81 protein-coding genes, 1 tRNA gene and 1 pseudogene (2 of these 83 running past the window's edge) are annotated in these 115,343 nt (G+C 42.7%); 40 read left to right on the top strand and 43 right to left on the bottom strand.

What is annotated here, in order from left to right:
- On the top strand, window positions 1-546 hold the 3' portion of the coding sequence (locus tag AWH61_RS08580) for a choice-of-anchor H family protein (protein ID WP_075176829.1). The gene continues 270 nt to the left of window position 1, outside the view; the window shows 546 of its 816 coding nt (coding positions 271-816); its start codon lies beyond the left edge, outside the window; its stop codon occupies window positions 544-546.
- A 167-nt stretch (window positions 547-713) separates the two neighbouring features.
- Window positions 714-2,189, top strand: a complete 1,476-nt coding sequence (locus AWH61_RS08575; protein ID WP_075176828.1) for a sensor domain-containing diguanylate cyclase — start codon at window positions 714-716, stop codon at window positions 2,187-2,189.
- Between the two features lie 119 nt (window positions 2,190-2,308).
- Here the strand turns inward: AWH61_RS08575 and AWH61_RS08570 are convergent, their stop codons facing one another.
- Entirely contained in the window at window positions 2,309-2,518 is a 210-nt protein-coding gene (locus AWH61_RS08570) for a type II toxin-antitoxin system antitoxin (RefSeq protein WP_014950597.1), read from the bottom strand.
- A 71-nt stretch (window positions 2,519-2,589) separates the two neighbouring features.
- Window positions 2,590-3,438 (bottom strand): SPFH domain-containing protein, encoded by an 849-nt coding sequence (locus tag AWH61_RS08565; RefSeq protein WP_014950598.1) that lies wholly within the window; start codon window positions 3,436-3,438, stop codon window positions 2,590-2,592.
- A 187-nt stretch (window positions 3,439-3,625) separates the two neighbouring features.
- On the opposite strand from AWH61_RS08565, the gene AWH61_RS08560 reads away from it, so the two are divergent.
- Window positions 3,626-4,909, top strand: coding sequence for an ABC transporter substrate-binding protein (locus AWH61_RS08560; RefSeq protein WP_075176827.1), 1,284 nt, complete (start codon window positions 3,626-3,628; stop codon window positions 4,907-4,909).
- Between the two features lie 55 nt (window positions 4,910-4,964).
- Window positions 4,965-7,637, top strand: a complete 2,673-nt coding sequence (locus AWH61_RS08555) for a hybrid sensor histidine kinase/response regulator (protein ID WP_075176826.1) — start codon at window positions 4,965-4,967, stop codon at window positions 7,635-7,637.
- Between the two features lie 213 nt (window positions 7,638-7,850).
- On the opposite strand, the gene AWH61_RS08550 is transcribed toward AWH61_RS08555, so the two are convergent.
- Genes AWH61_RS08550 through pepA form a run of 3 tightly spaced genes read right to left on the bottom strand, consistent with a single transcriptional unit; the run spans window position 7,851 to window position 12,595 of the window.
- Window positions 7,851-10,625 carry a valine--tRNA ligase gene (locus AWH61_RS08550; protein ID WP_075176825.1) on the bottom strand — a complete coding sequence of 925 codons (2,775 nt, stop codon included), beginning with the start codon at window positions 10,623-10,625 and terminating at the stop codon, window positions 7,851-7,853.
- A gap of 35 nt (window positions 10,626-10,660) precedes the next feature.
- Window positions 10,661-11,083 (bottom strand): DNA polymerase III subunit chi, encoded by a 423-nt coding sequence (locus tag AWH61_RS08545; protein WP_075176824.1) that lies wholly within the window; start codon window positions 11,081-11,083, stop codon window positions 10,661-10,663.
- A 6-nt stretch (window positions 11,084-11,089) separates the two neighbouring features.
- The gene (gene pepA / locus AWH61_RS08540) at window positions 11,090-12,595 is read right to left on the bottom strand and encodes a leucyl aminopeptidase (RefSeq protein ID WP_014999437.1); all 1,506 of its coding nucleotides are present in this window, start codon (window positions 12,593-12,595) and stop codon (window positions 11,090-11,092) included.
- 263 nt (window positions 12,596-12,858) lie between these two features.
- Here pepA and lptF point away from each other — a divergent pair, with 263 nt between their 5' ends.
- Together lptF and lptG are read left to right on the top strand one after the other, a co-directional pair.
- On the top strand, window positions 12,859-13,959 hold the full coding sequence (gene lptF, locus AWH61_RS08535) for an LPS export ABC transporter permease LptF (protein WP_014950603.1): 1,101 nt from the start codon (window positions 12,859-12,861) through the stop codon (window positions 13,957-13,959).
- Window positions 13,960-15,021: an LPS export ABC transporter permease LptG gene (gene lptG, locus AWH61_RS08530; protein ID WP_014977294.1), complete on the top strand. Its 1,062-nt coding sequence runs from the start codon at window positions 13,960-13,962 to the stop codon at window positions 15,019-15,021. It abuts the gene before it with no gap.
- Between the two features lie 100 nt (window positions 15,022-15,121).
- Here the strand turns inward: lptG and AWH61_RS08525 are convergent, their stop codons facing one another.
- Window positions 15,122-15,706, bottom strand: a complete 585-nt coding sequence (locus AWH61_RS08525; RefSeq protein ID WP_075176823.1) for an RDD family protein — start codon at window positions 15,704-15,706, stop codon at window positions 15,122-15,124.
- A 175-nt stretch (window positions 15,707-15,881) separates the two neighbouring features.
- Here AWH61_RS08525 and AWH61_RS08520 point away from each other — a divergent pair, with 175 nt between their 5' ends.
- The 8 genes from AWH61_RS08520 to AWH61_RS08485 all read left to right on the top strand — a co-directional run bounded on the left by AWH61_RS08520 (window position 15,882) and on the right by AWH61_RS08485 (window position 24,384).
- On the top strand, window positions 15,882-17,957 hold the full coding sequence (locus tag AWH61_RS08520; RefSeq protein WP_075176822.1) for a TonB-dependent receptor: 2,076 nt from the start codon (window positions 15,882-15,884) through the stop codon (window positions 17,955-17,957).
- A 152-nt stretch (window positions 17,958-18,109) separates the two neighbouring features.
- Window positions 18,110-18,643: a sigma-70 family RNA polymerase sigma factor gene (locus AWH61_RS08515; protein ID WP_075176821.1), complete on the top strand. Its 534-nt coding sequence runs from the start codon at window positions 18,110-18,112 to the stop codon at window positions 18,641-18,643.
- Window positions 18,640-19,377, top strand: a complete 738-nt coding sequence (locus AWH61_RS08510; RefSeq protein WP_075176820.1) for an anti-sigma factor — start codon at window positions 18,640-18,642, stop codon at window positions 19,375-19,377. The genes AWH61_RS08515 and AWH61_RS08510 overlap by 4 nt, the downstream gene beginning before the upstream one ends.
- Before the next feature lie 153 nt (window positions 19,378-19,530).
- Complete coding sequence (locus AWH61_RS08505; RefSeq protein ID WP_014980197.1) at window positions 19,531-21,123, top strand: DUF4331 domain-containing protein; 1,593 nt, start codon at window positions 19,531-19,533, stop codon at window positions 21,121-21,123.
- An 11-nt stretch (window positions 21,124-21,134) separates the two neighbouring features.
- Window positions 21,135-21,713: an Ig-like domain-containing protein gene (locus tag AWH61_RS08500; RefSeq protein WP_075176819.1), complete on the top strand. Its 579-nt coding sequence runs from the start codon at window positions 21,135-21,137 to the stop codon at window positions 21,711-21,713.
- Between the two features lie 62 nt (window positions 21,714-21,775).
- On the top strand, window positions 21,776-22,846 hold the full coding sequence (locus tag AWH61_RS08495; RefSeq protein ID WP_075176818.1) for a hypothetical protein: 1,071 nt from the start codon (window positions 21,776-21,778) through the stop codon (window positions 22,844-22,846).
- The gene (locus tag AWH61_RS08490) at window positions 22,839-23,972 is read left to right on the top strand and encodes a HupE/UreJ family protein (protein WP_075176817.1); all 1,134 of its coding nucleotides are present in this window, start codon (window positions 22,839-22,841) and stop codon (window positions 23,970-23,972) included. The genes AWH61_RS08495 and AWH61_RS08490 overlap by 8 nt, the downstream gene beginning before the upstream one ends.
- A 325-nt stretch (window positions 23,973-24,297) precedes the next feature.
- Window positions 24,298-24,384: transfer RNA gene (locus tag AWH61_RS08485), tRNA-Leu, on the top strand.
- A 90-nt stretch (window positions 24,385-24,474) separates the two neighbouring features.
- Here AWH61_RS08485 and AWH61_RS08480 read toward each other — a convergent pair.
- Genes AWH61_RS08480 through AWH61_RS20140 form a run of 3 tightly spaced genes read right to left on the bottom strand, consistent with a single transcriptional unit; the run spans window position 24,475 to window position 27,639 of the window.
- Window positions 24,475-26,790: a DEAD/DEAH box helicase gene (locus AWH61_RS08480; RefSeq protein ID WP_075176816.1), complete on the bottom strand. Its 2,316-nt coding sequence runs from the start codon at window positions 26,788-26,790 to the stop codon at window positions 24,475-24,477.
- Window positions 26,783-27,487, bottom strand: coding sequence for a hypothetical protein (locus tag AWH61_RS08475; protein ID WP_075176815.1), 705 nt, complete (start codon window positions 27,485-27,487; stop codon window positions 26,783-26,785). Before AWH61_RS08475 ends, AWH61_RS08480 begins: the two co-directional genes overlap by 8 nt.
- Window positions 27,478-27,639 carry a hypothetical protein gene (locus AWH61_RS20140; RefSeq protein WP_170870500.1) on the bottom strand — a complete coding sequence of 54 codons (162 nt, stop codon included), beginning with the start codon at window positions 27,637-27,639 and terminating at the stop codon, window positions 27,478-27,480. Before AWH61_RS20140 ends, AWH61_RS08475 begins: the two co-directional genes overlap by 10 nt.
- A gap of 255 nt (window positions 27,640-27,894) precedes the next feature.
- Between AWH61_RS20140 and AWH61_RS08470 the strand changes: the two genes are divergently transcribed.
- The gene (locus AWH61_RS08470) at window positions 27,895-28,767 is read left to right on the top strand and encodes a hypothetical protein (protein WP_075176814.1); all 873 of its coding nucleotides are present in this window, start codon (window positions 27,895-27,897) and stop codon (window positions 28,765-28,767) included.
- Between the two features lie 170 nt (window positions 28,768-28,937).
- Here the strand turns inward: AWH61_RS08470 and AWH61_RS08465 are convergent, their stop codons facing one another.
- From AWH61_RS08465 to AWH61_RS08440, 6 genes are all read right to left on the bottom strand, one after another.
- The gene (locus AWH61_RS08465; protein WP_075176813.1) at window positions 28,938-29,168 is read right to left on the bottom strand and encodes an RNase H1/viroplasmin domain-containing protein; all 231 of its coding nucleotides are present in this window, start codon (window positions 29,166-29,168) and stop codon (window positions 28,938-28,940) included.
- A gap of 70 nt (window positions 29,169-29,238) precedes the next feature.
- Window positions 29,239-29,646 (bottom strand): DUF2787 family protein, encoded by a 408-nt coding sequence (locus AWH61_RS08460; protein ID WP_075176812.1) that lies wholly within the window; start codon window positions 29,644-29,646, stop codon window positions 29,239-29,241.
- A 203-nt stretch (window positions 29,647-29,849) separates the two neighbouring features.
- Window positions 29,850-30,293, bottom strand: a complete 444-nt coding sequence (locus AWH61_RS08455) for a DUF6641 family protein (RefSeq protein ID WP_075176811.1) — start codon at window positions 30,291-30,293, stop codon at window positions 29,850-29,852.
- Window positions 30,294-30,310: 17 nt separating this feature from the next.
- On the bottom strand, window positions 30,311-32,344 hold the full coding sequence (locus tag AWH61_RS08450) for an AAA family ATPase (protein WP_075176810.1): 2,034 nt from the start codon (window positions 32,342-32,344) through the stop codon (window positions 30,311-30,313).
- Window positions 32,345-32,351: 7 nt separating this feature from the next.
- Entirely contained in the window at window positions 32,352-33,248 is an 897-nt protein-coding gene (locus AWH61_RS08445) for a tyrosine-type recombinase/integrase (protein WP_075176809.1), read from the bottom strand.
- Between the two features lie 159 nt (window positions 33,249-33,407).
- Window positions 33,408-33,986, bottom strand: coding sequence for a hypothetical protein (locus AWH61_RS08440; RefSeq protein ID WP_075176808.1), 579 nt, complete (start codon window positions 33,984-33,986; stop codon window positions 33,408-33,410).
- A 162-nt stretch (window positions 33,987-34,148) separates the two neighbouring features.
- Here AWH61_RS08440 and AWH61_RS08435 point away from each other — a divergent pair, with 162 nt between their 5' ends.
- The 3 genes from AWH61_RS08435 to AWH61_RS08425 all read left to right on the top strand — a co-directional run bounded on the left by AWH61_RS08435 (window position 34,149) and on the right by AWH61_RS08425 (window position 39,403).
- Entirely contained in the window at window positions 34,149-34,751 is a 603-nt protein-coding gene (locus AWH61_RS08435; protein WP_075176807.1) for a hypothetical protein, read from the top strand.
- 105 nt (window positions 34,752-34,856) lie between these two features.
- A complete protein-coding gene (locus tag AWH61_RS08430) occupies window positions 34,857-37,544 on the top strand; it encodes a UvrD-helicase domain-containing protein (protein WP_075176806.1) in 2,688 nt (895 codons plus the stop codon).
- A gap of 254 nt (window positions 37,545-37,798) precedes the next feature.
- Entirely contained in the window at window positions 37,799-39,403 is a 1,605-nt protein-coding gene (locus AWH61_RS08425) for a tetratricopeptide repeat protein (protein ID WP_075176805.1), read from the top strand.
- Window positions 39,404-39,916: 513 nt separating this feature from the next.
- Here the strand turns inward: AWH61_RS08425 and AWH61_RS08420 are convergent.
- Window positions 39,917-40,663: an HNH endonuclease family protein gene (locus AWH61_RS08420; protein WP_075176804.1), complete on the bottom strand. Its 747-nt coding sequence runs from the start codon at window positions 40,661-40,663 to the stop codon at window positions 39,917-39,919.
- Between the two features lie 730 nt (window positions 40,664-41,393).
- Here AWH61_RS08420 and AWH61_RS08410 point away from each other — a divergent pair.
- On the top strand, window positions 41,394-42,782 hold the full coding sequence (locus AWH61_RS08410) for a hypothetical protein (protein ID WP_075176802.1): 1,389 nt from the start codon (window positions 41,394-41,396) through the stop codon (window positions 42,780-42,782).
- A gap of 374 nt (window positions 42,783-43,156) precedes the next feature.
- Here the strand turns inward: AWH61_RS08410 and AWH61_RS08405 are convergent, their stop codons facing one another.
- Both AWH61_RS08405 and AWH61_RS20360 read right to left on the bottom strand, forming a co-directional pair.
- The gene (locus AWH61_RS08405) at window positions 43,157-43,885 is read right to left on the bottom strand and encodes a hypothetical protein (protein WP_075176801.1); all 729 of its coding nucleotides are present in this window, start codon (window positions 43,883-43,885) and stop codon (window positions 43,157-43,159) included.
- 166 nt (window positions 43,886-44,051) lie between these two features.
- A pseudogene (locus AWH61_RS20360) lies at window positions 44,052-44,288 on the bottom strand (IS3 family transposase); the annotation flags it as partial.
- A 295-nt stretch (window positions 44,289-44,583) separates the two neighbouring features.
- Here AWH61_RS20360 and AWH61_RS08400 point away from each other — a divergent pair.
- Window positions 44,584-45,834, top strand: coding sequence for a protein NO VEIN domain-containing protein (locus tag AWH61_RS08400; protein ID WP_075176800.1), 1,251 nt, complete (start codon window positions 44,584-44,586; stop codon window positions 45,832-45,834).
- Window positions 45,835-46,406: 572 nt separating this feature from the next.
- On the opposite strand, the gene AWH61_RS08390 is transcribed toward AWH61_RS08400, so the two are convergent.
- The 12 genes from AWH61_RS08390 to AWH61_RS08330 all read right to left on the bottom strand — a co-directional run bounded on the left by AWH61_RS08390 (window position 46,407) and on the right by AWH61_RS08330 (window position 67,768).
- Window positions 46,407-47,033, bottom strand: coding sequence for a hypothetical protein (locus tag AWH61_RS08390; RefSeq protein WP_075176798.1), 627 nt, complete (start codon window positions 47,031-47,033; stop codon window positions 46,407-46,409).
- Entirely contained in the window at window positions 47,024-48,310 is a 1,287-nt protein-coding gene (locus AWH61_RS08385) for a tyrosine-type recombinase/integrase (RefSeq protein ID WP_075176797.1), read from the bottom strand. The genes AWH61_RS08390 and AWH61_RS08385 overlap by 10 nt, the downstream gene beginning before the upstream one ends.
- A 481-nt stretch (window positions 48,311-48,791) precedes the next feature.
- Window positions 48,792-49,661 (bottom strand): hypothetical protein, encoded by an 870-nt coding sequence (locus tag AWH61_RS08380; RefSeq protein ID WP_075176796.1) that lies wholly within the window; start codon window positions 49,659-49,661, stop codon window positions 48,792-48,794.
- Window positions 49,661-51,046: a hypothetical protein gene (locus AWH61_RS08375; protein WP_075176795.1), complete on the bottom strand. Its 1,386-nt coding sequence runs from the start codon at window positions 51,044-51,046 to the stop codon at window positions 49,661-49,663. The genes AWH61_RS08380 and AWH61_RS08375 overlap by 1 nt, the downstream gene beginning before the upstream one ends.
- A gap of 11 nt (window positions 51,047-51,057) precedes the next feature.
- Window positions 51,058-51,855: a hypothetical protein gene (locus tag AWH61_RS08370; RefSeq protein WP_075176794.1), complete on the bottom strand. Its 798-nt coding sequence runs from the start codon at window positions 51,853-51,855 to the stop codon at window positions 51,058-51,060.
- Between the two features lies 1 nt (window position 51,856).
- Window positions 51,857-53,218 (bottom strand): hypothetical protein, encoded by a 1,362-nt coding sequence (locus AWH61_RS08365; RefSeq protein WP_139308979.1) that lies wholly within the window; start codon window positions 53,216-53,218, stop codon window positions 51,857-51,859.
- A gap of 1,079 nt (window positions 53,219-54,297) precedes the next feature.
- A complete protein-coding gene (locus tag AWH61_RS08360) occupies window positions 54,298-56,376 on the bottom strand; it encodes a hypothetical protein (protein ID WP_139308978.1) in 2,079 nt (692 codons plus the stop codon).
- 62 nt (window positions 56,377-56,438) lie between these two features.
- On the bottom strand, window positions 56,439-57,458 hold the full coding sequence (lepB, locus tag AWH61_RS08355) for a signal peptidase I (protein WP_075176791.1): 1,020 nt from the start codon (window positions 57,456-57,458) through the stop codon (window positions 56,439-56,441).
- Window positions 57,459-58,840: 1,382 nt separating this feature from the next.
- Window positions 58,841-62,293 (bottom strand): AAA family ATPase, encoded by a 3,453-nt coding sequence (locus tag AWH61_RS08345; protein ID WP_075176789.1) that lies wholly within the window; start codon window positions 62,291-62,293, stop codon window positions 58,841-58,843.
- A 477-nt stretch (window positions 62,294-62,770) separates the two neighbouring features.
- Entirely contained in the window at window positions 62,771-63,475 is a 705-nt protein-coding gene (locus tag AWH61_RS08340; RefSeq protein ID WP_075176788.1) for a PEP-CTERM sorting domain-containing protein, read from the bottom strand.
- A 521-nt stretch (window positions 63,476-63,996) separates the two neighbouring features.
- Window positions 63,997-65,277: an McrC family protein gene (locus AWH61_RS08335; protein WP_075176787.1), complete on the bottom strand. Its 1,281-nt coding sequence runs from the start codon at window positions 65,275-65,277 to the stop codon at window positions 63,997-63,999.
- Window positions 65,264-67,768, bottom strand: a complete 2,505-nt coding sequence (locus AWH61_RS08330; protein ID WP_075176786.1) for a DUF8426 domain-containing protein — start codon at window positions 67,766-67,768, stop codon at window positions 65,264-65,266. Before AWH61_RS08330 ends, AWH61_RS08335 begins: the two co-directional genes overlap by 14 nt.
- Window positions 67,769-68,216: 448 nt before the next feature.
- Between AWH61_RS08330 and AWH61_RS08325 the strand changes: the two genes are divergently transcribed.
- The 8 genes from AWH61_RS08325 (at window position 68,217) to AWH61_RS08285 (ending at window position 78,054) form a co-directional block, all read left to right on the top strand.
- A complete protein-coding gene (locus tag AWH61_RS08325; protein ID WP_075176785.1) occupies window positions 68,217-68,813 on the top strand; it encodes an NAD(P)H-dependent oxidoreductase in 597 nt (198 codons plus the stop codon).
- 9 nt (window positions 68,814-68,822) lie between these two features.
- Complete coding sequence (locus AWH61_RS08320) at window positions 68,823-69,365, top strand: redoxin domain-containing protein (RefSeq protein ID WP_075176784.1); 543 nt, start codon at window positions 68,823-68,825, stop codon at window positions 69,363-69,365.
- A 190-nt stretch (window positions 69,366-69,555) separates the two neighbouring features.
- A complete protein-coding gene (locus tag AWH61_RS08315) occupies window positions 69,556-69,912 on the top strand; it encodes a hypothetical protein (RefSeq protein WP_014950617.1) in 357 nt (118 codons plus the stop codon).
- A 3-nt stretch (window positions 69,913-69,915) separates the two neighbouring features.
- Complete coding sequence (locus AWH61_RS08310) at window positions 69,916-71,748, top strand: lipoprotein N-acyltransferase Lnb domain-containing protein (RefSeq protein WP_249922620.1); 1,833 nt, start codon at window positions 69,916-69,918, stop codon at window positions 71,746-71,748.
- A 636-nt stretch (window positions 71,749-72,384) separates the two neighbouring features.
- Window positions 72,385-73,566 carry a PD-(D/E)XK nuclease family protein gene (locus AWH61_RS08300; protein ID WP_075176782.1) on the top strand — a complete coding sequence of 394 codons (1,182 nt, stop codon included), beginning with the start codon at window positions 72,385-72,387 and terminating at the stop codon, window positions 73,564-73,566.
- A 208-nt stretch (window positions 73,567-73,774) separates the two neighbouring features.
- The gene (locus AWH61_RS08295; protein ID WP_075176781.1) at window positions 73,775-75,880 is read left to right on the top strand and encodes an ATP-dependent helicase; all 2,106 of its coding nucleotides are present in this window, start codon (window positions 73,775-73,777) and stop codon (window positions 75,878-75,880) included.
- Window positions 75,881-76,102: 222 nt separating this feature from the next.
- Entirely contained in the window at window positions 76,103-76,891 is a 789-nt protein-coding gene (locus tag AWH61_RS08290; protein WP_014950619.1) for a lipase family protein, read from the top strand.
- 89 nt (window positions 76,892-76,980) lie between these two features.
- The gene (locus AWH61_RS08285) at window positions 76,981-78,054 is read left to right on the top strand and encodes an ADP-ribosylglycohydrolase family protein (RefSeq protein WP_075176780.1); all 1,074 of its coding nucleotides are present in this window, start codon (window positions 76,981-76,983) and stop codon (window positions 78,052-78,054) included.
- Window positions 78,055-78,138: 84 nt separating this feature from the next.
- Here AWH61_RS08285 and AWH61_RS08280 read toward each other — a convergent pair whose 3' ends face one another.
- Complete coding sequence (locus AWH61_RS08280) at window positions 78,139-79,227, bottom strand: Gfo/Idh/MocA family protein (protein WP_075176779.1); 1,089 nt, start codon at window positions 79,225-79,227, stop codon at window positions 78,139-78,141.
- 236 nt (window positions 79,228-79,463) lie between these two features.
- Window positions 79,464-82,295 carry a PAS domain S-box protein gene (locus AWH61_RS08275; RefSeq protein WP_083605897.1) on the bottom strand — a complete coding sequence of 944 codons (2,832 nt, stop codon included), beginning with the start codon at window positions 82,293-82,295 and terminating at the stop codon, window positions 79,464-79,466.
- 191 nt (window positions 82,296-82,486) lie between these two features.
- Here AWH61_RS08275 and AWH61_RS08270 point away from each other — a divergent pair, with 191 nt between their 5' ends.
- The 4 genes from AWH61_RS08270 to AWH61_RS08255 all read left to right on the top strand — a co-directional run bounded on the left by AWH61_RS08270 (window position 82,487) and on the right by AWH61_RS08255 (window position 88,019).
- A complete protein-coding gene (locus AWH61_RS08270) occupies window positions 82,487-83,647 on the top strand; it encodes an AI-2E family transporter (protein ID WP_075176777.1) in 1,161 nt (386 codons plus the stop codon).
- A gap of 193 nt (window positions 83,648-83,840) precedes the next feature.
- A complete protein-coding gene (locus AWH61_RS08265) occupies window positions 83,841-86,012 on the top strand; it encodes a TonB-dependent receptor (protein ID WP_075176776.1) in 2,172 nt (723 codons plus the stop codon).
- 11 nt (window positions 86,013-86,023) lie between these two features.
- A complete protein-coding gene (locus AWH61_RS08260; RefSeq protein ID WP_075176775.1) occupies window positions 86,024-86,581 on the top strand; it encodes a hypothetical protein in 558 nt (185 codons plus the stop codon).
- Between the two features lies 1 nt (window position 86,582).
- On the top strand, window positions 86,583-88,019 hold the full coding sequence (locus AWH61_RS08255) for a PepSY-associated TM helix domain-containing protein (RefSeq protein WP_075176774.1): 1,437 nt from the start codon (window positions 86,583-86,585) through the stop codon (window positions 88,017-88,019).
- A gap of 137 nt (window positions 88,020-88,156) precedes the next feature.
- Here AWH61_RS08255 and AWH61_RS08250 read toward each other — a convergent pair whose 3' ends face one another.
- The 6 genes from AWH61_RS08250 to AWH61_RS08225 form a co-directional block, all read right to left on the bottom strand.
- Window positions 88,157-89,227 (bottom strand): cytochrome-c peroxidase, encoded by a 1,071-nt coding sequence (locus AWH61_RS08250; RefSeq protein ID WP_075176773.1) that lies wholly within the window; start codon window positions 89,225-89,227, stop codon window positions 88,157-88,159.
- Window positions 89,218-91,938 carry a TonB-dependent receptor plug domain-containing protein gene (locus AWH61_RS08245; protein ID WP_075176772.1) on the bottom strand — a complete coding sequence of 907 codons (2,721 nt, stop codon included), beginning with the start codon at window positions 91,936-91,938 and terminating at the stop codon, window positions 89,218-89,220. Before AWH61_RS08245 ends, AWH61_RS08250 begins: the two co-directional genes overlap by 10 nt.
- 17 nt (window positions 91,939-91,955) lie before the next feature.
- Entirely contained in the window at window positions 91,956-94,886 is a 2,931-nt protein-coding gene (locus AWH61_RS08240) for a cadherin-like domain-containing protein (RefSeq protein ID WP_075176771.1), read from the bottom strand.
- A gap of 95 nt (window positions 94,887-94,981) precedes the next feature.
- Complete coding sequence (locus AWH61_RS08235) at window positions 94,982-95,674, bottom strand: hypothetical protein (protein ID WP_232379162.1); 693 nt, start codon at window positions 95,672-95,674, stop codon at window positions 94,982-94,984.
- A gap of 134 nt (window positions 95,675-95,808) precedes the next feature.
- Window positions 95,809-96,141 carry a DUF1904 family protein gene (locus tag AWH61_RS08230; RefSeq protein ID WP_075176769.1) on the bottom strand — a complete coding sequence of 111 codons (333 nt, stop codon included), beginning with the start codon at window positions 96,139-96,141 and terminating at the stop codon, window positions 95,809-95,811.
- A gap of 159 nt (window positions 96,142-96,300) precedes the next feature.
- On the bottom strand, window positions 96,301-96,717 hold the full coding sequence (locus tag AWH61_RS08225) for a Dabb family protein (protein WP_075176768.1): 417 nt from the start codon (window positions 96,715-96,717) through the stop codon (window positions 96,301-96,303).
- Window positions 96,718-96,997: 280 nt separating this feature from the next.
- On the opposite strand from AWH61_RS08225, the gene AWH61_RS08220 reads away from it, so the two are divergent.
- The 3 genes from AWH61_RS08220 (at window position 96,998) to AWH61_RS08205 (ending at window position 99,317) form a co-directional block, all read left to right on the top strand.
- Window positions 96,998-97,189 carry a hypothetical protein gene (locus tag AWH61_RS08220; protein ID WP_075176767.1) on the top strand — a complete coding sequence of 64 codons (192 nt, stop codon included), beginning with the start codon at window positions 96,998-97,000 and terminating at the stop codon, window positions 97,187-97,189.
- A gap of 323 nt (window positions 97,190-97,512) precedes the next feature.
- Window positions 97,513-98,382, top strand: a complete 870-nt coding sequence (locus tag AWH61_RS08210; RefSeq protein WP_075176766.1) for an MIP/aquaporin family protein — start codon at window positions 97,513-97,515, stop codon at window positions 98,380-98,382.
- Window positions 98,383-98,453: 71 nt separating this feature from the next.
- Window positions 98,454-99,317, top strand: coding sequence for a DMT family transporter (locus AWH61_RS08205; protein WP_075176765.1), 864 nt, complete (start codon window positions 98,454-98,456; stop codon window positions 99,315-99,317).
- A gap of 18 nt (window positions 99,318-99,335) precedes the next feature.
- Here AWH61_RS08205 and AWH61_RS08200 read toward each other — a convergent pair whose 3' ends face one another.
- A complete protein-coding gene (locus AWH61_RS08200) occupies window positions 99,336-99,779 on the bottom strand; it encodes a DUF6314 family protein (protein WP_075176764.1) in 444 nt (147 codons plus the stop codon).
- A 10-nt stretch (window positions 99,780-99,789) separates the two neighbouring features.
- Window positions 99,790-101,676, bottom strand: coding sequence for a TonB-dependent receptor plug domain-containing protein (locus AWH61_RS08195; RefSeq protein WP_075176763.1), 1,887 nt, complete (start codon window positions 101,674-101,676; stop codon window positions 99,790-99,792).
- Window positions 101,677-101,979: 303 nt separating this feature from the next.
- On the opposite strand from AWH61_RS08195, the gene AWH61_RS08190 reads away from it, so the two are divergent.
- Complete coding sequence (locus tag AWH61_RS08190) at window positions 101,980-104,103, top strand: TonB-dependent siderophore receptor (protein ID WP_075176762.1); 2,124 nt, start codon at window positions 101,980-101,982, stop codon at window positions 104,101-104,103.
- 56 nt (window positions 104,104-104,159) lie between these two features.
- Here the strand turns inward: AWH61_RS08190 and AWH61_RS08185 are convergent, their stop codons facing one another.
- From AWH61_RS08185 to AWH61_RS08175, 3 genes are all read right to left on the bottom strand, one after another.
- On the bottom strand, window positions 104,160-104,687 hold the full coding sequence (locus AWH61_RS08185) for an ester cyclase (protein WP_014980218.1): 528 nt from the start codon (window positions 104,685-104,687) through the stop codon (window positions 104,160-104,162).
- A gap of 183 nt (window positions 104,688-104,870) precedes the next feature.
- A complete protein-coding gene (locus AWH61_RS08180) occupies window positions 104,871-107,279 on the bottom strand; it encodes a TonB-dependent receptor (protein WP_014950639.1) in 2,409 nt (802 codons plus the stop codon).
- 546 nt (window positions 107,280-107,825) lie between these two features.
- Complete coding sequence (locus AWH61_RS08175; protein ID WP_075176761.1) at window positions 107,826-108,824, bottom strand: ester cyclase; 999 nt, start codon at window positions 108,822-108,824, stop codon at window positions 107,826-107,828.
- Window positions 108,825-108,956: 132 nt separating this feature from the next.
- Between AWH61_RS08175 and AWH61_RS08170 the strand changes: the two genes are divergently transcribed.
- The 4 genes from AWH61_RS08170 to AWH61_RS08155 all read left to right on the top strand — a co-directional run.
- Window positions 108,957-110,570: a sodium:solute symporter family protein gene (locus AWH61_RS08170; protein ID WP_014950641.1), complete on the top strand. Its 1,614-nt coding sequence runs from the start codon at window positions 108,957-108,959 to the stop codon at window positions 110,568-110,570.
- Between the two features lie 32 nt (window positions 110,571-110,602).
- The gene (locus AWH61_RS08165) at window positions 110,603-111,691 is read left to right on the top strand and encodes a nuclear transport factor 2 family protein (RefSeq protein WP_039226041.1); all 1,089 of its coding nucleotides are present in this window, start codon (window positions 110,603-110,605) and stop codon (window positions 111,689-111,691) included.
- 2 nt (window positions 111,692-111,693) lie between these two features.
- Window positions 111,694-112,572: a nuclear transport factor 2 family protein gene (locus AWH61_RS08160; RefSeq protein ID WP_075176760.1), complete on the top strand. Its 879-nt coding sequence runs from the start codon at window positions 111,694-111,696 to the stop codon at window positions 112,570-112,572.
- Between the two features lie 997 nt (window positions 112,573-113,569).
- On the top strand, window positions 113,570-115,343 hold the 5' portion of the coding sequence (locus AWH61_RS08155; RefSeq protein WP_075176759.1) for a molybdopterin cofactor-binding domain-containing protein. 548 nt of this gene lie beyond the right edge of the window; 1,774 of the gene's 2,322 nt are visible here — the first part of the coding sequence; the start codon lies at window positions 113,570-113,572; the stop codon falls past the right edge of the window.

Genomic DNA, 115,343 nt, shown 5'->3' with positions numbered 1-115,343 from the left:
CAGCATTTAGCCGTGAGTAAGTCCTCTAGCGATATCGTAGTCAGCAGTATTAATGAGTTTTGGATTTATGAAAGCTGGGTAACGCTTGAGCAAGACATTGATTACGATGGTTATCACTCTACGTTTTCGATTGAGTTTGACGCCGACACCATTTTCACTCGCGCGCCAGTATACGCGGTCTTGTATTTGGGCAAAAACGACGTGTACGAGTCTATTCACGTGTCGTCTGAGTTTTACATTTACTCAGAAGACTCAACAGATACCTTTACCATTGAAAGCACATTAGTTTCTGGCTATCCGCCGGGTGAATACGACATTCTATTAGAGCTTTATGATGCAGATACCGAAATGCTTGTGGCGTATACCGATGCCTATGATGACAGTGCACTCGCCTATCTTCCCCTTGAAAGTGAAAATAATGAATATGTGGTTGAAGATACGGTAGTCATAGTAGAAGAGCATGGCGGAGCATGGTCTTTACTCCCACTGTGTCTATTAAGTGGCATTGTACTTGTTAGACGAACTGTTAGACGCCGACACTGCTAACTATCTTGGAAAGTTAATCAGCTAAAAGCTGCATGCATCTGCAGCTTTTGGCTATTTTTTATACTAAAGTCTATTATATAATATAAACCTTCTTTTCCAATTAACGTTGATTCGCCAATGTACCAAGGAAAACAGTACATACTGACGCTTTCAATTGGTGTAGCGCAATGAGCATCGACAATGTTAACTTGTTCAATCTATTAGAAAATACGCAAATTGGCGTAGTCATTCACAATGCTACTGGCGTTGTAGAGTATGCCAATCCCGCTGCGTTAACGCTGCTTCGATTGAGTATAGATAAACTTAAAGAGAAAAGCTTAGACGTGGACTCCTGGGAGTTCATTGACATGCAAAACAGAAAAGTACCTTACCACGAACTTCCCATTGCCCAGGTGCTTGCTACTAGCACCGCTATAAATAACCGAATATTGGGAACGATAAATAAAGATACCGATAAAATAACGTGGTTTAATGTCAACGCATATCCCGAAAAGTACAAGGTCAATGGCAGTTCACCGTCTTTTGTAGTGGTTTATTTCACTGATATCACGGCAAAGATTAGTGATTTCTCTTACAAAGATATTGTTCAACATTCACAAGATATGATTTTGGTAACGGAAGCTCAGAATATCGATGCCCCGCTTTCTCCTAAAATCATCTATGCAAATGAAGCATTGTGTAAACATACTGAATATAGTCTTGAGGAGTTATTGGGTGAGACACCTCGCATTTTTCAAGGTGCCCTAACCGACAAAGCCTCTACGCTGCGTATTCGGCAGTCACTTATTGATCAACGCCCATGTACCGAAACACTTTTAAATTATACGAAGTCTGGCACACCTTTCTGGGTTCAAATGAACATATTCCCGCTTACCAATGAATTCGGTGAAGTAACCCATTTTGCAGCTGTTCAGCGTAACGTTAGCGAAATGAAGTTCCAATCTGAACAGCTAGATAAGCGCAATGCAGAACTTAAGAAAATAAAGCAGAACTTAGAAAGCCTGGTTAACCGTCGAACCAGCGAGCTTCTTTCAGCCAATCATAAATTAGAGAAACTGGCATATTATGACGCGCTCACGAACATTCCAAATAGACGGGCATTTCTAGACGCATTTGCAAAGTCTTTAAACTTCGCAAAACGCAATGGACATGCAATGTTGATTGGCATCGCCGATGTTGATCACTTTAAGGCTATTAATGATAGTTACGGCCACGGATTTGGCGATGACGTATTAACCATCGTTGCTCAGACAATGCAGCAATTTTTTCGTCAAGAAGATGCCATTGGCCGCATAGGTGGCGAAGAGTTTGCGTTCTGTATGGTACTAACAAGTCCAGTCTCCCCTCGCCAACTATTAGACAGATTTCGCGAGAAAGTCAGCATTCTCCATGAAACCCATCCTCCGTTGAAAGGAAGACAAGTTACCCTTAGTTTGGGGGCGGTATATGTGAGCGACTTAAAAGAGGCAAGTATAAAGCAACTACTTTGCGATGCAGATGAAGCCCTTTATAGAGCCAAAAATAAAGGTCGCAATACCATAGAGTGCGAATGTTATGACGATATCGATAACGAAGGGTTAGATCCCTGTGAAGATGGTAGAGCTGGCACAGAGTCTCATTCTAAACCTCATCATGTTACGTAAAAGCTAATATTGATTCGTGGTAACGCTACATGAGCATATTGCTCACTACGGCTCACCTTTAATAACCTAAATCGTTAGCTTATCAGCTCAGCATCGATTTGGCTGTCCAGCCACGTTGCTCAGTTTTCTCCCCCGTCAGGCGGCTCAATACCTTCAACCTCTACTACCACTTTTTCTACCAGCTTCACTCTTCCCTGCTTCACTAGCGCTTGTCTTAATACATACTCTATTTGCGCATTTACACTGCGCAAGTCATCGGCAGCCCATCGCTCCATGGCGGCAAGTACATTTTCATTTATCCTAAGTGGATACGCTTTTTTCTTTGCCAAAATCACAAACCTTATGTGCCGCAGTGCATCGCTGCGGCACTACAATTTCAAACTTAAATTAAAAAAACGAGCTAGTAGATTGTACCTGTATTAATAACCGGTTGCGTCGACTTATCACCACACAGCACAACTAATAAATTACTGATCATCGTCGCCTTACGCTCTTCATCAAGCTCTACTACACCCTTTTCATTTAATCGCTGAAGTGCCATTTCTACGGTTCCCACAGCACCATCTACAATTTGCTTCCGGGCAGCCACAATAGCTGATGCTTGTTGACGCTGAAGCATGGCACTTGCGATTTCTTGCGCGTAGGCAAGGTGGCTGATACGAGACTCCAAAATTGTGATCCCAGCTTTCGCAAGGCGAGCTTGGATCTCTTCTTGTAACCGCGCTGATATCTCTATTGGGTGGCTACGAAGTGCGACTTCCGCTTGCTCGTCGTCACGAGGATCGTAAGGAAAGCTACTTGCCATATTGCGGATCGCGGACTCACTTTGAATTCGCACAAAACTTTCGTAATCGTCTACGTCAAACATTGCTTCAGCAGTATCGCTCACTTTCCACACGACAATAGAGGCTATTTCAATGGGGTTTCCTTGATTGTCGTTAACTTTAATTCTGGCACTTTCAAAGTTTCTTATGCGCAAAGAAATATTAGCTCTACGGAACAAAGGAATTGTCCAGCGTAATCCAACATCAGAGACAGTACCTACATAGCTGCCGAAAAACGTCATGACCTTAGCTTGGTTGGGTTGCACCATGAAATAGCCCAACCACAAACTTCCCACTAAAACGCTTAGAATTACACCAGCTTCGGGGTTACCCGACACTGCATAGAAAAACGTAGCAACCTGTGCGACTAGCAAAACACAGATCATCAAATAACCGTTTACCGAAAACCCTTTCTTTTCTTTCATATCACTCACCTTTGATATCATTTTGATATCTTTATAATACAAAATTTAACTACTCGCTAATTTTGATGTGTTACCAAATATGTCAAAGCAACATTTTATTTTTAACTATGGGGTAACATTTTTTGGTAACTCTATGAAATAGATGCCAGAATAATGGAGGGTCATCGTTTACTATGGACGTACGTTAATGCCTTCAAACTCAGATAAAAACGTCGCTTCTTCTTTCCAGCGCCGTACCTTGTTAAAGGGCGGTCTCGCCTTTGGTCTTACTGCGGGCATTACCCCTTTTTCAATCGGAAAAGAAAAACCGACGCTGCGCGTATTAGGCACCCATGTCACGCTTCAAGAAGCCATTCGTCAGCGCGCCATGGAAGACTTAGGCATTAATATTGAGTTCGAGCCGGGTGGCAGTGCAACCGTTCTTCAAAAGGCGTCGATGAACCCCTCGTCATTCGACCTTTATGAGCAGTGGTCTAATAGCATTAATGTATTGTGGCGCGCTCATGCTATTCAGCCCATAGAGAAGAAACGCCTTCTGTATTGGGAAGAAATAAACGATTTAAGCAAGACCGGAAAACTTACCGAGAACGCGCGAATGGGCGCTGGCGACGCACCGCATAAAATTATTAATGTACAGGACGACGGCACTCTGGGCGCCAACCATACTGACACAATTAGTTTTTTACCTTATGTGCACAATGTTGACTCTTTTGGCTATGACACATCAAAGTTACCCAACGAACTGCAAGGGCAAGAAGAAAGCTGGGGCTGGCTTTTAGACAGTCGCTATTCAGGAAAAGTGGGCATAGTTAACGACCCCACTATCGGACTTTTCGATTTAGCACTTGCCGCACAAGCTAAAGGGTTCATGCAATTCCAAGATATCGGTGCCATGACCGAGTATGAACTTGATGATTTGTTTAGCTTACTCATAGAGTTGACTCAGTTAAACCATTTCAATGGATTCTGGACCTCGGTCCCTGAGTCTGTTGAGTTCATGAAAAGTGGACGGGTTGCAATCGAAAGCATGTTCTCGCCTGCGGTCTCTGCGCTGAACGGTCAAGATATTCCGGTTACGTTTGCAGCACCGAAAGAAGGCTACCGCGGATGGCACGGTGTAATGTGCATGTCCTCTGCCACACAAGGTAGAATAAAGGACGTGGCTTATGAGTATATGAATTGGTGGCTGTCGGGGTGGCCTGGCGCATTTATTGCCAGACAAGGCTACTATATTTCCAACCCTAAACGTTCAGCTCAATATCTTTCAGACGCCGAATGGAATTACTGGTACAAAGGGCAAGTAGCATCAGAGCCGCTAAAAGGGCCCGACGGAAATATTAGTGTTAGACAAGGCGCCCAGCGCACTGGTGGGAGTTATGAAGAGCGTTTTAGTAATGTTGCCGTATGGAATACCGTTATGCCAACCTACGAATACAGTTTGCAGAAGTGGTACGAATTCATCACTGCATAATGTTGCGTTAAGTAAAAAACCATAACGTTAATGGAATAAGGCTTTTTTAGTTCACATGTTATCGTCAATTCGAATTCAGCTTATCACCGTGCTACTTGCTCTTATAGCGCTTATATTGGCACAGGGGTTTATTGCTAGAGAAAACCAAGAAGTCCTAAACAAAGGCGTGGCATCAGCGTCAAAGGCAGTAGTTGATGTTGCACTTGTTAAGGAACTTGAACGGGATGTAGTGGACTTACAGCGCAACGTGCTCATATTCAAAGAGAATGCGAGTAAATCAGCCATTACTCGCTTCAGTCGACTCATGGTGACTATTAACACCAAACTCGACAAGTTAGCCCTGGTAGACGAAGACAAGGAAATACAGGAAGACAACCATATCCTTTCAAGAATGAAGGAGCACCTTAACGCCTATCAGGAGAATTTTACTCAAGTTGTCGATGCGCGCTCTGAAAGGGATAACCTTATAGCAAGAGGCACCCTATCTGATATTACGTTACTGGAAAAGATACTGAGTGACGCTAGAACAAACGGAGATATCTCTGCTGCCTCTGAAGAACAGGCAAAGACGCTTCTTATTCGGGCAGAAAATGCGATGCTGAAATATCTGATGAAACCCGACATGGGTTTTATTCGAGCATTCAACGAAGCCGCAGATTCACTACGAAAATTAACGCTAACGAAAAATACATCCCTTCAGGAAAGAGTGGAGCAATTGTCGGAAAAAATTAAAGCCGATTTCGTTAAGCTAACCCAGATAACCCAAGGTAATTTATTCTTGGTTAACGTAGTCATGGCGGGGTCTGCCAATGAATTTCTCTATTTAAGCGGTGAGCTGGCCAAAAAAGTAACCACAGACTCTGAAATTGCGACTCAACGCACCTACACACTGGCTGAAAGCACACAGCGTAACGGAGAATTATTTTCTCTTTTTGCCATTCTACTCGCCCTCTCAGCCGCGCTGTTTGCCATGTTTCGAATATTGGGCCCTATTCGTTCTATCACTCAAGTTTTCAATAAACTTGCCCAAGGCGTACAAATTTCCAATATTCCTGGCAGCAGTCGAAAAGATGAGATTGGCAAGCTAGCAAAAGCGGCGCTTGTTTTTAGTGATAAAAACCGAGAGACAGAAAAACTGCTAGATGAAGCAAGAACCATGAACTCTCAGCTTGAAAGCTTAAATAAAGCGATTACTGAGGCGAAAATAAAAGCGGAGCAAGCAACCGCGTCAAAGAGTATGTTTTTAGCCAATATGAGTCATGAAATCCGCACGCCGATGAATGGTATTATCGGACTTATAGAACTGGCGCAACAGCAAGAGCTGTCCACTACTGTTAAAGGGTATCTCGACAAGGCAGCGTATTCTGGGCAAATATTACTGAGCGTAATTAACGATATACTCGACTTCTCAAAAATTGAAGCGGGTAAATTGAAGATTGAGGAAGTGAGCTTTTCTTTGCATTCACTGTTCGACAACCTCATTGCAGTTATTGCACTACGCGCAAAAGAAAAGAACTTATCGGTGCACTTTACGGTAAATCCAAAGATACCTCCGCAAGTAATTGGCGACCCACTGCGTATTGCCCAAATAATTATGAATATAGGCAACAATGCTGTGAAGTTCACCGAGCAAGGGCGTATAGATATTGAGTTTGACGGCAACTTGAACGAAAAAGGGAACGTGTTAAACCTTACCATGCGAATCACCGATTCAGGCATAGGTATGAGTGCAGCCCAGCTAGATAGAATATTTAAGCCTTTCACTCAAGCAGACGGTTCAACCAATAGAAAATACGGCGGTACCGGCCTTGGCCTTGCGATTGTAAGCCAGCTTACTGAACTTATGAACGGCCGCCTTGATGCCACTTCTACTATGGGAAAAGGCAGTACGTTTGAAGTTGAACTGCCGCTGAAAGCATTTAAAAACCAACCTGGCGTGCTTGAACAAACACCCCAGCTACCTGTTGATAGCCTTTATGTTACTGAAGCAGCATTGCTGCCTGCGGCTTATTGCAACCAGATACAGCTGCCAACTAAATCAACGCTATCAATAGAAGATGCCAAAAATATCGCCGCTTTACCTGAACATATCATTGTAGATATCCATGAGTTCAGTGAATTCAGACAGAATATTGCTTGGTTAAACGCCTTATTAGAAAAAGGGAAGTCGGTAGGCCTAGTGATGGAAAGTGCAGGCAGCGCGCTACAAGCTAAATATGACACGCTATGGAAAGGCCCACTTATCATGCATCCATTCACACCTGCGCAATTTGAGCGTTTTGTTCATCAGGTGATATCTAAAGATGCAAGTTATGACGGACATCATTTCAGTGAAGAAGCGGAAGCGACGTCGCTAGAAGGCCACGTTCTATTAGTGGAAGACAATAATATAAATCAACTCGTCACCGGAGAAATGCTTACCAACCTTGGGCTTACTTTCGATATTGCAGAAGATGGCAAGCAAGCCGTGCAAAAAGTAGAAAATGCCCCGCAGTACGACCTAATATTGATGGATGTACAAATGCCGGTGATGGACGGTTATGAGGCAACCACACAACTCCGCGAAAAAGGCTTTACTGGCGTACCTATTATCGGCCTTTCGGCCAATGCAATGAAGGAAGATAAACAAAGCGCGATAGACGCGGGTATGAACGACTACCTCACTAAGCCAATAAAGCAAAAATCGTTGATAGGCATGTTAAAACAGTACTTAGGCAAACAGCTCTAAACGCGAACGTAAAGATAAGTTCTTATACCAATTCGCATAAATAATTGCCCGCTCAGTAGGCGCTGGCAAGCTTCATAGCGAAGTGTGAGAATGCAGGAACGGCTTTCGAACAAACGCGCTATGTTTAGGGCCTGTTAAATCGCTAATAAAAAAGGGCTACCTTTCGGTAACCCTTCTAATTTGTATCGATAACCCCCATTCTAGGGGCTGCACTTAAAGCGCTTTAATGGTCTCGAACTGCTCTTTAAGTTTGGCTAGGGCTTTTTCACCCTCTTCCAACTTAGCGCGTTCCTTTTCAATTACTGCTTCTGGCGCATTACTTACGAACTTCTCATTACCCAACTTGCCACGAGTACGAGATACGTCTTTCTCGATTTTCTCCATGGCTTTAGTAATACGGGCAAGCTCTGCGTCTTTGTCGATAAGCCCTGCCATCGGGATAAGAATTTCCATCTCACCCACAAGCGCTGTGGCGCTGGCTGGCGCTTCTTCACCGTCTTTCAATATAGTCACGGTTTCAAGCTTGGAAAGCTTATCGAGGAATGCCTTAGCCGCATCAAGACGACGCGCGTCTTCGTCGCTTACGTTTTTAAGTAGCGCATTAAGCGGTTTGTTTGGCGAGATATCCATTTCACCACGGATATTACGAATACCCACGATAAACTTCTTCACCCACTCGATATCAGCAAGTACTTTGTCATCTTGTTTCGCTGCATCAACTTCAGGGAATGCCTGAACCATAATGCTTGCGCCCTCTTCCACTTTAAGTGCACTTAGTGGCACAACGCGCTGCCAAATAGTGTCGGTGATAAATGGCATAAGCGGGTGCAACAAGCGAAGCAAGCTTTCAAGCACGTTAATAAGCGTATGACGGGTACCACGCTTTTCAGCTTCGGTGCTGGCGTCATTGTTAAGCACAGGTTTGGTAAGTTCTAGATACCAGTCACAGAACTGGTTCCAAGTGAACTCGTAAACGGTTTGCGCAGCAATGTCGAAACGGTAGTCTTCAAGCGCTTTTTCGAACTCGACCAGCGTTTGTTGGAACTTCGCCCAAATCCAGCGGTCGGCCATGCTAAGGACCATTTCACCACCGTCGCGACCTGTATCGTGCTCTTCTGTGTTCATCAATACGAAACGCGATGCATTCCAAATTTTGTTACAGAAGTTGCGGTAGCCTTCAACACGGGCCATATCAAAGTTGATATCGCGGCTGGTTGACGCCATAGCCGCAAAGGTAAAGCGCAATGCGTCTGTACCGTAGGCCTGAATACCATCAGGGAACTGTTTACGGGTACGCTTGGCAATCTTTTCAGCAAGCTGAGGCTGCATCATGCCCGCGGTGCGTTTAGTGACTAGCGACTCAATATCAATACCGTCAATCAAGTCGATTGGGTCGAGCACGTTGCCCTTCGACTTTGACATTTTATCGCCATTCTCATCGCGGATAAGACCAGTAATGTAGATGTCTTTAAACGGAATCTTGCCCGTGAACTTCTTGGTCATCATGATCATTCTGGCAACCCAGAAGAAGATGATGTCAAAGCCTGTAACTAGCACTGAAGACGGCACGAAGGTTTCTAGATCTGGCGTTTCTTCTGGCCAGCCCATGGTCGCAAACGGCCATAGTGCACTTGAGAACCAGGTATCTAGTACATCATCGTCTTGTGAAAGGGTTACGTCACTGCCAAGGCCGTGTTTTTCACGTACTTCTTCCTCGGTACGGCCAACAAAAACGTTGCCGTTTTCATCGTACCACGCAGGAATGCGGTGTCCCCACCACAGCTGACGTGAAATACACCAGTCTTGAATGTTGTGCATCCACTGGTAGTAAGTCTTGTTCCAGTTCTCTGGCACAAAACGGATTTCGCCGCTTTCAACCGCTTCAATTGCAGGCTTAGCAAGAGACTCAACGGCTACATACCACTGGTCGGTTAGGTATGGTTCAATTACCGCACCCGTTCTGTCGCCGCGCGGCACTTTAAGCTTGTGCGGCTCAATCTTAACCAATGCGCCTTGTGCGTCTAAATCAGCAACAATTTGCTTACGGGCGTCGAAGCGATCTAAACCGCGATACGCTTCTGGCGCATCATCATTAATTTTCGCATCGTCGGTAAGAATGTTGATCATAGGCAAGTTATGACGCTTACCCATATCGTAGTCGTTGAAGTCGTGAGCAGGCGTAATTTTAACGCAGCCTGTACCGAATTCTTGATCGACATAGTCATCGGCGATAACCGGAATTAAACGGCCAGTAATCGGTAGCTTAATCTCTTTGCCGATAAAGCCTTGGTAACGCTCGTCATCTGGGTGTACCGCAACCGCGGTATCACCTAGCATGGTTTCAGGACGCGTTGTCGCAACCACTAGCTCACCGCTACCATCTGCAAGTGGGTAGCGCATGTGCCACATATGGCCGTCTTCTTCTTCATTTAGTACTTCAAGATCAGATACTGCTGTGTGAAGCACTGGATCCCAGTTAACCAAACGCTTACCGCGGTAAATAAGGCCTTCTTCGTGTAATTTCACGAATACTTCAGTTACGGCTTTAGACAAGTCTTCGTCCATGGTGAACACTTCACGAGACCAGTCAGGAGACGTACCTAGACGGCGCATTTGACCGGTGATCGTTCCGCCGCTGTGCTCTTTCCATTCCCACACTTTCTTGATGAAGTCTTCGCGACCTAAATCGTGGCGCGTCTTGCCTTCAGCGTTAAGTTGGCGTTCTACCACCATCTGGGTAGCAATACCGGCGTGGTCAGTACCCACTTGCCATAGCGTATTGTCGCCCTTCATGCGGTGATAACGGGTTAAGGCGTCCATAATGGTTTGCTGGAAACCATGGCCCATGTGAAGGCTACCGGTAACGTTTGGTGGCGGAAGCAAAATACAATAAGGGTCGCCGCTACCTGAAGCTTTAAATAAACCCGCCTCTTCCCATGACTTGTAGCATTGCTGCTCGATGGACTGCGGTTCGAAGGTTTTATCCATTACACACTCTCAAATTGAAGCTAAACGCGAATGACTTATGCAGACTTGAACTGCATGTTGCATCCAGCTTGCTGATAGTTTTTGTATCTTACCCGCGCGGCCTGTTTGGCGCTCTCGTCCACGGGTACAAAATCGATGATTTGACGATGCTGGTTGGGTGAAGGCACCATACCGGACCCCACATTAACCACCATTTGTCGTCTGGCTACCTGCTCTGGCCGCCAACAAATTTCCACCGGCGTTCCCGATTGTGGCCCTTCACCATAAAGGTTATGAGGCACAAAGCGGTCGGCCGGCAGCTGCCATAACAATTCATCAACTTCTTCAGCTTGCGACTGTGTGTCACACAGAACGCTAATTTTCTGCTTATTAGCAAACGCTGAGGCAATGACTTCACTGGCGCGACCTGCCACGCCATTGTCACTGCTGGTAAGTTGATAAAATATCACTTGTGGCATGAATGATTAGTCCTCTAACTTGATATCAGCGCGGTTCATTAGGAACTGAGACAGCATAGGCACTGGACGGCCTGTTGCGCCTTTGTTCTTACCACTGCGCCATGCCGTACCGGCGATATCAAGGTGAGCCCAGTTGTACTTCTTAGTGAAGCGCGACAAGAAACAACCTGCGGTGATTGAGCCCGCTGGGCGACCACCTAGGTTCGTCATATCGGCAAACGGGCTTTCAAGCTGCTCTTGGTAATCGTCCCATAGCGGTAAACGCCATGCGCGATCTGAGCTTTGCTCTGACGCATTAAGTAGTTCGTGAGCAAGCGGATTATGCGTGCTCATTACCGCTGTTGCATGGTGACCAAGCGCGATAATCGCTGCGCCAGTTAGCGTGGCTACGTCAATGACTAGCTCTGGCTCAAAACGCTCTACGTAAGTAAGCGCGTCACACAACACCAAACGGCCTTCCGCATCAGTGTTTAGTACTTCAACGGTTTGACCCGACATGGTCGTTAGAATGTCACCCGGACGGTACGCTTTGCCATCAGGCATGTTTTCACAGCCCGCCAATACACCAATAACGTTAATGGGCAGATTCAGCGCCGCGATAGTGTGCATAGTACCCAGTACGCCGGCAGCACCACCCATGTCGTACTTCATTTCATCCATGGCTTCGCCTGGCTTAATTGAAATACCGCCTGAATCGAAGGTAAGGCCTTTACCTACAAGCACAATTGGCGCTTGATCAGCTGGACCACCGCGGTGATGCATAATACTCATCATGCTTTCGTTGTCTGAACCACGGCCAACAGCCAAATACGCTTGCATACCAAGCTCAGCCATTTGGGTTTCATCAACGACTTCAGCGGTTACGCTGTCGTACTGGCTGGCAAGCTCTTGCGCCTGCTGCCACAGGTACGCTGGGTTACAGATGTTTGGCGGCATGTTAGCCACGTCTTTGGTCACTTTCGCACCGCGAGCAACCGCTAAACCGTGCTCAACCGCACGTTCACCCACAGTAAGTTCACGGCGTGTAGGTACGTTAAATACAATTTTACGCAGTGGGCGACGTGGTTCGCCTTTCTTGGTTTTAAGCTGCATAAAGGTGTAAAGCGTGTCTTCAGTAGCTTCTACTGCCTGACGTACTTTCCAGTAGGTATCGCGACCTTTAACGTGAAGTTCGGTAAGGAAACATACCGCTTCCATTGAGCCTGTTTCATTCAATGTTTGAATGGTTTTGGCAATAATGTTTTTGTACTGACGCTCATCAAGCTCACGCTCTTTACCACAACCGACTAGAAGCACGCGCTCGCTTAGTACATTTGGCACGTTGTGTAGCAACAACATTTGGCCGGCTTTACCTTCAAGGTCGCCACGGCGTAACAAGTTGCTGATATAACCTTCACTGATTTCGTCTAGTTGTTCAGCCACTGCCGTTAGGCGGCGCGGCTCGAAGACACCCACAACAATACATGCGCTGCGTTGCTTTTCAGGACTGCCACTTTTTACACTAAACTCCACGATATCACCTCGCTTTTCGTCGTTTATGGTTTGCACGATGACTAAAATCACGTAACGTTTCGCGCTGCTTTATGTTTTAATACGCAGCATAACTTTTTAGTTCGCTGCAATTCACGCTTAAAGACCTATTGAATATAGGTTAAATTTGCGTCAAAACACCATGCAAACGGTTTATGATTGCAGGCAAAACTTGTAAAAACGGTAAGTTTAAACAAAATTGTGCTTTCTTTCACTAAAATTCCTAATTTTCCGGAAGGGCTGAGATGCTGATATTCCGCTATTTACTTAAGGAAACGCTGAAATCTCAGTTAGCGATTTTCTTTATCCTAATGGCAATTTTTGTCACCTTGCGATTTGTGCGCGTTTTGGGCGACGCCTCGGACGGTGATATTCCCGCTGGGCTAGTGCTTGGCTTCCTAGGTTTATATGCCCCTATCCTCTCTTCATTAGTGCTGCCTATCAGCGCCTACTTGGGCATTATGCTGGCACATGGCAGGCTGTATGTAGACAGTGAAATGACCGTAATGCGAGCCTGTGGTATCAGTGAATGGTATGTAACGCGGGTAATGCTGTTCTTGTCTGTACTTATCATGATAGTCACAGGCGCAATTACCCTTTATTTCGCGCCATTGGCTGCAGAGAACGAGTATCAGCTAAGAGAAAAAGCCAGAAATGAGGCGGGAATATCGGCGCTAATGCCAGGTAGGTTCCAGCAAACCGGTAACGAAAAAGCGGTTATTTTTGTGCACGATGTAGACAACAACGATAAGCTACAACGTGTGTTTTTATCGCAAAATCAAACAGACGATAGCGAAGGCGACGTGCGCGTTGTGTATGCGCAAACTGGTGAAGTGGCAAATAACCCTGACGGCACGCGAAACCTTGTACTGAAAGAAGGGGTACAGTACGAAGGAAAGCAATCTGAAAAGGCTTTCCGCAAAGTAGAATTTGACGAATACCAAATTCAGATTGCCGACAAACCCGCCGACGAAACCCGTCGCAAGGTAAGCGTGCTGCCTACTAACGAGCTGTGGGAAGACGACAGTATTGAAGCCAGAGCCGAGCTTCAGTGGCGTATTGCCATACCGCTTTCCATTCCATTTTTAGTACTGATTGCTGTGCCGCTAAGCGCAGTCGACCCGCGTCAGGGCCGCTTTGGTAAAATGTTCCCTGCCATCCTGCTTTACTTGGGATACTTCTTGTTGCTACTGGCAAGTAGACGAGTGCTTGAAGACGGCAAAATGCCACCTCAGCTTGGCTTATGGTGGGTGCACACCATCATGCTGATCATTGGTGTCATGTTAATTGTGCGAGACAGAAAAACCGGCACAGAGCTGCGCGCTTGGATATTGGGGAAAAAGTAGATGTTTAAGATCCTCGATTTATATATCGCCCGCACGCTGTTAGGCACTATTACCGTTACGCTTAGTGTACTTATTGGTTTAAGCGCGCTTATTAAATTTGTAGAACAGCTGCGAAAAATTGGCGAAGGCGACTATGACATGCTGGTCGCTTTTATCTACGTATTGCTAAGCTTGCCTCGCGACTTAGAGCAGTTCTTCCCTATGGCAACCTTGCTAGGTGGCCTTATAGGTATGGGCGTACTGGCTAGCAATAGCGAATTGGTAGTGATGCAGGCCGCAGGTATGAGCCGCTGGAACATCATAAACTCAGCCATGAAGTCGACCCTTGTAATGATCTTATTAGTGATGGCCGTTGGCGAGTGGGTCACCCCGTACAGTGAAACCAAGGCAAAACAGATAAGAACTGAAGCCATTTCAGGCGGTAGTTTATTTTCTTCCGATAAGCTGGTGTGGGCAAAGGATGGCGACCGATTTGTAAGCATAGGTCAGGTGTTAAGCCAAGACTCTCTCAAAGATGTGAGCATATTTAGCTTTAACCCTGACTTGTCGCTAGAGAGTATTACTCACGCTAAAAATGGGGCCTTCGACGGCGACGGTTGGTGGCTAAGCGACGTTGAAGTAACCAAGTTTACTGAAACGAATGTTACGGTAGATGAAAATAACCGCATGCGTTGGAATTCAACACTGACACCAGACAAACTAGGCATTGTTGCGGTTAAGCCAGAGGCTTTATCTATTACTGGGCTGCTGGATTACGTGAACTACCTAGAAAATAACGATCAAGACCCTTCTCGTTATCAACTCGCCTTGTGGCGCAAGGTATTCCAACCTATTTCGGTAGGCGTAATGCTGTTAATGGCATTGTCGTTCATCTTTGGCCCGCTGCGTAGCGTTACAATGGGCGCTCGCGTGATCATGGGCGTACTGACAGGCTTCGGTTTCTTTATTCTTAACGAAGTATTTGGGCCAGTGAGTTTAGTCTATCAGCTGCCACCATTCCTTGGCGCCTTGCTGCCTAGCTTACTGTTTGCGGCCATTGCAGGGGTAATGTTGAGGCGTTGATCAAGCTATCAGCATTCATCTAATTCAATAGTCAAAACTAATAAAAAAGAGGCCATACAGCCTCTTTTTTTGTGATTTTTTAGCGCCTTACAAGGCATCTTTACCAGCTCTTGTGGTCGTTCGCTTCTTTAGTCAACTTCAACACTTCGGTTTTTGCCAGTCGGTCTTGCAGTGATTGTTTATTTTTAAAATCAAACAAAACAAGTAAGGTGCCTAAACCACCTAACGATGCTATTAAGCGAATGAACAAGCGTGGCCAGGTCATTGGTTCTTCAACCGTACTATATATCCGCAAACGCCATGCACGCATGCCTAGGGTTTGCCCTCCCCTGCGCCAGAACCACAAGAAAAACCCAGCTATCCACAAGCCCACCCACGTTTGAATAAGCAGTTTATAACCAAAAGAGGCCTGAATCAGATCGGCAGGTTCAGCATAGCCTTGTAGGTCAAGGGCACCGTTTTTCAGCATGACCACCAGCGTTACGATCATGACCATGGCCGCACACATCCCTACGGCAGTAGCCACGAGCGTATCGTAAATCATTGCCAACAAGCGTCGCACAAACCCCGCTCGCTCAAGTGATGAACTGCCTGATTCTAAGTTGGGCGTGTTTTTATCATCCTTCGTTTTTAGAGGATTTGATGATGGGGACTTCTTCTTGGCTTTTCTGTCGTGTCTCGCCACGGGCTTCTCTTCACTTCATTAACAACAGCGTTTATTTTGACACAAGCGCCACAACGCTTAAACAACATAAGCCTTAGTTAACGGTATTTAATAGCGCAATAAGCAAAGAAAACTGATTTCCACCTTTTTGCATCCATTAACCATTGTTAATCGTTATTGCTATTACAAACGGATAATGGACGTAAATACGGTGACAGCAAAAACTCTGGTAACAACACTTATCGCTAGCTCATTTTCGCTCGGTATGGGCGCTGCAATGGCGTTAGACGACCCCGAAGGTGATATTGAGCATATTCGAGTACGTGGTGACTCATCTGTAAAAGATGGAGAGTTTATCTCGGCTTCGCAGGGATGGGTGTCTGGTGACACCTTGATTGAACGCCCAATGTTGCGCGCCGGCGAAATACTCGAATTCATCCCAGGCATGATGGTGACCCAACACAGCGGTTCGGGAAAAGCCAACCAGTACTTCCTGCGCGGTTTTAACCTCGATCATGGCACGGATTTTACGGTGAGTGTAGACGGTATGCCGGTGAACATGCGAAGCCACGGACATGGCCAAGGCTACAGTGACCTTAACTTTATTATCCCCGAATTTATCGACAATCTAAGCTACTTCAAAGGCACCTATTATGCCAACATCGGCGATTTTTCTAGCGCTGGCGGGGCGTTCTTCAATTTAAGAGATTCACTTGAGCAAAACCAGTTGTTCTTAGGCTTAGGAGAATATGGGTTCAAGCGCGCTGTTGCATTAAATCACTTTGAAGCAGGAGAGAGCCGCGTTGTTACAGCGCTGGAATATCAAACCTATGACGGCCCGTGGACTGACGTTGACGAAGATGTAAAAAAGAAAAACGCCCATATTCGTTATATTACGCCTTTGTTGGACGGCCAACTCACCATTACAGGAATGGCCTACGATAATAGCTGGAACGGTGCTGACCAGGTACCTGAGCGCGCTATTGAAAGCGGCTTAATAGACCGTCTTGGCTCTATCGACACCCAAGTTGGCGGCGATTCGTCTCGCTATAGTCTCTCCGCAAACTATACGAGTGATACATGGAATGCTTCACTGTATGCCATAGATACAACGCTTAGCCTTTTTTCAAATTTTACTTACTTTCTTGATAATCCTGCGACTGGCGATCAATTCGAACAGGCCGACGACCGAAAAATTTACGGTGGTGAAATATTCACTACCCTTCCCTTGGCGCTTACGGATGGAAGCAGTATTACCTTGGGCGGCCAGTGGCGTTTCGACGATATTGAAAACGTGGGTTTGTATCGCACCCAAAACTTAACCCGCTTTGGCACTATTCGAGAAGACGAAATAGACAGCAACAGCTATGCACTTTTTGCTCAGTCAAACATTGTATTGAGTGACGCATTAAGCCTGTCATTAGGTGGTCGATACGATTACTTAGATGTGGACGTTACCAGCAGTCTTGGTGCTAATTCTGGAAGCGAAAGTGACGGTTTATTTACCCTTAAAGCAGGCTTGAAGTACAGTGTATCAGACCAACTCACCGCATTTGCCAACATTGGGCAGGGCTTTCACTCTAACGATGCGCGAGGAGCAACAATTAGCATAGACCCGGTAAGTGGTGACGCTACCGAAGCAGCTCCCTTATTGGTAAAGAGCCTTGGCTATGAAGCGGGCGTTAACTATACCGATAACAAAACCTATAACCTGTCTGCTGCCCTGTGGCGCCTAGAGCTTGATAGCGAGCTGGTATATGTTGGTGATGCAGGCTTTACTGAAGCCAGTCGCCCCTCCGAGAGACACGGCATTGAAGTGAGTGCCTACTACTGGATAAGCCATCACCTAACAACAGACATTGAAGCTGCGTGGACCAAGGCACGATTTAGCGACAGCGTTGAAGGCGAAGGCCGTCACATTGATGGCACCGTGCCAGGTGTGGTGAGTGTAGGGCTGACCTACTATCAAAGAAGTAATCAACTAGGGTTCAGCTATACTCTACGAGGCCGCTACCTAAGCTCTCGCACAGTAGAAAGTTTCGATGAAATTTCACCGCCATCAACATTCTTAATTAATGCTCAAGTTGCCTATCGTCAGCCTATGTGGGACGTTACTTTAGAAGTGTTGAATGCCCTTGACAGTGACGATCACGATATTGATTATTTTTACGCATCTAGGCTGCCCGGAGAGCCAGAGGAAGGGATTGAGGATTTGCATTATCACCCTGTAGAGCCGAGAAATGTTCGCCTTACCTTTTCAATAAAGTATTAATACATAAACGCTTTACTGTTTGGGGGGCTGTCTATTGATTAGGTAACCATTCAGGCAGTTGTATATAAAACATGCTACTTTAAGAAGTAGCCGCCAAATAGTTAGAGCAATAAACAAATGGCCGCACTACAACGATAAAAATAGGAGCAACAATGGAACACGAAACTCTGTTTCCTCTGCTGTGTAAAACCGCAGACGGCGACAAAAAAGCGTTCGCAGAGCTTTATAAGATAACAAGTCCACAGCTCTACGCTATTGCTTTAAGGCTTTTGAAACGCCCTGAACTCGCTGACGAAGCCACACAAGACGCCTATATAAAAATTTGGCATAACGCCGGTAATTATCAACGAGGCAAAGGTACGGTACTTACCTGGATGGTCAGTATAGCTCGCTATCGTGCGCTCGATTTAATCCGCTATCACAACGTAAGAAATGAAGTCGAATTAAATGATGACGCACCGTCAGGTATGGAAACCACACAATCAATAAAGTTAGAGGCAGAGCAAGCAAAATTGGCCTCTTGTTTAGATGAACTTGATGGACCGCAGCGTCAGGCTATCCATTTAGCCTATGTGAATGGTATGTCGCATCAAGAGGTGGTAACTCACTTGGCGTCACCACTTGGAACCATTAAAAGCTGGATAAGACGAGGCTTGCAAAGCTTGCAGAGGTGCCTATCACTATGAATTATTTAAAAGAAGAGCGATTAAACGCCCTCGCCGCTGAATATGTTGTTGGAACACTGCGCGGCAAAGCGAGAACGCGCTATCAAAAGTTAATGATGCAGTATCAGGCTGTTAGCGATGCAACTGCACAATGGGAGCAATACCTTACTGGATTTGCTGAAACCTTGCCTCCGGTGACACCACCTGACAGCGTGTGGGAGAGCATACAAGTGAAGCTTGGCCACAAGGCGGCCAATGATACAGAGTTTGTCGGTCAAACGACTAACGCAAAACCAAGTAGCGACAATGTTATTGATCTTGAAAAAGAGAAACAGAAGCGCTGGAAGAACTTATCGTTTATATCCACCGCAGCTGCAATGGTGTTGGCCGTATTGCTTTTCGTCATGCAACCTGTACCTACCCCAGAGGTTTCCCATATTGCCGTAGTCAATAATGCTGATAACACGCCATTGTGGGTAATAGAAGTTTCTGACACAACCATGAATGTTAAGGTCACCGATGCATTTGTGGCGTTAGCAGACAAAGACTATGAGCTTTGGATGGTGCCGGCAAACGGCGAAGCACCAATTTCTCTCGGCTTGATGCCTGAAGTTAATGGCGACACGCGCGCGACACCAGATATCTTGCTAGATCAAAGTATCGCAGCGTTAGCTGTGAGCTTAGAAGCACCAGGCGGCTCGGTAACAGGCGCACCAACGGAAGTGCTATATATAGCGCCGATTGTTTCCGTGTAATTTTACGCACTAAGCGGCACACCAAAAGGCCACGAAACGTGGCCTTTTACTTTTCATTAAAACTTTATTTTAATTTTTTAAATATTTTTGCATCTAAGGTGAAACCTCAGTCGTTTGGTCTCTTGAACTCATAAAAAAACAGAGAGACTCGACATGATCCAATTCAAACGCAAAACTTTGTCACTGGCTGTCGCCGTGACATGTGCAGCCGTAACTGCTGGCGCAATAGCGTCAAGTCACCGAGAAGCACCTAATATCACTCGCCACCCAGCGTTAGATAGCACCGACTTTTATGCTTTCAATAGCTATGAACAAGGCCGTGAAGATTATGTGACTTTCATAGCAAATTATATTCCACTGCAAGATGCCTATGGTGGCCCTAACTACTTTGCAATGGACCCGAATGCGCACTACGCGATTCATATTGATAGCGATGGCGACGCGGTTGAAGACTTAAGCTTTGTTTTTAAGTTTAACAATATGCTTGCTGCCGATAACGAAGGTATCGCCTTGCCTATAGGCCCTGAAGGCGAACAGAAAATGGTGAAAGTACCGCTTAAAAATGTAGGCGGTATCAGCGCAGACGATTCAAGCGCAGCGAACTTCTCGGAAATGTATAGCCTTACTATGGTGAGTGGCGACATGCAGACAGGCACGCGCACTACTCTTACTCCCGCCATGGGCGATATGTTTAAAAAGCCGCTTGATTACATTGGTAATAAAACCTTTACCAGTGAAGCGGAATACGCACGCTATGCTGAAAGCTTTATTTATTCGTTCAGCATCCCTGGGTGCGATGACATGGCCAAAGTATTTGTTGGTCAGCGTAAAGACCCCTTCGTTGTTAACTTAGGCAAAACATTCGACTTGGTAAATTATGTACCTGTTGAGGGCGACAGCGCACCGGGCGCAGGCGATGGTGAAGGTTTTCCTGGCGGTATAACGCAAAGTGCCATGAATGATGACTTAGCCGATAAAAACGTGACAGCGTTATCTATTGAAGTACCCAAGGCGTGTGTTACCGGTGAAGGTAATGGCGTAATTGGTAGCTGGACCACGGCAAGCTTGCCGCAAGCGCGTATCCTAAACCCAGATGCTACTTTTGCGAAACCTGAGACTAATGGTGGTGCGATGACTCAAGTGTCTCGTTTAGGTAGCCCGCTAGTAAATGAGCTTGTTATCGGTATTGGCGATAAAGACAAATTCTCTACTTCTCATCCAAGTGCAGACGGTCAATTCGCTGATTATGTAACCCACCCTTCTTTGCCAGAACTACTGAACATTCTGTTTAAAGATGCAGTGAATACTACGCTGGGTACGGATATTGAGACCCTTGCGCCGACGAACTTCCCGCGTATGGACTTAGTAACAGCGTTCCTTACAGGTTTCCCAGGCGTTAACCAGCAAGCAACGGTTACAGCATCAGAAATGCTGCGCCTAAACACTGGGATCCCAGCAACACCAGCCGAATCACAGTCAGCATTTGGTGTGGCAGGCGATGACTTAGCGGGTTTCCCTAACGGTCGCCGCCCCGGTGATGACGTGGTTGATATTGCCCTTCGCGTTGTTATGGGCCGTTTGTGTTATCCCATCCCGGTAGCAGGTGAAGATACAGACCTTGGCCTTTGTACACCAGAGGACGCCAGCGTAGGTAATGTACCTTTCACTGATGGTGCACCTGTAGATGCAAGCATGATTGATTCATCGTTTCCTTACCTAAAAACACCACTTGCTGGCTCTGAATAAGGAGATCCATCATGTCTATGAAGATTAGGTTATTTAACAAGAATCCAAATGCCCCCGCGTTTGTTAAGTCGGGTCAAGCCCCTTTGCAGAAACATAAGTTGTGGGTCATTTCTGGATTGGTGCTAGCGCTAACTGGTTGTTTCGATAGTGATGACGATAACGATTATCAAGAGCCAGAAGAAAATGTAGCGCCCGTAGCCGTTGATGAAATGCTAACGACGCAAGCAGATATTGCGTTTGATGGCACGTTGACAGCAACCGATGCCGATGGTGATGCACTCACCTTCGGGCTTGGTGAAAACGGTACGTTAGGTAATGCAGAAGTTAATGCTGATGGCAGCTTTACGTACACACCTAACGCTCAGGTAACGGGTAGCGATAGCTTCACATTCACCGTTTCTGACGGCGTAAATCCAGAAGTTACGGCCACCGTTAGCGTTACGATTGAGGCACAGCAGGTATCGTTTTCTAGCTATACCCGTGATGCCTTTAATCAAGCACCGACCGATGAACCGCTGCCAATTAACGGGCGCGAGTTCACCCAAGATGCTGACGACACCACGTTCGATGATTTATTGATTGGTCAATAACGAACGTTCAGTACCCAGTGTCAACCGTAAAGCCAGGGACGGCTTTTTTAAAGGAAATTCTGATGAAGTTGATGAGAAGCAGTACTCTCATACTCTCTATAATGAGCGTATTGTCAGCCCTAACAGTCTGTTCGGTATCTGCTCAGGCTGAAAAACTCAATTATGATACCGTCATCGCAACGTGGCAGCCTCAACAGCTATCCATAGCAAGTATCGACGAAGCGGAAAAAATTTTAACTTCAAGTAGATACCTTCAAGCAAAAGGTGATGAAAGAGAGCGTATTGTTAGGTTCACGAACATAATGCGACAAAAATTCGATTCGTTGAACGCAGGTCAAAAAGAGCGTTTAGTTGTTTTAGAAGCTCGACTACTTCAAGGCATTCATAAGTTCGAACAAGCCAAGCAACATCTCAATCAAATAGCCCGCTTTCGCTCTCCAGCTGCACAGTTATTGTTGGCAGATATAAACGTTCAGCAAGGTAACGCTAAAAAGGCGAGAGAAAACTGTGAAAAGCTGGTAGGGCAAACAAGTTTTTTAATCGCTTTCACGTGTATGGTTAACGCTGATTTTTCACAAAATAAAGACGTAAAATTTTTGAAAAAGCTTAGTGCTTTTGAGACCTACACGAGTACAGTGAGGCCTGCGGAGCGCCAGTGGTTTTATGAAGTACTTGCAGACATGTCGATTCAACTTGGTAACGCTGAAGCCGCGCTTGAGCACTTGTCACAAACAGAATTCGAAAAGCTACCTATAAGCGCAATGTTAGTTTGGGCCGACGCACATTTTGCGTTGAATAACTATAAGGCAGTGAGTTCTGGGTTTAGCAACTCCGTACCCGATATATTGACAGCCGACGATGGCTTGCTACTTAAATGGGCAATTGCGGAACGAGCGCAAGGTATTGTGCGCTCTGAAGTACAAACTCAACTTGCTAAGAACATGGAAATTCGAGTGTGGCGAGAAGACAGTTCTCACGCCGCACAGGTCGCCACTTACTTTTTAGAGATTGAACCTGATTACCCACTGGCGCTTAAATTTGCCGAAATTAACTGGCAATACGCACAGTCATTAGATGACAAAAACCTCCTAGAGCGCGCTCGACAGGCTAATGAAGTATCGACCAATGCCTAATGTTCTCAACCCCTTCAGTAAACGAATCATGATTAAATTTATCACATTTTTCATCTTCGCCGCCTTCAGCGCTTTCACGCATTCACACGAACTGAGTAACGGCTACTTAACGCTTAAAAACGATTCAAATAACACTTTGTCTGGCGAGCTCTTGCTAAAGCCTGAAGATATAGGACAAGCAGCAGGGCTAGATAGTAATAATGACGGTAATTTGACCTGGGGTGAAGTCAACAGAAACCACACTATGGCGAACGACTATATCCAAAACCACCTAGTGATTCGAGATAGCGAAACGCGATGTACGGTTAGTATTGCTTCCCCTTCTATACGAGATATATCTGCAGAGTCATTACTGGTATACCCGCTGTCGATAAACTGCGTATATGTAAACGAAGTATCGATACAATACACTGGCATAGTTAGCGATTTTCCCACCCACAAGCTACTCACAACGGTAACGTTAAACGATCACACAAGTGTTTATGTACTAAGCGATGAACGCTCTTTTATCACTCCTTCTGCTACAGGAAACAGCTGGATTTCGCAGTTTAGGGAGATGGTTTATCAGGGAGTTTGGCACATTTTCATTGGACTAGACCATATACTGTTTTTGGTTGCTACGTTGCTCACCGTTAATCTTTACAGGGAAAATAAGAGCTGGGTGAAAGAGCAAAGCAAAAGGCACATTATAAGAAGTACGGTGATATTAGTAAGCACGTTTACGTTAGCACATTCGATTACATTAACTGCCACAGCACTGGATTTTATTACGCTAGATAGCCGTATTGTTGAGCTAGGCATTGCTATATCAGTGACTATAACTGCGCTTAACAATGTGTACCCTATCATCATGCGTTTAGGATTTATTACCTTTGGGTTCGGCCTACTCCATGGAATGGGATTTGCGAGCGTGTTTGGCGACCTAAACGCCCAGTCGGGCAGCTTGGTAATGAATGTATTCGCTTTTAATATAGGGGTAGAGCTGGGTCAACTTGCCATAGTTACGCTGCTATTGCCCTTACTCATCTTACTTAGAAACGTAAGGTTATATTCAAAAGCCATAATGCCAATTGCATCGTCAGTAATCGCGGTAGTAGCGATTAATTGGACGCTTCAGCGTTGGTAAAAGTGTGCGTTCTGTTGATTAATAAGAAATAGATAAAGCAAAATACGCTTTTGAACAATCTTTCGGCACTTAATCACAAAAAGCTTAAAAAGTTGTTGTATAGGCGCGCCGCATCGCTATAATGCCATGCATCAACACCACGTTGATAACCATACGCAATGCCAGTGTGATGGAATTGGTAGACATGACGGATTCAAAACTGATAGTGTCTAACAACTTAAGCTAGGCAAGTCACTGAAAGGTAAGCGCCTTTTGACTCAAACAAGCTAAAATATGCTTGCAAAGATTTGCAAAGTTTTTTAACTTCGCAAACATACGATTTGATGCCAGAGTGATGAAATTGGTAGACATGACGGATTCAAAATCCGTTGCTAGAAATAGCGTGCCGGTTCAAGTCCGGCCTCTGGTACCAATCTCCGAATTCTTTGCACATAATGAACCAACCTCTGAGTTGTTTTTTTGTTTTTGTCATCGCTTTTTATCTATCTACCATAGCTTAAAGCTAGACGTACCTTCTAATTATTAGTTTCTGCTCATCTGTCAAAGTGGAGAGGTCATCTATAAACACGATGCCATTTTCATCTACATGAGCAACAACAGCTGATATCCATTCAACATCTTCAGGATCGAACCCATATTTTAGTAGCCAAATTTCGGTTTCGTCATTTGTGCCGAACCGAAGATAGTTACTAAGCACCTTGGAACGCCCATCTCCAGTTTCTTCGTAGTAAACTGCTAAGGCAGCACATATGGGATCAGCTAGTGATAGGCTGATTACCTTATCTAAATAATCGTATGTATCGTAAACCAATCGATCATAATCAAAACTTTTGACAGATACATTAGCAGGAAAAAGCGGATATGACTTTTTCAAATTCGAATTGGGTAACTTTTCTGCTTGCGCAGAATACTTGATCTTTAGCCGATTTAATTCTTTGTTGTATTTACTTTGCTCTAGCTCACCCTCTCTGAGTTTCCGGGCAAGCTTTCGTCTCTCATCTCTTTGCGTTAGGTAAGAGTGACGTAACGACAAGGTTTCACTGAAGGACTTGCCTTGAACCCTCCACAAAAGAAGAGGTATGGCGGCACTAAGCACAGCTTGTTCACCAGATAAGAGTTGACTGCGTCTTAGATGAGAGCAATATATGATCTTTAATTTTTCTTTTATTTGCCTTCTAACTGAGTCCCCCAACGCATAATATTGGTTACCAGTTATGGCCTTCTCACCATCAATAAGTTTATCTAGAATGAATTTGATTTGCGCTTTTAAGTTAGCACTTCGAATACGTTCAACTTGAGAATCAGTCAAGTGGAGGTCGTCATTAAACGTATCTGTTTTAACAGCTTCGACTAGATCTGTGAAATCTTCATGGATATTCTTTATATCATCGTCTAATTTTGACGTTTCGCTAATTACAACATCAGAAGACAACCTACTTGAGAATGTTTTAACGTTCTCTCTACGAACAATGGTGTATCCATAATCAAATTTAGGAAGATCCGTACTTCTTCCAGATCTGCCGATCAAATTCTTGAGTGTCAGCTCATTCATATAAGTGAAGTTATCGATCAGTACGCAATCAAACGGCATATTAATACCTTGATTTAATGTCGATGTAGCAAAGCAAAGTTTTGCGTATCCCTTTCGCACAAAGTTTTCAATTAAGATCCTTGCCTTGAGCGGCATAGAGCCGTGATGAACTACTACACCTCTTCTCATTAACTGAATAAAAGAAGATTGCTTACCTAGCTGGGTTTCTGAAGAACCAATATATTTCTCAAGCATAGAAACAAATTTCAAAGCTTCTGGTTCGTCAAGCGGCTGACACTGCTCTATATATTGCCCATACTCTTCAATGTGCCTCCCATCAAAAATTTTTGCCTTCGATGAGTAAATAAGAACAGTTCCATTTTTGGCGAGCGTGGAAGAAATTATGTCTTCATCCAACTTTATGTCGTCAGCATCTTTGTAAGGAGAAAATATTTCAAAACTTCCATCCACCTCCAAAGAGACAAAAATCTTACCAACATTGCTCTGTTTGAAGCTATCTGCTTGATAGTTTTCTACAAAGCCGTGTTTAGTGAACTGTGCTTTCGGGTTGGAGACAAATGGGTGCGCAAATACCTTTGTAGCGTTTGGAAACTCTCTTTCTGTGCGTCTTACGAACGCATCGAATGACAGACCCCTAACAGGCTCTTCAGATATTTGAGCTTCATCAAAAAGAAAAATTCCAACATCAAAATCACCGCTATATTTGAATATTTCAGTCCCTCTTTCCGGTGTAATTATAAAGATTCGCCTTGAAGTATTATGCTGATTTACATTTTCAATAAACTGAAGCACCAACACATCGTTTTGCACCAAGTCAATAACTACTGAGTAAAACTCGGCGATTAATGCACGTGACGGAACTACTATTACAATATCTTTATCGTAGTCTTTAACAAGTTCGCGAAATAGGTATGACTTGCCAGTACTTGTAGGAGCAGAAAATGAGTAGAAGTGCTTTTCACGAATTGCCTTGTAAGCAGTTGCCTGCATTGGAGTGAAAGCTCGTCCGTACTTCTTTTCAATTGCATCGCCTAAATCTTTGTATATCGCTTCTAGTACAGAACGAGGCTGAACTTGCTTATAAAACAGTCCCATTACACTCGTTAGCTTATCTTCATAATCAGAAAATGTTTCAGGGTGAATCATTTTGATCAGACTAATGATTTCTAAGAGTTCAAGATTTGTAGGACCTTTAGTGTGGAACTCCTTAATTGCGCTAGAAAGTATCTCTCGTATACCGGTGCCGTTCGCTATCTGCTCAAGCATTTACTTTGACCCCTATGAGGAAGATAGCTTCAAATTGAAGAAGGTATTTCAAGTGAACTGAATCTAACGCATTTCGCATTATTTTTAGAGGGTTATCTGATACGATTGAAAAAGCGGCGCAGTAAGATTTTATGCCTTTGCTGGCATTTTGTATTGCAGCTTCGGACACGAATCTCCTCAAGTCACTTAGCTCCTGAATATCCTTTTTAGCGAGAATAAATTCATTTATTTGTCTTAATGCTCTTCCATGTGCATTGCTAACTCCACTGTACTTAGCCTCACCAAAAGTGATTACCGCTTCCGATGCTTCTGAATGGAAATCGAAACCGGGATTACCAGAAATTTTTTCTTTTATTAGCTCCGCAAGAGGAAGACGCAAATGTCTTAAATATTCTTTTAGCGCCGAGAGAGCTGTGTCTGAAACCATATACTCTCCAAACTCTTCGGACAATTCGCTTTGCACGTTGTTGAGAATCTCATTAACGACTTTATCAATTGTAGGTTTAGAACGCGACGAATAAGTCAGCTCATCAATAATATCTAATGGTTTTAACCAACTAGTATCGGTAACGGTGTTGTACATCTCTGTCACCCGTTCCTCTACATTTGATATACTGATAGCTAGAGAATAGATTTTACCTTCGGAGCGTTTTGAAAGTTCGGACATGTCCATAACGTCCATTTGAATTAATTCCATTTAAAATAAACTCCACCGTAGAATGTATTCACAAAGTTTTTCAGCTTCTCCGTAAAGCGCGGTGTTGCTTTCTTGCGCTGAAATATATTGAAAGGCTTCTCCACAAGACCAGCCACTTCTTCACGCAACGGTTTTAGGCTGTTGTAAATCATTCGTTTGACAACACCTTTCATGCGTTCTGGAACAAATTGCTCTTCTTCTGCAATTTGCTTTATATGGTTTTAATCCCTCTTAGAGAGAGTCTTTAATCATAATATTCCAGACTAACTCAAGTTTCACTTAATCTAAATGAAAAGTAGCGCCCCTTTGAAATCTAGAAATGTGTATTTTCTTCTTATAAGTTTACGTTCAGCTCGTTTCATGGAATATTAATGTAAATGCACAATTTCAAAAACAAACGACTTTAAATGAAGCGCAAAACAACACTGTTAATAATATCCACATCTAGCGCGTTAATTCTCGGTCTTTGGTTAGGCGCTTGGTATGTAGGCACCGAGCAAACTGTAATTCGCCAATTTACCAGCCAGCCCTTAGCTGATGTTTTCAGTAGTATAAACGCTTTGTTTGCCGGGTTTGCATTCTGTGGAGTAATTTTGACTGTTTATCTTCAAATCCAAGAACTTCAAGATACTAGAGAAGTATTGGCTGAGACAGCTAAAGCGAACAATACAACAGCCGAATACGCGAAAGAGAACGCTATCGTAGAATTATTCCAAACCTACTGTAGTGATTACTTTCAAAATGTTAAAAATTCATCTATGAATATTCTTATTCCTGCGATGGCGAGCAGAGGTTACTTTGACTTTGTGATTAGCCGATTTTTCGTCGCTGAGCAACTTTCACTATCTGAAGCTGATTGGCCGCGGATTAGTCTTGTTTCTCGATATTCAACGTTTGAAGAGTTCAAAGAAAATGAGCAGCATGACCGTTATAAACTGGATGAATTAATTAACTTTTTCACCATACTTGCTTATCAAAAAGACGCAGGGGATGTAATTGCACGTTGCGACTTTTCTTACTCGTGGTGGCGTCCAATGTTTTGGATGATTGCGATTGCGCAAGAGCTTCGATACGACAACAGCCCTACTATCCAAAAATACGGAACAGCTTTGTATTTTAAAGAAGTTGTTAAAATGCTAGACGAAGCATATGCCCTCAAGCCAATCGAAACAGGCATTGAGCTAGTAGATTTGATAAAGGAGCATCCTAAGCTAAGTAAACAGTATCAACTAGATGATTTACACAAGCTTCCTGAACAATGGGAAAAACTCAATGAATAGGCTAATGCCGTACAATGAAGAAAACATTGTTGTGATTAACGATAAATTTACACGCCTTAACATAGAAGGTAAGCAGTGTTTGCTTTTAGTTGCATGAGTATTGTCAAAAAACAGGATAGCCAATATCGGCTACCCCAAACTATCAAGATTAGGTCAACTGAAAAGGCTACTCACCGCCTTACTGGTGGCTCGTATCCCCATTGGAAGTGTTTCTTCGCATCGTAGTCGGCTCGGCTACTTTTTTTGAAGGCCGCAAGCGCCTCTTTTTTAGTATCGTACTTTTTAAAATAAGACTTCGATATACCTTGCGTATATCTTTTCACCTCATCATACCTACTGTAAATACCAGGGGATGCACCAATAAAAACAACATACCAAGTCTCTGACTTTTTACTTTTCATATAAACTCCAAAATTAAACACGCAACATTGCGTCGTTCTTGGGTTTACAGTTTTTGAAATGTAACTTTGCTTAAGCTGAAATGCTGACTTTGAAGGCTTCTAGCTCTAGCCAATAATATAAAAAATTACCTTCCCATATCTGATACATATCGGTTGCCTGTTCGATAGGAAAAACGCCGAAAAGGTTTTGAAATACGCCTGCTTGGAAATCAAAGTCGAGGTCTTTTGCTAACTCTGCATAAGGGCCACTCCCGACGTAAGCGAAGTCTGTGATATAGCACAGGTGCCAAGTGTTATTTTGCCGTTCCAGTCTAATTTCGACAGGATGAAAACCTCCATTCTCGGCTGAGTAAGTCGGGTCACGAAAGTTGATAGTCACACTATCACCCGAAATCCCCTTTTCATTGAGCATAACCGATATTGCCTTAGTAAACTTCTGAGTAACAGGCAAAACTAACCCTTCGCAGTGAATGCGCATAATTTGGTTCCTTGATGTTAATTTGAAATAGGTTGGCTTTTTTGTCGAAGCGAGTCGCATAAAAAGCTAATTTAGTTGCATAGGCAGCGTTAAGTTGCTTGTTGAAACAAAGCGTGATGGTTTGCCATTTAGCCTTTGGCTGCTGAACTATGGAAAGAGAAAGGGCGATACTGATTATCACCCTTTCAGCGGTTCTGCCTTTATTAGCTTTTAGCCTCTGTCTTTTTAGGAATAGCTGGCTTTAGTAGAGCGTTATCAAGCTCACCTTTTTCAATCGCCTGTATAACGGTATCGATAATCTCTGGTAGCTTGGCTTTATCGCCAACATCTATCGCAGGTTTACCTTTTTGAAGTTCAATAGGTTTACTACCTACTTTTATTTCAAGATAGTAGTATTCGTCGCTATCGTAATACCACGGTCGAACAGTGGTGGGTCTGCGCTGAATGGTGATTTCACCTGTTTCAGGGTTCTTAACTTTCTTTTCCTTAAACGCCTCAAAACGTTTGTTGTCGATAAGGCATTGTGCCATCTCTTTTTGTTGCTCTAGCCTTTCAATAAGCTTTAAACGCTTACCGATAACGGGAGGTTTGGGCTCAATTTTAGGGCGAGCGATGACCTTGAGCGAACTCAATACGGATGTAGACATAGTGTTTACCTCATGGGTTAGTGGGAGCGAACAAAGCCCGGTTGGAGTTTTGCTTGCTTACGTTGGTTTTCATCTGCCAATAAGTTGATGGCAAAATCTCTAATTGATACGTTAGGGCGAAACTTGGTGCGGCGCGCTAAGATGGCAAAGTCACCTGGAGTGAGGTATTTCAGTTGAAGTAGCGTTTCACTCTCTGGCTCGCTTAGCCTTTTAACTCTTGTTATTTGTTTATACAGCTCCAGTACTTGCACTGAGGTTAAGTACTGACAATCAAGCTTGAAGTCGAAACGACGTAACACCGCTTTATCTAGTTTGGTGACAAAGTTTGTAGCGGCAAATAAAGGTTGAGTGAAACACTCTATTTGCGTTAGAAACTCATTAACGAACTGAAGCTCATGTTGAGCACTTAGCCCTTCCCGAGCACTGAGCAAGCTGTCAACTTCATCAAGAAGGATAACCTGCTCCTCTGCGTGTGCGCGTTGGAAGAGTTCGGCAATTTTCTGTTCGCTTTCACCCACCCATTTACTTAATACGTCCGAGCATTTAACCCGCAAGAGCTTTCTATTGTTTAACTTAGCAAGATGATGAGCATAGGCGGTTTTCCCTGTACCTGGCGGACCTGAAATTAACGTTCGACTAGGTAGGTTGTGTTTCAGCGCATAAGTAATATCATCAAGGTAGGCTTGTGGCTGTGTGATGTTTAGGTAGCTTACCTTAAACGGGATTTCGCCCTTGTAGTTAAGCTTGTCTTGCCATTGTGCTGTCGCTCGGAGAGAGTACTCGACGACATCGTTTACCACTGCTTCTGCATCGCCGTTCTTCGCTTTGATGGTATGCGCGATGTGAGTTGCATTTGCCACTATCGCAGGCGTAATATTCTCCACCTGACTGATTTGCTTTCGAACAGCAAGAGATAAACCCAAACCGCGATAGTAAGAGCGCGTAACGCTTTCTATCTCTTCAGGTTTCAATGACGGTACATCAATGGCGAGCTTGAACCTTCTGATAAAGCTGGCTTCAAGGCTCTGCACATAATTGGTTATCCAAATGCAAGGGATATCGTTGTACTCGATAAAACGCTGTAGGTGCTCTTTACTGTATTGGCTATCAACATTTTCAAATAAGCCCTCACACTCGTCGACTAACAACATAGCGTTAGATTTGTTAGTGAGTAATGAGTTGAGCAAAGAAAGATAACGAAGCCTGTCCTTGTTAGGGAAACGACTGTTAAACTCATCATCGGCATAGTTGCTAGCTAGTGCCGTAGAGCGGATTTCATAAAGCGTTCTACCACAACTTTTCGCTAGTGCGCGAGATAATTCCGTTTTGCCTGTTCCAGATTCACCATACAGCAATACACTTGTACCCACGCTTCTGGCTTGTGTAGCAGCATTTAAGTATCGCGCTAGAAGCTCTGTATTGACATGTGGAAAATCCTTGAGCCCAAATGCAGCGTTAGGGGACGGGTGAAGCAGCGGCTCGACCAGCATTTCTCTAGAGGTTATTTTTTCAGTAAGTAACTTACGGACAAGCACCTTAGGCATTTCACCAAAATCATACGATAAAAAATCCACATCCGGTAAGAAACCATATTGATTCAATCGCGCTGTAGCATGAGTAAACTGCTCGTCATTAACACCTGTTATGTCTTTAACAATTTCATTCAGAGACAAATGGTTAGCTTGTAAATGCACGGATGAAGCTAACGCCCTTAACCACTGATTTACTTGTGAGAGCAAGGTGAACTGAACAAGCAAATCGGTTTGTTTCGGTAAATCCATTAGGCTTCTGATGAAACTACAGTTGTCTAGAAACGTTCTGGTAACCTTAGGTTGCCTATCACTTATAGTTAAGCATGCTTTATAATTGACGCTTTCATTTCTGTCTTTGAAAAACGGTACGCTTGAAACACTACTCCCACGCAGATTAGACGCAAGGCTTTTACTGAGTACATCGGTATCAACTGATGGCAAGTATCTAAGTAACCGCTTGCCCCACTCACACGCAAGATAATGCAGTTCACCAGACTTTCTTAACACTTTATTAGACATAAAGACCTCACAGCTTGTAGGAAAGTAAGAAGGCAGCTTGTTGCATGACCTTTTCACTGCGTTTGTCATACATAATCGTGGTACTGATATCTGCATGCCCTGCCATCTGTCGAACGGTATTTAAATCGACATTCTGCTCGAGTAAACGTGTGATGAAAGTACGCCGAAGATCGTGCGGTGACACCCCCTCAATGCCAATGGCGGACAATGATTTACGAATAAGTGAATAAACAGCACATGAAGATAAGTGAGTATCGTGTTGGATGTTCCCACCTCTAGCCACTCTATGAAACAAATAACCTTCTTGTTTACCACGTAGCACTACCCATTCGTTTAAGGCGTGTTGCGCCCACTCCGGTAAGTGAACGGTACGGCTCTTGTTCCCCTTTCCTCTTCTCACAATAAGTGTCGAGCCTGCTATGTAGTCCTGGAGTGATAACGCGACTAGTTCACTTCTGCGTAGCCCCGTTCCTAGCAGTGTTGCTAATACAGCACAATTACGGATACCGAGTACGGACGTATTTTGTTTCAAATGTGCGAATAGCGTTTGAACTTGCTTAACCGAAAGCGGCTTACCGTCATGGGCGCCGTGGCTCACTTTGCTGATAGCGCGGAGCTGAACTAATTGTATTTCAGGCGCAAGACCTGACATAACAGCCACGCTTACAATACCGCGTATTGCTGTCATAGCTCTGTTTATAGACCGTGCAGACCAGCCATTAGCAATAAGTAATGCTTTGATATGACTAGCTTGTTGAAAGTCTATTTTGTGGTACATCATATGGCGCTTGTTTTCGGGCCAACGCAGCAAATCAGCGATACTATTTAGCTGTGAACCAATAGAACGCTGACTATTAGGCGCAAGTCGACCTAAATACAGTGCATAGGGGCATGCTGCATTCATAAAGTGCTCCGAAGTAGTAATTAAAAGTTCTGAATTTGAATGGAGTTGCTTTGAGAAGCTAAATAAATGATAGCGAGGGTTGGTGAAAGGTTATATGGCTGTTTTGTACCGTGTTTGTGAAGTTAAAAGGGGCACTGCTGCCCCCTTCTGGTTGCTCTTTTAAAAGAGTTGATTTATGGCTTTTACAATTGATTCGTAAAGCTCATCAAGCTCATCGGGAGTCAAAATGTTTAGCAACTTTTTCGCAGTCTTCAGATTATCGACCGGCTCAGACTTCTTGGCAGGTTTAACTTTCTCAATTTTTCCTCTCGCCAAAAGCTCATCACAAATTATTTCAAAGATCTTCTTGTTTGGATTTTTTGGGAGTTCCTCAAAAATTGTATGCCAGTCCTCTTTACGATATTTAAAGTACATCAGCAGAACAGTTAGTGACATACTTCCCTGTTTAATTTGCAACTCAACCTCTACCACCGCAACTTGCAAATAGCGACAAACAGATGAATATGTGTCAGGTTTGATATGATTTTTTAGACACTTTCGGCAGCCTTTGAGCCCAGAATCTAAATAAAAAGCAAGCCACATCTTTCTCTCATAAAACTCATACACCTGTGCACGTAAACTTTTTGCACTATCATTCATTTTATTCATGAGACTCTTGGCCTCGTTTATTGGGTCATGCTCAACGACTGCGAGTTCGTTACTTTGTTTAACTTTTTTCGTGCGTTTCGATTTACTCATAATTTCCTCATTTTAGCGATTGAAACCAATTGCAAATTAGGAAAAACAGCGTTCCCAGAGCCTGTAAGAGCGAAAATAAATCTCAAAACGTTGAAATTTAAATTGTTTTATTTTATTTCATTTCTGAGGCACAATAAAAAAAGTCAATAAAAGTGAATAAAAGTGAAACAAAGAACAAAAGATGATTGGAACTTGCTTGCTCCGTGGATAAGAAATAATCCAAAACGATTCGACAAATGTTCAAAAGAGTTTCAGGTGACTCTGCGTAAATATCTTTCGGCGGAGAATGAACACAGAGATGAGCTTATTTGTGACGTCGAAAAACATTTCTTTGCGCAGAAAACGCAATTTAAAGAGAACTGCAGGTCCTACCTGAAAAGAACCAAAGAAAGGGACAGCGAACAGCTTGTGATGGAAAACATTCAGCCACTCGTGAGCGAACTACAAGAGGCTACGGGTTTTTCTTACCTGTCTCAAAATGAAGTAGTAAGATTTGCGCTGTTGATCGCAGTAAAGTTGTTTACCAACAACCTAGTTAACCTAGACGATAATGATTATGGATTTGAAGATAATTGGTCAAGTACCGAAGAAGATTTAGACGATTTCAAAGACGCGAGCTTAGAACAAAAACTCAAGTCAATCGTTGAGCATGATTTGGTAGGAGAGATAGATAGAAATACAGCTAATCAAATAAACTTGCTTTTAACCACCTGGGCTAGCACGAATCGTTTTATGAATTTGGATCCAGGCGACATGTTTGAATAGTCGTATGGGTTGCGGGTTCTTTTTCGCATATGCGAAAAACGAGTATTTTGCGCTAAATCATTATAATGTATGACAAATGTGAAAACAGCGAAATGAAGAAATACAGTGTCTAAAAGCAAATCTGTTATACCTTTACCATGTTCTGACACGGATCCGCTATTTGAAGATGTTCACTGGAGTAACAAATTTGACATCGACAATTACAGCGGAGACTTTATCAAGTTCGCAGCTGAGTTAAGCAGCCTTACAGATGTCAACGAATTCTGTTACGAACAACAAAGTGTACTGCATGCACTTAAAAGAAAAGATGTTCTAAAGAATCAAGCGAAAGTGCTAAACAAGTACCTTAAGCACCCAAAAAAGTACTTAACTCCTGACATAGATTTTCTTTCTCTCTTTTTCAATTGTTCTAAAAATTCAACCGTTCAAACACTCCTCAATGACCTGACGAACGTAAAAACAAAAGCCATGCAGCGAACGTTAACGGTTAAGAGAGCCGCTGACTTAGGTAAAGTGAACAAGAGTAAACGTTACTATGATAGTGATGTAACTTACGAAACACGATTTACGCTTGCAATATTTGGAAATAAGTTCAAGCAAATACAGTTGTACCTTACGTCGCCAAACGATGAAAAACGAGCCTGCCGCATTGATCTTATTCCTAGCCGTTTCAGCACGTTTGAACTTTTAATCATATTCTCCCACATCCGCTCAGTGCTAAAGAACCGCGTCTACTCACAGTTCATCAATAGCGCCTTGTGTCAGCGAATTGATATCGCATTTAATATGCCTGGGCTATCGCAGTTGTTTCTTTATGTAAACCACGAGAAGAACAAAAAAATTAAAGCAGGAGAGTGTTTACCTCGCAGCGTCGTCGCACAAACTACGTACCTTGGGGATAGGAAGCAAGGCAGCCACTATATTATCTATGACAAACTACTAAAGGAACTAAAGCAGCACGCAAAAAAGTATGGTTGGAATGCAGACAAATCTAATCAAATGTTAAGCAAATGCGTTCCTGCCAGCCGGGTAGAAAGACGACACTACTTCAAGAGCAAACCGGTACCGCTCTCGGAACTAAGTTCAGTTAAATTGGATTTTAAAAATGTTTACTTCTTCGACCCAATAGCACTTAGCTCGCTAAGTGCCAGTCAGCTTAAAGCACTGATTGAAAACAAAAGTTTGAGGGGCGCAGACAATAGTGACTCACATGCATGGGTAGTCCTTCTTAGGTCTGCCGAAAAGCTCGGAAAGAGAGCTAGACGTTTAAACTCTGTATGGTTTGCAAAAGAGAAAGTTAGGATAGTTAACGAACTAATCTCAACTTTGTACATGCGTGACACTGTCATAAATGTATCTACAGAAACGCTGGAGCGATATATAGAGTTTTGGAAACAGTCATCTACTAGCGCGATCTTCAATTACGTTCCCCAAATTGTGGAAAAGGTAAACCCTGCTACACCAGATATAAGTAAACGGAGTGCTTTGAATAGTAAATTACCGATGACAATTGTGTACGGTGGTGCGGGTACAGGCAAAACCCAATTATTAGTACAGAAAATCCGTAAAATAAAAAATTCACAGCCTAAAACTGACAAAAGTATCATTTGTCTGGCCTACACAAATGATGCATGTACGGAAATTAGAAAACGCCTTCCCCCCAAAATAAGAGCGGACCATTCCGTAAATATCAGTACCTTTACAACATGGTGCTCAAATATACTAAGAGAAAATTTTCCTCGTTACGTAAACTTCACTTTTCAAGATAATGATACAGCGAAGAAGAAATTCAAGGAAATATTAGAAATACAAAGTACAAAGCTGTCTTCAGAGAAAGTAACTAGACTGGAATCTCACTTCGAGCAAAGTTTGACCGAAGGAAAAGACGTAATAAGAAGAATTAAAAGTCAGGAGGGCAACAGCGATGCCGAACGAATGACGGAGATAGTTAAGAAATACGAAAGCTATAAGAAGAAAGGCAGAAAGTGGGACTTCAATGACGTTTTAACGTTAGTCGATAAAGCGTTAACTAATAGAGATTTTGCTAAAACGATTCAAAGTACAACATCGCATATACTGCTTGATGAGATGCAGGATTCTAATAGCATTCAGCTACGAATACTACTAAAACTTTGCGAGGCGAATGTCTTAATTTTCATGGTTGGAGACATCTGCCAGACTATATATCAATTTAGAGGCTCCAAGTCTTCCTTAATAAAAAACATTGAAGGAAAGTTACGAGTCAGAACGGCGAGATTGACAAGGCAGCATAGAGCTAGCGAATCCATCTTGAAGTTGACCAACTTTGTAAGAGGACTTGTCGACAGAAGCGCAAGCCTACTTGTAACCTGTAATGAAAATATTGGAATGCAGCCTATTTTTAAGCGATGTGAAAATATCCGCGCAGTTGGCACCTGGCTCAATAGCTATCTTTTAGATACAAAAATAACTAGTAATACAAAAATACTTGTTAGGACGAAATATCAAAGGGACCATTTAAGAGATAATTTAAGAACAATACTTAATTCTGAAAACATTATCACTATGCACTCAGCAAAAGGGATTGAATGTGATAATTGCATCGTAATCGACCCCCGCTTTTCTAATTCGATGAGCGATACTAGGCAAGAATATCTAAACCTCATGTACGTCGCGCTGACTAGACCAAGTAAAAACCTTATTATTGTTTCTAAAAATACTGATGCCCATTTCTACAAAGATGGCGGAATTGACGATGAAAATGTGCTCGACATCATAGAAAAAGTTCCAGGCCTCTGTGAGATAGTGAGATAAGTTACGACGCAGAATCTAGCTGGCATCTTAGATGTAGTAGCTCATATCTGATCTCACAGTTTCGATGAGTCGGTTTAGACTCCATCTGACAGGCAGACGAAGCGGACGTTGGGCACAACTGTAGCGCAAATCCACTTCCGACATAAACAGACCTTTGGCTATCTTGCTTGCTTAAACTGATTGAGGTATCAATTTATGATACTCTTTTTACTTTTATCGCCTACCGTATTATTCATTCATAAGGGATTTGTAGAATGCAATCAAAAAACGTGTTTCACCACCTACTTTTGTTATTAATTCTGTGTATGTCATTTACACCAGCCAAAGGTAAAGAGCCGCCAGCTTGGTTTACTGAAAGATTAGAAAAAGTTGATGAAAATAATTGGAAAGATTTGTCATTTCTCACTAGAGCATACAGAGAAGGTAAATTTGTAAAGCGAGATATTAATAAAACGTTATTTTATCTTAACAAAATGCTTAAGATGAAAGATGGGGAAATGAAACATGTCATACAACAACAAATCGCGGATATTTACTTAACCAAGGATTATAGTGTCTACGATCCTACTATTGGTTTTGAATGGATGGAGAAGTCAGCTAATGGTCAAAATCATCATGCAATGTTTAAAATAGGTACATTCTATTATGAAGGAAAGCACGTTGAAAAAAATCAGGAAATGGCCTTGGAATGGTACAAAAGGTTGTCTGATGCTGATGGAATAGGAGGATCATTATTCCTAGCAGAGCATTACCTTTTGGGTAAGGATGGTATTGTAGACCGAGATCTAGGCATTAAGTACTTTAACCGAATTCCAGATATCTCTTCAAAAAAAGATGTCGATAAAGCGACGTGGGTTCTCCGAGCTAGAGTGTATGAAGAAGTATTAAATGACGAGGCAAAAGCGATACAAGCCTATAGCCATCTAGCGAAGAGTTATCTCGATACACTTAGTCACCTCAAGCTTGGTTTAGCATATTATGAAGGTACCGGCGTAGAGGTAGACTTAGACAAAGCTGCTGGATATTGCAACAAGGCAAGGCGTTTAGAGTATGCGAAAGACGCCTTTACATGTCTTGAGAGGATATCAAATGGTGGGGGAAGTGTAGCGAGCCATTTGTTGGGGGATTATTACCTTCGTCGCAAAACACCTGACCCCGAGAGAGCATTAGCGCTTTATCAAAAATCGCATAAACAAGGTTCAAAAGGTGCTGCCAGTGCAATAGCAATGCTTTACCAAAATGAGAAGTACGAACTATTTGATCTAGACAAAGCTTACGCAATTTATAGTGACAATTATCCAGCAGATTATGTGTCCGAAGGTATTTTAGAAAAGATCTGTAAGAGAGACAGAGATATAACAGATAACAAAACTACCTTGTTTGGCGTGGTATTAAGCTGTGCATCACGTGATCTTTTAATGGATGCGATAAAGCTAGCTGGAGCATCGGTAGAAAAAGAAGGTAAGAACTATTGGAATGATGTCTATGCGACATCAAATGTGCTATCAGGAACTAGTTCATTGAACGTTCTGTACACAAGAAATAATGAGTTTGCTGAAGCGGTATATACATTTCCCAGTAACATGAATGTGAAGCAGACTGGCGAGATACAAAAGTTAATTGCATCAAAATATGGAAAGCCAGATAAAATGGTAGGGAACGAGAACATGGGGGATGTAAAATTTAGCTGGTTAATGTCGGACGGCATAGAAATCAACGTTTACAGAGAATGGCCACAAACAACTACTTACCTATCATACTCACATCCTAAAAAACTAGCGAAGGTAAGAGAGCAGCAGGCGAAGGAAAAATTAATACGAGATAAGAAAAAAAGAGAAAGTCAAAATTCTGCTTTCTAGTTATTTTTGATAAATATAAGTGAGCCGGCTATCGTTAAAGCGTATAAATATAAAACGAATTTAAAGTGTATAGTAAAACTAGTGTGATTACGTCAAAATCGCATGGTACTTATACCATCAGTATCCATTGGTAATCACACTAGTACACATAAAATGTATTCACGATTATACCTGAATTACGAAGGTGCTCATCATAGACTTGCTTTAAAAGGTATCACGAGATTTTACAAACTCATAAGGGCAAATAAGTTTTTCACCTTTAGGGTATCAGAGGGCCTATATCAGACTCTATTTAATCTCTACGCGATTCAAGAAATTCACGCGTCAATGCTTTGAATAAATGGATAGCATAAATAGTAATTATTGGTTGAATTCGCCAATGCAAAAACACCTCATATTAGGTATGCAAGACTGAAATCGAGTGTCCGGTGTTGGCACATATGCGACTGTCAGATTTGATTGAGTCCCATTATTCGAATCTGACAGATCAAGTTGAGACTGATTCATCTTAGATTAGTTACATGCTGCCTGCATCTTGTCAATTACCCTTGATTCACTGGAAACAAGGTGAAGCTTGTATTTCTCTATGATTGTCATGAAATTACCAATGTAGGTACAACGATATTGGTGATTCGGTGGCAACCATTCGTCGGGACCTTTAGCGCCTTTCTGCCTATTTAGAGAAGCTTTAACCAAAACAAGGTTATCGTAGTCATTTGCGAATGCTTTTCTCTGTTCTCGGGACCAAAAATTACCTCCATGGCCATGAGCAAACTTTAGCGGTACGATATGGTCCAAATCCAATTCAGTGGCATTATCGGTGACTTCGCCGGAATAAGGGTCATACCAACTCCCTCTTATGACCAAACATCCCTTTTCTGATTTAAATGTAACCGGTATTTGGGACGTCTGAATCAAAAGTTCGTGTCGTGTGTTCTGACAGTCTTTGTCTTCGTCTACCCAGTGTGGCCAATCGTTTCTATCGTAGAGCGAAACAAAGCTTCGATTCTCTTCTTCGGCCTCTTTTTCTGCTTTATCGTATTGTGAGGTCTGTGATTTAGGTAGCCTGCCCCCAGCTTCCAAGCAAGTACTCAAAGATGAAAACGACTTGTAATTTTTCGTTTTTTCGTAAAAAGGACTATTGGAATCATGGCAGATGCCTGATGAAGACTGCTTTACGACTGGTAAAGCAGCTGATTCAGGCTCTTTGCAAGCAGTTAAAGCAAAGAAAAATAAACTGTAAGCGATAACCTTATTCATAGTCCCTCTACGTTATACAATTTCGCATATGAGAAAAACAACACTAGGTGCCCATTTCCGTCGTTTATATTCTAACAAGTATTTCTAGTCTCAAGTACAGCATACTGGCAAAAGACTCGTCGTTTATACTTTGGGTTCTACAAATTTAAAATGTCGGAACGATTATGGACAAGCGATTACAGGCAAACATTCATATTGATAGAGCTGAGGTGATATTAACGAACCTTATCGCGCTTACAGATACAGATACAGATAAGGACCACTTTAAGGTTCCTGTCCTAGATATAGTTGTGTCTTTGTCTACTGCAATTGAACTGCTTCAAACAGCCCAAGACGATATATCTCAAATACAGATACCTCAATACCAAGCATCTTTAAACTGTTACTTGTACAGTCTAATAAGGAAAAGCTCTACGCTAATACGATCAGTTACAAAAAATAAAGGACCGCTATGAGTGCTAAGTATTATGTGTACATTTACAGGAACCAAAAAACGGAAAAGTTAAGTACATATGAGGAGGGATAAAGATAACTTACGCTACTGCTCACCAGCCACCGTCGCACAGTAAAGTTGCTAAAGCATAGATTTGCCTGCGGCATCGATATGAAATGACTCACTTTTTTTATTTTTTTAATGCTATGATTGTTAAAGTTTTTTAGTTGGCAAAGGAATGCATCGTAAAGCGACCTTCTCTTTTGCTATCGTTGTACCTTTTTCGATGGATTAAAAATGATAAAAAGAGCTCTAATTATTATTTCTGTTTTTTTAAGCAGCGCTTGCACAAAAGAACTAGTTAACTCACACGATGAATATATAAATAACGCACCATCTGAACTGGCAAGTTTGCCAACCCAATCGAGTGAAGAGCTCAACTCAATCTTGTACTCATCACTAAGTGCTGAAACTGTTTACATATATAATAATGATATAACTAAGCCCATTGGTAAAACAGTAAATACCAAAACCCTTGACGCGGATTTGGACCCACTTCAATTCCTCTATATCCCTTCACATGCATTGCCTGATGGATATTTAGAGTTGTTAAAAGCCTACAATGAAGAAAATGCGTTTGAAAAGCGTCGGATTGCAGAAGATATTCGGGAGTTATTTTCCAAAATACAAGTAAACTCCCCTTTTAACATGCTTGAAGGGAAGTCTGCGCTATTTGATGTGGAGGTTGATGGTTCACTACCATTCGACTTTGAAAGCATGAGTAAAACCGTTTTTCTACCAACAGAAGTATGCGCCGAAAGTTTAACGCTTGGTGGAGATAATTATGGTTCAACATATTTAGCCGTGAATCCTCTCGGTGAGCTTCAAGGCGATAAATGTCTCGTAAATGTACGCTTTGCTGACGAAGGTACAGCTGAAACTTTCGAAGAGGCGTCGAATAACAATCAATTGTCGGCTTTCGTCAAAGCAACATATGTTGGCTATGGTAGTTATATGATTCGTTTCGCCATCGGTACTGAGCTTGTATTCGTCAAAAAAAATATTAAAGGAAAATCTACGTACACTGTAGACAGCGAAGCAAGATTTAATGCTGGCAAAACATATATAACAGACTTGTATTCTTACGATTATATTACAAGCATAAAACCGATTAACGAATTTTTTACTCCCGAAAACCTGATGGCGACTATGCCCCCAAGTAGTTATGTAAACTATGAAGCTAACAATAATAAATTTGATGAGTTTTTAAATTATCTAAATAAAAGCGACGCAATATATGGTCACAGATATGCAAGTTTTCGAATCGATGAAGAAGGTGACATTGAGCTTGCTTTATTTCACTCGAACAATTCAAAGCTTTATGGCGCGGTTGGGAAGTATCGTTTAGTAGTTGCAGGGACCCGCCAGTTTGCTCTATTAAAGTCGCAATACCAAGCAGGTAAGGTTCTTCCAAGAGTTTTAGTTCCTGAATCTGTATCACAGCAAGAACTAGTGTTTACTTCATTGGTAGGCGCTCCAAGTCACTCTGTAACTTATAAAAAATGGAACCCAGAAGACCTAAAAATCATACTGGCAGGTTTTGGGTATAGTGAAGAAAAGCTAAAAGAAGTTAGCACCGAAATTCCCTATGATGTCGTGAAGCCAATCTCTAACATTATCAATTAAGAAATAACGGACATTGGCTTGTAATTTCCTGTAAGGCGTTTAAAAGTCCATAGTCTTAGGATAGATAAGTCTTATATCAATAGGGCTGTCGTTTAAAAGGTAACGTTAATCGTCATTAACGTTACCTAATTTTAGGGTTATTTATCTATATCGCTCGAATTTCACAAAAATGAGTGGATTGGAAAGACCAAAGCGTAACTGTAATTCTATTGATTTATAGACGCCAAATCTCTTCATATTTTTAGAGGAAGAGCTGATTAGGGTGGTAAAACAATCTGGGCAGGCCACTATGCAAAGAGGCCATCACTTAATATTACACAAGAAATTAAAGGCAGTATGCTGCTGAAATTTTATTCTTCTAACATAATTTTAGACTAAAAATCATCACACAATTTTTCATCCACAAATAGTGATAATTTTCCAGGCGCACTACATAGATCTTCTTTCGGGCATTTTTCAGATAACCTTGTCAAATCGAAAACTTCTGGTGATTTGTTTAATAATTTTCCGTCTACTTCATCAATAGTCATATCAATTAATTGATCATAAACAAGTCTAGCTTGATCAGCTGCATTTACTATACAAAGAGAATTAGATGTTGTGGACAGCAGTCCTACAATTCCGTTTAGGATTTCTGCTCCTTCATCGATTTCTGGACTTTCAAAAAGAGACCTGATTCTAATTAAAGAGGCCCCAGCTGGTTTGTTCAATACAATCTGATAGTACTTCAGGTATTCACTCTCTGCTTCCTGACAACTTCTACCAGTAAGTCCAATGACGTAGGGTTTGTCTAGCAAATAATCTGGATTTTCATCGCAATTAGCTTCCTCTAAAACAGACAGTATCATTGCCTGATGTTTGACATAAGCTAATTCCTTCGGAAGTTCAGATTCAAGTAATGCGATAGCTTCAGACTGCTTATCTCTTAATTGATACTGCTTAGAAACCCAATTCGTTCCGAATGTTAAAATCACCCCACCTAAAACTGTAATAACAAATGGATTTTTAAAAAACTGACTGATAAAGCTTTCTTTCTTTTTAGGTTGATTTAGGTTCGAAACTAACTCTGAAAGCAGATCAACCAGTGTGTCAAATTTAGACATTGAGCATTCCTTTTTATATAGGGAGAATCGCTATTTGCTTCCTATACCAATCTTATCAATGAGTTAAGACTTGGTGTGCTAATCACCCAGCCTATATGGAGATTAATGCGCGTGTTGAATCGCTAATGCCAACCTAGATATTTCCCAGTTGTTGGATGTAGCGTTTTTAATACTCTACTGGTGAATGCCGATCATTGGAACCATGTTTGCGTTTGCAGTTATGAAATATTTCGATGCAGTCGAATATATAGCTTCAAGCGCTTTATCTTGTTGAGTAGCTGTTCTTTTTGATTCCTTCTCGCATCATAAGTTGGAAGAAACCTTACCAAACTGCGTTGTCATGACAGTTTCTATGTCGACTCATACTTCCCTCTGGACCATTTGCTATCAGGAATGACTGCCAAGTCATAGCTGATATTTCGACTTCCTTAGTCTGATTGGAACGTCAGTTAATGCTTGAGATGCCAAGGTCATACAGTCATCAACAGAGCATTTTTTCAGTATTGAACCTACTGGAAAGTCGACACGTGCCTACGAAAATTTCTTGTTGAAAGAAAAAGCCTTTTTCTAGTGAATAGACTACTGCTTATTAGTAGACTGTCTAAACGATCTTAAGTTAAGTTACTTGTGGTGCTATTTTTAGTATCACGACTTATTATTAACTAGTTAATGGAATATTACGGCCCATAGGGAATCATATGAAGGCGTTAAAAGTAGGTAAAACTTATACACATGATGTTGTCTGCGAATACACAGCAGGCGGTAGATCTTATATAAGGACATTTGATAATGAAGTGAAAGGTTTCGCTATTTCAGCAGATATGAACCCATTTGCTCCTGATATATTAACAGTTGGCGATAAAGATTCTGTAGTAAAAGTTACTAACTTACTTCGACAGCAAAATGGTGTGTACCCGTTGTTTATCAAGCTTGGTTCCAATAGATGGATCTATAAAGGTTTATTTAGAGCAAAAAGCTTCGACTCAAGTTCAGTGTCTAAAAGAGCTTATAGCGGACACCGTGATCCACGCAGTCTTTACTGTATTATTTTCATGGAAAGAGTCAATTTAAGAAGTGTTGAATATAGCCAGAACACAAAAAAGATAAAGAATCTAAAAAAAATTTGCTCTTGTTTAGATAGAGCTGACTTCCTTAGAGCGATAGACTCTCTGAGAACCGGTAACTCCAACTACAAAGTAATTTACGGACCTTCAACAAAATTTGACTTACTTCATGGCTCAGACAGGTATCCACCGATTGCCGTATTAGCGACTGCTATTTCAAATGTTTATGGCCAGGATATCCCCAGTAAAAGTATAGATGGCGGCGAAAGCTCTGTCTGTTTCTCAGTACTCAGAGAGTATAACTTCTTAATCGTGCCAAAAGCAATCAACAGTGTTGACGAAATTGACGTTTACTCTATGCCTCTACCTAATGTGATTTGTAAACCTTCAGAGAAACTTAAAGAAAACTCCTCTCAGTTTAATTCTGTAAAAGGAAAAATTGATTACGAAAAGCTCCACTCTAAAAACACAAAGCTTGGGTTAAAAGGAGAAGATTATGTGATTAGATATGAGCGTGAAAGACTCAAAGATATTGGTTTAGCTGAGTACGTATCAAAAATCACTCATATCTCAGATGAAAGCGATGTTTATGGTTACGATATTCTCTCTTACGATTTAATAGACGACAAAGTTAAAGAGATTTACATAGAGGTAAAGACAACTTCAAGTGATAACGAAAAAAAACCATTTTATATCACTCAAAACCAACTAAACGTTTCGAAAGATAAAGGTGAGCAATACCGTCTATATAGGATCTTAAATTTTCGCTTCGGTGCAACCCCCTTTATTTATGAGGTCAGAGGAAGCCTCAAAGAGTCTTTAAGTTTAATAAAGCAAACTTACATCGCCTTACCATATGAAGAAGATAAACAGAAAAATTCGTGAAACTCTTTACAAGTATCATATTAATAAAAATCTAACTAAAGAATCTTAGAGGAAATTATGCAGTGGATTAGCTGATGCTTTAGAAAACAGAAGTAGCTCTGGTGGTTGCTCGCTCATTTAAAGAAAAAGCGAAAATGATGAATCATGATGATATTGTACAGAAAACACAAACATAAGACTAAAATGGATGATAAAAACACTTCTATTTTTTGAAGTTGCGTTTGCTTTTGTATGCATATATCTAATTCAAGATACTTCTCTCCACGGATTGCAATGTATTTGCCAGAGCTACGCTTTACCGCGATGATTTTTGGGTCATCTATCGGAAATGCTGTCAACTCCATAATATTGTTAGCAGACTCAGAATTTAGAACTGAACCGTACCACTTGTTTATTGGAATACTTGGCTTATTTGCAGTATTGACAACAAACTCGCCAAGAGTCGAGAAAGATCAGGTTTCGCAGTTAGTACGTAGTCTGACTCAGGATCAGCTTGAGGTGCTAATAAAATGACTGAGACTTACAAAGTCAAAAAACTTCATTAGCCAATCGACCTTAATTAAAGCGAGAATTCAATACTCATTAAACTCATCAAATATAACTCTTATCGTTGAACTTTCCATCTCTAAAGAAGTTTGTATTTTCGCTGAATTTCCGTTGTAGAAAAATGCAGTTGAGCAATAAGCTAAGTTTAGCTCGCCACATTTTTCTTTGATCAATTTTGTCGCTAGAGTTGATGGCTCTGAAGAGTCAGTGCCGTGTTGTACAACAAGCATCACTCTTTTGATGAGGTCTTTCGAAAACAGATTATTTATATGTTTAGGAATGCGGTCAATAAGCTCTGCTCGAATAGCTTTTTTATCGGCGGTCTCATTCGGAATACCCATAGGGAAAGCATTTGTAAACACAATCGGTGAAGAATTCTTTTTAAAACACAATTTTTTAAGAACACCCGAAGAGCCTTGTGCCCCAAAATACTGTTTAGCAAATTGAGTATAAGCTGTAACCCAGACCCCTCCTTTCATTGCAGAGAACTCATCCACATCGATAATACCAATATCATCTGTTAAGACATCTCCGTAATTAGGTTCTCGACCTATAGTCAAAATCAATGGAAAATCTTTTTTCTCAGTATCTCCGACGATATACATAAGTGGGTGTGAAATCTTTTTAGTCCTTTTTTGTAAATCTATATACAACCACGCTTCTTATACTCAGCTTCCCAAGTTTTGAAGCGCTGTGTAAGTAACTCTCTAGTTTTCAATCCTCGTGCGAGCGCACGTTTGCTTTTTGCCCTTTCTTCTTTGTTTTCGAACGTTACTCCGGATAGCTCCTGCTCAAACATACTAGGAACGACATGACTGTAATGTTGCTCTATCATCGCAATACTAGTACCGCATTGTCGAGCGAGTACATCAACTCTTAAAGTTCGGCTAAGTAATTGCCATGTTATGTAGGTGTGGCGCAACGAATAGAGTGTTCTAGGTCCATCTGGGCTGGTCTTTAATCCAGCTTCTTCTAAAGCTGATACAAAGGTTCTGCCTAGCTCATTGGTACTTGAGCCGTCAGCTAGTACAAATATCTTGTCAGACGGTCGGCGATTCGGAAAACGTTCCATTAAGTTCATTAGGGGGAATACAAACTCATCTTTGCACACGACGGTTCTCGTCCCAGTATGTTTTGTAGTCTTACCCTTCCTTACCTTAATCTTAAAAATAACCTGGTGCTCTTGCCTTGTCATGAGGATGTCAGCCCAAGTTAGTTCTTCCATTTCAGTGCCGGGACGAATACCTGTATTGATGACTACGTCAGCATAATCAAGCAACAACTCTCTTATTTGTCTAGTCTTTTCCTTGCGGCTGTTGTCCCTCATGTTTTCTAGAGTTTCAACAACCTTCTCATATTCAACTTCACTGAAAGCAGCACGTCTAGCCCCCTGCTCTCCTTTGTTACTTAATACTGGAACCTGAACTGGCAACATCCATTGGTTTTCGACAGCAGCCTTAAACACCATTTGTAGCGCAGCGTTATGATTTAGCAGAGTGGATTTGTTAAGAACCTTACCAGCCTTTTGTATTCGCCATATGTCGAATTCTTTGAGCTTGTCTTGGTCAATAGAAGTGATATACGTGCGGTCAAAAAATGGAATATGATATTTTTTCAAAGCCCCCATGTAGTCTTTGTAGCTAACTTTACCGCCGCCGTGCGCAAGCTCATGCTCCATAGCTAGAATACTCTTCGCAGCTACATCGCGAAAACGCTTGCTCGTTGTAAGAGTTCCTGTTTCCGCTTTTATTTTCCACTCCATGCGTAGCAATCTAGCCGCTGCAATAGCTTCTTCTTTATCAACTTGTTTAGTTGATTTGCAGTGCCATTTCCCGAAAAGTTGAAAACGGGCGTACCACTTTTTACTGTTATCTTGCAGGAAAACGTAGAGCGTGTCGTCGATGTCGTGTCTTGCTAGCTGCTTAGCCATAAATACTCATTTGCAAAGAAAAAAATAATGCGCTTACTTCGAGTATATATGGCCTAGTGACAATAGCTACCTGTTTTATATAAACATTTTTGATTATGTTAATTTATCGCTAACATTGTCTGCACACATTTGACTGACTACATCTCTTCAGTATCTGAAGGCTTCATGAAACAGAATAATCCAGTTTTAATTACTATCAACTTCATGAAAGTTTTTGTTCAAAAAATCTCCACCTTGAACCAAAAGATGGAATGTTAGAGTTCATCGAGCTTTAAACTTGTTTCTATTAGTAGCGTTAAGCTGATTTATATTAACGCTACTAATGGTAAGGTTCTAATTTATCGCCACTTGAGCACAGTTTTCAGCTTTCTGACAAAACGGCATGATCTCAGCTTATTTTTCTTTCGCGCTGCTAGCGTATCTAGCTGACGACACTGCTTCAAGAACGCAACCCTCTCTTCACTGTTCTCTAAGTTTGTATTCATAATAAAAGCTTATAAAAATGACGCTCTATAGCGATTAAGTAAGACTTAAAAGAATCTTTGCTGTCCGCTTCATCAACAATTTTGACAAAATGGCGACATTCCTTAGTAACAGAGTCTTGATATAGCTCATTGGTGGCTTTCCAAAAAGCCCGTTTGTCCGCATACTGCCCCAGTGCATCTGTAATAAAAGGCATGCCATCAACCCGCCCTTGAAGAGCATCAGGCCATGCACGATTAACAAGTAAGTGGTTCTCGTGGATGGTCACTTGATAGACAAATTGAATATTGCCGTCTTCATCAGCCCAACAAGGTGGGTGGTCGAGACCATTTCCTTCATCACCCAAACGCTGCCGGAGATTAGCATTCTGCCCTTTCAGCATCTGCATGTCATCCATGATACGCTTTGCTAACTCTTCCGGAGTTTCATTAACAGTTTTCTCGTCTTTTGCTTTGTTTGAGGCCTGTAGAATCTTGACTACATTAATGTATTGGTCGAGTTGACCAGCATCCATCTCTTTTTCAGGTAATTGAGCTTCTAAGTCTTTCTGGCGCTGAATGTAGTTAATAGCCTTCTCAGTATCTTCTGATAACCCTTCAAATACCGCATCCGGCGAAATCAGAGTAGGAGAATTAACGGCTTCTCTCATCGATAAGGTCGTCGCAATCAAAGTATTATTATCCTGCTGGACTTTTTCTAGTTGAGCCTCAAGTTGCTCGTTTTCCTGTAATGCTTCATCTTCTTTGGCGACCAGCTCCCCAATTTTCAGTGCTGCAAAAGCAAGCAAAATGAAAAAAAAGATAAATGCCAGTTCTGTCAGCGATGTCTCAACGATAGATTGAGACTTATCGGGAGAAATATTACTCATTAATCCACTTTTGCCTCAAGTTTTTGGAGAGCAGAATTCAGACTGCTATAGAGATTCTTGAGATCTTTTGCAGCAAGCTCATTCATGGACTTCAGAGACAGAGAAGCATGTTCAACAGCAGATAGTGAGTTTTCCATTTTCTGCGACGACGCCGCAAGTATATCATCCTGCTGCTCGATATGTTTCTTCGCATTTCCTAGTGACGCTATGAGGCTTTCGTTAAGTTCTCTTAAGGTAGTAATCGAACCTTTTTTCTCATCAAACAGGGCAGCTTCTTTTTCCAGCACCTCGTGGTGTTTATTCATGATCTTAGCTGAGGATAGCGATATCACTTCCACATTCTTTATATTGTTGCTTATTTCCTTAATTATCTCTTTTTGACCCTCTATTTGTTCAATATAAGCTTGCGTAGCATCCGCTATGGCTTGTTTCGACTCTTTGGTTAGACTCTGCAGTTCACCTTTGTTGCCTGCTACTGCCGTAGCGACACTCTCGAGTGAACGATTTAGGGCCTCGACTTGCGCTTTTGCACTATCTCCAAAAATACCGATGAGTTTATCCTGACGCCTCGCCATAGAGTCTTCAAAAGAATCATATTGAGTGACCAATCTTCCATTCGCAGCAGCAACTTTGTCAGTAGCGTCTTTATAGCTCATGGAAAGGGCTGATGCTCCTGCTGAAAACGTTTCCAATGCATTCGTCACGGACTTTTCAACTAACTGCGGATCGACTTTCACCTGATCTATCCGGGAACACAAGTTATTCACTGACAAGTCAATTTGTTCACTGATTGCCTTGGTCGTGGTATTCAGCCCATCTCCCGCGTGCTTGAATGCGTCCTTTGTATCGAGTGCCGCTTGACCTATATCTGTGGTGATAGCAACAAAATCACTAGTCACTTTCTCAGTCATCGTTCGAAGTTGAGCGAGAAACCTATCCATTTCCCGTTCAATTTCACGGTCAAGCCTTTCCCTGCGTTCAGTAGACTCCATGGAAAAGGTCGTGGTGACTAAACGTGCGACTAATCCTATGATTGTCGTTGTCATAGCTGCTCCAAAGGACCCGATAATATTTGAAATTGAAACGTCTGCATCACCTAACGACACTAGAGAAGCAGTAAGCGCAACAAGCGTTAAAATAAAACCAAGGTAATAGTAGCTGTCCCCTATGATGAGGGCAGGAACGTCTACTTCAGCTCGCACAGTCCAAAAGATATAGCCTGACAATACAATTACTGGCACTCCTATTGCTGTCCAAGGTGAACCGATTATTGTGCCGAACGCAGTGCCGATACTGCCTACAATAACGGCTGAAATAAACAGCTTTCTAATCGCGTGCTTTTCAATACTTTTTAAACTTAAACCTGAAAGATACTTTGACTGCATGATTCTCTCTATTACTTAACCATCTCAACGTCTTCAACGACGCCATGACTCTGCCTAACCAAATTCTCCCAAAAGACCATGTGCTTGTTTGTTTGCAATTGACGATAGGCTGGACGAACCACATACATGAATTTCACTGAAACTCCATCGAGATACGGCAACGAGGATTTGAGGTTTGCATTTGAACTGACTTCATTTTCGCTAAAGGAGCTCCTGTAATGTGAGAATAAAGGTGAATGTTGCAGCAGATCGGAAACTACGATTAGCTCTTTAGATGACGCTTTCGAACTTACAAACGCATCGATAGACACATACTTCATGCCTTCAATGATTGGAGACTGCTCGGCAGTGGGAACATTCTCCAAGTCGTTGAAAAGGGCCGCAACTTTATCGAAGAACCTTTCACGCCAACGCTCTTTTAACCGACGAGGGTTACTATCTAATGTACTCTTGTCGCCGCCATCCCCTGGATTGCAAACACTGATTGCAGCCGCGAGCTCTTCAGACGACGCATTGAGATAGTAGATGTCAAAACGCTGATATAACTCAGCGGTCTCCACTATTTCATCAAGTTTTTTCTTAAGATAGAAAGATTGATCACGAGACAATGAATCTGTCGTGTCAATCAAAATCGCAGTACGTTTATAAACCCCTTTCACGGGGCAGTTTGTTTCCTTATCAAGCACAATCTTGGCGCTGACTTTACTGAAATACACATACGCACCTGCCCCAAATGCAATTAAAACAACAAGTAATAAGGAGATGCCTATAGCATTCTGCTTGTTCTTTTTTTGTCTTCTCCGAGACATTCTAAAGCTCCTCAACCTTTTCTTTGTAAATCTGAAGCAGCTGATTTTTTATCTCAGGTAACCGGTTGGCAATTTCATCTCGACGTTGCCTTACGACAGAACGCTTGTCTTCTACAGCATCAGGATGAAAATCATGAGAAAACTCTGATTGGGGTCCTAGGTCAAAATATGAGGGAGCTTCGTCTTCTCGGTTTTGCTTGTTTATCTGGCGATAAGTAAGCACACAACTTTCAAAAACCTGCTTGTGCGCAGCGACAAATCTATCCAAAATAGAAATCTGTTGCTTAATAGTTCGATGGCTTCGCTCTAGACGGTCTGCTCGCTCCTGACAAATATGAAAATTTTCGTCAACCTTTTCAAGATATTCTGCGTGCAGTTCATTCATGGATCTATGCCATTCATTAAGCACTTCAGCTAAATCATCGATGGCATCTCTAAGCTTTCTGTCAATTTTTCCGAATTTCGGATAAGCATCATCTGACTTGTAGGCATCAATGATAACAATCGTCGTAAGAAGCAGCCCAATGCCAAAAAGCATCCAGGATGCTGTTTGAGACAATGCAAAAGGTGATTCTATAAATCTCTCTACAGCAAGTGCATTCGCATTGTCCGGATCAATGCTTAAAGCCGTTCGGTACTGGCCCACAAGAAGATTCCAAGCTAGGGCAAGACATATTAAAACCATTCCCCCAACTCCAGCGGCAACTTTTTTAACTTTATCGACATGATTTAAGTATCTGAGACACATCCCGCCGACAAGCCAACCAATCACCAGATTGATCAGAGAAGCAACCAATGCTTGCCCTGCCCCACCGAATAACCCCAGATCATTCCCCTCGGCAAAGAACATCGCATTTAAGCAAGTTTCACCAAGAACAATGAAGGCAGCAATACCATACACAAGCCATTTACTTTCAGGATAATCCGCTTCCCGGCGCAAATTGTTTTGGCGTTTGAATTGCTCGAAATCAGTTTCCAGCCGATCAACTTCGGATTTTGCCTGAGAATGCTCAGTCTTATAGGCCGTGAGCTCCACAGCAGATTCTTTCTCGAACGAGTCAGGAAGTTGCAATAGTAGAGACGCTTCAGCTTCGATAGAGATTGATTCAATTGAACTTGCTACAGCATCATAAGCTTTTTGAGCGCTTAAGCTGGCCTGGTGAATCTTTTTTTCTATCGCGCCTTTTATAGTTAATTCAGCTGAGTCAGGCGATTTATCAGAACTGAATGGAAGATTCTTTTTGCCATTTCGCTTGGCTATACCCTCTACGTCTAGTTCATCAAGATACTTAGCTTCTTCTGGTGTTTCCCAGTCGATAGGCTCAAATACGCCAATCATTTTTTTGTCTTTATTCAGGATCATGCACTTCTCAACACTACAAATCTTGATTCAAAACCCCAACACGCAGAAACAGTTAGCGACTACATATTTTGGAATCAGCAGTGATGATGAGGAAGGTGATTAAGCATGTCTAAGACAAGCCTATACAGCAGACCGGACCATCCATATCCAGCGGGTTGGAGAGTAACTTCATGACATTAATTTACAGTATGTTGTTTCCCAAAGCTAGGTGGTTAAACTCTAAAGTCATTACTTCGAGCTTAGGCGTACAAATTCAAACCACAAATCATCTAATCATTGTCATAACGACACGATAACAACCTATGACGAGTTTTAGTCTGCAATCCGTGGAAGCTAATTCATAGTTATTAGCCCGCAGTTTGCACAACCGAAGCCGTAAAATGTGATGAGCTCTGATTGTTCCATTTAGATTATATGTAACTTCATGGCAGTAGCTAGTTGTTTTACATGGATATTTATAGGTTGCGTTAATACACATTAACATTACTATTTGCATACGGCTTAGCTTTGTATAGTTCAGCCACTTACGCACTGGGAGCTTATCCACTTCACAAATGTATAAACTAATTTGAAAAGATGTCTCAGCCATGTCAATTGGGTCAGTGAACAGACAGCGGCAGCTTTTTGCGTCATCAAATCTCCTTAAAAAGTCATAAAATTTTAATCGAATAACAGACAAAAAATATAAGTACCGTTCAACAAAGGCTCTGAGTTTTTCTTTAAGAAAAAGAATTTAATACTGTTTTCACTAAAATGCATCACTATATTTTTTCAGTACCATCCACTGATCGAGTTGCGAATTATCTCTAAACGCATTGGGGTATGGCTAACATTAAGTCACTGGCTATTCACTAAAACTTAAATATTTGTGCAAATACGCTTGATTCTGATATCGTGATCCTTCGTTCAACTGCCTGTAAATCTCAGTAAACACTTCTATATGTTTGGCGACTCTGGGGTACCACCCAAGCCAACAGGCAGTAGATATCTTCTCACCTTTTAGCATAGGTGGTGCACTTACTATCTAGATTCGAGAATTAAAAACATATTTAAATAAAAAAGGGGCATTAAGCCCTCTTTTATATTTCATCAAATAGATTTTCAAAGCTATCTTCTAGAATATTTAGACAACCCAATAATGATTCTGAATTTTTCATAAAGTAAAAAACCTTGATAGTTTTATCATCAGAGTACATTACAATGTTTTTTTCAGTACCATCTAGTGATTCTAAGTTCTCATAATTTATCATTCCAAAAATCACCATAAAAAATAATAGATAAATTCCAATTTTAAAAGATACTCTTTCAACTTTAAAAATTAAAATTATAAGGTTCGCAATATTCAATAAAATAAATACTGTAGAAATAACCATTATAAATACAGGAAGAATAGAAAGTTTTGCAAACGAGTCGAGCAACTTCATTTCTACTCGATCACCTCTAAAGTTTTGTATTTTGATACCGCCCTCTAATTGCTTTCTCTTTTCAAAGTAGTCAGTTAGAATTTCATGCGCTCTGGTTTCAAAATATTTATTTAGACCAACACCTTTATAAAAAACATTCCATTTTCCATCTGATTTACTAAAAAATGGTAGATTTTCCTTTATAAACACACTAACACCTGAAATATTATAAAAACCTATTTCATCAGCGTTTTTAGGAACGTTTCCATATTTAGCAACATAATCAGATGTATTCATATTGATTAATCTAGCAATTTCATTATTCAACATATTCTGACTTTTGTTTTTTAAGTATTTAGGAAATTCCCTTGCAAACATTGTTGGGCTATATGGATCATAACCATTAGGCAACACCCATCCTATGTCAGCAAAAGATTTTTTCAACATTCTTTTCCCAAATTCACTTCTGAAAAATTCATCTCTAGAATGAATATCTCTATTAAAACCAAAATAATACGAATTAATAAAATCAGCTACAGACTTAAAGGCTAAGTGTACTTTTCTTGATTTTTTTCTTGCATCACAAATCAAATATTTTCCATCTAGACTAAAATCTATATCAACATATTGAACTTTATTCTCTCCATTTCTAGAATAAAATACATTAACAGCATTGTTTTTTAATTTTTCTTTATCGAAATCAACATCAGTAGGCAAAGTATTAACTAGGCTACAGATATCATCACCATAAGAACTCATTTTTGAATTGTAATCTTCAAAAAATTTATCATATGATTTTTCAACACCGTAGTATTTTTTATGAATAAATTGAGCCGCTTTCAATCTACTTTCAATACGCTTTATAACTGCATAATTGTAAAAATGATTCCAATAACTAATGTATTCATCCACAGAAGAAAATTTAAAATCAAAATCATAACCTATACTCCAAGAAAAAGAGCTTTCTTGAGTTCCTTTTCTCGTTTTATAAATATAATTATCATATGTATTATCTTCATCATCTTTATCATAATTTGATACAAAAATAGACAGAATCAATGAACGATATTTCCCATATAATCTTTCTGCCTGAAATTTATATGTTTCGAATTCGCGTCTTTTTTCCCTATCAGTATATTTTTTATTTGCACTTCTTTTTATATTATCCATTGCACGAAGATAATTCATCCACATTTCATTCAAAATTTCTGAATCAGTTGCCCACATTTGAAATGCAGTATTGTATTCATAATCAGAGATATTGTTCTCAATATTTTGAGCAAAAACAACATTGTGCTTTTCAGAAAGATAAGACAATAGTTTTTCATTATCCATGCTAATATATGGTAAAGAAGCCAAGTATATTTTATATTGACCATTTACATCTTTATCTTTGACTTCATACAATACATTTTCCCTATAGGTAGAAACAAGTATTGCATCCCTTTTTATTTCAGTAGGAATTCTTTCAACAATTAAATCCAAAGCCTTTTCTTGAGCAAAGTAAAAACCAACAAAAGAAAGGCACACAATTACTATCTTAACAATTAAATTGATTAATTTAAATTCTTTGAATTTGATGTACGAAGATACTAAAACCGCTAGACCTAAAGAAGAAATCATTCTTCCTATTATCTCCAGTTTTTCAATATCATCTAAAGAAGGATTAGAGGATACCAAATCGATAAGCTTTGCTCTAAAAGCAACTTCTATCAATATATATAGAAATGTAAAAACGATTATAAGAACTTTCATTATTTATTATTTTATGATTGAATGAAAAAATTCGATGCATTATATATTCGGCCTATCCACGCTTACAGAGCAATCATAAACCTTACAGTATCTAACTCGCCAGTCAGGTATTCCCATACATCATAAATATTTATGATGACAAAATGATTTTTTGAATTGATGTCTCTTTGCTTGACAAGTCCAATGTACCTACTATCCTTACTCATATTTCTGTTGTCACCAATCATTACGAATGAGTTCTCTGGAACTAAAAATTCTTTAAAGTCTATAATTAGTTTTTCAGCATGTTTATCATTAAACCCATCGGCGTATATAACTTGATATGACTTACCAATACTGTTCACTTCTTCAAACGTGTAATAATTTATACAAGCTTGACTCTTAAATATTTTATTCTCAACATCCTTGCTTGGAGTTTCATGTAGTAATAATTCTCCCCCATTAATATAAAACCTGTTATCAATCATCTTTATCCTGTCACCTTCTTTAGCAATAACTCTTTTAACAAACATTGTATTTTCATAAAAGAAGTTAACAATATCTCCACGCTCAGGAGAACCTAAGAATATTATTTGTTTAGCAAGAGGTATTTCTAGGTTGTATGCTAGTTTCGAAGCAAAGACAAGATCACCCTCTTTAAGGTTAGGGTTCATTGAAGCACTTGGAATTAAGTACCATGTAAATAAAAACTGTCTTATTAGGATAATTCCTAAAACCAGAATAAATACTCCTTTATTAACTACCAAAAAATCTTTAAATTTATCCAATAAACTTACTTTCGCTTGGGTATTTAACTGGTAGTTATGACCTTCTAATGGCAGAAATCTTACCCTGTGACTTTGTTTGTAATTTAAGCTCTCTTTGCATTTTCCCATCATGGTAATCAAAGGTGTAACTACACTAAAAAGCAAGTGCATAACTTTTATTTTTTGTCTGCAGTTTTCATGGTTATTTTCAGCACTTTCTTTACTCTGCTTGTATTTTAAGCGCAACTTACGTTTCCGCTCATCAAACTGTACACGCTGTCTTTCTTCCAACGCTGCTTGCTTCCCTTTAGTACTAGCCGACGAATTTTTAAACATAGGTTTTTGCTTCCATCATACCTGATTTGAGTTTTCTTATTTCCCTTAGCGTATATAAGGTTTGGATACTTTCGTACTCAACTCCCTTTCACGGCAAGTGCAATTATATTTGTCGTAACGTGCGTATAGTTTGCTTTGATAGCAGATTCTTATTTTAAAGTAAGTCAGCCACACAATTCATAACAGATACAACGCGCCTGACGATACTACCTAAACCCCTGTTCGCCATGATTGTAAATATCCTTATTGGCAATGGACTTTCACGGCGCTTAACGACGTTTAGCCAAAAAGCGTTTTTCTAGACTAAACCTTCAGTGATAGATATGCGAGGACTGTAGCCCCACTCATACAATTATCCAATACCATATTTATTTTGATTTTCATGGTCAGCGTCTGCTTAATTGGCTACCTTATTTCACAAGGCAAAGGTCTCCTCCGTGTAGGTAAATGCCATCCCAAATAGCCACCGCCTACGCATAATCGGTGTACCACATAATTATTGTATTGACTAATGTTTATCCCAAAGTCCAACTAATTAAGGTCAGTCGCAGTATCTTTAAATTCGTCCTGTTCAAATGATCTGTCATTTATTAATGATCGAGTTAGCTCTGCCGCTTAATGAGAATACAGCTACGAACAATTTCGCCAATCGTTTTATGTTTTTCCCCGTCGAGTTCAACGTTTATTTCAACCGCAAGTTGCATTCGTGCTTATTTAGTTATTCTGATGCATTCAGGAATTGCCTTATCTATGGAATCATAACAGCCTAACGGGACAGAAAATGTCCCAAGCAGCAATTAAATCTAATTTTCACTTGTTATTCACCGTTACTCTGTAGGAAAGCATCAAAGCATAAATTTAAGTAATACTACTTATTTGCATACGAGAGATTTCAGTTGCAATAGTCGAATAAAAATCCTAAATTTAACTGGTCTTACTAATGACTAAAAAGAATAACGCTGTAAAGCGTGCTCTACCATGCAAGAAGGAAGCAAATCAATCTTTGATTGATGTTGAGACAGATAGAGTCAGCAATGGCTTGCTATCTGTGAATAGGAAGGAATCCGAACTCAACAAAGGTAGGTAATAATGGAAAAGGTAATTAGTGCGTCTGTCGTTAAAGGTTCGGGTGAGAGGGTAGCTCGTTGTTTTTTGTTGGAAAGGCTGATTCCCAGACTTCCTAAACATAAAACTGTTGCTCAATTACAAGAGGATCTGGCCACTCATGGGTTTGAGTGTTCCAAAAAAACGATTTACAGGGACATGGACTTGTTATCTTGCTTTAAACCCATCGTGTGCTCAGAAGATACTCATCCCAGAGGTTATTCTATGACTCCGATTCAAAGCAAATAAGCCGCAAATTGCGGCTTTTTTTATTGGTGCTAGTGAACGTGATTTACGCATTTAGGCATTAATAAACGCTGAATGTCAGAGTAGTATAAGGTATGCTGAGCTAGTAGCGCGGTAGAAAGGCGAGCGAGTTCACTTTGCTTTTTTTTGCAGATTTCAAAGGCTTTATCGAAGGCATCTTTCATCCAGACATGTACTTCATCAAGAAGTTCTGCTTCGCTCATGCTGAACTGGCTTTTATCCACCATGTCGCTAAAGCCCCCCAGCCCCCATTGACTGATTGCTTTTTTTGCCAGTTCTGTTGCCTTTCGAATATCCAGCGCATCTCCCCGACTAAGCTGCTCAGCGTCGTTTAACAATACTTGTTCTGCTGCACGCCCTGCCAATAACACCTGTAACTGTTTTTTGATTGTGGCGCGGGTAATTCCGTATTTTCCTTGAAGATCTGAAAATAGTACTACGCCCTCGGTATTGGCTCGTTTGCAAATATCGATTGCCAGCACATCTTCGGGTGTATATAGCTCGGCAATAATTAGCGCATGGCCGGCTTCGTGATAGGCGCATCGCCGGGCTTGACTATCGTTTCTGTCGCATTCGGCTTCGGGTTCACCTTCTATCTGGTTGATAAAGGCGGTGATCAGGGCGTGAACTATATTGCCATGTTTGTTGGTCGTGGCCAATGCGTTATGCAGAATCGTATCTACCATGGCTACTGGGTGGTATTGTAATTTTCCAGCAATGGCTCTTAAAATATCAGCGGAATGCGGAGTGAGTTCTTCTTCTTTTATCTTACTTTTAAGGTAAGCTGTCAGTTCGGTTTGGGTAGGAAAGTTAAGCGTGAGCCTGTTACTCATTCTGCCCGCCCGTACCACGGCATCGTCGATGTAATCGGGGTGGTTGGTCGCGCCTACCACAAGCACTGCGTCGGTGTTGGTATCAAACCCGTCTAGCCCGGTTAGTAACGAATTTACCATCATGTTATTCGTTTTGGTGTTAGGGTGCCTTTTTGCTGCTATTGCATCAATTTCATCAATAAACACAATACTAGGTGCATATTTTCGAGCCGCGGTAAACAGGGTTTTCAAATTTTTATCTGTGTCACCAATAGTCAACTCAGAGGCATTTACATGGATAAACACCCCCTCAAAGTCATTGGCAATCGCTCTGGCTAAATGCGTTTTGCCTGTTCCCGGTTTACCTACCAATAAGGTATGAGAAGGTTTGGTCTGAGAAAGATTGGTGTAGTGGCAACGCGCATTTAGCATACTAACCATCTGCTGTATGTTTCCTATTGCCTCACGATTACCGATGAGATCGTGATAGTGGCAGTTAGTGTCTGATACAAAGTGCATAAATGGCGTTTGTCTGTCTGCCAGGCTTATAAGTGGTTTTGTGGCTTTGCATGTAAGTCGCAATACCATTCCATCATCACCTGATTCGCTTTGTAGTGACAGTGACGATTGCCATACTCGTGAATAATGACGATGGATAAATGTCGATAAGCTCTCAACTGTGTCATTAATTGCATTCGAATCAAACTCAATGATGAGCTTCTGTATTGATTCCCAATTATCGATAAAAGACTTATCAAGTTCATCACGAATCTCAGCACGAAGTCTGGCAACTGCTCCAAGCATGGCTCTGGGGTTAAGCTCGCCTGCCAGATGACATATAGCTTTAGCTATATCGCCATCTATATCCGCATTGAATTCAAGAGCCAAATCATATGCCAACTGTGTTGCGAGACTGGCAACTTCGGATTCCTTTAATGGGGTGGCTTTGGCTACCGAGCCACGAGAAATACGGTTGATAAATTCAGGGCTGAAAGTAGTGGCCAACTCGCTCCGGTAATCAGTGGCGAAACCATTTGTGCGACTTTGTTCACCTACATTTGAAGTGAAAATAAAAATACACTCGCTGAAATCTACCATCCGATTAGATGAAGCGTCTTTCGCCTGGTGTTCTGATAACAATGTAAGCAGCGCATTGATAGTGTTGGCATGTGCTTTTTCTATTTCATCAAATACGATGATGCGTTTTGGGATAAATTCACCTGGCGTAGTAAGCGTACCAAGGTTAGCGGCGTTAAATTGAAAGCCCGCTCCGAAAAGTTGTAATGCTGCGTTTTTATGATAAAACTGCTCCATGTTGATCACTTGCAGTTCGTAGCTATCTGCCAAATGAACATTGAGTGATTTGGCGAAGGATCTAGCCAAAGAGGTTTTTCCCACGCCCGAGGCTCCATAAATAAATACTGGTCCCCGCTGTTCCTTCGGCACGCCATCAAGTTGCTGGCGCAGGCTACTAAGCAGTGCTTTTTTCACAGTCGGCTGCCCAACCACATCGGCTTCCATCTGGCTTTTTACTAAGCTCAGCAGGCAACGCTTTTCTTTTGATTCGTTAAATTGGAAGTTAAAAGTAACAAACTCTGAAAATATAGACGATGTGTTTACCCTGTTATTTTCACACAACTCAGAGATTGCATGATTCGACAGACTGGTAGAATCCGTTGTGCCATCATATTCGCAGCATTGCTGCAACAAATTCGCTGCCGACTGGGTAAAGTGAGCTGGCGTAACGTCTGGTAACCTGGTAGCAAACCAGCTTTTTCCATCATCTTCCCCTGAGCAGCAAAGTTGCATGTCCACGCTCTCAGTCAGTAATTGCAGTAACTGATTAACTGCTAGAGGAGCGATAATATCGTGCTTTACCCCCATCATAGCTTTAAATGTGTCGCGTACCGACTTCACCATCATAAACGCTGCTAGCAGTGCGGTATCATCAATGGGTTTATCCTTCTTGCTGGCCTTTGCGATGAGTTGTAAACGGTTGATCAAAGGTTTAAGTGCCACCGACGGGCTGCAGAGAATTTGTTTCATCGTAGGCATAATCGGGGCGATGTTATGCTCGCCATTGCTATTCTCCGTATTGTCTTTGTGTCTGTTCTGAAACTGCTTACCGTTCAAAGGCGAGTCGGGCAGAAAGTGTGATAAATTCAGTGCCTGCTTGTAGGTATTAAAGGGCCGCCCGCCAAACAAGTAATGAATAACCCCTGAGGTGGTTACCACTTCGCCATCGCTATAGTGTTCAAACAAGAAATGAGAATAACTCAGCAGAAAAAGTTTCAGGGATAGTGGTGTGTCACTTTTACCAGCGTTGTCGACGGGAAAAAACGTATCCAGCAGGTCGGTTGCCGCTTCTTTTAGCAGGCGTTGCAAGGTGCTGCGTTCGAAGGCTGGAAGCGCACTCAGCTCTGGCATTTTACCTTGTAGTAAAAACGCTGATTCGCCTTTGATATAAAACTCGCACTCCAGCTTCAATGTAATGCGGCGCAACGTGGCAAGGTGCAAAGCCTGCATCATCAAAAAGGGCATAAGCTTCTCAGTATCCAGCAACCAGCGCGTAAAGGGCACTTTGTCGCCTTCAAATACAAAAGATGCAGTATTGTATTTAGTAGGTATAATTGCGTTAAGCGGATATGCCATATCTTGTCACCCCTCAAACATATAGAGCGACAAGGGTACGGTACGAGTGGGCCAATCCCTGACCCACCGCCATCCTATCTGAAGAATGTAGGGGTTATGTCGCAGTAGGTGGCCGTAAATACAAACGAATTACTTAGGCTGACCATCGACTACACGCGGGGCCAAGAGTAGTTAGTCTGTTTAAAAACTAGCTCAGGAAATCAGCTGAATTTGTAACTGACTAAGTAAAAACTGCGGATTTCCAAGCATTCTATAATTAAATTTATTGCTTAAAAATGCGCTTAATTTTGCTGTAACCCCACAGTTTGTTGCTTGCAACTAGCGGTGAATGCTAATGTTTGTTTAACTATTTCGGTGCGGCAAATACTTGAGGAAAGTATCGTTTTAGCAGATTATCTATACTGATAATCTGCTAAAACGAATTTTCAGAAAATAACTTTTTTAAATCGTGCAGCATTGATCTTATCAAGCTTTCGGTTAAAAACGTTGGCGATACTTACGGCGTACACTCAATAATGCTAATGCACTAAAAAAGACTCCAATAGTTGAGGGTTCAGGTACGCTGGCCTCTCTGACCAACATTGTTGAGTAATTCTCATGCGCCAAATTCAAATAAAAATCTGAATAAGCTGCATCGTCCCGGAGTTTGATTTCATCCTTAAAAGTAAAGTAATAGGAAGTCTTACTCTTTGCATCACTAAGCGATACGCTAGCTAAGCCGTTCTCTCCCATGAAAAAACCGATTGCGTTTGTTCTTTCTACAAAGTCTGTGCTGTTGAAAGTGTTATAACCCATAACTGAGAAAGCGTCATCCCATACGGAGTCATCACCGCCCACCGTACGGGAATTGTTATCCCACGCATAAAATTGACCGGTACCATACTTGTTTAGGTCTTCGTAATCGGCTTCAACATTATCCAGGTTAGCTACATTACTCCATAGAGTAAATATTTCATCTGTGGTTGGTAATCGCCAGCCAAAATAGTCACCATTATCAGCCAATTGGGTCTCGACGTAACTATATGACTGACCGTTGTTAATACCAAAGTCCATCCATGCCAATCCGGTATTCGTATCGACGAAGCTGTCCTGTGTGAATGATTGGCTGTCAATAATTGACGAGTTTGCAGACAAATTGACAAGCACACTGAACAGTCCGAACACTTTTATTATATGTTTCATTATCATTTCCATCCTATTTATTACACAGCAACTTAAAAAGAGAGGCTGCTAACTGATTTTTGAAGAATGATAATTGGATACAGGGTCAAGAGTTGACCCTATGTGAATATTAATTACTGAAGCGGCATCATAAGGTTGGTCACCTAGTTAGAGCTAGTATGATTGCAGCGTATTAATTTAGGACGGGCTGGCACCTTTATTTGCAAAGAATTTGCGAAGTGCACAAAAAAACAAATAAGTTATTGATTATAAAAATTTAAAATAAACACAAGCTTTTCAAAATCCGTTGCTAGCGATAGCGTGGCGGTTCAAGTCCGCCCACTGGTACCATCTTCTTCTTTTCGAAGTAGATACTGAAACCGACTTTTGAGTCGGTTTTTTTGCGTCTGGAAGAAAGTTTTTGCTACGTACCATATTAGAACAACTACTACTCCGGTGCAGTTCCCTCTATTAGCATAGTTATTCTTTAGTTAGCGATTCATGTCTCACGATTTTTTACGCTACTTGTTATCGAAATGTCGTTAAAAAAGTATAGGCGCGTTTATTCGGAGCTCATCTTTGTCTAGATCGTAAGGGACTACGTGTAAAAGTAAACCTGGTTTAAATTCAAATGATGGAAGAGATTCAAGAAAATTTTCATTTTTAGGATAAATAAGCACTAGAGAGCCCTGCCCTTTGAGATACTTCTCACCGTAAGCGAATAACTGATACATATCTGATTGTGCTAGATAATATTTGTCTTTCGATGTATTAAGATTTTCGTTAATTATCTTCCACTTAGTATCAACAATAACAGCTATCTCACCATTGTCATAAATAGCGATATCTGGGCGCAAGTTGAACCAATTTTGTCCATTATGGCTTGTGAGTGACTCTCCTTTGATCTGGCCTTTGACTGAGAAGTGATTCGGTAATAATTTGCTTAGTTTCTTCTCAACATATCGCTCAAACAAAACTTCCATCGGAAATAGAAATGATACCCCCTCCGTATTGCCAGACATGGTAAGCGGAGACTCGTTGAAAAGTATTAATTTGCACCAGGATTCTAAATTTCGATAGTGAATTAGATTTCTGTCCGTCGACCAACGCTTAAAATCTTCATTGTGGTTATTTGATTTACTCACACCATCAAAGGCAAAGATAAGTTCTCTCGCTAGACGCTGATTTTGTGAACTTCTTGTCCATCTCGAAACAGTATTAACAGCAGACAAAATAAGCCTGTTTTCAGCTCTATTAACAGAAAAAGTATCGTAGGAAATTTGAAAGATATGATCTCTTCCGGGCCGTTGTCGCATCTGTTTGACTGTGTTCAACCGTCCTTTCAAAAAGCTTCTTTGAGCATCAACACGTTGATATTCACTACGCAAACCTTTTTTTAGTAGAAGAGAAACCTGTGACAAAAACTGTGAAATCAGCACTTCAATTAATGGCTGATTTACCACTTGAAGATGGGCATTATTGAATTGCTCTAGCTTTAAGTTTTCAACAACTGCCAACATTTTCAGTAGCGTTTTTCTTGAGGCCTCTATTGACGTTTGGTCACTGTAGATTTTCGGCAGAATCTCTATACGTGTACCGCACGGAGTGTCAAGTACACCGACAAAGTTAACAACTTGCAACGCGAGCTTCTTACCCATTCGCTTTACACGAACAAGCTCTCTACCAGCTATGCTTAAGCCGTTACTCATCAACCAATTAAACGCCGAAGTCGATACTTCTGCATGATCAGGTATAGCGTTGTTACCGGCTTCTACCAGTAATCCATATTCCTTAACCTGAACAAAAGATTTAACGTGGTTCATAACACGCTATATAGGCATCTGGATTGGTCAAAGCATAATCATTTCTTACAAACGCCTGCACCCCATTGGGCTCCCACTCACTTCCCATTAGTTCTGCAATTTCGCTCGTAGAATATTTCTCGATAATGAATCTATTATCGCTTTCAGCTTTATTACTTGCGGCTTTGAGATGGTCTCCTAACACTTGCCCAACCCTTTCCCAGTCTTCAAAGAAATACTCTTCCAATAGAGGCAAGATTTGAAGTTCAAATATTTCCCCTAACTTCTCAATAGTCGGCTCACTAATAAGAGGAAGAAAGAAACTGTGTCCTATAGTGTGCTCGCGATCGAACAACAATTCGATTCGTTGATTAATTGCTTTAGCTAGGCGCGAAATATCAATTCCCTGAATTTTGGGGATTGATTTTAGTAGCTCATAGTCAGGCATCATTTCAACAAATTCAAACCGCCGCCGAAGTGCAATGTCTACCTGAGCTAACGACTTATCAGCTGTATTCATTGTTCCGAGTAGATAGAGGTTTGAAGGCACACTAAATGGCTTTTTGGTATACGGAAGAGTCACAGATAAAGCATCTGGTTCACCTGCTCTTTTACTCGGCTCAATCAAAGTAATTAACTCACCAAAAATGTTGGCTATATTCCCTCGATTAATTTCGTCGATAATCAGTACCCTATTGTCACTGGACACCCGATCACCAAAAGAAAGTCCATTATCAATAATGTAAGCAACTAGTTGAGCCAATAAATTGCTGTAACCATTAACTAGGTATTTCTCTAAGTTCGTTTCTACTTTGTCGAATAACGTCTTATTTTTTATGTCTTCAGTAGTACTTTTACCATTTTTCACCAAGTCAACGAGCTCATTAATAATACTCATTGGTAACGGTAACCGAGAGCCATTAGGTTTCTTAAACTCAATGACTTCACTACTTATCGACGTAACTGCGTATCCAGAGATGTTCGATCCAACCGCTAAACTACCTTTTGCTTCGCCCCCGGTCAGTAAAGCCTGTAGTTTTGTTAAATCCAGAGTTGGTGGCTTTAAACTATAAATAGTTTGCTGCGAAAGATTTTTACTGAATAGCTCACTTGTTGGTAGAGACGGGGAATAAACTTTTAACCATCGAACTTTTCTTAGCTGGCAATAGTGACCAGTTTCATTTTCTTCGAAGTAATATTCACTAGTCACTTCAGCTATGGCTCTAAACTTTTGGTTTCCATCTGAAACAATGACTAAATCGCCAACATTCATATGGTTTTTAAAGTAGTTGATAGAAGTTACGTTGTAATCGTAGCTTTCGTTTTCTATCGTAAAGCCAGCATCACGGTATAGTTTAGTAATCTCTTTTCTGGAATCTGCTCCCGAAAAGTCTATCGTACCGCCATAACCTAAAGCGATATAATTATGTTCAATACAATGATCATAAACATATGCATCCTCACCTTGGGTGTTGCCTAAGGACATTTTCCAAACGTTCCGACTTGAGACATCGATAGAGAGATCACTCTCTTCAGTCACAACACGCGACGACGCAGCATCGCACATTTGCTTAAAAATACCTTCTTCTATGTCATAGCTTATTTTGCCATTTTCATCGGTATTAGCTTTGATGCCTTCAACAAAATCTTCGTAGCTAAAGCTCTGGTGAAAAGTAACAAAATTTATTCGATTAGATTTTACAAGCTCATCAAATCGCTGTTTTAAAGCAGCTCTGTTTTTTATATTTGTGGCCCAGAACTTTGGTTCAATGATCTCAATTGCTTTGCTTATTGTGGAATAAGTTTTTCCCGTTCCTGGTGGCCCATAAAGAATTGTATTAAGCGCTGCGGAAGATTTACTTGTTTGATAATGCTTTTCGTCATCAACGTCATCGTCATCGTCATCGTCATCGTCAAGGAGTAACATTGCTTTATGCTGCTTATACACGTCAAAGCCATATTCGATAACGTTTTTGCTTCCACGCTCAGCCATCAGTAATCGATATGCTTCTGGAAAAGTTGCTTTGGGTTTATTACTTATCTGTCGTAACGATTCAAGTTTGAATATATTTAAGAGGGCTGGGGTTCCCTGATTTTGATAAAGAAAAGCAACTTTCCATTTGAGTGTATCCCCCAAATCAATATTATCAATACCTTCAAGATCATCAGCCCCTACTAGTCGAATAATATCGATTAATTTAGCTTTTACGTTTTCAAAAGCGTCTTCTTCTGAATTACCAAACCGGCTAACCCAAGAATAAAGCTCTCCATGAGAGATGTGCTTCCTGTTACCTTTGGGCGGTTGTTTTCGCTTATAAATTCCAAATTTAGAAGCATCACCTCCTCTGATCGATCCTAATTCACGCGTTTTATGCTCTAACCAATAGGCAAAAGTGTCATAATTATCTACATCAATATATTCTTCTAACGTCAACTGGTTAATCTTTTCAACTGGCCAGCGCTCGAGGAATTGGTTTAGTAGGCTTTTTTGTTCTTCTAATGAAATTTCCATTACTGAGAAAAGTCCCTATTTTAATTGCAACATACTAACTTCGTTTCTTTGAACATAGCAATGCAGTGCTTTCAGCTTAATCTATTGCAAGCTACTTTTTAATCTATATACAGCCGCATTTCTTATATCCAGCTTCCCATTCTTTAAAGCGTTGTTCTAGAACTTTTTCGGCTCTCTCTTCTATGGCTAAAGGATCCAATTTTATGGTCACCCTTAAAGCTCTCAATCTCCTTAAACGAATGACTCTTTGTTATTTAACGCAGTAGTACTATAAAGGTAACTCACTTTCTTTAATCACTTAACCAATTGATTCAAAATAAATTTATACAATATCCCGTTAGTCCCCAACATAGTTACCAAAACACCACTAGTTGTTTAAAGTATAAAGGTCACTAAAATAAACCACCGGTAAGCAATAAGCTTTATTCAATTTTTTTGGAGTTTTGAGATGACCACAACAAAGACAGGTAATGTACTAATTATTAATGCACACCAGTATTACCCTTTCTCGGAAGGCAAGCTAAACGCATCTTTCGTCGATAAAGCAGTAACGCTGCTTGAAGCTAAAGGCTATAACACTCGCGAAGTGACAATGGCCGAAGAACACAACGTTGAAGAACAGTTGGCCCATCATCAGTGGGCTGACATCGTTCTTCTACAGGCACCAATCAATTGGATGGGGGTGCCATGGTCATTCAAAAAGTACATGGATGAAGTTTACACTGCGGGCATGGGTGGCGCCTTATGTGCTGGCGATGGTCGCGTTGCCGAATCACCGAAGAAAAACTACGGCACAGGCGGTACGCTTACCAACGTTAAATACATGATGTCTTTAACCTTCAATGCACCAGAAGAGTCATTCAACGACAGCGAAGAGTTTTTTGAAGGTAAATCTGTAGACGATTTACTGTTTCCAATGCATATGAATTTTAAGTTCTTTGGCATGAAGCCAATGGAAACTTTCGCAAGCTTTGACGTGATGAAAAACGCCGATGTGGAAAACGATTTCAAACGTTTTGAAGCTCACATTCACAAGCATTTTTAAGGAATTATCATGAGTACTGAATACACCAATAAGTTACATGCAGGTTCTGCTTTTCCCGATATTTCGGCAAAGCTGTTAAATGGTGACACTAAAAAGTTAGCGATATCTGAGAACGGTCTTGATTGGAAAATGGTGGTGATTTACCGAGGGCAGCATTGTCCACTTTGCACTCGATACCTCAATCAACTCGAAAGTGTTAGAGAATATCTTGCCGAAATTGGCGTAGACATCATTGCAGTGTCTGGCGACAGTGAAGCGCAGCTTGAAAGTCACCTGCCTAGATTGGATATCAACTTTCCAATTGCGTACGGCTTAACGATGGAGCAAATGGAAGAGTTAGGCGTTTATATCTCTGATCCAAGGTCGCCTCAAGAAACTGATCACCCATTTTCTGAACCCGCGCTGTTTGTTGTGAACAATGAAGGTAATGTGCACGTCGCTGATATTTCTAACAATCCATTTGTTAGACCTGAATTAGAGACATTAGTAAGTGGTTTGGGCTGGATTCGTAATCCTGATAACAACTACCCTATTCGCGGTATGCACAAATAAGCGCACTTATGAAGTTAGTGTCAGGGCTACTTGGCACTAACTTTATTATCTCGGCGCATACGCTTACTTATATATGTCCTTTCCCACCAGCAGACCAATTTAGAAACAATCTTTATTTGATTTTTATAGCGTAAACATTATATTAACGCTCGTCGAAAATTCGACATTCAAAATCAGAAAGGGAAATATAATGAAAAAAATAATTGGACTAGCTGCTGCAAGCCTTATTCTTACCTCAGGTTGTGCCACCATTCTTACCGAAGAAACACACAAAATAAACGTTACAACAACTAGCGGTGAAACGACTACAGTTACTGTTGACGGCATGTCTCAAACAGTGCCTGGCGTGGTTACTGTTAAGAAAGAGAACAAAGATAAAGTGCTAGTTGCTGACGATGCAAAATGTACCGACGTTAACCTAAACAAAGAAGTTGAATCTGCGTTTTTCATCAACATTCTTAGTGGCGGTGTATTCGGTTCGTCTACCGATTACGGCTCAGACAAAATGTGGAAATACCAAGATTCAGTAAGCGTACCTTGTAAATAAGATATGTTTACACGAATTCTAAAAGGAAGCATTCTTGCTTCCTTTTTTTTGATTTTCGCAGCTAATTCCTCGGCCAGTGACGTTACTCAAACTAGCTACTCGAAAGTTGATAGCGCAACGTTACAGCAAATAGCTAACGACCTGTTGTGGCACCTATTGTTACAACTTAAAGATGGGAAGCCAATAACTAACGACACCTCTATTTATATATCAAAGTCGTTCATCAGCCCGTTAGCCGAAGCGCAAGCTACCGTTGACCTTTTTCAGCGTAATACCCAAAACATTTGCAACTACCCTGCCCGTTTACGGCTGCTCAAGCGCTACATACCCGAATTTAAATCTATTACCCCTGCCGAGCACTGCGCAGAATATCGCAAATTTGTAGAAAGTGTTCCGGCCGATAGTATCAAGCTAATTTACGCCTCAGAAAATGTTACATCTGCTAGCTCAATGATGGGACATATTATGCTTCGGCTAGATGGAACTAACGATAAAGGCATTCCCGTTAAGCACGGTATTACGTTTTTTACAGAACTAGACTCTTTAAACGTTCCTCACATCATGTACGAAACATTGATGACAGGAAAAGAAGGCGTATTTAAGGTTGCTCCTTACCAAGAATTTGAGCAGTTTTATCTCTATGAAGAGCAAAGAAACATTTGGCGATATACGCTAGATTTCAACGAACAACAGCGCCACTTTGTGCAAGACTACATATGGGAATTGGGACAGCAGAGCCCCGCTTATTTTTTTCATATATTCAACTGTGCGACCGTTACTCAGTTGTTGGTTAATATTGCTCGTCCTGCTCATCTAAATCAGGTAGCAAGCTGGCTGACCCCTCTTGATGTTGTTAAGTTTGCACAAGCAAACTCCCTCATTGCATCAACCCAATTCGTACCTTCTAACAAATGGGAAATAACGACGTTAGAAGAAAGTATCGGCAGTAAACGTGCGTATGCCATATCTTCGCATTTAGCTCGCGCTCAGCTAGATTCATTATCACTTTCATTTGTTGAAACTAAATACGCACTGGCGCTTAATCAGTACTTTAGGTCAGCACAAACAATTTCAGAACAGAAATATCAAAAGAACTCCGCTGAAATTGCAGCGTTTGATGCTAAATATAAGCACCTTTCTTTAGACGTGTCTGAGCTCCCCGTTCCTTCCTCTCGCCAGCAAGAAGGTTATGTTGCTGCCGGTTTCACTCATCAAGACAGCCGTTCGTTCATGGCGTTTCGTGCCTTTCCTGTTGCAAGAAGGCTAGCCGACGACAACAGGAGCATGATTGGTGAAACCGAGCTTATCTTGGCCGACGTTGAGTTCAGAGTTGGTTTAGAGCAAAGCAACTTAGGTGATATCTATGTGGACAAGGCCATGCTTTACCAAATGGTGTCACGGGTACCTGTTACACAAAATATAAGCAACTGGTCATCATCATTTAACATTGGAATAAATCGCGTGCTAACCGGCGAGCGACAACGCAAACTCACTGTGCAATCGGAGTTTGGTTTAGGTTTTACACGTGAAGTAATGCAAGGTTTAGGGGTGTATAGCGACATCATTGTGGGTGCAGGCGCTAACAAGCACGAAGCATTTGTGTACGCCAAACCCGTTATTGGGCTATATGCATATACAAAACTGAATAGTAAGTTGGCGGTTAACTTAAGTAGGACCTACAACCAATATGGAAGTGATGAGCCAATCGATGCAGTATCGTTTAGCTTGCACCAATATGGTTTCGAAAACATCGCGTTAGATTTTGAAGTGAATATACAGAAAGTTGCCGATGAATATGAATCTAGCGCAGCTTTTATGTTGGGTTATCGGTTTTAACATTTTTTTGGGGCTTTCGAAACGTAACATCTAAAGAGGGTTCTAAAAATGAAAAGTGTCAGTGGGGTGTAAAACTAAATTAAGACAACTTAAATGACAGCATCGAATTCACGTATTGGTATCTTTTGGATTTACCATGAAAGGCTAATATCTAGGTCTATATTATTGTCGAAAGCAAAGTACAGTAGTCTGGGTATTGCCGACACATGTTTTAGCCATATAAGTGTTTGGGAAACCGAGAAAGCTTACCTTCCAGAATTTCCTACACTTATGAATTCCGAGTATCAGATGTTCCCTCGTGGACGAGTTCTCTTTGAGAAGAGATGTGCTACGTTTAAAATTTTTGCTGATAGCACTATTATTAAAAACAAGTGCAGTAGAAAACTCATTATCGACACTTTTTCATTACAGGACGAAAAATGTAAATGGAAAAGAGATACTCACTATGCGGTCTTTTGAATCGCTTACTAATGACTTTTATCTTACTTTTCAAACGCATAATCAATTTACCGGATACATTAACTCTTATCGTTAGGTTGCAATAAGTATTCGCGAGCGAGGTGAAAGCACTTATGAAAATGGTGCTTTCTGTGAGTTACTTGATAATTAAATAAATAATGTGGAAGAGCCCAGAGCATGGAAGACAACCTACTCGTAAATTTAAGAAAGTATCGACCTAGAGATAAATCAGATCCATTAGAGAACTTTTTAACAGAGGCATTTGCGCACTTATTGAAAAATAGCAGCGAGGTTATGATAGCTCTCTTAGAAGAGATTAATTCAAAATCAGCGCTCCCAAAAGCGTTCAATACCAATAACTATGAGGTCACAACTCAAGCAAATTTCGACGGAAAGTTTCCTGACATGCTTGTTAAGTGGGACGACGTAGTAATAGTTTTCGAGCATAAAGTCTATTCTGAATTGAGTTACTCTCAGCTCGATAATTACAGAGCCTATGCTGAAGAACATTTCAATTATCATCACGTTGTTCTTATAACTGCACGAGAGTATCAACATAAACAAAACCCCGACTGCGCTATTTGTTGGCATGATATTCACGAACTATTGGGTAAAATTAAGCCTTTAAAAAATGAAACAGCCAAATGGTACTTGGAGTCCTTCAAAGGACTTCTTCAAGCAGAGGGATTGGGTAAGATATCTCCTATCAATCAATTGGCTATTACGCATTACCTTGAAGCTAAACAGCTAGAAGAACAAATGCGCTCGCTTATCAAGCAAGCCTCTCTTGAACATATCCTTTGGCCTCTAGCCCAATTTTTGGCACCTACTGTAAAAGATCGACTTTCCGCTGTTGAGCGTCGAATTGGAATAGAGTTTTGTAGTTTTGGAAATGAGCAGAAGCTTGATTGGAAGCCAGGTATTTTCTGCGGCTTTTTGGCTGATGGTGCTGACCATAAATTTGAACACATAACGGGCAAACACATGCACGTCGGATTAATCTTCGACTTTCAAAAATCGTTACATAACTCGCTCCAATCAAGCACTACTTTTAAAGGGCTTAGAAGCGAGATCGCAGAAAGAATTAACGAGTTAAATGCATCGAACGTTAGTTATTCGCCCCATGATAATAAGTGGAAAGTGATTGATAATTTGAGCGCTGATACAAATGCCGAAGTAAACCTTTATCACCCTTTCGCTGTTTTGATGCGCATGGATGCATTTTTCTCTGAGTTACATGATTCTCCAGAGCAGCTTAATGAATTTATTCGTTCAATTAGTTTATTACAGGAGTTGCTTCTATCTTGTCCGAATTTCCAACCTTTCCTTGCAGAATTGAGTAAAAGTAAAGACGGATGATGTCTACTTTTTGAAAACAGATACTAAAGCAGGCCTATAGGCCTGCGTTCCTGACAAGACTTCAAAAGCTAAAGTATTAATGGATGAAATGTGAAACCCGAAAGAGCGTCATAAATTCCAGAGGTAGAAAATTAAACACCACACAAAACTGTTTAAATATACAGTACATTAATTTATCCTATTGAAGTGCTCTTCAATAGGATTTTTTATGCTCTCTCATTCTGAATTAAACCCGCAGCAGCAAGAAGCCGTGAATTACGGGTTGAGTTCCGTAGGAGCGGGCGAAACGGAGCTGAGCGATGAAACGCACCACCCGCTGTTAATTATTGCAGGCGCTGGCACAGGTAAAACTAACACTCTCGCTCACAAAACAGCACAGCTAATATTGCATGGTGTTGCGCCAGAACGAATTTTATTGATGACGTTTGCGCGAAGGGCTTCGTCGGAATTAAGTTCACGGGCGAACCGCATAATAGAGCGAACGTTGCGTGAGAAACAAAAGGCGTATCATCCGGTCACACTTCCTTGGATGGGCACTTTTCATTCAATCGCATCGCGACTGCTACGAGAGCACGCTTCACTCATTGGTTTAGATCCCGACTTTACGGTTATGGATCGTAACGACAGCGCGGATATGCTTGACTTGCTTCGTCACGAACTTGGCTTTAGCGGTGTCAATCGGCGCTTTCCTAAAAAGAAAACGTGTTTAGACATTTACTCTCGTTGCGTGAACGCGCAAGCACCGCTTATCGACATACTCGATACTCATTTCCCCTATTGTAGCGAGTGGGAAGAAGAGCTGAACACACTGTTTGCTCACTATGCGAAAACTAAAATTGAACAAGTGAGTTTAGACTATGACGATTTACTGCTTTACTGTTTTCACATGGCGCAGGTCGACGCTATTGCTCAAAAAGTAAGAGAGCAATTCGACAATGTGTTGGTAGACGAATATCAGGATACCAACGTTCTTCAAGCTGGCATTCTAAAAGGTTTCTTCCCAACCGGTGAAGGCCTTACCGTTGTAGGCGATGACGCCCAATCAATCTACTCATTTCGCTCAGCAACGGTAGACAATATCCTTAACTTTCCAACTGCATTTTCCTTGCCTGGCAATGTGATAACGCTACAACAGAATTATCGGTCACATCCGAACATATTGAACTTGTCTAATACCCTTCTTTCAGAAAGCGACGAAGGCTACAAGGTATCGTTGTTCAGCGAGCGTAAAAGCGGCCCTATGCCTAAGTGGGTAACCGTTGAAAACGACATGTTCCAAGCAGAGTATATTGTTGAGCGAGTTTTAGCAGCTCGTGAAGAAGGGGTCGATTTAAAACAACAGGCGGTGTTGTTTCGTTCAAGTTATCACAGCGATCGTCTAGAGCTTGAACTTACTCGACGTAATATCCCTTTCGTTAAACACGGTGGCCTTAAATTCCTAGAGGCTTCTCACGTAAAAGACATGCTTTGCATTTTACGTTGGGCAGACAACCCCAAACATAAAATATCAGCCTTTCGAGTGCTTAAGTTATTGCCAGGCATAGGTCCAAAGATAGCTGAGAGAGTGTTTAACAATTTAGAAAAGCACGACTTTGCATTGGGTAAATTGCGCAGCTTCGCACTTTCAGAGTCCGCGAAGCCTTCATTTCTTTCTCTTGTTGATTTGCTAGATAACGTGCACCACAACAACATTCCATGGACCGAGCAAACAAGCGCCATCGCAGCGTTTTACAAAGATTTATTGGAAGCTAATTATGACGATCATTTCACTCGCTATGGCGACGTTGAACAGCTCACAATGATCTCTGGGCAGTATTCATCGAGAGAGCGATTTTTAACTGAACTCACACTAGATCCACCGCAGAGCACAGGTGATCTGGCGGGCAAACCTTTGCTTGATGACGACTTTCTTATCTTATCGACGGTGCATAGCGCTAAAGGGCAAGAGTGGAAGCATGTATTTGTGCTAAATGTTGCCGATGGCAATTTTCCCAACGAGTACGCAGCGGGTGATAAACGTGCGCTTGAAGAGGAGCGACGCTTACTTTACGTAGCCATAACACGAGCGAAAGATGAACTAAGCTTGATTCAGCCTCTGAAATATTGGGTGCCAGAACAACAAAAGTTTGGTGACAAGCATGTATACGGTGCCAAGAGCCGTTTCTTAACCGATGCTGTTTGCGCTTGCATGGAACCCATCGCTTACCCTAAGCGCACTGCTTCAGCCAGTGAAAAGAAGATAGCCAAAGGCGCTATAGCCGATATAAAGAAAAATATTCTTGGGATGTGGAATAATACCAGTCCGCATAGATAATTCCCCCCCTCAGCCAGAGTTACAATGTTCGTAATCAAGGCGTGTTACAGCAGGTGAAGTGGTTCTACATCAAGGTGACACAACAAAGAGTACGGACATTTAAAGAAAAATGACGCGCCCCGTCATAACACTGAAATAAACTCCCTGTAGCGTGAAGTATCCAGTGAAAGAGTCTTCAACGGCTCAGCTTCAAAAACGCTAAATGCTCCAATACGAGTTTTCATGAAGAAATTGAAACGCTATCAATATGAAAGATATGCCATTCTCTGCCAACTCGCCTACCCTGATGCCGACGAGCAATACCAAAAAATCTTAGATCCTTTTTATGAACGCCAGCTAGTCGATAAGTACGGAAGAATGAGCGTAAGAATTTTGTGGGTCGAGAATAAAAAAGAGGTCATTATCGTTTTTCGCGGATCATTGGGGGTAAGAGATTGGCTAGCGAATTTATTCTTCATCCCAAACAAACTCAATCAGTTAAACAGAAAATTCTGGGTCCACTGGGGGTTTGCGCGGCTATTGGCTCAACCTATGTATTCCAGCACTAAGACATCCAATGAAGCATTACCACTGAGAGAGCTACTTGTAAAAGTGCTTGAACCACTTAGGCAGCAAGGCAAGCGCTTTACATTCATTGGCCATTCGTCCGGCGGCGCAGTAGCGGTATTAATGGCTGATTACTTTGAGCGTTTATACGCAAAATCAGTAAAAAGGGTAGTGACTTTCGGACAGCCCGCAGTGGGCACGCGCTCTTGGTATAAGCACTACACGCTACACCATAGAACGTATCGCATTTGCTGCGATTTAGATGTAATAACCTTTATGCCGCCCTTCCCTTTTTACTTCTGGCACGTTGGCAAGATGCTGTGGCTGCACGATGATAAAATTTACGAAAACACGCCTACCCATAAACGCTTTTTGATGTCGCTTCACAGCTGGTTGTTACGCCCAATTACCTATCACTACATGCGAAAATATATCCGCAACAAGTCGCTTTTCGATGAGCATTAGAACGATCATTTTCGACCTACAGTGCGTAATTTAAAGGTACTTGATTATTCAATCCCGCACAGCACTGCGTAAGAGGTAGGCTTAAAGAAATGTCTTCACTGTCAATCAAACGAGCAAAAGCGGCACTCAAGAACGCGTTTATCGGCGACGCGTTGGCTATGCCGGTACATTGGTATTACAACCCAGCAGATATTTATAAGGCATTTCCGTTAGGGATAGAGCAATTTGAGGATGCGCCATCATTTCATCCGTCTTCAATAATGTCGCTACATTCCACGCAGCAAGGTGGGCGCGCGAATAAGGCATCTGCAAATCAAAAAGAGATAGTGGGCGACGTTATTCTCAAAGGTAAAAGGCAGTATTGGGGCAAGGACAACATTCATTACCATCATGGTATGAAAGCGGGAGAAAATACACTCAATGCACATTGCGCGCGTATCGTTTTATCATGCGCACTTAAAGGGTATGACGAAAACGAGTTTTTAACTCAATATATTAGCTTTATGAGCGCTGATGAACCCAAACATCCTGACACATACGCTGAGTCTTATCACAGAGGCTTTTTTGCGAACTTAGAACAAGGTACTCCAGCACACAAATGTGGGGCGGTTACACATGATACGGCTTCAATAGGCGCTTTTGTGTCGGTAACACCTCTGGCGGTAGTAGAAGCAAGCAAAAGCACAGCCCTTGAGGACATCAAACGTCTGTGTCGTAGTCACCTTTATTTAACTCACCCGGATGAGTCTTTAGCATCGGTGTGCGATTTCTATGTTGAGTTAATCTACAAATTAGTGCATCGCGAAGGTGAATCACCCAAGGCCATTTTAGAAGATATTGCCCGTAAATCTGCACACATGAATTTGGCTGCGATAGCGGCAAAAAGCAAAAGCGATATCGAGATTGTTGGTCGTATGTATTCGCCAGCGTGTTATATCTCAGACGCGTGGCCCGCTGTTTTGTACTTCGCTTACCGTTATGCTGATACGCCTAAGAAGGCGTTGATTGCGAACACCAACGTGGGGGGCGACAACGTGCACCGCGGTTTTGTATTGGGGGCAATAATGGGGCTAATTCAGGCGACGGAAATATCCCAATGGTTTAGTGAATTAGCTGACAAAAAGGACTTGGAAGCGCTAATTAACCTTCTTGATGAACGGTAGCTAAGACACAAAAGTCTGGTAGACCCAGTCGCAAAATGAGCAAATGGCATTCACTGTCCGGTAGCGTATTCGCGCAAAAGCGCCTTACAACGCTACCGTTTCCCCTGTTCTCGCCGCCTTAAATATAGCGTTCACAATGCGGATATCGGCCAGACCTTCATTGCCAGTCACCATAGGTTGTCGTCCATGTAATATGGCCAGTGCATCGTTATCCATTTGCAGCGTTTGCTGCATACCGTTTATAGGAGCCAGCGTTTTTCCATCAGACGTGGTGCCCGTTACCCCGCTGTAGCTCTGCATGGGTTTAAGTTGATACCAGCCCTTTTCACAATCAGCTTTAAAATGGTTAAACCCTTTCACTACACTGGTACCGCAATCGGCCACTAGTCCGTCGCCAAAATCCATCGTAAACAAGGTCGTTTCATCAACCTCAGTAAACGTCTCTGGAAAGCGCTGTGGTGGATGACTTCCCGTTACCGCTAATGGCTCACGGCCCGTTAAAAAGCGTGCGCCGTTTATCGCGTAAACGCCCATATCATAGAGTGCACCGCCGCCCATGTGCTTTTTCATTCGCCAGTTGTCAGGCGCTCTTCCTTGTCCTGCATAACCAGCGAAGCTCGATACCGCGGTCAAGTTTCCATACGGCTTGGTTTCAAGATACTGATGAAAAGTGCGAGTATTGGGTTCGTGCTGCATGCGATAGCCTATCGACAACTGCACGCCATTTTTGTTACACGCATCTATGATAGCTTGGCATTCCTCGCTATCCATGGCCATTGGCTTTTCACACCACACATGCTTTCCGGTATTTGCGGCTTGTACCGCAAAATCCTTGTGTGTGCCAGTAGGCGTTACAACGTAAATAACATCAATATCGTCATTATTCGCAACATCTGCCATGGTGCTGTACGTGTACACATTACTGTCTTTAATGCCGTACTTTTGCTGCCACTGCGGGATCTTACTCTCGCTCCCCGTGATTATCCCCCGTAATTCACAGTGTTTAGTGTCCTGTAAGGCAGGGGCGAGTAAATTTGTGCTGTAATTGCCCAACCCTAACAGCGCCACCCCTATTTTCTTTTTCGAAGGCTGTGCCATTAAATAAGGACTGTGCGCAACCAGCAAACCTGAACCTGCTAGTTGAAGGAAGTGACGACGAGTAATGCGGGGCATTAGTACTCTCCATTAAGAAATTAATCCGTGCATGGTTTTAGTAGTACCTTTCTTACTCAGAAAGATCACAACACCGTTGCGATATTATCGAATGTGTTACCTGTAACACCATCGAAGGTTTATAGCTGACAACCAATACAGCTTTAAAGCCCTATGGCGCATCGTGCCGTTTGGTAACGCGAAACGATTTACAACAAAATCAGAGAAAAGCAGCTCACTTTTATCGACAACATAATTTACTGTTTGCGCTTTGCTCGCCAAGCTTCTGCCACGATAGGTTCAAGGTCGCTTAAATCCAAAGGTTTAACAAGGTGATGGTCAAATCCAGCTTCTTTCGAACGCTGGATGTGCGATGGTTGTCCCCATCCCGTTTGCGCGACAAATACTGTGTCAGCTAACGCGCGATTTTGACGAAGTGCCGTACATAATTCGTAACCATTCATACCCGGCATGCCGATATCCAACAACACTAAATCGGGCGTGAAAGACGCGACAGCCTTTAATGCGGATGGCCCATCTTCCACTACTTGAACCTGACACCCTTTTGCCTCCAATATCCATCCCATGGTAATAGCGGCATCTTGATTATCATCGGCAATTAAAACGTTGAGCTTTTCAGCGGTAGCGTCTACTAAGTCATGGGCCTTTTCCGGTTTACTGGCTAATTTGGGTACTTTACTTAAAACGGGTAAGGTAACGATAAACGTTGTGCCTTTATCAACGCCATCGCTTTGCACATTTACCGTTCCATCGTGCAATTCAGTGAGTTTCTTCACTAGAGTAAGGCCAATCCCCAACCCGCCTTGAGAACGTTCAAGGGCACCATCTACCTGAGTAAACATATCGAAAACCGATTTTAGTTTGTCTGCTGGAATGCCCTCTCCATTGTCTTTAACTGCAATGGTAACCTTGCCATCGCAAGTACTGATGCAGACCTCGATATTGCCACCCGGCGGAGTGTACTTTGCAGCATTGTTGATAATATTCGAGAAAATCTGCGACAACCGGATAAGGTCTCCGTTTACCCAAACGGGCTCTGCTACTTTTTCCACCAGCAGCGTATGCTGTTTTTCATCAATCAGGGGCTGAATAGTCTCAATCGCCGTATCCAGAATCTCACACAAGTTCACAGGTTTTCGATGAATTCGAATTTTCCCTCGGGTAATTCGTGACACATCCATAAGGTCATCAACAAGCCGTATCATTTGCGTTACTTGTCGTTCGACTCGACCGAATGCCTCACTCTTCTGATTTTGGCTGTAGTCGTCTGACTGCAGAATTTCCAACGCATTGCGAATTGGTGCAAGCGGATTACGTAATTCATGTGCCAACGTAGCAAGGAATTCATCTTTACGGCGATCGGCCTCTTGAAGCGCGTCTATCGCATTTCGTTCTCTCGTGGTGTCTACACCCACTCCCGGAAAACGTTCCGGCTCACCAGAGCTGTTATAAATGACTCGTCCTCTAAATGAAGCCCAGCGGACAGTGCCGTCTTTTTGTAAGATACGGTATTCTTCATCAAATGGGGTGCGGTTATTAATACTTTCACAAATAGCAGCCTCACACGCTGCTAAATCGTCTGGGTGGATATATTGTTTGGGCACTTCAATGGCTACACCGTTTTCAGCCTCATCGCTACTGAGGTTAAAGAGTTCTCCCAAACGCTCATCTGCCGTGAACAAGTTTTGCTTAATATCCCAATCCCAAATACCAAAGCTGTGTGATGCTTCCAGTGCTAAGCGTCTGCGAGACTCTGCTCGCTTAGCCATTTCTTCAGCGTGTTTACGCTCAGTAACATCTCGCGTCGAACCAGCAATGGCTTCAACGTTTCCGTCTTCACCAATAACAGGAACAAATATGTAGTCATATATACGGCGACCGTGAGTACCGGTAAAAGGAACATCACTACGAATTGGTTGCTTTGTTTCAATTACCTGACGAATCTCCTTCATGTGCATATCTGCATGCCAAGGTTCGTACCCAAGCTCTAAACATGTTTTGCCAATCGCTTCGTCCCAACTCAGCCCCCACATTTGCAGTAACGCGTCGTTGGCATACGTAAAATGCCCCTCAAGGTCGAAGATATAAAGCAAATCGGGCGTATTCGACAGAGCCGTTTCGTAAAGCCTGCGCTGTTTATTAAAAGACTCAATGTTCTCCAGTAACGCCGACTCGGCAACCCGTCGAGCGCGATTTTCGTTGTTGCGCTCGATAATGATTGCAGCGGTTTTAGACAGTGCATTAATGACGTCAATGTCATCGGGTAATGGGGTAAATCGCTCGCGATGAAATAAACAGAAAGTGCCCAGTACCGTACGACTTTCTGCAGATAAAATGGGACGACACCAAAATGATTGAAGTCCTAATGCCTGAGTGGAGAGACTAAAATCACTCGAATCAGTTTGGGCGTTGATGTGAATATTCACCACATCACGAGTTTGACAACACTTTCCTAACGGCGTTAGATCATCGATTGTAATATTCTTGAAGTACCGCCTAGTTTCTTCTGGCATCGACGGTGCAGCCGCGCTAATGAGTGATAATCCATCTTCAGATACCAAGGATATTCCACTTACAGCTTGAAAATCTGTCACCTTTTCTACTGCATTGACTAAAACGGTCAACACATCTTCTAGTGTAGCGCCAGATAACGCGAGTCTCATGGCATCTCTTTGAGACTGAGAAATGATCTGTAGCCTGCGCTTCATAGAGAAGTCATGAAACGAAAACCCCACTACACCTGCCGCAACGGGGAAAATGGTGAGCTTGAACCAGGCGTGGTCAATACCAAACCGAATTTCCGTTGTTTTACCGGGTTCCTGTTTTACTGCCAGTTCGAACTGTTGAGTAATATTCGGTACTTGCGACTGAGGAAACAAACTAAACACCGAGCTGTCGAAAAGATCAGTTTTGTCTACACCACAGATGGAACGGGCCTGATGGTTAGCGTAAATAACGTTGCCTTTAACATCGGCAAATATCACCGCATCAGTTATATTTTCTATAAGAGCTTGAAAGGGGATGTCGTCGGTAAAAGAAGATGAAGCCTTACTTATTGGCTCAGACATAATTCGCTCAAATAATGCAGAAAAAATTATACTAAAGTAGAAATCACTATTTAGCTAACGATTTACGTTAAGCAGTACAAAGCGACTTCTCTAGCGGTGCGGTAAGTGAACTTAAATGATTAAATTTTCGTAACACTTACGCTGTTACTAGTAAAAGTTCTACCAAGATCACTTTCTACCAAGGCTAAGACATGGACAACGCTGGCTCGAATCAAGATAAAGGGAACGGGAAGTATGCTGGGAAGTTCCCCAAAATAGCCCAACAAACCAGACTGCTAAATATTCTTGTGATTTTTGCTGTCATTTATACGTTGTACCTTGCCAAGTCTTTACTTGTTCCTCTTTTCTTTTCCGCCTTTGTTGCTCTGCTTTTGAGCCCTCTTGTCGCATTCGCACGCAAGTTATTCATACCTCGCACACTGTCTGCAGGAGCCCTGATTATTTTGCTGGTCGCGCCGTTTACATTTTTAGGTATAGAGCTGGCTGAGCCGGCAGAACGCTGGATGCAATCTCTCCCCAAAATTGCTGCCGAGATATCCAAAGAAATTGAAGAGATAAGCAGCAACATCGACGCTTATGCAACGCCTCCAGCTGAACCCGTTGAAAAAGAACGTTCATTCTTTAGCTGGTTTGGTGACGATGAGAAGACACCTGAACTTTCTCCATCACAAGACAATACAAACTCTGTGACGGACAAAATTAAACAAAGCGGAATAGATATTGGGCTCACACTCTTCAGTAACGCGCCATTTTTACTGGCACAGGTGCTCGCCTGTATCGTTTTAATTTTCTTCTTGTTGGTTTTTGGCCCCAACCTATTCAATGTTTTTGTAAGAGACTTCCCCATAGTTACTAACAAGCGACGAACGCTGGTATTGGTAGATCAAATTCAAAGGGAGCTGTCTTCGTATATCGTCACCATCAGCATCATAAACTCATGCTTAGGATTAGCTACAGCAGGCGTGTTTTACTATTTAGGAATAGACGATGCGTTACTTTGGGGAGCGCTGGTTGCGCTGATGAACTTTGTCCCTTACTTGGGTGGTGTGGCGAGCTGCGTGGTATTGCTGGTAGTTGGGCTTGTGCAGTTTGGGCTTACCAGCAGTGCATTTCTGCCTGCGGGTCTGTTTTTAATATTGAATATCATTGAATCACAGCTCATCACGCCCGCGGTGCTAGGAAGAAGTATGCAGCTTAACCCATTAATAATCATAATTTGGATAGCAATAACGGGTTGGCTATGGGGTGTGGTAGGCGTTTTACTTGCCGTGCCTATACTAATGTGTTTTAAGATCATTCTCGAAAATCTAGGCGTATTTGATCACTGGATTAAACTTCTCGAGTCAAAATAATTTCACTCTCTTTGCCCCATCAACCACGTTGCATGGATAGCAGCGTGTGCGGACTTTTACCTAGAATCTAGGCACAAAGCACGATAGTCCTCTTCAAATAAAAGACGAAATGCATATTTTAAAGGAACATATCCTGCCTTTTTAAAATGTAAATAGTTATCATATTCGTTGTCTTTTGATTTTTGGAGCTCCCATGAATTTGCTTAAAAGTGCCTTGGCCGTGATGATCGGCCTGTCGTGTGCAGGCGCGCCTGTATATGCACAGACAGAAAAAAATAATAATAATGATGACATTGAGCATATTACTGTTGATGCATCTCAGGTTGAATTACGAGATAGCTTTGCAGGAGGCCAAGTATCTCGCGGTGGTCGTGCGGGTATTTTAGGTAATCTCGACATGATGGACTCTCCATTTGCAAGCACCAACTTTACCGCAGACATCATAAGGGAACAGCAAGCAAGAAGTATCGCCGATGTATTGCAAAACGATCCGGTGGTTCGTGTGGCAAAAGGCTTCGGTAATTTTCAAGAGCTATACGTAATGCGCGGGTTTCCCGTTTATTCTGACGATATGACTTACAACGGATTGTACGGTGTTTTACCTCGCCAATATGTTGCTGCCGAGTTGTCAGAACGCGTTGAGGTTTTCCGTGGCGCCAGTGCATTTCTAAACGGCGCAGCACCGGGAGGGAGCGGCTTAGGTGGTTCGGTAAATATAGTGCCTAAGCGCGCGGGCGATGACCCATTAAACCGTGTAACGCTTGGATACGAGTCTCAAGGACATTGGTATGGCGCAGCAGATGTAAGCCGCAGATTTGGCGACGACAGCCAAAGTACCGGCGTAAGAGCTAATTTTGTACAACGAGGCGGCGAAACAAGCATCGATAACCAAGATCGTGAATTGAGCGTTGCTGCTATTGGCATTGATCACGATAGCGATAACTTCCGTCTTTCTTTGGATTTGGGCTACCAAGACCATCAGGTTGACTCACCACGCCCTGCAGTCACTCCTGGCAGTGCAATTCCAGAAGCGCCTGACAGCGACACCAATTTTGCCCAAGAGTGGACTTACACTAACGAGCGTCAATTTTTCGGTGCGGTTCGTGGAGAATACGATTTTACCGACAACATCACTGCATGGGCGGCGTATGGTTTCAGATCTGGTGAAGAAGATAATGTGTTTGCTAACCCTAGACAGGCAGAAGCAAATGGCGACTTTTCCGCTTACCGTTTTGATAACGTTCGAAATGATGAAATTCGCTCAGGTGAAGTGGGCCTAAATATCGAATTCAAAACCGCAAGCGTGGGACACACGATCATTACGTCTGCATCAACGTTTTCTCTAGAATCTGAAAATGCCTATGCGTTTTCTGATTTTAGCGGCTTTGCTGGAAATATTTATAATCCGGTAACGGCAACCATGCCCGATGCTGATTTCTTTATTGGTGGCGATCTTAGCAACCCACTAATCACAGAAAAAACAGACCTTTCAAGTTTTGCTCTTGCAGACATGATTTCGTTTAACGATGGAAAAGTTCTCTTAACCCTTGGTGGTCGTGTTCAAAACATTGAAACCCGCACGTTTGATTACAATACAGGTGATGAGTTGTCAGGGTACGACGAATCTCAATTCACGCCGGTTGTGGGCATTGTTTATAAATCGTCAGAACAGGTGTCTTATTACGCCAACTATATCGAGGGACTGCTTCCTGGTGAGGTAGCGCCTGCGTCAAGCGGTGGTGAACCAATTGAAAACGCGGGTGAAGTTTTTGACCCATACAGCGCCGAGCAAATAGAAGTAGGTGTGAAATATGATGCTGGGCAATACGGTGGTTCATTGAGTGTTTTCAATACCTCAAAACAAAGCTCAATTGTTGAAGACAATGTTTTCAGTACCGATGGTGAACAGCAAAACCAAGGGCTTGAGTTAAGCGTATTTGGCATGCCAACTTCAAATTTACGTATTTTGGGCGGATTCACTTGGCTCGATGCGGAAATGACGAAAACTCAAGACGGTACACTAGATGGCAAAACGGCCATTGGTGTTCCTGATTTACAAGCTAACATTAATCTTGAGTGGGATGTTGATGCCCTTCCAGGGCTTACTGTCGATGCACGTGCGGCCTATACGTCGAAACAATATGCCAGTGCCGACAATAGCCTTGAAGTCGATGCATCTAATCGTTTCGATTTAGGCGTCCGTTACAGCTTCCTTGCAGGAATGACCGACATCACACTTCGCGCTCGTGTAAATAACGTCTTTGACAATAATTACTGGGCGTCGGTAGGCGGCTTCCCTGGCTCAAACTACCTTGTATTAAGTGAACCTCGGACATTCAGACTGTCTGCTTCATTCAATTTTTAACGGGTTAAGTTATGCTACTGTCAATCGCTGCCTTTTTAGGCAGCGCATTGGCGATAGGTTTGTTTTACCGCGCTTGGCAAAGCACACAGATCGCCTTTAAACGTATAGCTAAACTCTCGGCATTGTTGTTAATGCTGGCGAGTTTAAGCCTTTGGGTTACAGAGTACGGCCCTGAATTAGGTACCTGCTACGCCGTGGTCGCTTTGTCGTTACAAGCATGGAGTTGGATTTATCTCGCCCGACAACGAATAAGTAAAGATGTAAAGCGCGTCGATTTACCGTTCGCATCTGGATTGACTACCCCGTCTACCGCTATTGCTTTTAACGCCCTCGTAAAACTACTTGGCAGTGTGTTTTTAAGTGCTATTTGCGCCATGTTAGTTACCGTAGTGTGGACAACAGCGCTTAGCATGAGCAAAGTAAACCAGATTGCACTGGGAATTTACACCATGCCTCTATTATGGGGATGTGGCGCATACTGGCTGTGTGCAGACAGTAAACTATGGCGCCCGGTTGGGGTGTTGAGTGTACTTAGCGCGTTAAGTTACTTCTACTTGTATAGTATATAAAATGAGTATTTCTATTTCTCCCAGCGCAAATAAAAGCGCCTTAAAAAGTCACGCTTGGTTAGGACTAGCCGTTAGTGTGTTGATGTATTGGGTGTGCTTTTCAGGCACTTTATCTGTTTTCTCTCAAGAACTTCTGCGATGGGAACAACCCCATATTGCAGATAATCTAGACTACACCCCTGGCAGCATTCAAAATGCTTATGAACGCTTTCTCACAATGAAAGAGGGTCAAACACAGGGAAACATTGTCATTCGCTTGCCTACGCACGATTTGCCACGCGCACGCATTAGTGCAGACGGTGAGTATTGGAATATTTCTCCAACCGGTGAATTAAGTGAACCATCCACAACCCCTATTACTGATTTGATCGTTGATTTACACACCGCTCTTCATTTGCCAGAAGACATCGGAATGATGGCCGTCAGTGTATTGGGTGCTATTTTGAGTGCATTGATTATCTCTGGCATTGTTGCTCACAGACGTATTTTTAAAGATGCCTTCCGCTTGCGAACAGGCAACAACGAGCAGCTTACACAAGGCGACTTACACAATAGAATGAGCGTGTGGGGCTTGCCATTTCACTTGATGATTGCGCTAACCGGCGTTTATTTTGGTTTAGCGTCGTTTTTAACGTCCATTTATGCCGATACCTTATATGAAGGAAACAAGCTTGATCTGTTTGCCGACATCTATGGTTCATCAATTCAGCTTGAACACCAGCCAGCCATTGCGAATATAGAAAAAGCGCTGACCGACATAATGAAAATGGAGCCCAATACCCAGCCCATTTTTGTTACTTTGGAAAATGCGACCAAAGACAATCAGTATATTCTGCTCGGCTCGCAGCACTTGGATAAGCTCATTTATTCAGAACAATACCGCTTTGATGCCAGTGGACAATACATCGATAAAGTCGGTTATTCAGATGGTGATGCTGGCCAACAAGCGATATTTTCTGTATATCGCATACACTTCGGCCACTTTGGTCCAGAAGCAATGAAGATATTCTTCGGATTAATGGGGTTCGCGTTAACCATTATTTCTGTCACCGGCATAAACTTGTGGCTGGCAAAACGCGCTAAACAAGATGCCTTAAACCAGCTTTGGCTGGGTTTTGTGTGGGGCACGCCTATCGCATTTATTTGGGCTGCATTGTTAGAGTTAACGCTGGCGCTGCCTACAAAACCTGTTTTTTGGGTAACATTGACAGCTATTCTTATCGCTTCACTAATGCAAAAAGTGCTTATGAAAACTCACCTGGTGCTGTTGAATTGTCTCGCCGCCTTGTTAGTTGTATTGGCCATTACTCACTTTGCTGTTCACTACCCTAGTTCGTTAGTCATGAACTCGCTCGTTATAGACAGCGCGTTTATCGTTTTTGCCCTGTGCGTATGGCGCTACCTATACTCGCGATTAAAGAAAGGCTGGAATGTATAGGCACATTGGTTCTAATGGGATCTGATAGAATTGAGGCAAAGTGAACATGCTTACTTATACCAATCCGGTATGCGGATTGGTATTGTTGTCAGCGTGGTCAACAGTAAAAAGCCTTCCATTTGGAAGGCTTTTTCTTTCTAAAGTATGTTAAGAAACGCCACCAGCGCATTTATTTCATCATCGCTTAAATTAAGTGGCTGTATAAGCGGGGTCGTTTTGGGATAGTGCGGATCCATTGCGTTCTTTCTATTCGGTTTTGGCCTAAAGCCTCCCGCATTGTATTGTTCAATCATGGGTCTGAATTGCACAAACAGCCCGTTGTGCATCCAAGGGCCAGTTTTAGAGACACCTAATAGTGATGGAGTTCTAAACTTCCCAATGTCCCGTACATTTTGAGTGAACTCACTTCTTCCCAAATCCTCAAAAGACAAGCCGTAACGGTGAAACCCTGTAACGTGGAAATCATTATCGCTAAGCAGTGCACCTTCGTGACATGTCATGCATTTCGCTTTCGTTCTAAAAAGGTGTAATCCTTCTAGCTGAGATTCAGAAAGCATAGCTTGTGCTTTTTTAGGCGCTTCTTGAGCCAAAGCAATAAAGCGTTGATACTTCGAGTCTGGCGGTGGGATTGTACGTTCAAACGCAACTAGAGCCATCGCTAACATCGCTGATGTGATGTGCTCTTTTCCGTAGGCTTCGTCAAACGCTGCTTTATAGTCTGTCGAAGTATTTAAGCGCTTTAGTGCTTCTTCCAATGGCAAATCCATTTCTATTGGATTTTCTATTGGCTTTAACGCTTGCTCAGTGGCAGTTTGCGCCCGACCATCCCAAAAAAAGCTTTGCCAGTGGTCAATACCAAAAATAGCCGGCGTATTGCGATTGCCTATCTGCTCTCTCACTCCTTTAGCACTTCGCAAGCCATCTTGGAATGACAGCGACTTTACATGACAGCTTGCACAGCTCACCGTATTGTCTCGTGACAAAATAGGGTCGTTAAAGAGTTTTTCACCTAGCTTTATTTGTTTTTCAGTCGCCAAAGAGCCGATTGGCGTTAGCGGCGACAAAGCGAGTGGCGCTTGGCCATCAGCGGTTATCGCTGCTGGCCATCCGTCAATAGGCGCGGCATACCATTCTCGCAATGCGTCGCCAGCAACCGCTGTTGTTACCAGAAAGCTGCAAGCAGTGGCGAATAACCTGATTAGTGCCATTGATAACCCACTTCAAACCAAATTGAACGACCGGTCTCTATACCCGAAGTGCCTGAGGTAACGGAATAAGTTCGAGCGTCAAAGAGGTTTTGAACATCTACTCTAAACCGCAGAGCATGATCGCCTACTACTTCAGGTACCCAAGTAGCAGACGCATTAACCAAAAAGCGACTTGGAACGTTCACTAGCTGATAAACAGGAACATTAAGTACCTCTTCACCATCACAAATAGAACAAATACGCAAAAGCTGTCCGCTAGACTGCACATCGTCAGTAGCAACATAATCGTCAAATGCCTGGCGATAGGAGCCTGTTACGCTAGTTGTGAAGGTGTCGGTCCATCCTGTTGTCCAGCCCACATTAAACGCCAACGGCTGTGAAAACTCAGTTTCAGCAAGGCGTAAATTATTAAGTGTCGTTTCGACATAGGTAAAGCCTGTATCTTTATCTCCGCTGCGTAAAAAGATAAGCTCATCAATAGGCGCAACATCTACGTTTTCTTCGTCGAAACTGACTTCTTCACTTATTTGGTAGGTGGTATTAAACCAAAAACTACTGGTATTAAATTGCCATGCCCACGAAAGCGAAATACGGTCGTTTTGGCCTTTACCATTATTGGTTTGCGTACGGTAGTAGTAACCGTCCTCAGGGTTGTAAACGGGGTCGCCGCTCACGGAAATCTGATCGCGACGCCAGCGTTTCACATACTCAATGGCGTAATTCCCCCAGTCAGTAGCTTGCTTCCAACCAAGTACAATTTCATCGTTGTAAGGCGTATCCAGGTTTTCAAAACGATAGCGATAATCGCTGGCACCAGATAGCGGTGACCAACCTTGAAGGTCGCCATTTAATGCAATGCTTCGGCGTTCCAGCTGATAAGGCAGCTGTGCTTCTCGCACTGCGTAAGAAAGTAGGTTGGTATCGTAATAACGGTTCGCACCAAAAGTAATGAGCTTATCGCCATCGCCGAATAAACGGTAACCGCCGCTAATACGGGGGGCAATGTTTACATTCTGTAGAAAGTCATCGTAATCCGCACGCAGCGCTGCGTTTAGTGTTACGTCGCCCAAGTCCATGCTGTCAGTAACGTGAAACGAAACATTTTGCACATTTACATCGATGTATTCTTCAGGATACACGCTTCTCAATGCGAAATACTGAGGAGACGCAGTCACAATATTTGAATACGCCAATACGTGATCAGGATTGGTAAAATCTAGAGGCTGTCCAAGCTGTGCCTCTAATTCTTCTATGGTCATTGACGTCGTTAAAGCTACGCAGTCGAACACCGCCCCGTTACAGTTCAGGTTACTCACCCCAGTGATCGGTGAGTTGTACACGTAGGTATCGTAATACCGCTGTCGCTCCAGCGACTCATTATTATACTGAAACCCAGCTTTTATGCTGTGTTCAATATCCAACCAGTTAAACGCGTTAAACCTGACTAAATTATCAAAAAAGAGCGTTTGCTGAGTTTTGTCCAAGTCGCCGTATCCACCTTGGTTCGACACAGCGGCTTCTTGCGTGGGATCTCCTATTCCCCACTCCCTTCCAATAGCTTTAGCCCAAGGATAGTAGTGAGGGTTTGCGTAGCGCGTATTGTAACTCTCTGCGAAGCTAAGCGTTGACTCAAGCGCAAAACTATCAAAACCGTGCTCAACTTTAACACTACTACTGAATCCGCCGCCTTCAATTTCAAAGTCGCTGTCAATTGCATTGGCTATGATGTCGTTGCTTGTATACGGCGAATAGTTAGCCGTTAACGTGAGCTTATCTACCCATAGATTTCGTTGGGTAAGTTTAACCAGTACGTTGGCGTTTTCGCGCTCAGTAGCAACCGGTTGATTTAGGCTTAACTTTGATATTTCACTGGTGGTGTAATTTGCTGAAACCAGCAAGTGGTAGTATTCGTTCAGCGCTTTGGCAAAATTAACGTTTAATATCTGCTTTTCAAAGGCAGGCTCATCAGGTGCCTCTTCATTGGTTTCGGTCACATCTTCAGCTAAAAAGGTTTTATAGCTATTCCAATCGCTTCGAGAAGTGCGATAGTTAAAACCAAATTCGGTTTCTTTGTAGCTTTCGCGCGTTTCTACATCTACCACGCCGCCGCTGAAACTGCCGTATTGGGCAGGCACATTGTTGGTGTAAACCGTAATGCTATCTATAATTTGTTGATTAATGTTGAAGGTTTGCGTTGTACCTTCAACATCATTTATAAGCGTGTCATTTGAACGGTAAGAGCTTGGATCTTGACGGCTGTTAAAGTTCATACCGTCAAGGAAGAAACCGGTTTGCCATGCTTCAGCGCCCATAATTGACACCCGCTGAGCCTGAATCTCTCCTTGTTCAGACGCGTCATATTGCTCAGACCCAAGCACCACACCCGGCAATAGTCCGAGTAATTCGGTAAAGTCTCCGCCCGTGCGCGGCGTATACTCAATGAAGTTTCTATCTAGCGTAAAGCGCCCTTCAACTTCTGGCACTTGCAAGCCAATAAAACGACCTTCAACTAAGATACGTTCAATTTTTTTGGCATTATCGTTTTCTTCCACACACGCCAATCGTTCAGCATCGGTCATCCTGTTCAATGCGTCTTCAGAAATGCAAACATCACTCGTAGGAGCAACTACATCTTGCTGCTGTTGGGCATTAGCAAACGTTGCGTTGGCTAATAACGACAACAGCAGCCCGCTAGGGGCTGCATATTTCATTAAAAATTACCTTATGCTTAATCTTTGTCTAGAGGGTTTAGATCGTTAGGATCTTCAATGCCGTCGTTATCAGCGTCGTTGTCTGTACTAAGTCCAGACTCAGAGATAGCGTCTTCGGTCGCATTTAATAAGAAAAAGTTGGGAAGACCATCATTGTCAGTATCTACGTTGGCTATTGCCGATGCTGGGAAGTCATCTTGGGTCGCCATTGTTTCCGCTATAACTGCAAATAAGGCTTCGCTATCCGCAGTGGTGTAGATTTCGTTAACAGATAACGACTGCGCGTCTTCGTAATTACCTAACCATGCATATTGCTCAATGAATGATTCGTAAAAATCGACGTTTTCGCTGTCTGCAAACTCAGATGTTGCTGCCAGCAAGCTTTCAAGTAAAGCAGCGCCTGTAGCTTTGATACTGCTGATAGCTTGAGCATATTCTTCATTCAGACCAGCATGCTTTTTAGTGGCAAATAGCAGGTTATCAATATTTAAAAATGCGTTGCTATAATCTGGTTCGAAAACCGCTTCAAGCTCACCAAGAATATCGTCTACCGCGTCAACCTTGTCTTCTATTGTGGCCGCGTTAGATACCGCTTCTACAGCCTGCTCCGCGATGGTAGAGAACATAGAGGCCGCCGCTTCAAGCTCGCCTAGCGACGCAAATGCATTGGCAATATAGATTCTGGATTCGAACAAGCTGCTAAGATCTTCATCGTCTCCTGCAAGGGCTTCTACATTGGCTTGAGCTGCGCTTATGGCACTTTGCATACCTTCTTCGTTACCCAGTGCACGCTGGATAAAAGCGGCATTGATAAACGCATTCATTTTTTGGAGCTCTGAGGCTTGGCTATCTTCGCCAAAGTACAAAGCCACTATATCTAAACACTTACCATAGAGAGTATTTCGCGTCTCATTGTCACCGCCAAATTCCGCGTAAAGCTCGACGAAACGACTACAGCCATAGTTTTCCACCAGTTTATCTACGTTGTAACCAACGTCATCAAAATAAGCCTGGGTGGATAGCACGTCGATAGCCGCTGTTGTCATTTGTCGAGCTTCAGCATTCAGGCCTGAATAGTGTAAAAACCACGCTGCACGCTTATCCAGAAAACCAGCATCATCCTGTTCTACTAGGGCTTCAACCACGTATTCGGTGTCAGTGTAGGTTTCAGTAAAGGTATGGGTAAGCGCTTCAATAAGCGGGGTAATATCATCACCGTTAAATGCGCTGCTTACAATGCTGTAAGCATAGTGATCGCGATACGCTTTCTTAGTGTCTAAATCTGTTGAGCCCTCTTCCTCTTCTACTAACATTAGCGGTAAATTACCAATAGCAGTCTCGGTAGAGTTTGCCGCAATATAATCTGGATAAAGAGCAGCGAAGGGACCAGTCAGGTTACCCAGTCCCGTTGGGTAGCGACTTAACGTTTCTTCTGCATAGTCAGCCACATCAACGCGATAAGCATCGTCATAGTCAGCGGTCACATACATTGATATACCGCGTGCTAATGAGGTTTTTGCTCTGTGCGTCAGCTCTGCTTTCTGTTCATCGCTGCCGATTAGGCTAGCGGCATATGCGTAGCGCGTCGCTTCGACTAGCAGTAACGTACGACTAGTAAAATTGTTGTTTCCCCTTACCGTATTAAAGCTTGTGGTATCCGCAATGTGAATTGCGTAGTCTAACGCGGTAATGACTGATTCGTAGTTTAAATCAGACTGCTGCGTAGCGTAGGCTTCTACACGGCTCGCCAATAAGTCTGTAGCTAAAACGCCAAATTTTCCGTGTGCGCTGGTACGCGCTTGGGTCAAATCAGACAATTCTTCGGCGTAGGCTCGGGTTATGTTTAATACAACTACTGCAGAATCAAAGTCATCGGCGTCGATATAATCTTCAACAAGCTTTCGATAAAAGGTGGCATCACTTGTACTTAAGTTATCTAAACCAAGCTCGGCAATATACGCATTTTTCTGAACGACGGCTTCGGTTCTGAAAGTTTTTGCAGTGTCACTTTCCCCAATTCTTTCCAGTTCATTAGCACTTAAGCGCAGCGCTTCAGCTTTACCTGAACGGGTGATGACCTTCTCATTGATAGTTTGTAAACTTAAGTCTGCAAAGCCTGCTATTGCATAGCCAACGGCAATATTGATGTAGGCATCTTCTGCCACTTCGGCGTCAGTAATGACAAAAACATCGTTCGTACCATCCCTTACCACCATATTTTCGGCGTTTGTAATATGTGAATGAGGCGAAGCGTAATAATAAGTAAGTTTGTCCTCATTACTCACATACGAGGCACCTAAATCGATAGTACCAAGCACTGGCTCACCGATGCCATCTGACACACTCACTACAAAGCTGTCGTCAACCGTGGCAAGTTCGTTCGCGACAAAAGTAAACGCCCCAGTTGCGCTATCAATGTCTACTACGCCTTGTTCAGGTTGGGCATTCACGGTAAACGTCAATGTATCCCCATCAACGTCTGTGGCCTCGATAATTCCGGTTGTTTCGCCGTTACTACCGACAACTAGCGATGAGGTCTGAATGACAGGTAAATCGTTTACATTTGTAACCGTAAAAGAAATCGATGCACTTACTGACTCGATACTGTCTGATACTGTGATGCTTGCCGTGTCTTCACCAAAGAAGTCGGCACTAGGGGTGTAAACAAAACTACCGTCTTGGCTTACGGTTAAGCTTCCATTAGAGGGGCTTGTACCCACTGAAAACCCTAGCGTGTCACCGTCTGAATCTGACGCCACAACCGTTCCGGTTGCGGTATTATCTTCAAGCGTAGTTATGGATAAACTAGCTTGGCTTAAGCTTGGCGCGTTATTGCCTCCACTTCCGCCGCCGCATGCAGTTAACGCTAAAACAGTCGTAGTCAAACACGCCAGTTTTACGTTAATTCTTCGTCTATTTTCTTTGTTTTGAACGAACTCAAGTGCCATGTATGCCAACTCCAAGCAAAAAGGGAGCGCATACTAATAAATAATGCAAATGATATCAATTCTCATTTGCCAAAAGTTCAAATCTTTACATTTCTTTATTGAAGAATTAAAAGCGGGAAACGAGGATTGTTTCCAGGCTGCCAAGGAGATGATATAAACTTGATGTTATTAACCCCCATTTTTTCTAGCAGTGCCGGAGTAGCCGTCCACCCTCTTGCCTTTTGTTCAACCGCTGCTTTAATCAGGTCTTTCGATAGCCCTATAGTAAGCAGTGCATGGTCGGTAGAAATACGTTCAAAAAACCGCTTTTCTCGGGCAACAGATCTTTGTGTGATGTCGTCGTAATGTTGTCGAAGTTCTTGCCATTTTTTGCTTTTCTCTTCGCCTTCTAAATGCCTTACCATGACGTCAATATCGCTGTCTCGCCAATATGCTGAAGCCGCATCTCCATGCCAACCCAGTATCGCTTTTTCTCCAAGCCACTTGTTTTTACCCGCGGTGAATACGTAGTTTGCGCAAGAAGAAAAGCAAAATGTGCTCACTTTTACATCCAGGCTGTGTTCAAGAACAAACTCTCCTAAGTCCATTCCTAAATCTACATTGCCGCCACCACTGGTAATTGCCAAAGTAGTAGGTTTCACCTCTGCCTGTTTAAACAGTTCGAATGCAGTTTCGTTGTTTTCTTTTGAGATCCCACCTTGGTAAACAAGAGTCTTTTCGTCCAAAAATACTTTGGCATGAAGACCAAAACTCGTCGCTAGTAAAAGAGGAAAAATCAAAAAAGCCACGTTTAAAAACAGTGGACGATGTGAAACGCGCTCAAAGAACATGATGAACCTTAAAAAAAATGAAAAGAGAAGACTAGCAGTGAAAAAGGACTAGATAATCTTGCTCTGCAGGAGCTTAACGAGACATACAAACGCTAGAAATGTTCGCGATTTTCGTAGTAGTCGTTACCGTTGAGATCTTCAAATAAAACGGTGATGTCCTTATCCTCTCCTACGAAGGGGCGAAGCGCAGTATCGATAACGTGAGCCACTGCAGTTTTGACATCCTGCCCGCGATCAAACCACAAAACTTCTATAAACGGATAAGCCGAAGAGGCTCCACCGGCCACAATGAACTGGCTCGCAATGTGCTCTACTGTGAAATGATCGTTAGGGGTGTCGGTCAGTTTGGCAAACTGTTCAACGATAGAACCTGCAACCTTTTCTAACGCTGATTGCTCGATACCTCTTGCGCGAATGTGCGGCATTTTTTGTCCTTTAATAGCTCTTTAGTTTGTGTACCGGAATTTTCTAAGCGGCATCATACCACGCTTTAAAAGCGTCTAGACTGAGGACTCGCCTTTAGTACGCGATGAATGCCATACTATTCGGTAAAAGGGTAAAACATTGTCACGGCAAATTAAGAATTACACCGAAACAGAATCTCGCACCACCACTTCACGCCATAAATGAGAACACTCTTCCACAAACTTTTTGTGAATAGGATGAAGCTGGTACTCATCTTGCGCTTCAACACTTTCAAATAGCATAAGTTCAGACACGTCAAACGAGTTATCTATCACGTCACGCTTTAGTGTATTGGCAGGCACACCAATGTGAAGCGATTGAACTTGTGGGATAGCACGCAACGATTGCAAACCAGCAATGAGCTTTTGCTTATCTTCTGTTGACGTTGGATCTTTCAGCCAGAAGTAAACCATATGAAGGATAGGTGGTAACTCAGCGTTTGTGGTGCGGGACGAATGCGCTATAGCGGGCAATGCAGATAGCGAAGCAAACGCTCCTGCGGTTGCTAAAAATTGTCGTCTTTTTGTATCTGCCATAATAGAGCCTGCTTACCTTAGCTGTAGATTTCTGTCATAAACATTGAACATGCTGATGTTTCTACAATGACATTGGATCTCAATTGAAGCAATAGGAACCCGTTCATCTTCGCGTAAACACACACTTGTGAGCTCCGCCTTTCACTGCAAAATAGATCTGAACTCAATTAGTAAGGCAAGAAATTGCCCAGGAATTTTATATTCTGCATGTTGGCAAGCAACTTGAAAGATACTTAAAGAAACTGAATTTTAAACATGTAAACAACGAGATTTTGACGCTATGCGCTTACCTACCAAACAGCTTATCAATAAAATTGAAAACTTATCTAATGGTCTAACGCCAGAGCAGCTAGCAAGCTTCCTCGATATTATTGACGCTATGACAGCATTGGTTGAAGAAGCGGGAGAGTTAAAAGGCGATAGCGACAACAAAAATGCTAGCCTCAGTACTGAGATATCCGTACTCCACTAAGACTGGCCTTTTTAGTATTACCGCTCTGAGGTAACAGCGGTGCTGCTATACCAAGCTGAATACCAGTATCAACACCAAGAACGATAAATATTCGTTTTTGCTCATTTGTAGTTCGTTTATGTTCGTTTTATGATGCATTCCTATTAAATGTACATGGGAAGCTGCGTCAGAATTAGCACCTAACGGCCTGTTAGTTGAATGAACGGTTAATGCACTATTGCGCCAACATAAAACGGTTTCAGCTTTCATTCTTCATAACATAGCTCTGTCGCTTCTTTTTCTGAACAATGCGTTGTACTGGTTAAAGATTAAAAGGAAGATTTATGTTACCTCTCACGGAACCAACGCTTTTCCGCCAGTGTGTTGCTGAATTCGTAGGCACGGCAATTCTGATATTCTTCGGTGTTGGTGCCGTTGCAGCATTGGTATTAACAGGCGCCTCGTTCGGTCAATGGGAAATCAGTATTGTCTGGGGGTTTGGCGTCGCTGTTGCCATTTATTGTACTGCTGGCGTTTCCGGTGCACATATCAACCCAGCGGTAACTATTGCGCTTGCACTTTTTCACGGTTTTGAAAAGCACAAAGTTGCCCCCTTCATTCTTTCCCAGTTTTTGGGGGCATTCGCTGCTGCTGCACTTATCTACGGGTTGTATCATCAACTTTTTATAGATTATGAACTTACTCATAACCTCTCGCGCGATAGTGTAGACGCTCTCACAACAGCAAGCATTTTCTCTACTTTTCCCCACAAAGCCCTTTCATTTTGGGGAGCCTTTGGCGTTGAGTTCGTTATCACTGCCGTTTTGATGTTCGCAATACTGGCATTGGGAGATGAAAATAACGGCGCATCACGTGGAGCCATGAATCCGCTACTAATTGGTATTGTCATTGCTGTCATTGGCTCTTCTTTAGGGCCGTTGACCGGTTTTGCCATGAACCCAGCTCGCGATTTTGGTCCTAAGCTCTTTTCCTATATTGCGGGATGGGAGTATGCGCTTGATGGGGCGAAAGACATCCCCTACTTTATTGTGCCTATTGTAGCGCCTATATGTGGAGCATGCTTTGGCGCTTGGCTGTACCCTGTATTAATAGGTCATTCCCTTTCGCCAGAAAGTCGCGCCTGCACTATTCCAAACGATTGCGAAACTTCCGCTGTTACACAAACTTCTGAAGCGAGTGTTGATAGAGGGTAAGCTAACTATTGATATACGAGCGGCGATGGCCTATTTTACGCCGCGGTTGAACTTACAAAGAAGCATAGCGTGTGTTTTATTTAATAGCAGTTACTGTCCTGTGGGCATTTTCCTTTTCGCTCATAGGCGAGTTTTTGGCTGGCTCAGTAGACAGTTATTTTGCTGTTTTGACACGCATTGTGCTCGCCACACTGGTCTTCCTTCCTTTCCTTAGGCCGGCATTATTGAACCTTAAACAAAAGGTGATTCTGGCCAGTTTAGGTGCTGTGCAATTAGGGCTGATGTACATCTTCTTCTATCACGCATTTTTGTTTTTAAGCGTGCCAGAAGTGTTGCTTTTCACCATTTTTACGCCGCTTTATGTCGCCATTTTGAACGACGCCCTGTTTAAGCGGTTTACCCCGTTTTATTTATTGTGCGCACTTATTGCCACCGCAGGTGCAGCCATAATTCGCTTTGAAGGCGTGACTGATAACTACTGGTTTGGTTTTGCCATTGTTCAGGGTGCTAATCTTTCCTTTGCACTAGGACAAGTGGGTTATAAAAAGCTGACCTCGACTTTTACAGCTCAAGTACCCTATCACAACGTATTCGCGTGGTTTTATTTAGGCGCACTGGCTGTTGCCTTACCTGCGTTCTTCCTATTTGGCAACCCAAGCCAACTACCGCAGAACACCGAGCAATGGGGAGTGCTACTGTGGTTGGGTATTGTGGCGTCGGGGCTTGGATATTACTTTTGGAACCAAGGCGCGCTAGCCGTTTCTGGTGGTACGTTGGCTATTATGAATAACGCACTTATTCCTGCGGGGCTTGTGGTTAATTTACTGCTTTGGCAAAAAGACACCGACTTTTCTCGCCTGCTTCTTGGCGGTGCCATCATTGCTATTGCACTTTGGATGTCTCATCAACACACTAAGAAGCAGAAACAGTTATAAGCCTCAAAAAGGCCAAAGCTACGCAGGACTATACTCACTCACCATGGTGTAGTCTTTGCGCGGCCCAATGACCTGCCACGTAGAGCGCCACACAGGCCACGTTGTAAAGTCATAGCGCACCACGTAATTATCATCGCCGCACAAGTGCTCAGCGTTTGGGTTGGTCGCACTGAAAGAATGAAAATAGCGCTTATCGTCAAATAACACTTCAAATAAACCGGTTTGAGGCTGCTGCCAGAAATACCGACGTTCTGCGAGCATTACGCTTTCGTTAGGCGCGGTTACTTCGCCTTTTTCGTAATACGCCAAGCCGCTTTTTTCTTTTTGTACGCTGCCTTCCAGCCAGCTAAATTCAGCCTCGCCAGAAAAGGTAAATACATCGCCATTTCGCTGGATGATTTTGCGCGTTAGCGTCCATCGTCCAGCAAAATCGTCCAAGGTATGAGGATAATTAACTGTCATTGCGCCGCCCTTACCAAAAATAGGTAACAGTGGCAGAATATTGGTCGCCGCGCCCCGGCGTTCCTGGGATTTCTTCAAAGCGCTCATCCCACAAGTTATCGACTGCCAATACCAGGCTTAACCCTTCAACCTGAGCAGGTGAATATGTGAAAGTGACATGTGAGAAAAACGCAGAGTCACCGCCGTTTCTAAGCGCATTGGTTTCTTGTTTCCGCCACTCGTTGTCAATGCGCACTTCAACCGTATCGGTTGCAAACCACACCAACCCAAGGGTGGCGCGATGCGGCGGATAGTTAAGCGCGTAAAAGCTCGCGTCTACCTCATCAATTCTATAGTCTTCAGACTTATCTAAATAGGTGTAGCTGGCCACCACATCTGCGCTTTCAAAGCGTTTAATGGCAATCACCTCAACACCTAAGGTTTCGATATCAACCGGGTTTGCACTGCGAGCTGAAGTAGCATCGAAGCTATACGTCCAATCTGTCAGCTCGTCATCCCAGCGATAGAATACAGCGGTATCAACTTTGAAAGACGTTTTATCAAATGACGCCCCAAACTCTAGGTTTTTGCTGACTTCTCGCTGTAACTGATTGTTACTTCTAAACAGACCGCTTGTGGTGCTGCCGCCTACAGCAGTGTAGCCAGCCACCTGCGTCGCCTCTGCATACGAAAGATAGAGTGTACGCGAGGCATTACTCCCTGTTTGGGTAAGCCAACTAATATCGCCCACAAAAGACAGTCGGTCGTCGTCGCGATTCGTATCGTCAAACGCCCCACCTAAACGAACGGTAAGCGATTCATTGCTGTTCAACTGAGTTCGATACTCGGGCACTACGCTTATTTTGTAGTAGTCGCGAGAGGTGAAATTGTTCTCTAGCGTGGTTGATGTGATGTCGTCTGCAGTAAGCTGTGCTGCGTAGTTAATACCAAATTCTTGCGAAATATTATGAGTACCGGAAAACGCCAATGACTTCACTTTGGTTTCGTGAAACGCCTGAAACGCTTCAGGATTTTCACGTGAGAACACGTAATGGTCGTCATTCTCTCTGTAGTAAGCAGAAACTTCAAAGGTATTTTTCATGCTCTCTTCGCCGTAGCGCTGTTTGTGATTTAGCATGACCAAACGGGTTTGAATGTCTTCTGTTTCGTTTACGTTAAAAGGCGTGTACAAGTTAGGCCAGCCAAAAAACTTTTGCTGAAAGCCATAAAACACGTCGGTTTGTGAGTCATCACTTGCCAGCTGAATACGCCCTGACGCGCGTTCGAAATTATGATCGCCATTAGCGATAGAGCCATCACTTTCAGAGCGAGAATACTCCCCTTCAACCCCAACAGACCAACCGGGTAAATCACTAAGCGCGTGCTTTATTGCACCGTGTACACGCTGCAAATTGAAGTTGTTATTACCTACTCCCATTGACACACTGCCTGCTGTTTGGATGGGACGCCAGCCGTAAGACACGGTACCTACAGAGCTATTTACACCGTAAAGCGCGTTATCGACCCCTGTGAAAATACTCGGCTTCGTCAACATTTCTGGCGCAATCGGAATTTCAGCGAAATAGTGCCCCGTTTGCGGGTCGATCAGCGTTGCGCTTCCTATGCGAAAACCCGTGTTTTCGAATATACCGCCGCGAATAGTCACGTCAGCCTGCGCTTCTGCCATGTTTCTTGATTGCAAATCGACTCGCGGATCGTACTCTAAGTTAGATATAGGTGAATTAAACGTCCCTACCGGCTCGTTGTTCGCCGTCGCCGCCCCTTCAATCGTAATTTTTTCTACGCCTTTTTCGTTGCTGTCCACGCCAGAGTTAGCGTTTGATGAATCAACACTTTCAGCGGCCATGGCGGCAAAAGGTAAAGTACAAAAGAGTAAAGATAGGATTGTGTGACGCATTCAGTGTCCTAGTTAAAAATTTAGGTTCAGCCTGCAGGCAAGAGTAATAAAAACGCGAAGTGTATAGCATTAGTAGACCGAGGAAAACGCTGCGCAGGTCAGTTTAGACCAGTAAGTTTATTTTTACCCACAGCTCTGCACATTTCCATTTATCAATATAAACAGACTGTTTGTATCTGTAGCAGCCCGCAATAATTATCAATCTCACCTTATTGTCTGCTTACCTTCCTTGCTAAAAGAAACGAGATAACATAACATTCGCGACCTCTACAAAACCTGCCAAAGACACGTAATACCTTGCTTATGCTTGATCTTAAAACACCGTTTATATTTTCTTTAGTTGCATTATCAGTAAGCGCCGCTGCGCAAAGTGATGAAAGCTCCCTTCAAGGTGCTCATGATGAACTTGAACACATTGAGGTAAAAAGACACTTTCAGCCATACCGTGGTAATGTACCGCTAATCGACACCCCACAAGCAATCGACCGAATTACTGCTGATACCTTAGCGAATGAAGGGATCACGCGTTTCATCGATGCGCTAGATTTTGCGCCCACCATTGTTAGACAAAACAACTCTGGCGGCATGTTCGATAGCTTTGCGATCCGAGGTTTTTCTGGCGATGAAAATAACCCATCGGGTTATTTAATAAACGGCTTCAACGTGCGTGGCTATAGCGGTAATAGAAGCACGGTTAACGTTCAAACCATAGAAGTAATGAAGGGTCCGGGATCAGCCTTATATGGTCAAGGTGAACCTGGCGGTACCATTAACGTTATTACCAAAAAACCTCAGTTCGAAGAGCAAGGCTACATCCAGGGTACCGTAGGTAATTTTGATAAAAAACAAGTAGAATTCGATTACACGAACGGCATTAATTCAGACATGGCGTATCGCGTTAACGGTTCATACGAAGACTCTGATACTTATCGCGATAACGTGTTTTTCAAGAATTTGAACCTTAACCCTTCATTCATTTGGAACATTTCTGATCACACCAGCTTAAGCTATCAGATGGAAATACTGGATCAGGAAAAGCCGCTTGATCGCGGTGTGTTCATATTAAATAACGACTTTGACGCCGCAGATGCCGAAGACTTTTATGGTGATGTTAGAGACGGAGCCCATGAAGTTAAAGCCTTCGGACATCAGCTAGTGTTAAATCACGAGTTGAATCACAACTGGCATTTACTCAGTGGCTTCGCCTACAGAGACTCTTCTTTTGAAGGGCAGTCTTCAGATACTGAACTGTCAGAAGGCCGTCAGCTTTTGTATACCGACCCATCTATACTTTCAAGGCAACGCAGAACCCGTGACTATCAAGCGCAAGACTTATCACTACGCTTTGAATTAAGTGGCGTGGTAGACGTGGCAGGCTTCGTAAATAACGTCTTGTTTGGTTTGGACTATTACAACTACCACATCGATACAGACTATCGTCGTTGGCGCACTGCGTGGGGTGCGGGTGATACCACTTATAGCATCGACCCTGAAAATCCAGACTACACTATTTTCAGACCTGACGTTACGCCCACTACACTCACGGCTGAAAAGCAAAAAGGGTTAGGTTTCTACGCACAAGATGTTATAGAACTTAGCGAAGCAACCAAGCTTTTAGTTGGCTTTCGCGTGGACAAATTCGAGCAAGACATTCTTAATAAGTTAAGCAATGAAGGGCAAGAACAAGACCAAACGGAAGTGACGCCACGCTTTGGTTTCGTGTATGAAATCAATGATTCTGTAAGCCTTTACACTAGTTATGCAGAAGGTTTCAGACCCAACCCCGGACTTGACTCTGACCGCAACGCGTTTGACCCTGAAGAGACCACCTCTTTTGAGGTAGGAGCTAAGTGGGAAAACATTGCTGATATGTTTTCTGGTAGCGTCGCTATTTTCGATGCTGAAAAGACCAACATGCTTACCGCTGAACCTAACACTGGCTTTTCAGCTACGCTCGGTGAAGTTGAAAGCCAAGGGGTAGAATTTCAGTTAACCACTGACCTTACTTCAGACATTCGCCTTGATATGGCATACGCATACATAGATGCTAAAACCGCTAACGAAGTCAATAACTTGGATTGGGGCGTGCCTATTCCAAAAGGGTCGCGCTTAATCAATATTGCCAAGCATTCGGGGTATATCTCGCTTAACCATTTCACCAGCGTATTTGAAAAAGAAGCGTTCTTTGGTGTGACCATGCGTTACGTGGGCGATCGCTTAGGACAAACCACCGATCCAACATTCATTTTGCCGTCTTATACCCTTGTGAACTTAGCAGGGTCAGTGAATATCAGCGATGCGCTTTCTATGAGATTTGACGTGAATAATCTGTTCGACAGAGATTATTTTGAGAACTCATACCATCAGCTTTGGACCATGCCGGGCTCACCGACCAACTATACGGTGAGCGTTAAGTACCAGTTCTAGTAATAAAATCAAACAAGCCGGTGGCTTCGATGTTCCGGCTTGTTTGGTATACATTTCTATTCGCCGTTTTGCACTGGCATTTTCCCTGAGTCACGGTTTTCCCACCCGTGCCCGTTGAACGGATCTACACCTAGCTGCTGCATAATGTAGGGGAAGTCAACGTTAACCCAGTTATCTACAATTTTACCGTCTACCACTTTCCAAAAATCCATATAGCGAATTTCAACTCTTTTACCGGTAGGCTCTATTCCCATAAAGGTTCCAGTGTGAACCGCTTCTTGGCGACCAAACGCAGCGCACCACTCACCTTGTGTGACGCGAGCTTCATCTATACAAACTTTATCAGAAAACGCAGCCTGAAACGGTCGCTGCCAGTTGTCTTGAAACTCTTTTAACCCTTGTTTGAAACCGCAACCTGCATTGCCCATCCAGCGAAAGTTCTCGCTGAAGAAACGGCCCATATTGTCGATATCATGATCATTTAATCCATCGACCATAGCGTCTATGGTATCAATGGTTTCCTGCGTTTTTGACAAGTCGTTGTCTTTTGTAAGAATGCCTTGTTCTGGACGTGAACCTTTCATCTCATATCTCCCAAAAAAGTGTTGAGTACTGCATATTAAAAGCTCTGTTTAAAGAATGCGTAATTAGGGTTTTGAAACAGAGCGTAAAGTAGAGATTTAGCGCTAAGAACCAAAACTGGGCTCATCACCCTAGTGATTGCCCAGTTTGTTCAGCGTTTAAAATAGCGCACTGCGCTACACGTGTTAGTCGAACTTGTACTGTAAGCTTACGCCATATGTACGCGGGTTATTCCAGTTTGCCTGAATGGAGTTGATAGGCAGCCCATTAAGCACTTGAGACTGAACCACTGCACGAGTAAGCACTTCTTCATCCGTCAGGTTATTTGCAAAGAAATCGACGTTTAAGTTTTCATTTACTTCCCAAGAAATGCGAGCCGTTACCATGGCGTGAGCATCTACTTTTGTTTCAGGAATATTGATATCAAACGCGTAGTGATCGTCAACAAAGTTCACATGAAGATAAGGCGTTAAGTAACCGCCATTTGGCAATGAGTACTCATACCTTGCGCTTAGGCCCAGCGTATAATCTGGTGACATAGCTGGAGAGTAACCCGCAAAGCTAAACTGGCTATTTGGATCGTTTATATCCTGACGGCCATCAACATTGCCTAACCCAAGTAATGGCTGAAGCTGAGAATTACCTACCGCAAAGTCGTCAGCGAACTCGGCGTTAAGAAGCGCCAAAGTTGCATTTAACGTTAACTCGCTTAGTGGGCGCCATTCCAAATCAGCTTCTAACCCGTAGGTGTCAACCTGACCACCGTTTTCATAGTATTCAAAGGTTGTACTAACGCCAGTAGAAACGCACTGTGCCACGGTTAAGTCAGTTGTTGTGTCGTTACACGATACTGCAAACAGCTGCGCTTTCACGTCATCGTATTGGTTTGCAAAAGCAGAAACGTTAAACCGAACGGTGTTATCGAATAAAAAGCTCTTCAGGCCAATTTCGTAAGAAATAACTTCTTCATTGTCGTATAGCGGATCGGCACCACGCGCTACCACCCTCGCGTCGTTAGCACCACCAGTACGATAACCTGTTGCTGCACTGGCATAGACCATCATGTCTTTTGCAACATCTAGCTCGTAAGCTAATTTCCACAATACCGCTGAGTCGTCCCAATCGGGAATTGAATCGCCTGTAAATGTCTTTTCGTCTTTGTTGTAGCGAAGGCCAACCAACAAGCGGTTGCTGTCGTTAAGTTGATAACGAGCTTGCCCAAATACGGCTACAGAGTCGACTTCATGCGGGTCGTGATTTGGATTTCCCCACGAAGGAACCGTAATAGAATCTGGCTCACCGTTACCGGTTGTATCCTCACGCCACAGCCATTCCCAATCCGCTTCTTGCGAGAACAAATAAACGCCTGCTATCCAAGAAAACGGGCTATCGCTTTCAACAGACGACAACTGTAGTTCGGTAGAAAACGCTTTTTGATCGTCCTGACGTCCAAAGCCACCAACAAAGTCTAAGCCACCATCGCTGTAGTCGTTATCGTAGAATTGCTCGCCTGACAGTTCAGAGTAGTTAGTGGTCCACTTTGCGTTTGCCCAGTCCATCGCCCAGTCGAGTGTCAAGGTTGCCGACCACGCTTCTTGGTTATCAAAAGACACCGCATTTCTGTATACATCGTAAGGGCCTTCATCATCTCGCTCTGCATCAGCTGGCTGATAAATGTGGCCAGGTGTTACCGTAGCAATAGGGTTGTAAACGCCCGACCCCGGTGAGGTTTCAGAAATTTGATATCCCGCAATTTGTTGATAACCCCAAATTGCTTCTGAGTTTGCGTCTTTCTTACTATAATCGAGGCGAAGCAATGCAGTAACATCGTCTGAGAATTCGTATTTAGTCGTGTTACGTAAGTAGAATTGGTTTTTCTCGCGTAAATCGTCTGACGAGCCCGGCAAGAAATGGTTTTCGATCATGCCGTCATGACGGTCGTGACTCATGACAAAGCGCGTAGCGGCCTTATCACTAAGCGGCAGGTTTAAAATAGCTTCATAGGCCGAACGGTCATAGCTACCATGAGTAAGTTTCACAGAACCACTGGTATAGCCAAGTTCAGGCTGCTTTGAAATAACGTTGATACTACCTGCAAATGTATTTCTTCCATACAATGTTCCCTGCGGCCCGCGCAGTACTTCAATGCGCTCAATATCAACGTAAGCCCCTAAGCCACCGGTGGTCGTTGGCACATAAATACCATCCTGGAAAATACCAACAACTTGTTCAGCAATACCTGTACCGGCCACGCCAACTTCGTTGGTACGAGCACCACGCATAGCGGGACGAACTTCACCACCTGAGCTGCCTATTCTTAACCCGGGAACAACGTTTTCAAGACCACTAATATTTTCAATGCCGTTACGCAAAATATCATCTGCACCTAACGCGCTCACAGAAGACGATACTTCCTGCAAATCTTGAGATTGTCGGTTTGCTGTTACTTCAATACGTTCAACGCCCGCTGCTTTAGCTTCGCTGTCAGGGGTTTCTTGTTGGGCGCTAGCGCAAAAACTAACGCTGATTAGAAGTGCACTTTGAATAGCGCGGGAGAGGTATGTTGTATGGTACTTTCGTTGGTCTTGCTTCATCGTGATAGTTCCCGGATTAATAAAACCTTATCTGCAGTAACCTGTTAGTGCCCTGCGTTTATCAAGCCTTTGATGACCCTGCCTGTGACAACATCATACTAGGTTGTTTAATTCTTGGTCTAAACAAACATACAACCCAATTTACTTCGAAGTCAATAAAAATGTTCAAAGATTGTTAATTCATGAATTTTAATTTTTTGTTTAAATACATTGAGAACAAATAAACCCATGCAATAAAAGGCTTTATTTAAAAACAATGAGCTTTAGCAATGACAGTAAAAACAAGATTTCGAAGTATAAATATAGACTTCAAGTCAAAAATGACTGGTAGGATCTGCATAGAAAAATGGCACTCGAATGGATAGAAACCGAATGCTGATGCATGAGTTAAGCATTAGTGAAGAAAGGTAAGAAAGTGCACTTGAGATAGCTTGGGTTATCAGAAAGCCCACCTAGCAAAAACGGACGTTTTGCTAGGTAGCTTCGAGGGAAAATGACGTCAGTCAGTACACCAATTTCAGGTATAAAGCCTTTGGTATTGTTCGATTAACTGTAGGTGGTAGTGCGCGATAAGATATCTAACCCTTGCTGTTTTAACCAATAAGGCACATCCATCAACACCCAGTTTTCCAGTAATTTATCCCCTTTGCGATAGTACACATCAACCACTCGCATGTCGGCACGAATACCCGACGCCGGCATGCCGAACAAGCCGCCACCAGCCGTATTCGATAGGTTCGGCCAGCCAAAGAAACAGGCAAAATTGCCTTCACTAAAGCGCGCCACATGACCATTAAACACTTTATCTTTCAGACCTTTACGAAAAGGAAATTGATGTTGCTGCTGGTAACGTTCGATAGTAAATGTAGCCCCTATTCCCGCTGGGCCATACCACACCATATCTTCACTCCAGCATTTGGCGAGAAGCTCTGGAGGACAGTTGTCGTTACCCGATTTATTTAAAGAATCTAGGTCTTTTACCATTTCCTCAACCAGCTCAATGGTCTTTTTAGACTCCTGAGGATCTTGCTCTTCAAACAGTAAACCGTTGTGATCACATGGCCCTGGATAAACAAACGTATGGCCTGTTTCTACGGGCAAAGGATTAAGCCCAACTTGCTGCATTAGTGCAATTAAGTCGAAGAAAATAGCGTGGCTAACTATCTTATCTTCACGTACTTCAAAAAACTCGGCATACCGTAAAAAAGCCAGTTTCCCCGTACTTCTAATACCAAGAAAAGGCTTGTCGAACAGTCCAGCAAAGTGACCCATCGACATAACCCACTTGCCTTCGCCGGCGCTGTTATCTCCCGCCATGAATACGTCCTCACGGCGCTTCATACGCGTAAAACTCTGTTTTAACGGCTCCCACAACTCTTTCACTAATTCTGCTGGAGTCGAACATTTATCAAACGGATAGCAGGCATAAATCTTTGCATTTTCATAAACATACGATTTCACTACGCCTTTAACATCACTTGCCTCACCTTTGTCAAAAGCGGCTTGATAGGATCTGACAACGGCTTTTTCGCTATTAAAACTCATGACTTACGCCTCTTTGTTTAAAAAATTGTTAATACTGGCCTGAAATAATTAATGACTTCGAAGTCATTATGTATTAGGTTGAATATTATTGTAAATAGAAAGCGCGCTTATTAAGCAGGCAGAGTAAAGAATATGACTGAAAATTTTGGCGTTTTAAACTGGTCTATCTTAGGCGGGTACATCATTGCGAACCTGTTGCTAGGTTTGGTGATTGGTAAAAATATAAAAAATTCCGACGATTTTTATCTCGGTCAAAAACAAACTCCGTGGTGGGCAATAGGCATTTCGGTTATTGCCACTTACGTTAGCGCCATGACGTTTCTTGGGGCACCAGCCTGGGCTTATTCAGAGGGGCTATCCGTTATAGCACTTCATTTGAACTACCCTCTCGTCATCATGGCTGTAATCATATTCTTTTTCCCATTCTTCTATAACGCGGGTGTCGCGTCCATTTACGATTACCAAGAACGGCGTTTCGGCAAGCGTGCCCGCGCCATGGTATCCAGCATTTTTATGCTAAGCCAAATCATGAGCTCAGCAGCTATTCTTTATGCTACCTCTCTTGTGTTGTCGTTCATTACTGGCGTACCTGTAGTGTGGTCTATCGTTATAGTTACTGCCATAGCGCTTATCTACACCATGATGGGCGGCATTACAGCCGTAATTTGGACTGACGTTATTCAGTCAGTGATCTTATTTGTGGGCGCGGGCATCATTATGTACGCCCTGCTTGAAAGCGGCGACACTACGCTATCTTCATCAATGAGCGAGCTTAAAGCTCAGGGTAAATTAAACCCACTTAATTGGGACTTCGACTTTACTGAAGAAACTACAGTGTGGAGCGGCATTATTGCTATGACGCTGTACCACATCACCGTTTACGGCACCAACCAAATGATGGTGCAGCGAACGCTGGCTGCCAAGAATATTGGTGACGCCAAAAAATCTTATTTATTAATGGGTTTCTGCGCGTTCTTCATCTACTTCTTCTTCATTGTACTTGGCGTGTTGTTCTACGACTTTTATCAAGGCAAAACCTTCGAAAACAGCAACACAATCATTTTGCAGTTCGCAACCGATTACGGCTTGCCGGGTTTAATGGGTATCATTGCAGCCGCGGTTATGGCCGCTTCCATGTCTAGCCTAGACTCCTCATTTAACTCGCTATCGACAGTGGCAACTATCGATTTCTACATCAAATACTTCAAGAAAGACGCGTCGGACGCCCATTACCTTAAGGCTTCACGTATTTTTACCTTGTTCTTCGCTGTACTTATTATTTTTCCAGCAATTGGCTACCACCTATTCAGCGAAGGCTCAATTTTAGAAATTTTGTCTAAAGTAGGCTCCTATTTTGTAGGTGCGCAAATGGGCATGTTCTTCTTAGGATTTTTCTCTAAGCAAACAACCGAAAATGGCCTGATCATTGGCACATTGAGCGGCTTTATTGTTGTGACTTTAGTGGCCTTAAATACAGATATCGCGTGGCCTTGGTACTGCATCATAGGTGCAAGTGCCAACATTGTGGTGTCTATGATTGCTAGTCGCCTTATCGATGGCGTTCAAACCGAATACAACGCTTATACCATTAAAGGGCAGCAGCAACACTTCGCGCGCGAAGGTCTCGATGAGAAAGAGCAAGGATGGTATCGCGTACCCGGCCGCGTAGACCCAATCAACTACATATTGTTTGGGTTCTTCTTACTCACACTCGTGTTCTTATTTTCAATTCAATTTATGTTTTAAAAGCCAAACTCAGCGCTTTTGAGGGAGATTCTATGAGCGAAACATCCATAGCAAAAACGGTGTATTGGCAGCCTCTGCATGACATGCTGGACCCTGCACGAAGTAAAACGCAAACCTTGGCGGGTTTCGATGAAGAGTTTGTCGACTTAGCAGACTATATTTTGCGCATTACCCATCGTATTTGGGAGCAGAAAAATATTGGCGCTTGCTACGATTATTATGCTGACTACTGCCCGGTACATACGCTTGGCGGTTATGCCGACAGTGTTGATGTGGTGGTTCAAAACACGTTAAAAACCATTGCCGCCTTCCCTGACAGGTCGCTTATAGGTGAAGACGTTATTTACCGTGAAGAAGCCAACGATGTGTATTATTCGTCGCACCGTATCACCAGTATTATGACCAATAAAGGCCCCTCTGAATTTGGCGCGCCAACAGGCAAAACCGGGCGTGTTACCACCATTGCAGACTGCATGTGCAGAGACAATAAGATTTTTTACGAATGGTTAATGCGAGACAATAGCTTTCTTATCGCTCAGCTTGGTATTGAGCTAGACGATGCAGCAGCGTTTCAAGCCAAGTTTCCTGTTTCGAGCACGTTTACCCAATGGCTAAATGAAGAGTACGCGCGAACATGTGCTAACGAGGCATCGCGCTGGGAAGCATTGCCAGAGCAAGACAAGCCGTGGGGCGACTTTGCCAAATCATGGGCCGACCAAATCTTCAATAAGCGCATGTTCAATAAGCTCTCTGACTTTTATAAACCTAATGCTTCAGTGCAGTGGCCGGGCGGACGCCAAGCCACTGGCAATGCAGCTATTGGCGGCATGTTCATTAAGTACTTGGCCAGTTGCCCAGACGCCAACATGGTAGTAGATCACATTTGCGTTACCCATTACGACGACAATCGCGTGAACATTGCGCTTAGGTGGGGCCTGGCGGGTCATTACAATGCTACACAAAGCAAATATGCGCAGTTTAATCAGCAACCCCATTACATTTTAGGGGCAACTCACTTTGAGATTGAAGACGGTGTAATAGCCAAGGAGTTTACGGTGTTTGACGAAGTAGCAGCGTTGGCAAACCTTATGCGCAAACTACCACAAGCGACGGAGGCATAAGCATGTTAAGCACAATTCAGCAGTTGCTAGAAAAACAAGACACACAAACACTTACCGCTGCCTTGCTTCATTCAAGCCGCTGGCTTTTAGGAGAAAGACTGCACTACGGGCCAATTCAGCAACGGGGTTTAATGGCTAATTGGCTTGATATTACAACGCATTTTGAGACCGTTGAATTATGCGCGAAGGTGCAAAGTGGTGATGTTGAAGCAGGTGTATTTTGTCTTTCATCAGCATCGACCACCACATACTTTATTGCACAATGCGAACATCGCAATGGCGCTATCAAGCAATTGCTTCAATGGGTAGACAGTGCTTCACTAGCGGCACACTACAATACAAAAGAAGCCCCTGGCTATGACAACTCGATGTCGCTACCTTTTTGGCCCGAGTCAGACCCATTACAGCTGAGCGAATTTGACCCTCAACTTCATCTTAAGACAACCCATGCGGGCATTAACGATGTGGTTGCAAATAACACTAGCGATAAGAGCAAGGCGCTACTGTCGCAATGGTGGCAAGTGTGGCAAGGCTTCGACACGGCTGGCATCAAAGAACTATACAGTGACGCTACCCATATTAGCGTAAATAGCCAAGTGTTAAACAAAGAAGGTTCCCCTTCTGTCTCGTCTTGGCTGACTCAACTTGAGGGAAAGTTACACCGCCGCTATTGCCAGTTGGAACAAGTAATAGCTGATGAAAGTAACGCGCTAGTTAGATGGCGAATAGATGCAGACCTGAAGACTGATAACGGCCTAATACGCGTGCGCCTGCCCTTAGCAACCATGCTTACGTTTAAAGAGAATAAGATTGTGAGCGAGTACTGGGTAGTTGATTCTATCGCGTTTGAAAAACGCTTTGGTGCTCCCCTTCCATTCTAATCACCCTTTTTAAGCTAACGTATCAGCTTCCAGTCACTAAAATTTGATACGTTAGAATTTTGCGCCTCTCCGTGTGTAGAGGCGTTTTTTTTGGCTTTCTATTAGTGGTGATTAGAGGTTGAGGGGTTAGTTTTTTTGTGGATGCTTTAGTTTTAAGGGACGGCTGTTGGCAAGGAGCGGATATTCAGAAAATTTCCTTGAACTTCGGTCCTGGTCTCAGATTCCTATATGGAAAACATTCATAAAAACGTAAAAAGTGATAATAAGTGATCTGAGGCTATAGCCCCTTGTATTACTGCTGATGACCGTTCAGTCAAGCGGACATCAACAAATTAATAATGCATTTAGACAAATTAGACTCTCCGATTACCGCCAATACTTGTCGAGCCCAGCAGGTTTTCGAACCCGCACAAACCTCAAGCTTTGACGACTACACCATCCAACGATGGTTTTGACTTTGATGCATAAGTTGCAAAACATGCGAGAGCTTGAGCATACTATATGTTGAGGCAAGAACTTCCACAAATCTCATTTCGAATTTTAGGATCACAGTTCAGTTCACTGAATTACCTTGGCGAAAACTCATTTCATATTTTCTTCAAAACACCTATTAGGAAAACCTACCAGAATCAAATACGGCTGCCATTGTACCTAGCCTATAGCGTTAATGTTTCTTATGCTCCGTCCTTAATCAGCGATGGCTCGTTGATGGCAGCCAGCAATGCCCTGGCGGATAGTTATCCATTAGCCAGCACGGGCCGTGGTGAGCTTCTGCCCTTTTGATCAAGAAAATCGCGTTCGCAGTGAGTAAAGTCGCTATTACAATAAGGGGATCCCCCTACTTTAGTATTAATTATTATTAATGCTTAATAAAGTGCACGCAATGTTAGCATCTCATTAACATTTATTTAGCAATCTGCAAATACCTACGTTAAATAAACGAATTTTCTTAAGCTTAAGTTAACGATTGAAGGTCTTGACCTGAAACGGAGAATTTATGACAAAAAGCAACCATGCAGAACAAATAGAGACGATTACCTCCTCACAGAAACATGATCAATCCGGTAGTGATGACGAACACATTGTCGAGTTAGAAAACACCGAACGAAGAAAGTTTATTGGTTACATGCTTAAGGGGTCGAGTTTTGCTGTTGCGTTACACATAACTAGCGGAGCTATACGTCCTCAGGATGCCAACGCCCGGTTGTTAGGAATACCAGAACTTGCAGATGAACTAGATTTAACAGATCTGTTGCTTATCTCCGGTGACCCTTTCTACTACGATTATTTAATTAAGATAACGAGTGATAACCGTGTCCGTTTTGAGCTTCCAAGAATGGAAGTAGGGCAAGGTATATTAACTGCTGCAATGATGATTCTTGCTGAAGAGCTGGACGTTGAAATGTCCTCAATTGATGCGACCTTATCTCCGGCAGAGATCAGACGAGCGACTGGTCAAATAACAGGAGGCTCTCACGCGGTAACCTCTCTTTGGGACCCGTTGCGCAAGGTCGCGGCAGCGCTGTTACACAAGATAAAATTGTCAGCCGCAGTGCATTTCGGGATTTCTGTGAACGAAATTAGTACAGAAAATGGCTTTGCAATTGGTAACGATGGCAGCCGCATTGCTTACTCTGAGCTCACCGCAGGTGTTGAGGGACGCAACGATGCAGCTCGACTGGCAAAGCCTAAAGATCCGTCACAATACAAAATTATCGGTACGCCGCAAAAGCGCGCTGACGCGCGCGATATTGTTACCGGCAAACTAGATTTCGCGATGGATCTCGACATACCAGACGCGATGCCCACTGTGGTCGCTAGGCCACCCAGCTTAGGTGGTTGCGTGATCACGTATGACGATTCTGAGGCAATAGGCCTGCCCGGTGTCCTTGCCATCAAAGAAGTTCCGTTGGATGTTGATGCAAATTCCTCTGGCGTGGCCGTTGTTGCGCGTTCCTTTGGCGAAGCATTTCGGGCGCGTGATGCACTTAATATTACATGGAGTGAGGGTGCTGCCGAACATCTATCTGACGCCGAGGTCATTGAGCAGTTACGTGCGATAAACCTGCCAACCTTACCTAAAATTCCTCTGGCTACCGATTCGGTTGGCGGCGAGTTCATCTTTCCTTATCTAGCGCATGCCCCTATGGAAACCATGACAGCAGTTGCCGATGCAACCGGCTCAAAGATCAGGGTATGGACTGGCGCCAAGACGCCACTTGCAGCACAAGCCAAAATTGCGCGTGAACTTGGAGTCTTACCCACTGACGTTGAGGTGAATGTAATTCAGAGCGGCGGCTCATTTGGTCGTCGCTTATTTTTTGATGCAGCAGTTGAAGGCGCGCGTATTTCACAAATTGTAAACCGCCCCATCAAACTTATGTTTACCCGACAGGACGACACAAAGTTTGGCCGCGCACGACCGCTCAGCTTGCATAACGTAAAAGCGACTTACACTAGAGGTTTTTTATTTGGCAAAAAAGTGTTGTCGTTTGACCATCGAGCTGCGACCGCTGAATTGGATCTCGAACATGGCTTTGGCGAGGGTATTACTGCATTGGGAGGAGAATTAGCTCCCGCTGCTTTCAGCCAGACAGTCTGGCACTCAACGCAACTAGTGCAATATAAGTTTGGTGTAACTTCCTTGCTGCTAAACGAAAAAAAATTCGTTGTGCCAACCTCCTCTTGGCGCGGCATCTACTCCGGCACAGCTGCCGTCGCAAACGAGATAGTTGTTGACGAATTGGCACGCGCAATGAACAAGGACGAAT

Source organism: Alteromonas sp. W12 (genome assembly GCF_001924945.1).
GTDB lineage: Bacteria > Pseudomonadota > Gammaproteobacteria > Enterobacterales > Alteromonadaceae > Alteromonas > Alteromonas macleodii.
Note: the sequence above shows the minus strand (reverse complement) of the source record. Positions and strands in the feature narration are given on the sequence as shown.

Coding starts and splice junctions, on each gene's coding strand:
- AWH61_RS08310 (WP_249922620.1), top strand. CDS start 69,916: ATGTTTACACGAATTCTAAAAGGAAGCATTCTTGCTTCCTTTTTTTTG.
- AWH61_RS08280 (WP_075176779.1), bottom strand. CDS start 79,227: ATGCCCCGCATTACTCGTCGTCACTTCCTTCAACTAGCAGGTTCAGGT.
- AWH61_RS08560 (WP_075176827.1), top strand. CDS start 3,626: ATGCCTTCAAACTCAGATAAAAACGTCGCTTCTTCTTTCCAGCGCCGT.
- AWH61_RS08345 (WP_075176789.1), bottom strand. CDS start 62,293: ATGGCATATCCGCTTAACGCAATTATACCTACTAAATACAATACTGCA.
- AWH61_RS08295 (WP_075176781.1), top strand. CDS start 73,775: ATGCTCTCTCATTCTGAATTAAACCCGCAGCAGCAAGAAGCCGTGAAT.
- AWH61_RS08270 (WP_075176777.1), top strand. CDS start 82,487: ATGGACAACGCTGGCTCGAATCAAGATAAAGGGAACGGGAAGTATGCT.
- AWH61_RS08515 (WP_075176821.1), top strand. CDS start 18,110: ATGGAACACGAAACTCTGTTTCCTCTGCTGTGTAAAACCGCAGACGGC.
- AWH61_RS08425 (WP_075176805.1), top strand. CDS start 37,799: ATGCAATCAAAAAACGTGTTTCACCACCTACTTTTGTTATTAATTCTG.
- AWH61_RS08480 (WP_075176816.1), bottom strand. CDS start 26,790: ATGCTTGAGCAGATAGCGAACGGCACCGGTATACGAGAGATACTTTCT.
- AWH61_RS08320 (WP_075176784.1), top strand. CDS start 68,823: ATGAGTACTGAATACACCAATAAGTTACATGCAGGTTCTGCTTTTCCC.
- AWH61_RS08265 (WP_075176776.1), top strand. CDS start 83,841: ATGAATTTGCTTAAAAGTGCCTTGGCCGTGATGATCGGCCTGTCGTGT.
- AWH61_RS08495 (WP_075176818.1), top strand. CDS start 21,776: ATGAAGTTGATGAGAAGCAGTACTCTCATACTCTCTATAATGAGCGTA.
- AWH61_RS08275 (WP_083605897.1), bottom strand. CDS start 82,295: ATGTCTGAGCCAATAAGTAAGGCTTCATCTTCTTTTACCGACGACATC.
- AWH61_RS08380 (WP_075176796.1), bottom strand. CDS start 49,661: ATGAGTAATATTTCTCCCGATAAGTCTCAATCTATCGTTGAGACATCG.
- AWH61_RS08160 (WP_075176760.1), top strand. CDS start 111,694: ATGTTAAGCACAATTCAGCAGTTGCTAGAAAAACAAGACACACAAACA.
- AWH61_RS08565 (WP_014950598.1), bottom strand. CDS start 3,438: ATGAAAGAAAAGAAAGGGTTTTCGGTAAACGGTTATTTGATGATCTGT.
- AWH61_RS08260 (WP_075176775.1), top strand. CDS start 86,024: ATGCTACTGTCAATCGCTGCCTTTTTAGGCAGCGCATTGGCGATAGGT.
- AWH61_RS08465 (WP_075176813.1), bottom strand. CDS start 29,168: ATGAAAAGTAAAAAGTCAGAGACTTGGTATGTTGTTTTTATTGGTGCA.
- lptF (WP_014950603.1), top strand. CDS start 12,859: ATGCTGATATTCCGCTATTTACTTAAGGAAACGCTGAAATCTCAGTTA.
- AWH61_RS08575 (WP_075176828.1), top strand. CDS start 714: ATGAGCATCGACAATGTTAACTTGTTCAATCTATTAGAAAATACGCAA.
- AWH61_RS20140 (WP_170870500.1), bottom strand. CDS start 27,639: ATGATTTACAACAGCCTAAAACCGTTGCGTGAAGAAGTGGCTGGTCTT.
- AWH61_RS08555 (WP_075176826.1), top strand. CDS start 4,965: ATGTTATCGTCAATTCGAATTCAGCTTATCACCGTGCTACTTGCTCTT.
- AWH61_RS08200 (WP_075176764.1), bottom strand. CDS start 99,779: ATGACAGTTAATTATCCTCATACCTTGGACGATTTTGCTGGACGATGG.
- AWH61_RS08185 (WP_014980218.1), bottom strand. CDS start 104,687: ATGAAAGGTTCACGTCCAGAACAAGGCATTCTTACAAAAGACAACGAC.
- AWH61_RS08455 (WP_075176811.1), bottom strand. CDS start 30,293: ATGTCTACATCCGTATTGAGTTCGCTCAAGGTCATCGCTCGCCCTAAA.
- AWH61_RS08340 (WP_075176788.1), bottom strand. CDS start 63,475: ATGAAACATATAATAAAAGTGTTCGGACTGTTCAGTGTGCTTGTCAAT.
- lptG (WP_014977294.1), top strand. CDS start 13,960: ATGTTTAAGATCCTCGATTTATATATCGCCCGCACGCTGTTAGGCACT.
- AWH61_RS08255 (WP_075176774.1), top strand. CDS start 86,583: ATGAGTATTTCTATTTCTCCCAGCGCAAATAAAAGCGCCTTAAAAAGT.
- AWH61_RS08225 (WP_075176768.1), bottom strand. CDS start 96,717: ATGGCAGATACAAAAAGACGACAATTTTTAGCAACCGCAGGAGCGTTT.
- AWH61_RS08440 (WP_075176808.1), bottom strand. CDS start 33,986: ATGAGTAAATCGAAACGCACGAAAAAAGTTAAACAAAGTAACGAACTC.
- AWH61_RS08165 (WP_039226041.1), top strand. CDS start 110,603: ATGAGCGAAACATCCATAGCAAAAACGGTGTATTGGCAGCCTCTGCAT.
- AWH61_RS08170 (WP_014950641.1), top strand. CDS start 108,957: ATGACTGAAAATTTTGGCGTTTTAAACTGGTCTATCTTAGGCGGGTAC.
- AWH61_RS08210 (WP_075176766.1), top strand. CDS start 97,513: ATGTTACCTCTCACGGAACCAACGCTTTTCCGCCAGTGTGTTGCTGAA.
- AWH61_RS08470 (WP_075176814.1), top strand. CDS start 27,895: ATGAAGCGCAAAACAACACTGTTAATAATATCCACATCTAGCGCGTTA.
- AWH61_RS08195 (WP_075176763.1), bottom strand. CDS start 101,676: ATGCGTCACACAATCCTATCTTTACTCTTTTGTACTTTACCTTTTGCC.
- AWH61_RS08445 (WP_075176809.1), bottom strand. CDS start 33,248: ATGAATGCAGCATGCCCCTATGCACTGTATTTAGGTCGACTTGCGCCT.
- AWH61_RS08520 (WP_075176822.1), top strand. CDS start 15,882: ATGGACGTAAATACGGTGACAGCAAAAACTCTGGTAACAACACTTATC.
- AWH61_RS08250 (WP_075176773.1), bottom strand. CDS start 89,227: ATGGCACTAATCAGGTTATTCGCCACTGCTTGCAGCTTTCTGGTAACA.
- AWH61_RS08300 (WP_075176782.1), top strand. CDS start 72,385: ATGGAAGACAACCTACTCGTAAATTTAAGAAAGTATCGACCTAGAGAT.
- AWH61_RS08230 (WP_075176769.1), bottom strand. CDS start 96,141: ATGCCGCACATTCGCGCAAGAGGTATCGAGCAATCAGCGTTAGAAAAG.
- AWH61_RS08410 (WP_075176802.1), top strand. CDS start 41,394: ATGATAAAAAGAGCTCTAATTATTATTTCTGTTTTTTTAAGCAGCGCT.
- AWH61_RS08375 (WP_075176795.1), bottom strand. CDS start 51,046: ATGCAGTCAAAGTATCTTTCAGGTTTAAGTTTAAAAAGTATTGAAAAG.
- AWH61_RS08500 (WP_075176819.1), top strand. CDS start 21,135: ATGTCTATGAAGATTAGGTTATTTAACAAGAATCCAAATGCCCCCGCG.
- AWH61_RS08370 (WP_075176794.1), bottom strand. CDS start 51,855: ATGTCTCGGAGAAGACAAAAAAAGAACAAGCAGAATGCTATAGGCATC.
- AWH61_RS08180 (WP_014950639.1), bottom strand. CDS start 107,279: ATGAAGCAAGACCAACGAAAGTACCATACAACATACCTCTCCCGCGCT.
- AWH61_RS08315 (WP_014950617.1), top strand. CDS start 69,556: ATGAAAAAAATAATTGGACTAGCTGCTGCAAGCCTTATTCTTACCTCA.
- AWH61_RS08545 (WP_075176824.1), bottom strand. CDS start 11,083: ATGCCACAAGTGATATTTTATCAACTTACCAGCAGTGACAATGGCGTG.
- AWH61_RS08405 (WP_075176801.1), bottom strand. CDS start 43,885: ATGTCTAAATTTGACACACTGGTTGATCTGCTTTCAGAGTTAGTTTCG.
- AWH61_RS08285 (WP_075176780.1), top strand. CDS start 76,981: ATGTCTTCACTGTCAATCAAACGAGCAAAAGCGGCACTCAAGAACGCG.
- AWH61_RS08400 (WP_075176800.1), top strand. CDS start 44,584: ATGAAGGCGTTAAAAGTAGGTAAAACTTATACACATGATGTTGTCTGC.
- AWH61_RS08510 (WP_075176820.1), top strand. CDS start 18,640: ATGAATTATTTAAAAGAAGAGCGATTAAACGCCCTCGCCGCTGAATAT.
- AWH61_RS08385 (WP_075176797.1), bottom strand. CDS start 48,310: ATGGCTAAGCAGCTAGCAAGACACGACATCGACGACACGCTCTACGTT.
- AWH61_RS08290 (WP_014950619.1), top strand. CDS start 76,103: ATGAAGAAATTGAAACGCTATCAATATGAAAGATATGCCATTCTCTGC.
- AWH61_RS08420 (WP_075176804.1), bottom strand. CDS start 40,663: ATGAATAAGGTTATCGCTTACAGTTTATTTTTCTTTGCTTTAACTGCT.
- AWH61_RS08190 (WP_075176762.1), top strand. CDS start 101,980: ATGCTTGATCTTAAAACACCGTTTATATTTTCTTTAGTTGCATTATCA.
- AWH61_RS08490 (WP_075176817.1), top strand. CDS start 22,839: ATGCCTAATGTTCTCAACCCCTTCAGTAAACGAATCATGATTAAATTT.
- AWH61_RS08330 (WP_075176786.1), bottom strand. CDS start 67,768: ATGGAAATTTCATTAGAAGAACAAAAAAGCCTACTAAACCAATTCCTC.
- AWH61_RS08245 (WP_075176772.1), bottom strand. CDS start 91,938: ATGAAATATGCAGCCCCTAGCGGGCTGCTGTTGTCGTTATTAGCCAAC.
- AWH61_RS08460 (WP_075176812.1), bottom strand. CDS start 29,646: ATGCGCATTCACTGCGAAGGGTTAGTTTTGCCTGTTACTCAGAAGTTT.
- AWH61_RS08550 (WP_075176825.1), bottom strand. CDS start 10,625: ATGGATAAAACCTTCGAACCGCAGTCCATCGAGCAGCAATGCTACAAG.
- AWH61_RS08240 (WP_075176771.1), bottom strand. CDS start 94,886: ATGGCACTTGAGTTCGTTCAAAACAAAGAAAATAGACGAAGAATTAAC.
- AWH61_RS08475 (WP_075176815.1), bottom strand. CDS start 27,487: ATGGAATTAATTCAAATGGACGTTATGGACATGTCCGAACTTTCAAAA.
- AWH61_RS08505 (WP_014980197.1), top strand. CDS start 19,531: ATGATCCAATTCAAACGCAAAACTTTGTCACTGGCTGTCGCCGTGACA.
- AWH61_RS08175 (WP_075176761.1), bottom strand. CDS start 108,824: ATGAGTTTTAATAGCGAAAAAGCCGTTGTCAGATCCTATCAAGCCGCT.
- lepB (WP_075176791.1), bottom strand. CDS start 57,458: ATGTTTAAAAATTCGTCGGCTAGTACTAAAGGGAAGCAAGCAGCGTTG.
- AWH61_RS08325 (WP_075176785.1), top strand. CDS start 68,217: ATGACCACAACAAAGACAGGTAATGTACTAATTATTAATGCACACCAG.
- AWH61_RS08450 (WP_075176810.1), bottom strand. CDS start 32,344: ATGTCTAATAAAGTGTTAAGAAAGTCTGGTGAACTGCATTATCTTGCG.
- AWH61_RS08360 (WP_139308978.1), bottom strand. CDS start 56,376: ATGAAAGTTCTTATAATCGTTTTTACATTTCTATATATATTGATAGAA.
- AWH61_RS08335 (WP_075176787.1), bottom strand. CDS start 65,277: ATGAACCACGTTAAATCTTTTGTTCAGGTTAAGGAATATGGATTACTG.
- AWH61_RS08220 (WP_075176767.1), top strand. CDS start 96,998: ATGCGCTTACCTACCAAACAGCTTATCAATAAAATTGAAAACTTATCT.
- AWH61_RS08365 (WP_139308979.1), bottom strand. CDS start 53,218: ATGATCCTGAATAAAGACAAAAAAATGATTGGCGTATTTGAGCCTATC.